Annotated in this window: 97 protein-coding genes and 2 tRNA genes; 57 read left to right on the forward strand and 42 right to left on the reverse strand. The window is 64.6% G+C overall.

The window, feature by feature from the left end; genetic code table 11:
• The first annotated feature begins 113 nt into the window (after positions 1–113).
• From JNB89_RS24240 to JNB89_RS24275, 8 genes are all read left to right on the forward strand, one after another.
• Positions 114–1,145 (forward strand): threonine aldolase family protein, encoded by a 1,032-nt coding sequence (locus JNB89_RS24240; protein ID WP_220363889.1) that lies wholly within the window; start codon positions 114–116, stop codon positions 1,143–1,145.
• 47 nt (positions 1,146–1,192) lie between these two features.
• Entirely contained in the window at positions 1,193–1,723 is a 531-nt protein-coding gene (locus tag JNB89_RS24245) for an NUDIX domain-containing protein (RefSeq protein WP_220363890.1), read from the forward strand.
• Between the two features lie 144 nt (positions 1,724–1,867).
• Positions 1,868–2,323, forward strand: coding sequence for an acyl-CoA thioesterase (locus tag JNB89_RS24250; protein WP_220363891.1), 456 nt, complete (start codon positions 1,868–1,870; stop codon positions 2,321–2,323).
• Between the two features lie 4 nt (positions 2,324–2,327).
• On the forward strand, positions 2,328–3,266 hold the full coding sequence (locus tag JNB89_RS24255; RefSeq protein ID WP_220363892.1) for a branched-chain amino acid ABC transporter permease: 939 nt from the start codon (positions 2,328–2,330) through the stop codon (positions 3,264–3,266).
• Positions 3,259–4,686: a branched-chain amino acid ABC transporter permease gene (locus JNB89_RS24260; RefSeq protein WP_220363893.1), complete on the forward strand. Its 1,428-nt coding sequence runs from the start codon at positions 3,259–3,261 to the stop codon at positions 4,684–4,686. Before JNB89_RS24255 ends, JNB89_RS24260 begins: the two co-directional genes overlap by 8 nt.
• Complete coding sequence (locus JNB89_RS24265; protein ID WP_220363894.1) at positions 4,683–5,447, forward strand: ABC transporter ATP-binding protein; 765 nt, start codon at positions 4,683–4,685, stop codon at positions 5,445–5,447. Before JNB89_RS24260 ends, JNB89_RS24265 begins: the two co-directional genes overlap by 4 nt.
• Before the next feature lie 5 nt (positions 5,448–5,452).
• Entirely contained in the window at positions 5,453–6,178 is a 726-nt protein-coding gene (locus JNB89_RS24270; protein ID WP_220363938.1) for an ABC transporter ATP-binding protein, read from the forward strand.
• Positions 6,179–6,461: 283 nt separating this feature from the next.
• Positions 6,462–8,747 carry a hypothetical protein gene (locus tag JNB89_RS24275; RefSeq protein WP_222859045.1) on the forward strand — a complete coding sequence of 762 codons (2,286 nt, stop codon included), beginning with the start codon at positions 6,462–6,464 and terminating at the stop codon, positions 8,745–8,747.
• 24 nt (positions 8,748–8,771) lie between these two features.
• Here JNB89_RS24275 and iolB read toward each other — a convergent pair whose 3' ends face one another.
• The 7 genes from iolB to JNB89_RS24310 all read right to left on the reverse strand — a co-directional run bounded on the left by iolB (position 8,772) and on the right by JNB89_RS24310 (position 17,941).
• A complete protein-coding gene (gene iolB, locus JNB89_RS24280) occupies positions 8,772–9,572 on the reverse strand; it encodes a 5-deoxy-glucuronate isomerase (protein ID WP_220363895.1) in 801 nt (266 codons plus the stop codon).
• Positions 9,569–10,507 carry a myo-inosose-2 dehydratase gene (gene iolE / locus JNB89_RS24285; RefSeq protein WP_220363896.1) on the reverse strand — a complete coding sequence of 313 codons (939 nt, stop codon included), beginning with the start codon at positions 10,505–10,507 and terminating at the stop codon, positions 9,569–9,571. Before iolE ends, iolB begins: the two co-directional genes overlap by 4 nt.
• On the reverse strand, positions 10,504–12,552 hold the full coding sequence (gene iolD, locus JNB89_RS24290; RefSeq protein WP_220363897.1) for a 3D-(3,5/4)-trihydroxycyclohexane-1,2-dione acylhydrolase (decyclizing): 2,049 nt from the start codon (positions 12,550–12,552) through the stop codon (positions 10,504–10,506). The genes iolE and iolD overlap by 4 nt, the downstream gene beginning before the upstream one ends.
• Positions 12,549–14,618, reverse strand: coding sequence for a bifunctional 5-dehydro-2-deoxygluconokinase/5-dehydro-2-deoxyphosphogluconate aldolase (locus JNB89_RS24295; protein ID WP_220363898.1), 2,070 nt, complete (start codon positions 14,616–14,618; stop codon positions 12,549–12,551). Before JNB89_RS24295 ends, iolD begins: the two co-directional genes overlap by 4 nt.
• 62 nt (positions 14,619–14,680) lie before the next feature.
• Positions 14,681–15,535, reverse strand: coding sequence for an ATP-binding cassette domain-containing protein (locus JNB89_RS24300; RefSeq protein WP_223216849.1), 855 nt, complete (start codon positions 15,533–15,535; stop codon positions 14,681–14,683).
• Positions 15,536–15,589: 54 nt separating this feature from the next.
• Positions 15,590–16,753, reverse strand: coding sequence for an ABC transporter permease (locus JNB89_RS24305; RefSeq protein ID WP_220363899.1), 1,164 nt, complete (start codon positions 16,751–16,753; stop codon positions 15,590–15,592).
• 141 nt (positions 16,754–16,894) lie between these two features.
• Positions 16,895–17,941: a sugar ABC transporter substrate-binding protein gene (locus JNB89_RS24310; protein ID WP_220363900.1), complete on the reverse strand. Its 1,047-nt coding sequence runs from the start codon at positions 17,939–17,941 to the stop codon at positions 16,895–16,897.
• Positions 17,942–18,184: 243 nt separating this feature from the next.
• Here JNB89_RS24310 and JNB89_RS24315 point away from each other — a divergent pair, with 243 nt between their 5' ends.
• From JNB89_RS24315 to JNB89_RS24330, 4 genes are all read left to right on the forward strand, one after another.
• The gene (locus JNB89_RS24315) at positions 18,185–19,066 is read left to right on the forward strand and encodes a MurR/RpiR family transcriptional regulator (protein WP_013339964.1); all 882 of its coding nucleotides are present in this window, start codon (positions 18,185–18,187) and stop codon (positions 19,064–19,066) included.
• Positions 19,059–20,078: an inositol 2-dehydrogenase gene (gene iolG / locus JNB89_RS24320; protein WP_013339963.1), complete on the forward strand. Its 1,020-nt coding sequence runs from the start codon at positions 19,059–19,061 to the stop codon at positions 20,076–20,078. Before JNB89_RS24315 ends, iolG begins: the two co-directional genes overlap by 8 nt.
• Positions 20,075–21,142 carry a Gfo/Idh/MocA family oxidoreductase gene (locus JNB89_RS24325; RefSeq protein ID WP_220363901.1) on the forward strand — a complete coding sequence of 356 codons (1,068 nt, stop codon included), beginning with the start codon at positions 20,075–20,077 and terminating at the stop codon, positions 21,140–21,142. The genes iolG and JNB89_RS24325 overlap by 4 nt, the downstream gene beginning before the upstream one ends.
• 111 nt (positions 21,143–21,253) lie before the next feature.
• Positions 21,254–21,481 carry a sulfurtransferase TusA family protein gene (locus tag JNB89_RS24330; RefSeq protein WP_220363941.1) on the forward strand — a complete coding sequence of 76 codons (228 nt, stop codon included), beginning with the start codon at positions 21,254–21,256 and terminating at the stop codon, positions 21,479–21,481.
• A gap of 221 nt (positions 21,482–21,702) precedes the next feature.
• Here the strand turns inward: JNB89_RS24330 and galU are convergent, their stop codons facing one another.
• Both galU and JNB89_RS24340 read right to left on the reverse strand, forming a co-directional pair.
• Entirely contained in the window at positions 21,703–22,584 is an 882-nt protein-coding gene (gene galU, locus JNB89_RS24335) for a UTP--glucose-1-phosphate uridylyltransferase GalU (RefSeq protein ID WP_013339960.1), read from the reverse strand.
• Positions 22,585–22,655: 71 nt separating this feature from the next.
• Positions 22,656–25,577: a valine--tRNA ligase gene (locus JNB89_RS24340; RefSeq protein ID WP_220363902.1), complete on the reverse strand. Its 2,922-nt coding sequence runs from the start codon at positions 25,575–25,577 to the stop codon at positions 22,656–22,658.
• A gap of 254 nt (positions 25,578–25,831) precedes the next feature.
• Between JNB89_RS24340 and JNB89_RS24345 the strand changes: the two genes are divergently transcribed.
• Together JNB89_RS24345 and JNB89_RS24350 are read left to right on the forward strand one after the other, a co-directional pair.
• Entirely contained in the window at positions 25,832–28,195 is a 2,364-nt protein-coding gene (locus JNB89_RS24345; protein WP_135894918.1) for a UvrD-helicase domain-containing protein, read from the forward strand.
• Positions 28,192–29,082, forward strand: a complete 891-nt coding sequence (locus JNB89_RS24350; protein ID WP_220363903.1) for a 5'-methylthioadenosine/adenosylhomocysteine nucleosidase — start codon at positions 28,192–28,194, stop codon at positions 29,080–29,082. The genes JNB89_RS24345 and JNB89_RS24350 overlap by 4 nt, the downstream gene beginning before the upstream one ends.
• 97 nt (positions 29,083–29,179) lie before the next feature.
• Here the strand turns inward: JNB89_RS24350 and JNB89_RS24355 are convergent, their stop codons facing one another.
• Both JNB89_RS24355 and JNB89_RS24360 read right to left on the reverse strand, forming a co-directional pair.
• Complete coding sequence (locus JNB89_RS24355) at positions 29,180–31,072, reverse strand: propionate--CoA ligase (RefSeq protein ID WP_220363904.1); 1,893 nt, start codon at positions 31,070–31,072, stop codon at positions 29,180–29,182.
• Between the two features lie 222 nt (positions 31,073–31,294).
• Positions 31,295–32,584 carry an MFS transporter gene (locus JNB89_RS24360; protein ID WP_013339955.1) on the reverse strand — a complete coding sequence of 430 codons (1,290 nt, stop codon included), beginning with the start codon at positions 32,582–32,584 and terminating at the stop codon, positions 31,295–31,297.
• 400 nt (positions 32,585–32,984) lie between these two features.
• On the opposite strand from JNB89_RS24360, the gene JNB89_RS24365 reads away from it, so the two are divergent.
• Entirely contained in the window at positions 32,985–34,661 is a 1,677-nt protein-coding gene (locus JNB89_RS24365; RefSeq protein ID WP_135894915.1) for a methyl-accepting chemotaxis protein, read from the forward strand.
• 73 nt (positions 34,662–34,734) lie between these two features.
• Here the strand turns inward: JNB89_RS24365 and JNB89_RS24370 are convergent, their stop codons facing one another.
• The 4 genes from JNB89_RS24370 to JNB89_RS24385 are packed head-to-tail and all read right to left on the reverse strand — an operon-like array spanning position 34,735 to position 39,760.
• Positions 34,735–35,595 carry an efflux RND transporter periplasmic adaptor subunit gene (locus JNB89_RS24370; RefSeq protein ID WP_220363905.1) on the reverse strand — a complete coding sequence of 287 codons (861 nt, stop codon included), beginning with the start codon at positions 35,593–35,595 and terminating at the stop codon, positions 34,735–34,737.
• 13 nt (positions 35,596–35,608) lie between these two features.
• Complete coding sequence (locus JNB89_RS24375; protein WP_013339952.1) at positions 35,609–35,809, reverse strand: DUF1656 domain-containing protein; 201 nt, start codon at positions 35,807–35,809, stop codon at positions 35,609–35,611.
• Positions 35,799–38,027 carry an FUSC family protein gene (locus tag JNB89_RS24380; RefSeq protein ID WP_220363906.1) on the reverse strand — a complete coding sequence of 743 codons (2,229 nt, stop codon included), beginning with the start codon at positions 38,025–38,027 and terminating at the stop codon, positions 35,799–35,801. Before JNB89_RS24380 ends, JNB89_RS24375 begins: the two co-directional genes overlap by 11 nt.
• Before the next feature lie 11 nt (positions 38,028–38,038).
• A complete protein-coding gene (locus tag JNB89_RS24385; protein WP_220363942.1) occupies positions 38,039–39,760 on the reverse strand; it encodes an efflux transporter outer membrane subunit in 1,722 nt (573 codons plus the stop codon).
• Between the two features lie 174 nt (positions 39,761–39,934).
• Between JNB89_RS24385 and JNB89_RS24390 the strand changes: the two genes are divergently transcribed.
• Together JNB89_RS24390 and JNB89_RS24395 are read left to right on the forward strand one after the other, a co-directional pair.
• Entirely contained in the window at positions 39,935–40,873 is a 939-nt protein-coding gene (locus JNB89_RS24390; RefSeq protein WP_220363907.1) for a LysR family transcriptional regulator, read from the forward strand.
• Between the two features lie 353 nt (positions 40,874–41,226).
• Positions 41,227–41,385: a hypothetical protein gene (locus JNB89_RS24395; protein ID WP_220363908.1), complete on the forward strand. Its 159-nt coding sequence runs from the start codon at positions 41,227–41,229 to the stop codon at positions 41,383–41,385.
• Positions 41,386–41,490: 105 nt separating this feature from the next.
• Here JNB89_RS24395 and JNB89_RS24400 read toward each other — a convergent pair whose 3' ends face one another.
• The 4 genes from JNB89_RS24400 to wrbA all read right to left on the reverse strand — a co-directional run bounded on the left by JNB89_RS24400 (position 41,491) and on the right by wrbA (position 44,931).
• Positions 41,491–42,309, reverse strand: a complete 819-nt coding sequence (locus JNB89_RS24400; protein ID WP_220363909.1) for a metallophosphoesterase — start codon at positions 42,307–42,309, stop codon at positions 41,491–41,493.
• Between the two features lie 48 nt (positions 42,310–42,357).
• A complete protein-coding gene (locus tag JNB89_RS24405; RefSeq protein WP_220363910.1) occupies positions 42,358–43,776 on the reverse strand; it encodes an FAD-binding oxidoreductase in 1,419 nt (472 codons plus the stop codon).
• Positions 43,777–43,885: 109 nt separating this feature from the next.
• Positions 43,886–44,332 carry a DUF2069 domain-containing protein gene (locus JNB89_RS24410; RefSeq protein ID WP_220363911.1) on the reverse strand — a complete coding sequence of 149 codons (447 nt, stop codon included), beginning with the start codon at positions 44,330–44,332 and terminating at the stop codon, positions 43,886–43,888.
• Positions 44,329–44,931 (reverse strand): NAD(P)H:quinone oxidoreductase, encoded by a 603-nt coding sequence (gene wrbA, locus JNB89_RS24415; RefSeq protein ID WP_220363912.1) that lies wholly within the window; start codon positions 44,929–44,931, stop codon positions 44,329–44,331. The genes JNB89_RS24410 and wrbA overlap by 4 nt, the downstream gene beginning before the upstream one ends.
• Positions 44,932–45,086: 155 nt before the next feature.
• Between wrbA and JNB89_RS24420 the strand changes: the two genes are divergently transcribed.
• The gene (locus JNB89_RS24420; RefSeq protein ID WP_083788053.1) at positions 45,087–46,400 is read left to right on the forward strand and encodes a YihY family inner membrane protein; all 1,314 of its coding nucleotides are present in this window, start codon (positions 45,087–45,089) and stop codon (positions 46,398–46,400) included.
• A gap of 38 nt (positions 46,401–46,438) precedes the next feature.
• On the opposite strand, the gene JNB89_RS24425 is transcribed toward JNB89_RS24420, so the two are convergent.
• The 3 genes from JNB89_RS24425 to JNB89_RS24435 form a co-directional block, all read right to left on the reverse strand.
• A complete protein-coding gene (locus tag JNB89_RS24425) occupies positions 46,439–46,759 on the reverse strand; it encodes an Mpo1-like protein (protein WP_013339942.1) in 321 nt (106 codons plus the stop codon).
• A 258-nt stretch (positions 46,760–47,017) separates the two neighbouring features.
• Complete coding sequence (locus JNB89_RS24430) at positions 47,018–47,851, reverse strand: alpha/beta fold hydrolase (RefSeq protein ID WP_220363913.1); 834 nt, start codon at positions 47,849–47,851, stop codon at positions 47,018–47,020.
• Positions 47,848–49,293, reverse strand: coding sequence for an O-acetylhomoserine aminocarboxypropyltransferase (locus JNB89_RS24435; protein WP_220363914.1), 1,446 nt, complete (start codon positions 49,291–49,293; stop codon positions 47,848–47,850). The genes JNB89_RS24430 and JNB89_RS24435 overlap by 4 nt, the downstream gene beginning before the upstream one ends.
• On the opposite strand from JNB89_RS24435, the gene JNB89_RS24440 reads away from it, so the two are divergent.
• The 5 genes from JNB89_RS24440 to JNB89_RS24460 all read left to right on the forward strand — a co-directional run bounded on the left by JNB89_RS24440 (position 49,292) and on the right by JNB89_RS24460 (position 54,846).
• Positions 49,292–49,480: a hypothetical protein gene (locus tag JNB89_RS24440; RefSeq protein ID WP_220363915.1), complete on the forward strand. Its 189-nt coding sequence runs from the start codon at positions 49,292–49,294 to the stop codon at positions 49,478–49,480. The genes JNB89_RS24435 and JNB89_RS24440 overlap by 2 nt on opposite strands.
• A gap of 54 nt (positions 49,481–49,534) precedes the next feature.
• On the forward strand, positions 49,535–49,993 hold the full coding sequence (locus JNB89_RS24445; RefSeq protein WP_013339939.1) for a CBS domain-containing protein: 459 nt from the start codon (positions 49,535–49,537) through the stop codon (positions 49,991–49,993).
• A gap of 138 nt (positions 49,994–50,131) precedes the next feature.
• Positions 50,132–52,096, forward strand: a complete 1,965-nt coding sequence (locus tag JNB89_RS24450) for an MFS transporter (RefSeq protein ID WP_013339938.1) — start codon at positions 50,132–50,134, stop codon at positions 52,094–52,096.
• Positions 52,097–52,217: 121 nt separating this feature from the next.
• Entirely contained in the window at positions 52,218–53,318 is a 1,101-nt protein-coding gene (aroC, locus tag JNB89_RS24455; RefSeq protein WP_013339937.1) for a chorismate synthase, read from the forward strand.
• Positions 53,319–53,367: 49 nt separating this feature from the next.
• Positions 53,368–54,846: a tetratricopeptide repeat protein gene (locus JNB89_RS24460; RefSeq protein WP_220363916.1), complete on the forward strand. Its 1,479-nt coding sequence runs from the start codon at positions 53,368–53,370 to the stop codon at positions 54,844–54,846.
• 142 nt (positions 54,847–54,988) lie between these two features.
• Here the strand turns inward: JNB89_RS24460 and JNB89_RS24465 are convergent, their stop codons facing one another.
• On the reverse strand, positions 54,989–56,662 hold the full coding sequence (locus JNB89_RS24465; RefSeq protein WP_220363917.1) for an electron transfer flavoprotein-ubiquinone oxidoreductase: 1,674 nt from the start codon (positions 56,660–56,662) through the stop codon (positions 54,989–54,991).
• Positions 56,663–56,850: 188 nt separating this feature from the next.
• Here JNB89_RS24465 and JNB89_RS24470 point away from each other — a divergent pair, with 188 nt between their 5' ends.
• Positions 56,851–57,627 (forward strand): SDR family oxidoreductase, encoded by a 777-nt coding sequence (locus JNB89_RS24470; RefSeq protein ID WP_013339934.1) that lies wholly within the window; start codon positions 56,851–56,853, stop codon positions 57,625–57,627.
• A gap of 91 nt (positions 57,628–57,718) precedes the next feature.
• Positions 57,719–58,162: an acyl-CoA thioesterase gene (locus tag JNB89_RS24475; RefSeq protein WP_220363918.1), complete on the forward strand. Its 444-nt coding sequence runs from the start codon at positions 57,719–57,721 to the stop codon at positions 58,160–58,162.
• Positions 58,163–58,186: 24 nt separating this feature from the next.
• On the opposite strand, the gene JNB89_RS24480 is transcribed toward JNB89_RS24475, so the two are convergent.
• Positions 58,187–58,732, reverse strand: a complete 546-nt coding sequence (locus tag JNB89_RS24480) for a LuxR C-terminal-related transcriptional regulator (RefSeq protein ID WP_013339932.1) — start codon at positions 58,730–58,732, stop codon at positions 58,187–58,189.
• A 240-nt stretch (positions 58,733–58,972) separates the two neighbouring features.
• Here JNB89_RS24480 and JNB89_RS24485 point away from each other — a divergent pair, with 240 nt between their 5' ends.
• The 15 genes from JNB89_RS24485 to JNB89_RS24555 all read left to right on the forward strand — a co-directional run bounded on the left by JNB89_RS24485 (position 58,973) and on the right by JNB89_RS24555 (position 72,986).
• Complete coding sequence (locus JNB89_RS24485; protein WP_013339931.1) at positions 58,973–59,677, forward strand: CoA transferase subunit A; 705 nt, start codon at positions 58,973–58,975, stop codon at positions 59,675–59,677.
• Between the two features lie 2 nt (positions 59,678–59,679).
• Complete coding sequence (locus JNB89_RS24490) at positions 59,680–60,321, forward strand: CoA transferase subunit B (protein ID WP_013339930.1); 642 nt, start codon at positions 59,680–59,682, stop codon at positions 60,319–60,321.
• A gap of 345 nt (positions 60,322–60,666) precedes the next feature.
• On the forward strand, positions 60,667–61,578 hold the full coding sequence (locus JNB89_RS24495; protein WP_220363919.1) for an alpha/beta fold hydrolase: 912 nt from the start codon (positions 60,667–60,669) through the stop codon (positions 61,576–61,578).
• Positions 61,579–61,659: 81 nt separating this feature from the next.
• Positions 61,660–62,013 carry a RidA family protein gene (locus JNB89_RS24500; RefSeq protein WP_013339928.1) on the forward strand — a complete coding sequence of 118 codons (354 nt, stop codon included), beginning with the start codon at positions 61,660–61,662 and terminating at the stop codon, positions 62,011–62,013.
• 106 nt (positions 62,014–62,119) lie between these two features.
• Positions 62,120–64,363 carry a RelA/SpoT family protein gene (locus JNB89_RS24505; protein WP_013339927.1) on the forward strand — a complete coding sequence of 748 codons (2,244 nt, stop codon included), beginning with the start codon at positions 62,120–62,122 and terminating at the stop codon, positions 64,361–64,363.
• Between the two features lie 137 nt (positions 64,364–64,500).
• Positions 64,501–64,577: transfer RNA gene (locus JNB89_RS24510), tRNA-Val, on the forward strand.
• 267 nt (positions 64,578–64,844) lie between these two features.
• Positions 64,845–66,752, forward strand: a complete 1,908-nt coding sequence (gene thrS / locus JNB89_RS24515; protein WP_135894899.1) for a threonine--tRNA ligase — start codon at positions 64,845–64,847, stop codon at positions 66,750–66,752.
• A gap of 49 nt (positions 66,753–66,801) precedes the next feature.
• Positions 66,802–67,326 carry a translation initiation factor IF-3 gene (infC, locus tag JNB89_RS24520; RefSeq protein ID WP_075643713.1) on the forward strand — a complete coding sequence of 175 codons (525 nt, stop codon included), beginning with the start codon at positions 66,802–66,804 and terminating at the stop codon, positions 67,324–67,326.
• 245 nt (positions 67,327–67,571) lie between these two features.
• A complete protein-coding gene (rpmI, locus tag JNB89_RS24525) occupies positions 67,572–67,769 on the forward strand; it encodes a 50S ribosomal protein L35 (RefSeq protein ID WP_006052501.1) in 198 nt (65 codons plus the stop codon).
• A gap of 29 nt (positions 67,770–67,798) precedes the next feature.
• Positions 67,799–68,158: a 50S ribosomal protein L20 gene (rplT, locus tag JNB89_RS24530; RefSeq protein WP_006052502.1), complete on the forward strand. Its 360-nt coding sequence runs from the start codon at positions 67,799–67,801 to the stop codon at positions 68,156–68,158.
• Positions 68,159–68,315: 157 nt separating this feature from the next.
• The gene (gene pheS, locus JNB89_RS24535) at positions 68,316–69,329 is read left to right on the forward strand and encodes a phenylalanine--tRNA ligase subunit alpha (protein WP_220363920.1); all 1,014 of its coding nucleotides are present in this window, start codon (positions 68,316–68,318) and stop codon (positions 69,327–69,329) included.
• Positions 69,330–69,477: 148 nt separating this feature from the next.
• The gene (pheT, locus tag JNB89_RS24540) at positions 69,478–71,913 is read left to right on the forward strand and encodes a phenylalanine--tRNA ligase subunit beta (protein WP_220363921.1); all 2,436 of its coding nucleotides are present in this window, start codon (positions 69,478–69,480) and stop codon (positions 71,911–71,913) included.
• 69 nt (positions 71,914–71,982) lie between these two features.
• Entirely contained in the window at positions 71,983–72,393 is a 411-nt protein-coding gene (locus tag JNB89_RS24545) for an integration host factor subunit alpha (RefSeq protein WP_006052505.1), read from the forward strand.
• A gap of 46 nt (positions 72,394–72,439) precedes the next feature.
• Complete coding sequence (locus tag JNB89_RS24550; protein ID WP_013339923.1) at positions 72,440–72,847, forward strand: MerR family transcriptional regulator; 408 nt, start codon at positions 72,440–72,442, stop codon at positions 72,845–72,847.
• A 62-nt stretch (positions 72,848–72,909) separates the two neighbouring features.
• Positions 72,910–72,986, forward strand: a tRNA-Pro gene (locus tag JNB89_RS24555).
• 471 nt (positions 72,987–73,457) lie between these two features.
• Here JNB89_RS24555 and JNB89_RS24560 read toward each other — a convergent pair.
• Both JNB89_RS24560 and JNB89_RS24565 read right to left on the reverse strand, forming a co-directional pair.
• Entirely contained in the window at positions 73,458–75,668 is a 2,211-nt protein-coding gene (locus JNB89_RS24560; RefSeq protein WP_220363922.1) for a xanthine dehydrogenase family protein molybdopterin-binding subunit, read from the reverse strand.
• 2 nt (positions 75,669–75,670) lie between these two features.
• Positions 75,671–76,132, reverse strand: coding sequence for a (2Fe-2S)-binding protein (locus tag JNB89_RS24565; RefSeq protein WP_013339921.1), 462 nt, complete (start codon positions 76,130–76,132; stop codon positions 75,671–75,673).
• Positions 76,133–76,319: 187 nt separating this feature from the next.
• Here JNB89_RS24565 and JNB89_RS24570 point away from each other — a divergent pair, with 187 nt between their 5' ends.
• Both JNB89_RS24570 and JNB89_RS24575 read left to right on the forward strand, forming a co-directional pair.
• A complete protein-coding gene (locus JNB89_RS24570) occupies positions 76,320–77,264 on the forward strand; it encodes an AraC family transcriptional regulator (RefSeq protein WP_013339920.1) in 945 nt (314 codons plus the stop codon).
• 162 nt (positions 77,265–77,426) lie between these two features.
• Positions 77,427–77,882, forward strand: a complete 456-nt coding sequence (locus JNB89_RS24575) for an MEKHLA domain-containing protein (protein WP_135894895.1) — start codon at positions 77,427–77,429, stop codon at positions 77,880–77,882.
• A 141-nt stretch (positions 77,883–78,023) separates the two neighbouring features.
• Here JNB89_RS24575 and rng read toward each other — a convergent pair whose 3' ends face one another.
• From rng to upp, 9 genes are all read right to left on the reverse strand, one after another.
• Complete coding sequence (gene rng / locus JNB89_RS24580) at positions 78,024–79,493, reverse strand: ribonuclease G (RefSeq protein ID WP_013339918.1); 1,470 nt, start codon at positions 79,491–79,493, stop codon at positions 78,024–78,026.
• 9 nt (positions 79,494–79,502) lie between these two features.
• A complete protein-coding gene (locus JNB89_RS24585) occupies positions 79,503–80,132 on the reverse strand; it encodes a Maf family protein (protein ID WP_013339917.1) in 630 nt (209 codons plus the stop codon).
• A gap of 82 nt (positions 80,133–80,214) precedes the next feature.
• The gene (gene rlmH / locus JNB89_RS24590; protein ID WP_220363923.1) at positions 80,215–80,685 is read right to left on the reverse strand and encodes a 23S rRNA (pseudouridine(1915)-N(3))-methyltransferase RlmH; all 471 of its coding nucleotides are present in this window, start codon (positions 80,683–80,685) and stop codon (positions 80,215–80,217) included.
• Between the two features lie 28 nt (positions 80,686–80,713).
• Positions 80,714–81,169, reverse strand: a complete 456-nt coding sequence (gene rsfS, locus JNB89_RS24595) for a ribosome silencing factor (protein ID WP_041728204.1) — start codon at positions 81,167–81,169, stop codon at positions 80,714–80,716.
• Positions 81,170–81,173: 4 nt separating this feature from the next.
• Positions 81,174–81,914: a nicotinate-nucleotide adenylyltransferase gene (locus tag JNB89_RS24600; RefSeq protein ID WP_220363924.1), complete on the reverse strand. Its 741-nt coding sequence runs from the start codon at positions 81,912–81,914 to the stop codon at positions 81,174–81,176.
• Positions 81,915–81,951: 37 nt separating this feature from the next.
• Positions 81,952–82,875, reverse strand: coding sequence for an oxygen-dependent coproporphyrinogen oxidase (hemF, locus tag JNB89_RS24605; protein ID WP_220363925.1), 924 nt, complete (start codon positions 82,873–82,875; stop codon positions 81,952–81,954).
• Between the two features lie 112 nt (positions 82,876–82,987).
• The gene (gene purD / locus JNB89_RS24610; RefSeq protein WP_013339912.1) at positions 82,988–84,286 is read right to left on the reverse strand and encodes a phosphoribosylamine--glycine ligase; all 1,299 of its coding nucleotides are present in this window, start codon (positions 84,284–84,286) and stop codon (positions 82,988–82,990) included.
• A 261-nt stretch (positions 84,287–84,547) separates the two neighbouring features.
• Positions 84,548–85,276 (reverse strand): YebC/PmpR family DNA-binding transcriptional regulator, encoded by a 729-nt coding sequence (locus JNB89_RS24615; protein WP_013339911.1) that lies wholly within the window; start codon positions 85,274–85,276, stop codon positions 84,548–84,550.
• Positions 85,277–85,856: 580 nt separating this feature from the next.
• Positions 85,857–86,507, reverse strand: a complete 651-nt coding sequence (gene upp / locus JNB89_RS24620; RefSeq protein ID WP_013339910.1) for a uracil phosphoribosyltransferase — start codon at positions 86,505–86,507, stop codon at positions 85,857–85,859.
• Positions 86,508–86,768: 261 nt separating this feature from the next.
• Between upp and JNB89_RS24625 the strand changes: the two genes are divergently transcribed.
• The 15 genes from JNB89_RS24625 to JNB89_RS24695 all read left to right on the forward strand — a co-directional run bounded on the left by JNB89_RS24625 (position 86,769) and on the right by JNB89_RS24695 (position 102,861).
• Positions 86,769–87,548 carry an SDR family oxidoreductase gene (locus tag JNB89_RS24625; protein WP_220363926.1) on the forward strand — a complete coding sequence of 260 codons (780 nt, stop codon included), beginning with the start codon at positions 86,769–86,771 and terminating at the stop codon, positions 87,546–87,548.
• 79 nt (positions 87,549–87,627) lie between these two features.
• On the forward strand, positions 87,628–88,017 hold the full coding sequence (locus JNB89_RS24630) for a methylglyoxal synthase (RefSeq protein ID WP_013339908.1): 390 nt from the start codon (positions 87,628–87,630) through the stop codon (positions 88,015–88,017).
• 114 nt (positions 88,018–88,131) lie between these two features.
• On the forward strand, positions 88,132–89,106 hold the full coding sequence (locus tag JNB89_RS24635; protein WP_220363927.1) for a quinone oxidoreductase family protein: 975 nt from the start codon (positions 88,132–88,134) through the stop codon (positions 89,104–89,106).
• 187 nt (positions 89,107–89,293) lie between these two features.
• Positions 89,294–89,407 (forward strand): hypothetical protein, encoded by a 114-nt coding sequence (locus tag JNB89_RS24640; RefSeq protein WP_013339906.1) that lies wholly within the window; start codon positions 89,294–89,296, stop codon positions 89,405–89,407.
• The gene (gene kdpF / locus JNB89_RS24645) at positions 89,404–89,496 is read left to right on the forward strand and encodes a K(+)-transporting ATPase subunit F (protein ID WP_006048244.1); all 93 of its coding nucleotides are present in this window, start codon (positions 89,404–89,406) and stop codon (positions 89,494–89,496) included. Before JNB89_RS24640 ends, kdpF begins: the two co-directional genes overlap by 4 nt.
• Complete coding sequence (gene kdpA / locus JNB89_RS24650; RefSeq protein ID WP_220363928.1) at positions 89,493–91,298, forward strand: potassium-transporting ATPase subunit KdpA; 1,806 nt, start codon at positions 89,493–89,495, stop codon at positions 91,296–91,298. The genes kdpF and kdpA overlap by 4 nt, the downstream gene beginning before the upstream one ends.
• A 76-nt stretch (positions 91,299–91,374) precedes the next feature.
• Positions 91,375–93,471 carry a potassium-transporting ATPase subunit KdpB gene (kdpB, locus tag JNB89_RS24655; protein ID WP_013339904.1) on the forward strand — a complete coding sequence of 699 codons (2,097 nt, stop codon included), beginning with the start codon at positions 91,375–91,377 and terminating at the stop codon, positions 93,469–93,471.
• Between the two features lie 24 nt (positions 93,472–93,495).
• Positions 93,496–94,074 (forward strand): potassium-transporting ATPase subunit KdpC, encoded by a 579-nt coding sequence (gene kdpC, locus JNB89_RS24660; RefSeq protein ID WP_220363929.1) that lies wholly within the window; start codon positions 93,496–93,498, stop codon positions 94,072–94,074.
• A gap of 204 nt (positions 94,075–94,278) precedes the next feature.
• A complete protein-coding gene (locus JNB89_RS24665; RefSeq protein ID WP_220363930.1) occupies positions 94,279–97,152 on the forward strand; it encodes a sensor histidine kinase in 2,874 nt (957 codons plus the stop codon).
• Positions 97,145–97,843 carry a two-component system response regulator KdpE gene (gene kdpE, locus JNB89_RS24670; protein WP_013339901.1) on the forward strand — a complete coding sequence of 233 codons (699 nt, stop codon included), beginning with the start codon at positions 97,145–97,147 and terminating at the stop codon, positions 97,841–97,843. Before JNB89_RS24665 ends, kdpE begins: the two co-directional genes overlap by 8 nt.
• 119 nt (positions 97,844–97,962) lie before the next feature.
• Complete coding sequence (gene sugE, locus JNB89_RS24675; protein ID WP_220363931.1) at positions 97,963–98,283, forward strand: quaternary ammonium compound efflux SMR transporter SugE; 321 nt, start codon at positions 97,963–97,965, stop codon at positions 98,281–98,283.
• A gap of 243 nt (positions 98,284–98,526) precedes the next feature.
• A complete protein-coding gene (locus JNB89_RS24680) occupies positions 98,527–99,138 on the forward strand; it encodes a DUF4126 domain-containing protein (protein WP_013339899.1) in 612 nt (203 codons plus the stop codon).
• Entirely contained in the window at positions 99,135–101,717 is a 2,583-nt protein-coding gene (locus tag JNB89_RS24685; RefSeq protein ID WP_220363932.1) for an ABC transporter permease, read from the forward strand. The genes JNB89_RS24680 and JNB89_RS24685 overlap by 4 nt, the downstream gene beginning before the upstream one ends.
• A 24-nt stretch (positions 101,718–101,741) precedes the next feature.
• Entirely contained in the window at positions 101,742–102,134 is a 393-nt protein-coding gene (locus tag JNB89_RS24690) for a group II truncated hemoglobin (RefSeq protein WP_220363933.1), read from the forward strand.
• A 13-nt stretch (positions 102,135–102,147) separates the two neighbouring features.
• On the forward strand, positions 102,148–102,861 hold the full coding sequence (locus JNB89_RS24695; RefSeq protein WP_222859048.1) for a DUF924 family protein: 714 nt from the start codon (positions 102,148–102,150) through the stop codon (positions 102,859–102,861).
• Positions 102,862–103,216: 355 nt separating this feature from the next.
• Here the strand turns inward: JNB89_RS24695 and JNB89_RS24700 are convergent, their stop codons facing one another.
• The 7 genes from JNB89_RS24700 to JNB89_RS24730 form a co-directional block, all read right to left on the reverse strand.
• On the reverse strand, positions 103,217–105,292 hold the full coding sequence (locus tag JNB89_RS24700; protein WP_220363934.1) for an ArnT family glycosyltransferase: 2,076 nt from the start codon (positions 105,290–105,292) through the stop codon (positions 103,217–103,219).
• Positions 105,293–105,647: 355 nt separating this feature from the next.
• A complete protein-coding gene (locus JNB89_RS24705) occupies positions 105,648–106,394 on the reverse strand; it encodes an SDR family oxidoreductase (RefSeq protein WP_220363935.1) in 747 nt (248 codons plus the stop codon).
• Positions 106,395–106,727: 333 nt separating this feature from the next.
• On the reverse strand, positions 106,728–107,312 hold the full coding sequence (locus JNB89_RS24710; protein WP_135894882.1) for a TIGR00730 family Rossman fold protein: 585 nt from the start codon (positions 107,310–107,312) through the stop codon (positions 106,728–106,730).
• A gap of 10 nt (positions 107,313–107,322) precedes the next feature.
• Positions 107,323–108,036 (reverse strand): TetR/AcrR family transcriptional regulator, encoded by a 714-nt coding sequence (locus JNB89_RS24715; protein ID WP_013339892.1) that lies wholly within the window; start codon positions 108,034–108,036, stop codon positions 107,323–107,325.
• A gap of 218 nt (positions 108,037–108,254) precedes the next feature.
• Positions 108,255–108,989 carry a diacylglycerol kinase gene (locus JNB89_RS24720; RefSeq protein ID WP_220363936.1) on the reverse strand — a complete coding sequence of 245 codons (735 nt, stop codon included), beginning with the start codon at positions 108,987–108,989 and terminating at the stop codon, positions 108,255–108,257.
• A 20-nt stretch (positions 108,990–109,009) separates the two neighbouring features.
• Positions 109,010–110,041, reverse strand: coding sequence for a glycosyltransferase family 4 protein (locus tag JNB89_RS24725; protein ID WP_013339890.1), 1,032 nt, complete (start codon positions 110,039–110,041; stop codon positions 109,010–109,012).
• A gap of 52 nt (positions 110,042–110,093) precedes the next feature.
• Positions 110,094–111,035: a UDP-2,3-diacylglucosamine diphosphatase gene (locus tag JNB89_RS24730; protein ID WP_220363937.1), complete on the reverse strand. Its 942-nt coding sequence runs from the start codon at positions 111,033–111,035 to the stop codon at positions 110,094–110,096.
• Positions 111,036–111,167 lie beyond the last annotated feature (132 nt).

The raw sequence follows: 111,167 nt of genomic DNA on the forward strand, positions 1-111,167 counted from the left end.
ACCACCCCCCGACCGTCGCTGCACCCCCTCAAGAATGACCAAACACCCCCTCGCACACTAAAATGTCCGCTTTCCGACATCCCGCGCGTCTTTAACCGGTCGCGCCGCCCGTCATGCAACATTTCGCGTCCGACAACTATGCCGGCATCTGCCCCGAAGCGCTCGACGCGCTCATCGCCGCCAACAACAGCGGCCACGAACCGGCCTACGGCGACGATTCCTGGACCAACCAGGTCTGCGACCGTCTGCGCGAACTGTTCCAGACCGACTGCGAAGTGTTCTTCGTCTTCAACGGCACGGCCGCCAATTCGCTTGCGCTTGCGTCGCTGTGTCAGTCGTATCACTCGGTGATCTGCCATGAACTCGCGCACATCGAGACCGACGAATGCGGCGGCCCAGAATTCTTCTCCGGCGGCTCGAAGCTGCTGACGGCGCCGGGCGTCGGCGGCAAGCTCACGCCAGATGCAATCGAGGCGGTCGTCACGCGCCGCGCCGACATCCACTATCCCAAGCCGAAGGTGGTCACGCTCACCCAGTCAACGGAAGTGGGCACCGTCTACAGCGTCGAGGAAATCCGCGCGATTGCGGCGATCGCCAAGCGGCGTCATCTGAAGGTGCATATGGACGGCGCGCGTTTCGCGAATGCGGTGGCTGCGCTGAACGTGCATCCGTCGGAGATCACGTGGCGCGCGGGCGTCGACGTGCTGTGTTTCGGCGGCACCAAGAACGGCCTGCCGGTGGGCGAGGCAGTGGTGTTCTTCGACCGCGCGCTCGCCGCCGACTTCGCGTATCGCCTGAAGCAGGCGGGCCAGCTTGCGTCGAAAATGCGCTTCATCTCCGCGCCGTGGCTCGGGCTGCTCGATAACGACGTCTGGTTGCGCAACGCGCGTCATGCGAACGCAATGGCCGAGCTGTTGCAAACACGCTTGCAGGAAATTCCCGGCGTGCAAATCATGTTTCCGCGCGAATCGAACGCGGTATTCGCGCAGCTGCCCGCGCAAGCGGCCAGAGCGATGCATGCGCGCGGCTGGAAGTTTTACGAGTTCATCGGCGCGGGCGGTTGCCGGCTGATGTGTGCGTGGGACACGCAGCCGCAAACCGTGGAGCGTTTTGCGGCGGAAGTACGCGAGCTATGCGCAGCGTAAGATTGCAGACGCCGGGCTAAGAGCCCGCATAACACCCAGACCCCACCATGACAGACTATCGATTTTGCCCGCGCTGCTCGACACCTCTCGTCGAGCGGGCCGACGCGGAGCATGAGGGCGGCCGCATCCGCCAGAGCTGTCCCGATGCGCAATGCGGCTACGTCCATTGGAACAACCCGCTGCCGGTGGTCGCGGCTATCGTCGAATACGAAGGCAAGATCCTGCTCGCGCGCAACGCGGCGTGGGCGGAGGGCGTCTTTGCGCTGATCACGGGCTTCCTCGAAAACGGCGAGACGCCGGAAGAGGGCATTGCGCGCGAGGTGTGGGAAGAGACGTCCTTGCACGCGGAGTCGGTCGAACTGATCGGCGTGTACGAGTTCATCCGCAAGAACGAACTGATCATCGCGTATCACGTGAAGGCGCACGGCACCATTTCGCTGTCGCCCGAACTGCTCGAATACCGGCTGGTGGAGCCGGCAAAGCTGCGGCCGTGGCGCGCGGGCACCGGTCAGGCACTCGGCGAATGGATGCGGCGGCGCGGCTTGCCGTTCGAATTCGTCGACAGGCCCGGGCAGTAAAGAAGCCGCATTCGTCGAATGCAGGACTCATGCAGCCGCGCGAGCCGCTCATCGAGCCACGCGCCGCGATTCAACGGATAACCCCAGGCACCTCACAGCCACCTCACAGCTACCTCACAGCCACATACGTTCGAGCCCACGCCCATGTCGAAACCCGCACCGTCCGCACGAAGCTCGTATCCGCACTTTCTCGCCATCACCACGCGCTGGATGGACAACGACGTCTACGGCCACGTGAACAACGTTGTCTATTACAGCTACTTCGATACGGTCGTCAACGAGTACCTGGTCCGCGCCGGCGTGCTCGATTTCGAACGCGGCGCGACCATCGGACTCGTGGTGGAGACGCAGTGCAACTACTTCGCGCCGCTGGTATTTCCCCAGCGCGTCGACGCGGGCCTGCGCGTAGCGCGGCTCGGCACTTCGAGCGTGCGCTACGAAGTGGGCCTGTTCCGGGAAGGCGACGACGCAGCCGCTGCGCAAGGGCACTTCGTGCACGTGTATGTGGATCGCGTGACGCGCCGTCCGGTGAATCTGCCGGATACGCTGCGCGCGGCGCTCGAGCCGCTTGGCGTCGCCAGCAACGCGGCCGCGGACTAGGCACGTGCAGTCGTTCGTCATCAACCTGCTGAACGGAATCAGTTTCGGCTTGCTGCTTTTCATGCTGTCGGCCGGCTTGACGCTGATTTTCAGCATGCTCGGCGTGCTCAACTTCGCGCACGCGAGCTTCTACATGCTGGGCGCGTATGTCGGCTACTCGGTGGCCGCGCGAGCCGGCTTCTGGGTTGCGCTCGTGATCGCGCCGCTCGTCGTCGGCTTGCTCGGCGCGGCGCTCGAGCGCTGGCTGTTGCGTCGTGTGCGCAGCCACGGCCATCTGGCCGAGTTGCTGCTCACCTTCGGCGCCGCTTATGTGCTCGGCGAACTCGTCAAGCTCGGCTGGGGCTTGAGCCCGCTTGCCGCAAGCGTGCCGGCCGCGCTCGACGGTCCGCTTTTCACGCTCTACGGCGCGGCCTTCGCGCGTTATCGCGCATTCATGATGGCGGTTTCGCTCTGCATGCTGGCGCTGTTGTACGCGGTGCTGCGCGTGTCGAAAGCGGGGCTCATTGTGCGCGCGGCGCTCACCCACGCAAGCGCTGTCGAAGCGCTCGGCCACGACGTGCCGCGTGTCTTCACCGGCGTGTTCGCGGCGGGCACGGCGCTCGCGGCGTTGGCTGGCGTGATCGGCGCGCCGCTTACGGTCATCGAACCCGCAATGGCCGAATCGCTCGGCTCGATAGTGTTCGTGGTGGTCGTGATAGGCGGGCTCGGATCGCTGGGTGGCGCGCTCGTTGCATCGCTGCTGATAGGCTGTGTGCAGACGCTTGCCATCGCGAGCGACGTCTCGCTCGGCGACGTGCTCGCCGCCTTCGGCGCGTCCTTGCCGCAGGAATGGGACGCGCTCACGCTCGCTCAGCTTGCACCGCTGATTCCGTACCTGCTGCTCGTCGCCATGCTGGCGCTGCGCCCGCGCGGCCTGTTCGGACGGCGCGACGACCATGCGTGAGCGCATCGAGCCGGCTCGCCGAGTCGCTGCGACGGCGAGGCCCGAAGCCAATGCGGGAGCCGCGCAAGCGAGGCGTGGACGGCTCGTCACATGGAGCCGTCTGCTGCCGTGGCTCGCGCTGATTCTGCTGCTCGCGCTGCCGCCTCTCGTCTGGCGGCAAAGCTGGCTGCTCGCCTATCTCGCGCAGACCGCGACGATGATCGTCTTCGCGCTCTCCTACAACCTGTTGCTCGGCGAAACGGGGCTGTTGTCATTCGGCCATGCCGCGTATGCCGGCCTCGGCGCACTGATCGCCGCGCACGTGTTCAATCGTTTCGGCGTGCCGCTCGCGCTGCTGCCGCTCGTCGGCGGAGCAGGGGCCGCGCTATGCGGCGCGTTGCTCGGTTTCATCTCGACGCGCCGTGCGGGAACCGCATTCGCCATGATCACGCTCGGCATCGGCGAACTGGTTGCCGCTGCCGCGTGGACCTTGCCGGACTGGTTCGGCGGCGAGGCGGGCGTCGCGATCGACCGCGCGAGCGGACCGGCGTTCGGCGCGTGGACATTCGGCCCGGCCCGCGAGGCCTATACGCTGATCGCGTTGTGGTGTCTGCTCGCGAGCGTGGCGATGTTTGCGCTCACGCGCACGCCGTTCATGCGCGTTGCCAACGCGGTGCGCGACAACCCGGTGCGTGCGGCGGCCATCGGCTGCTACCCGCGCCGCATCCGCTACGGCGTCGTGGTTATGTCCGCGTTTTTTGCGGGCGTCGCGGGCACGCTGGCGCTGATCAACGTCGAACTGGTGTCCACGGAAAGCGTGAGCATGCTGCGCTCCGGTTCCGTGCTGATCGCGACGGTGATCGGCGGCACCGGCGCTTTTTTCGGACCAGTTGCAGGCGCGGTCGTGCTGACGTTTTTCAGCACGGCGGTGGCCAGCGTCACCCGCGCCTGGCTCTTCTATCTAGGGTTGTTTTTCGTCGTGATCGTGGTGGCTGCACCGGACGGTCTCGCCGGTTTCCTCGCGCGCCACGCGGCGCGGCTCGTGCGATACGGCTGGCGGTCGTGCCGAGCCGTCTACCTCGCCGGCACGGCGGCGTTTGTGCTGTGGAGCGCCGCCGTCGTGCTCGCGGTGCAGTGGGCCTACGCTGCGCAATTCGACGCTGACCAAGGCGCGGCATTCGGCTCGGTATTCAGCGTGACACTCGGCCCGGCACTCGGCGCGAGCGGCGTGGCTTCGCTGCTGTCATTCGTCGGCTCGTCGCCTACGCGGCTCAGCCTCGCGATTTTCGCGCTCGCTGCGTGCGGCACGCTGGCGGCTTTCGCCGCGCGCCGCGCGCAGCACCGTTTTGCCGCGCAGGCTCGTACACAGGGACCTGCACAGGGACCGGAGCAGGCACCTGCGCAGGCCGCCGCGCTGCACGACTCGGGAGACGCGCGATGATCCCGGCGCTCGCGCTGTCCGGCGTCGAAAAGCGCTTTGGCGCCACGCAGATTTTGCGCGGCGTGAACCTCGCCGTCGAGCCGGGCGAGCGCCATGCGCTGATTGGCCCCAACGGCGCGGGCAAGTCCACGCTGTTCAATCTGATCGCGGGCGGCGCGCGGCCTAACGCTGGACGCATCCATCTGTTCGGCGCGGAGATCACACGGCTTGCGCCGGCCGCCATCACGCGCCGCGGCCTCGCGCGCAGTTTCCAGAGCACGAGTGTGTTCGCGCGCCTGAGCGTGTTCGACAACCTGCGCTGTGCAGCGCTCTTCGCCGAGCGCGACCGCATGCGCTGGTGGCAGCGGTTCGCGGCTTCGTCCACGGTCGATGCGCGCGCGTGGCAGGTGCTCGAGGCAGTCGGGCTGGGCGAGCGCGCGCATGTGCCGGCCGGCATGCTCAGCTATGCGGAACAGCGCGCACTAGACCTCGGCATTGCGCTCGCGAGCGGCGCGCATACGTTGCTGCTCGACGAGCCGACCGCCGGCATGAACCGCGCGGAAGCGGCACGTGCAATCGAGCTGATCCGCGAGGCCACAGCGGGCCGCACGCTGTTGATGGTCGAGCACGACATGAACGCGGTGTTCGCCATCGCGGATCGCATTTCAGTGCTGGTGCAAGGGCGCGTCATCGCCACGGGCACGCCCGCGGCGATCCGCGCGGACGCCGCGGTACGCGCGGCCTATCTCGGCGAAGGGTTCGAGCAGCGAGGCGAACTATGACGCCTATGACGCCTTTGCTCCACATTCGCGGACTCAACGCATGGTATGGCCCGAGCCAGGCCTTGCACGGCGTGAACCTGCGCATCGACGCGGGAGAAGTGCTCGCGCTAGTCGGCCGCAACGGCTCTGGGCGCTCCACGCTCGCCCGCGCGATCATGGGCCTCGTGCAATGCGAAGGCGAGCTGCGCTTGGCCGGCCGCTCGCTTGCCGGACTGCGTACCTTCGAAATCGCGCGGCTCGGCATCGGCTACGTGCCGGAGCATCGCGATGTGTTTGCTGGGCTGAGCGTCGGCGAAAACCTCGAGTTGGGCGTCGCGCCGCGGCGGCGCGAAAGCAGAGCCGGACAGCCCGCACGCTTCACCGTCGACGACGCGTACACGCTCTTTCCCGTGCTGCGCGAACGCAAGCGCACCCGTGCGGGCGTGCTGTCGGGCGGCGAGCAGCAGATGCTGGCGCTCGCACGTGCGCTGCTCGGCGACCCGGATCTGCTTGTCGTCGACGAACCGGGCGAGGGCCTCGCAAGCGCGGTCATGCAGCAGGTTGCGCAATGTCTGCGCGTGCTGCGCGAGCGCGGCATGGCGATGCTGCTGATCGAGCAGCGACTGGTGATCGCGCGCGACCTGGCGAGCCGCGTCGCGGTAATGGGTCATGGCGAGATTGTCTTCGACGGCGAGCTGAATGCCTTCCAGCAGCGCACGGATGTCATGCGCGAATGGCTCGGCGTGGGTTGAGGCGGGCTCGCACGATCTTCTTACTCCCGCAGCGCGGCCCTCGCCGAAAAGCCGACGGCGCGACCGTGTTTGAATTGCACTGATCGACTCCGCGCTCACGGCCGGCACGCGGGGCTTTGCACTGACTGCGCCCGCCGATTCAAACGCTTGATTGTTTGGTGAGCATCCTCCAGAAATCTTGTCGGCAGCGCGCTGACAAATAAAGACAATCATGAAGGCACGCGGCGCATGCGCGGCTAATGCGCGTCCGTTGTAAGCGTCGCGGCTTCAGGGAGGAGACATCATGAACGACACAGGCGCTTTCGATGAAGAGCCCGAAGGCAATGCATGGCCCGCCCGCGCGCGTCGCGCGCGGGTGGCGGCATTGCGGTGCAACTGGCGCGTGCCGCTGCGCGCGGGCACGGCGCTTCTGAGCGCGGCGCTTTTCATGTCGGCCTGCGCCGCCTCGACTTCCACGATGAACGCCGGGCCCCCGGTGGGCTCTTCAGAGTCGAGCGCCACGGGCGCGCAAGCCGCCGTGACGCCACGCCCTGCGATAGAAGCCGCCAAAGCGCGACAACTCGCGGCCGAGAGAAGCGTCGCGGCGCGCGTGCCTGCCGCGAGCGGCATGAGCGTGAAGCGCAGCCGCGCGCTGACGCTGCGCGACTCGGGCATAGACGGTTCACTGATGTTCGCGCGCGACGTCGACTTTCGCGTGACGGGCGACATCGGCTTCATGATCCACGACATGGCGGCGACCCTGGTCCCGGCGCGGGCCGGCGAGCCGATTGTTTTTGACGACCCGACGAGCGTGGTCATCGACGTGCATCGCGGCGAAGTCACGCTCGACAGCGCAAAGCTCACTGCGATCTTCAACCGTTACCTGTTTAGCTACGAGGGCTCGCCGTTGCGCAACATGCGCGTGGCGCCGCAAGACGGCGGCAGCCTGCGCATTACTGGCGAGATGCGTCGCGACACGTGGGTGCCCATCGTGCTGTCCGGCTCGCTTGCGATGCGCAGCGCCGACGAACTGGCGTTCCATGCTAATCATGTCGAGGTCGCGGGTGTTGCGGCCGACCGCTTGATGCAGGCCGCGCATGTAAAGATGGCCGATCTGCTCAAAGTGCAGACGCCGATTGCGCGCCTTGACGGCGACGACGTCGTGATGCAGGTCGCGAAGCTGACGCCGCCGCCCGCGCTGCGCATGCGGATCGCGAGCATTGCCACGAGCGCGGCGGGCGTGCGCTTCACGCTCGACGACGGCACGTTGCCGCGCATAGACTGGCCCGCCAACATGCCCGCGCGCGGCATGCTGCTGCAAGGCGGCGATGTGAAGTTCATGCGCTCCATGCCGATGAATATCGACATGGCGTTGACACCCATCGACGCGGGCGCGCCGTTCGTGCTCGATTTGTACCACTATCGCGAACAGATGGCCGCCGGCTATTTCACGTTCGACGAAGCCGGTGCGCTCGACGTGCACCTGCCTTCGTTCACCGCTGTCGCAAGCACGGCGAAAGAGCTGCCGCAGGAGATCGGCCGCGCGAGCGCGCGCTTTAACGACAGCCTGATTCGCGCGCAGCAAGCTTCGCTCGCCGCGGCGCGGCTCGTCTGGCAACACGTGCCGCAGAGCGCGCAAAGCGCTTCGGCGGCGCGCGCGATGCCTGTGAGCCTGCGCCCAACGTTGCCCGGCCGCGGGGAGGCGGCTCGAACACCGGCACCCAACGACGAGCGTCGTTCGCTCGCCAACACTGCGTTGATTCATGTGGAAAACGTGGACTTCTATGTAGCCGGGCGCATCGGTTTTCATGTGCGTTCACTCGACGCGCAGTTGGTCCCGAAAACGCGAGGCCAACCGGTCGATCTCGACGATCCCGAGCAGTACGACATACGCATTCTCGGCGGCGAGGTGGTGGAGCCGTGGCCCGCGATGGCCGCGCTATTTAACGACTATCTACTCGATTACGAGCCGCGCTCGCTGAACGACCTTCACTTGAAGCCGATGGACGGAAAGCTCGAAGTGACAGGCGGCATCAAGCTATGGAACCACTTTCCCGGCGTATGGCTGCCTACTACGATGAGCGGCACCATTGTCGCGCGAGACGAGCGGCATCTCGTGTATCAGCCGACGTCCGTCAAGGTGCTCGGCGTGCCGCAGGCCGCATTGCTGCGTGCGCTCGACATTCCGCTTGCCTCGCTTACGCCGTTCGCGCGCAAAGGCGTCGCGCTGCAAGGCAATGAACTGGTATTCGATCAGTACACCGTATTCCCGCCGCCGCTGTTGCAAGGGCGCCTTGCGAGCGCGACCGTGACCGACGACGGCCTCGTTCTCGCGTTCAGGCGCGAGACCGGCGCAGCGCTCGCGCGAGCGCCGGCCAACGCGGCGAAAAGCTATGTATGGATCGAATCGGGCGACGTGAAAATGTTCAACTCGCTCGTCACCAACGCGCGAACTTTCATCAGGGACAGCTCGAACCCCGGCGCGATGAAGTTCGACCTGTACGGCTATCGCCGGGACGTTTCGAAGGGGACGGTGCGCATGGGCGCCGACGGCGCGCTCGACGTGGATCTCGCCGCGCGCGGCAAATGATGCGGCGCGCGGCAAGCGGCCCGCTCACGCATCCTTATTGATGATCCACTCGTGCGCCGGGTCGTTGCGGAAGTGCCAGACGCGCTGCGCGCCCGCCATCACGTTCAGATAATACGAGTCGTAGCCATAAGGCACGACCACGGGATGATAGCCGCGCGGCACCATCACGACGTCGTGATTCTCAACGGCCATGGATTCGTCGATATCGCGCGTATCGGTGTACACGCGCTGAAACGCAAAACCTTGCGGCGGATTCAACCGATGGTAATACGTCTCTTCGAGCGAGCTCTCGTGCGGTACGTTGTCGGTATCGTGCTTGTGCGGCGGATAGCTCGAAGCATGGCCGCCAGGCGTTCGCACTTCGACAACCAGCAGCGACTCTGCCGGTTCCGTTTGCGGCAGAATATCGCAGACGTACCGCGTGTTGAAACTCCTGCCGCGCGTGGAGCGCTTCATGGAGGAGGGCTCGATCAGCCGCGCAGGGAACTCGCCTTTGGCGGGCGCGCTCGCCACGCCGATCTCAGCATCGCGGCACGCACGCACGGCCGCCCGTACGCCGGGCGGCAAATACACGGCGTAGGGCGCGGCGTCTTCGAATACGCTGTCGCGCGAACCGAGCGACGACCATTTGTCGTGCTCCGTTTCAACGTCCACGGCGCCGGCCAGCACCACGATGCACACCTCGCGCGCCGGCTCGAACACGTGTACGACTTCATTTGTGCCCAGCCGATAAGCGGCAAAGCCGACGTATCGCCAGCAGGCCGACTGCGGCGTTACGCGCGCGATTGTCTGGCCCTCGCGCTCGGCCTTTACCAGTAGACTCATGCTGCCTCCTGCGTAGTGCGCGGCTTGTTGCTCGCGGTCGTATCGAGCGGTGCATCAACTAATGCGCGCAAGGTGTTGAAGCCTTTTTGCGCGTATTCGAACGAAGGCGCGACAACCGGGTCCTGTTCTGCTTCGACCACCAGCCACCCCGAATAACCATGCTGCTTCAGCCGCGCGATGATGGACGGAAAATCGACCGCGCCGTCGCCCGGCACGGTGAACGCGCCCGCCATGACCGCGTCGAGAAAACTCCAGTTGCGATTGCGCGCGAGCTTCATGACGGCGGGGCGCACGTCCTTGCAATGCACGTGACACACGCGGCCGATGTGCTTATCGAGCACGCCAAGCGGATCGCCGCCCGCGAACGTGATGTGTCCCGCGTCGAACAGCAGTCCGACTGCGCCGCTCGTGCGCGACATTAGCTGATCGACGTCGGCCGGCGTTTCGACGTAGGCGCCCATGTGATGATGGTAAGCAAGCCGCACGCCGCGACTAAGCGTGTAGCGTGCGAATTCGTCGACGCGTGCGGCATACGCGGCCCATTGCGCGTCGCCGAAAAAACGCGGCCGTTGATAAAGCGGTCTCTGCGCACCCTGAATCGAATCGGCGACTTCGCCGTACACCATGACGCTCGCGCCGTTTTGCGCGAGCAGTTCGAGGTGCGGGCCGACTTGCGCGATTTCTTCTTCGACGCTGCGCCGCGCAAGACGTCCGGAATACCATCCGGAGACGAGCGCGAGATCGTATTGCGCGAGTAGCGTCTTCAATGCCTCGGGCTCACGCGGAAACTTGTTGCCGAGCTCGAAGCCCTCGTAGCCGATCTGGCGGCCTTCGGTCAGCGCGACTTCCAGCGGCGTTTCACCGCCGAGCGAGGGCAGGTCGTCGTTCATCCACGACAACGGGTTGATGCCGATGCGTACGTTGAAAGCGGTCATGCGAGCGATCCCTTGTCGTTGGCTTCGTGGGTGGGCACAGCGGTGCCGTGGCTATTGCGAGTCGTGTCGCCGTGGCCGGCGTCCCCGCCGCCGTCATCTTGAGGCGGCGCGCCGCGCGCTTTACCGCGTGCCGCAAGCTGCGCCTCGTAGCTCGCCCGCGCGTCGCGCACGCCCGCTCGCGGCGATACTTCGGGCACCGCGACTTCCCACCACCAGCCGCCTTCTGCCGTGGTGCGCGCCGGGTCAGTGTCAATGCTGATCACGTACGTGCGGTCTGCGGCGCGTGCACGTTGCAGCGCAGCCTCGAGTTCGGCGATGTTCGCCGCGTGTTCCGCGTGCGCGCCGAGGGCTCGCGCATGCGCGGCGAAGTCGATGCGCGGGGCGCCAAGCGGTCCCTGTCTGCAGTCGTCGAGCAGATTGTTGAACGGCGCGCCGCCGCATGCCTGCTGCAAGCGGTTGATGCAGCCGTAGCCGCGATTGTCGAGCACCACCACGATCAGCTTCGCGCCCAGCATGACGGAGGTGGCAATCTCGCTGTTCATCATCAGATAGCTGCCGTCGCCCACCATCACGATCACTTCACGTTCGGGGCGCGCAAGTTTCGCGCCGAGCCCGCCGGCAATTTCATAGCCCATGCACGAGTAGCCGTACTCGACGTGATACGCGCCCGGCACCGCTGCCCGCCACAGCTTGTGCAATTCCGCGGGCAGGGTGCCCGCCGCGCAGACCACGATGTCATGCGCGGGCGAGTCGGCACTGGACCTTTGCACCGCGCCGATCACGTCGCCCTCGTAGGGCAGCACGGCCTCGTGCTGCGGCGCATGGGTGAGCGCCTGCACCGCGTCGCGCCAGTTCGCCGCGAGTTCGCGGGCGCGTGCAGTCCATGTGCGGTCCGCATGCCAGTCGTGAAGGCCTGCGCTGAGCGCGTCGAGCGCGAGGCGCGCGTCGGCCTGCACGACCTGAGCGCGGTGTTTGAGGCCGTCGAACGCATTTGCATTGATGCCGATCACGTGCGCCTGCGTAAAAAGCGAGTTCGACCCGGTCGTGAAGTCCTGCAGGCGCGTGCCCAGTGCGAGCACGCAGTCGGCTTCGCGCGCGAGTGCGTTGGCGCCAGGCGAGCCCGTTACGCCCAATGCGCCTGCGTTCAGCGGATCGTTCCATGCGAGAGCACCCTTGCCCGCCTGCGTCTCCGCCACCGGAATGCCGTACGCGGCGGCAAAGCGTTGCAGTGCCTCGCTCGCGCGGCCGTACAGCACGCCGCCGCCCGCGACGATCAGCGGGCGCCGCGCGTGCTGCAAACGTTCTATTGCGGCGCTAATCTCGTCGGCGCGCGGCGCAGGCGAGTAGAACGTAACCACGCGCGGCGCGAAGAAATCGGCGGGGAAGTCGAACGCCTGCGCTTGCACGTCTTGCGGCAATGCGAGGGTGACCGGGCCGCACAAAGCTGCATCGGTGAGCACGCGCAGCGCGCGCGGCAGCGCACTCAGCAATTGCGCGGGATGGACGATGCGATCGAAGTAGCGCGACACGGGCTTGAACGCATCGTTCGCCGAAACGCCGCCATCGTGCGCATCTTCGAGTTGCTGTAAAACAGGGTCCGGCGCTCGCGAGACGAAAATGTCGCCCGGCAACAGCAGCACCGGCAGACGGTTCACGTGCGCGAGCGCTGCCGCTGTGAGCAGATTGGTCGCGCCCGGTCCGATGGACGTGGTGACCGCCATCATGCGGCGGCGAAAATGCGCCTTCGCGTACGCAATCGCGCTGTGTGCCATTGCCTGCTCGTTATGCGCGCGCAGCGTCGGCAACGCGTCGCGATGCTGATACAGCGCCTCGCCCATGCCTGCCACGTTGCCATGACCGAAGATTGCGAATATGCCGCCAAAGAGCGGCTCGGTGCCGAGGCCGTCTTCTGTCGTGACGCGTTGCGCGGCCAGATAGCGCACGAGCGCCTGTGCAGTGGTCAGGCGCAGCGTGCCGCCCGCGCCCGCGCCGCCTGCTAGTGCTTCGTCAAGCTCGTCGCGATGCTCTGAAAAGCGCTGATTCATGCAGCTTGCTCCTGATGAACGTGCGTATTCGCGTCGCGTTCGGCAGCAGCGGATTCGCGCGCCGCGCGCCACGATGCGATCAGCGTTTCGAAAATGCGGCGCACGCGCGCAATCAATTCGTCGTCGCCGATTTCGCCTGCGAGCCATGCATGGCTCGGCTCGTGGAAGATGGTGCGGCCCACGGTGAAGCCGCGGCACGTGGACGAGCGCGCCGCCGCGCGAAAGCCATCGTTCAACTGCTCGACGCCCGCCGACAAACCGAGCAGCACGACGCCCCGGCAGTACGGATCGCGCTCGGCGATCAGCGCGTCGACCTGGCGCCACTGCGCGGTATCCATCGGCTCGAGTTTCCACCATTCGGGGTAGATGCCGATGTTGTAGAGCCGCTTCAACGCGCGGTAGACGACGTTCGGACCTTGCGGCAGGCTCGCGTGCTTCGGCGGAATCACCTCGAGCAGCAACTCGTGGCCGCTCGCCTGGGTCGCGTCGTAGAGCGCGCGCAATTGCGCTTCCTGTTCGAGACGCTGTTCGATCGGCTCGTCGGGATGGAATTGCACGAGACACTTCGCGACATGCTCGCGCGGCCATGTCGCGAGCGTCGTGCCCACCGAGCGGCCGTGGTCGAACACGAGCGGCACCGAGCCCGGCAATTCGACCGGGCGGCCGATCCACCAGCCGCGGCCGGTCGCGGCATTGAGCGCGTCCTGGCCATAACGGTCGTCGATCAGTACGCCGATGCGCCCTTGCAGGCCCAGCGCGCCTTCGGTCTGCGCGACCGCTTCGACGAACAGGCCCTTGAGCCGCGCAATACGCGTCTCGCTGGCCCCCGTTTGCTGCGCCAGTTCAAAGAACTGATTGCGATGGTCGAACGCAAAGCCGAGTACTTCGTGCCATTGCTGGCGCGCGGGCGTCACGCGATGCAGGCGCGCGAGAGTCGCGTCGCGATCCGGCCGGCGCATGCGTTCGGGATCGGCCTTCGCCTCGCGCAGGAAATAGTCGAGTTCGGCGGGCGTCGGCATGGCCGGCGCGCAGGCGTGGCGCGATACGACCAGCGCGCCGCTCGCGTTCGCGGCGCGTGCGCAGGCTTCGAGTGGTTGATCGCGCAACCATCCGGAGAGAAAGCCGGAGGCGAACGCGTCGCCCGCGCCGAGCACGTTCAACACTTCAACTTCCACGCCGCCGTGAACCGGCAGTTCATCGAGCGAGGCGGGCACGTTGCCGTCGACGATCTGGCAGCCCATCGGTCCGCGCTTGAGCACGAGCGTCGCCGACGTAAGCGCGCGCACCGCCGCGAGCGCGTCCACCAGTTCGCCCTTGCCGCCGGCAATGCGAAACTCTTCCTCCGTGCCTATCACCAGATCGAACAGCGGCAGAATGCGCTGCAAATGCGCGGTGACGCCTTCGCTCGCGACAAAGCGCGTCTCGCCGTCCGCTTTGCCCGTGAGCCCCCATAGTACCGGGCGATAGTCGATGTCGAGCACGGTGCGCACGTGGTTGCGCCGCGCGTAATCCAGCGCGCGGCGGCTCGTGCGGTTCACCTGTTCGGTGGAGAAGTGCGTGCCGGTAATCAGCAGCGCTTTCGACGAAGCAATGAACGCCTCGTCGAAGTCGGCTTCGTCCACGGCCATGTCGGCGCAATTCTCGCGGTAGAAGATCAGCGGGAACGTGTCGCGGTCCTTCAACCCGAGCAGCACGAGTGCGGTAAGGCGCTCGTGGTCGACGCGCACGTGGCTCACGTCGCAGCCTTCGCGCATTAACGTTTCGGTGAGAAAGCGGCCCATGTGGTCGTTGCCGACGCGCGTGAGCATGGCCGCCGACAGTCCGAGTCGCGCGCAACCAAATGCAATGTTCGCCGACGAACCGCCGAGATACTTCGCGAAGCTCGACACGTCCTCTAGACGCGCGCCCACCTGCTGCGCGTACAGATCGACGGCAAGGCGGCCAAGGCACACAATGTCGCGGCTGCGGCCTCGCGCGAAGCGGCTCTCGCCGCTGCTGCCGCACGCGCTCGCGGTTTGGTCGGCGCTTTGCACCGGCGTGCCGCTGAATGTACTGGAATGAGCCATGAATACCCCTGAATGACGGAGCGCGGCGAGCGGCGCCAGTCGGCCGCTGCCGCGCGAATGAATCAGATCGTTGCGCCTTCGAGTTCGCCGATCATCTTCTGCATCTCGGCGCCGCCCGCCATCATGTCGAGCACTTCGTCCTTGCTGATGGTCTCCTTGGTGAACGTGCCGAGCGATTTGCCGCGATTGAGCAGCGTGAACGAGTCGCCAATCGGGTAAGCGTGGTGCACGTTGTGCGTGATGAAGATCACAGAGATGCCTTTCGCGCGTGCCTTGTGGATCAGCTTGAGCACGTTGAAGCTCTGCTTCACGCCAAGTGCGGCGGTCGGTTCGTCGAGAATCAGCACGCGTGCGCCGAAGTGAATGGCACGCGCTATCGCAAGGCACTGTTTCTCGCCACCTGACATGGTGCCGATAGGCTGATGCGGATCGCGTACGTGGATGCCCATTTCGGCGAGCTTGTCGCGCGCGGTGGTGGCGCTCGTTTCCAGGTCCATCACGTTCAGGAAGCCGAACAGTTTCTTCTGCGGTTCGCGCCCCATGAAGAAGTTGCGCGCGACGGACAGAAGCGGCACGAGGGCGAGGTCCTGATACACGGTGGCAATGCCGAGGTCGAGCGCGTCTTTCGGCGACTCGAACAGCACTGGCTTGCCGTCCACCAGATACTGGCCCGACGACGGTTGATGCACGCCGGCGAGTGTCTTGATGAGCGTCGATTTGCCCGCGCCGTTGTCGCCGAGCAGGCAGTGCACTTCGCCGCGCTTCAGGCGCAAGGTCACGCCGCTCAGGGCAATGACCTTGCCGAAGTATTTGCTGACGTTTTCCAGCGCGAGGATCACGTCGTCGCCGGAGGCTGCCGCCGTTGTCGTTGCCGCTGTCGCTGTTGTTGCTGTTCCCACTGACGAGCCGGTGGCCATGCTGTTTGCCGCCCCGTTAGTCACGTTGCTGGTATCGGACATGTCTTTCTCCTTTTACGATTGCGACACGCGACGGCGCACATAGTGATTGAACAGCACCGCGATCAGCAGCATGACGCCGAGGAACACGCGGAACCAGTCGGAACTCACGTTCGTATAGGTAATGCCGATCTGCACCACGCCGAAAATCAGCGCGCCGAAGCAGGCGCCGACCACGGACCCGTACCCGCCCGTGAGCAAGGTTCCGCCGATCACGGCGGCGATGATCGCTTCGAATTCCTTCTGCAAACCGCGGTCGGCAGCCGCCGAGCCGATATCGCACACTTGCAGCACGGCGAACAGGCACGAGCAGAACGCGGTCAGCACGAACAGCAGAATCTTCACGCGGCGCACCGGAATACCCACGTTTTTCGCCGCATTGGCGTCGCCGCCCACGGCGAGAATCCAGTTGCCGGCGCGCGTTTTGGCGAGTACGAACGCGCAGATCGCGGCAAGGGCGAACCACCACAGAATCACCTTCGGAATGCCGGGCACGAGCGCGTGGCCGTTATCGAGCAGCGTGCCGATGCCGTGGTGCGCGAGCAGTGTGAAAAGCCCTTGCAGCGCAACGCCGTGAAAGAGCGTGTTGGCGAGCCAGTCCTGCTGCGCGAGATCGCCCACACCGGAGACGATGGTGCGGTCCGCGAACATGATGGACAGCGCGAGCGTGAGGCCGCGCAAAATGAACAGGAAAGCGAGCGTGACGATGAACGACGGCAGTCGCGTGCGCATCACCAGATAGCCGTTGAGCGCGCCCAGCAGCATGGAGCCGGCGAATGCGAACAGGATCGCGAGCGAGATCGGCCAGTGGAAATAGACGGTGGGAATCGCGACCATCATGCCGGCAAAGCCGATCATCGAGCCGATCGAGAGATCGAACTCGCCTGCGATCATCAGCAGGCACGCGCCCACCGCGAGAATGCCGAGGTACGCGGACACCTGCGACCAGTTCATCACGCCGTCGAGATTGAACATGCCGGAGCTGCCGGCGGTCAGCGCGAAAACCAGAAACACCAGTACCGCGCCGGAAATCGCGGCGAATTCGGGGCGGTTCAGCAAGTGACCGAACCAGGACTCCTTGCGTACGCGCTCGTCGGCCTCGGGCCGTGACGCCGCGTTGTGCGAAGCGGCGCTGTTCGAGTCGACGTGCGGCGGGAAGTGTTTGCCTGCTACACCCATGATGTCTCCTTGGAGCCGGCTGTGCGTCCGGGCAGCGGAAATGCGGTGCGGGAACGACAACCGGTGAAGTGCGCGCCGGCGGCAACGTTGCGCAGCGAAAGCGTTGCCTGCCGCGCGCGCGTAACTAGCGAGGAAAAAGAATCAGCGGTACTGCCCGGCGTATTTGATGACCTTATCGAGGTTGTCCTTCGTGATGAAGCCCGGACCCGAGCGAATGTTCTTCGGTCCATACGACGGCGCGAGGCCGTATGTGGCAAGCCGTGCCTTGAATTTCGGATTCGCTTCGAGCAGCTGGCGGATCTTCGCGGGGTCCGTGGTGTGCTCTTTCTTTACGATGGCCAGCACGGCGACCGGAATATAGCCTTGCAGATAGGGCTGCTGATCGATCGCGAACTGGATCGTGCCGTTCTGGATGGCCTTGGCGATGTCGTCGGAGAAATCGAACGTACAGAAATAGATCTTGCCCGCAAGGCCCATTTGCTGAACCGCTTTCAGGGTAGCGGAGGCCGGCGTCGGTCCGAGCGTGAGAATCGCGCCGGTGTTCGGATGGTTGCGCAAATAGGCGCTGACCTTGGACTGAATCTCGGTCGGGTCCTGGCCGGAGTCGATGGTGGACGCCTTGTAGTCGACACCGATTGCGTCCGCGAAGCCGCGGCAGCGGTCGAAAGAAACGGTGTTGGTCGCAAGGTGATTCACGCAAAGAAACGACTTCACGCCGGCGGCTTTTGCTTTCTCGCCGGCGGCTTTGCCCGCGACGTACTCCGGCTGCCCGACGTGCATGATCGCGCCGAGTTGCGCGCTCTGTTCCTCGGTGCCCGAGTTGATCGTGACGAGCGGGATTTTCTTTGCGGTGACCTTGTTGATGGAACTCTTCAACACGTCGTAATCGGCGATGGTGACGATCACGCCGTCATAGTTGCGCGCGGCTGCCTGTTCGACGAGGCGCGCCATGTCGGCAATGTCGCCGTTCGGCGGGTTGCGGTAGTCGGTCTCGACGTTGAAGTCCTCATCAGCCTGCTTGATTGCATTCTTGATGGTGTTCCACCACGAATCGGAGTCCGGCGCGTGGCTGATCAGCACGAAATGACCGTCGGCCGCGCGGGCGGCCGAGGCCGCTGCAAATCCCGCCGCCAACGTCAAAGCCGTCACCAGAATCCTGAGCGTAGCCTTGCCCTTGCAAAGTCTCATGTCTCCACCTTTCTCGGTCTGTCGTTATTGAAAGGAGCGACGCACGTCCGCCGAAGCGCCATCGCTCACGACCAAGATTAGGTCATCTTCCGGGGTGGTGCAATAGAAATTTCACGGTGAATAAAAATGGAAAATGCATTCCATTTATGCGATGCGCTGCCTATAATCGGCAACGTCAACAGGCGGTGCGGCGCGTGTTGCGAAGCCTCTGCCGCACTGCGATAAAGCAACGAAGAGAGAGCCATGGCGGACGAGAGCACCGAAGAAGCGCAGAGCGTCGAAGAATTGATGCAGCGCATCGCGGAAAACTACGAGGCGCTGCCGCGTCAGTTGAAAAACGTCGCGACGTATATCGAGCAGCATCGCGCGAGCGTGATGGTGGATCGCACGAGCGACATTGCCGCGAGCTGCGGGGTGCATCCGTCGGCGGTCGTGCGCTTTGCGCAGCGCTTTGGCTTTTCTGGTTTCTCGGATTTGCAGGCGGTGTTTCGTCAGGCGTACACGGGGCAGGGTGCATCTTCGCCGAGTTATCAGCAGCGTATTCGCAAGTTGATCGACGAGAAGCCCGGTGCGCTCTCAGGCGGTGCGGTGGCGCGCGAGTTCATTGCGGCTTCGCGCAGCGGTCTTGAAGAACTCGAAGCGGGGCTCGACGACAAGCAGTTCGACGCCGCCGTGAAAATGCTGCAACAGGCGGACAACATCTATGTGATCGGCGTGCGGCGTTCGTTTCCGGTGGCGAGCTATATTGTCTATGCGCTGCAGCACACGCCCAAGCGCGTGCATCTCGTGTCCGGTTTCGGCGGCATGTATCGCGAGCAGATTCGCAGCGTGAAGAAGGGCGACGTGGTGATTGCGATCAGTTTCGCGCCGTATGCGAAAGAAACGCAGTATTGTCTGCGCATTGCGCATCATCATCAGGCGAAGACACTGGTTATTACGGATAGCCAACTATCCCCGCTTGCGCGCTACGCCAGCACGCAACTGTATGTGAAAGAGGGCAGCGCGTTCGCGTTCCGCTCGCTGACCAGCACCATTTGCCTGTGCCAGGCGCTTTTCATCGCGCTTGCGTACAAGCTCGAACTGAACGTAGAAGAAGCTAAAGACACTGGAGGATACGATGACTGACGCAGCAAAACCGATCGACGTCGCGGTGTTCGGCGCGGGCCGCATCGGCAGGATTCACGCGGCCAATCTCGCGCGGCAGCCGGGCGTGCGGCTCAGGTACGTGGTCGACGTGAACCGCGAAGCGGCGGCTGCGCTCGCCGCCGCGCACGGCGCACAGGTGGCGGATGTCGACGGCGCAATGGGCGACGCGTCCATTGGAGCAACGGTGATCTGCTCGAGCACCGACACGCATGCCGATCTGATCGTGAAGTCGGCCGCGCAGAAAAAACACGTGTTCTGCGAAAAGCCGGTGGACCTCACGCTCGAGCGCGCGCGGGCCTGCGCGGACGCGGTGGAGCGCGCGGGCGTGGTGTGCATGATCGGCTTTCAGCGCCGCTTCGACCCGACGTTTTCTGCGCTAAAGGCGCGGCTCGACGCCGGCGAGATCGGCACGCCGGAAATGCTGGTGGTGACGAGCCGCGATCCGGGGCCGCCGCCTGTCGAATACATTCGTCATTCGGGCGGCATCTTCAAGGACATGCTGATCCACGACTTCGATATTTTCCGCTGGATTCTCGACGACGAAGCCGACACGCTGCATGCCACCGGCAGTTGCCTCGCCGATCCGGCAATTGCAGAGGCGGGCGACATCGATTCCACTGCGGTGACGATCCGCACGAAGCGTGGCCGCCTGTGCCAGATCAACACCGCGCGGCGCGCCGCGTATGGCTACGATCAGCGCTTCGAAGTGTTGGGCAGCACCGGCATGCTGCAGGCGGGCAACGTGCGGCCCACCGAAGTCACCGCCTACTCGAAGACCGAAGTGTCCAGCGACGTGCCCGAGGCGTTTTTCCTCGAACGATATCGCGCGGCCTATGCGCTGGAAATTGCGCATTTCTTCGAGGCGGTGACCCAGGGTAAGCCGGTGCGGACTACCGTCGCGGACGGCGTGAAAGCGCTCGAACTCGCAGAAGCCGCTGCGCAATCGTGGCGCGAAGGCCGCGCGGTGAAGCTCGACGGGGCCGTGCGATGAACGTGCTTGCAATGTCGGGCGAGAACAGGGCGCGCTTGCGGCGCGTGCGTATCGGCGTGGCCGGGCTAGGGCGGCTCGGCAAGCGCCACGCGCAGAATCTGGCTTACCGCGTGCCGGGCGCGGAACTCGTCGCCGTGTGCAGTCCGCTTGGCGAAGAGCTGGCGTGGGCGCGCGAGACCTTGCCGGCGCCGGGGCTTTACGACGATTACGCGGAACTGCTGGCCGACAGCGAAGTGGATGCCGTGTGGCTCGTCACGCCCTCGGCGCTGCACGCGCAGCAGATCGTGGACGCGCTGCGCGCCGGCAAGCACGTGTTTTGCGAAAAGCCTTTGTCGCTCGATCCCGCCGAATGCGAGCGCGTGCTGGCCGAGGCCGCGCGCTTTCCGCATCTTCAGGCGACCATCGGCTTCATGCGCCGTTTCGATCCGAGCTATCAGGACGCGTTCGGCAAGATCGCTGCGGGCACCATCGGCCGGCCGTTCCTGGTGCGCTCACAGACCGCCGACAAGAACGATTTCGACGGTTTTTTCGTGCGATTCGCTGCGACTTCCGGCGGCATCTTTCTGGATTGCACGGTACACGACATCGACATTGCCCGCTGGCTGCTCGGCAAGCCGCGTGCGACGCGCGTGTTCGCGGCGGGCGCGATTGCGCTTCACGAGGGTCTGCGCGAGTTCGGCGATGTGGATAACGGCGTTGCGATCTGCGAATTCGAGGGCGGCAAGCTCGCGATGTTCTACGCGTCGCGCACCCAGGCGCATGGCAACGATACGCATAGCGAAGTAATCGGCACGGCTGGCGCGCTGGCTATTGGCCACAATCCGCGCGCGAATCGTGTGGAGATTTACGACGCAGCCGGCATTCGCAACGAATGCACGCCCACCTTCTTCGACCGTTTCGAAGAAGCGTTTCTGCTGGAGGCGCAAGCGTTCGTCGCGTCGATCCGGGACAAGTCGGCGGGGGCCCTGCAAGCGGGTGCGACGCTCGCCGACGCGCTCGAGGCGACGCGCATCGGTCATGCGCTGCGACAGTCCTTGCAGAGCGGGCAGGCGGTCACGCTCTGACGCGGGGCGGCGCGCGGCGGCACCGGCAAGGCGGCGAAGGCTGCGGTAGAATTTGACCCTCTGTCCGGCGTCGCATACGGCGCCTCGTCCCGAAGGTCATCGTCGATGCAAATTCAGGTTCACAAGGAAGTCGATGCGCGCGGGCTGATGTGTCCGCTGCCCATCCTGCGCGCCAAGAAGGCGCTCGCCGACATGGAAAGCGGCCAGATTCTCAAGGTTCTCGCCACCGACCCCGGCTCGCAGCGCGACTTTGCCGCGTTCGCGAAGCAGACCGGCAATGAGATTATCGAGAGTTCGGCGCACGACAAAGTGTTCACGTTTCTGATGAAACGCCGCTAGGACTCGCAGCGGCCGCGCCACGGCGCGAGCGCTTATTCCGCGCTCAGCTTATGCCCAGTTCACGCTCGCGTCCCACTCATTCGGCGCCAGCTTCGAGTTCGCTTCGCGCGCTCTAAAACAAAAGGCGCTGTGCCCGCCAAAGCGAAGCACAGCGCCTTTTCCGTTTGTACCCGGCGCGAGGCGGCGGCCGGGTCTTGCGCGGCGCAGCCTCAGCCTCAGCGTCATCCTTCCAGCACGGGCGAACGCGTACGCAGGTATTCCTCGAAATCCGCTGCCACTTCCGGATGGCGCAGCGCGAATTCCACAGTTGCCTTCAGATAACCGAGCTTGCTGCCGCAGTCGAAACGCGTGCCGTGATACTTGTAGGCGAGCACCTGTTCGTCGGCGAGCAGCGACTGGATTGCATCCGTGAGTTGCAATTCGCCGCCCGCGCCAGGCGTGATAGCGCGGATGTGGTCGAAAATGCGCGGCTTCAACACGTAGCGGCCCACCACGCCGAGGTTCGACGGTGCCACGCTCGGCTCCGGCTTTTCGACGATGCCCGACATCTTGATGATCGAGTCTTCCCATTCCTTGCCGTCGACAATACCGTACGACTTGGTGTCTTGCGGCGGGATTTCTTCCACGCCGATCACCGAGCTGTGATAGTGGTCGAACACCTCGATCATTTGCGTCATGACGGGCGGCGTGCCGTACAGCAAGTCGTCCGCGAGAATGACGGCGAACGGGTTGTCGCCCACCAGCTTCTCGGCGCACAGCACCGCGTGGCCGAGGCCGAGCGCTTCCGGCTGACGCACGTAGAAACAGTCGACGTGGCTCGGCTTGATGCTGCGCACGAGTTCCAGCAGCTTGTCCTTGCCGCGTGCCTCGAGTTCGGCCTCGATTTCATACGACTTATCGAAATGGTCCTCGATCGCACGTTTGCTGCGGCCCGTGACGAAGATCATTTCCGTGATGCCGGCCGCCATCGCTTCTTCCACCGCGTATTGAATCAGCGGCTTGTCGACGATGGGCAGCATTTCCTTCGGGCTTGCCTTCGTGGCAGGGAGGAACCGGGTGCCAAGACCTGCTACCGGAAATACCGCCTTTGTAACTTTTAGCATGTGATTTACCCTGAGTCCTCTGGTTTAGCTATCAGTCCGTGTCTGCCGCGCGGGCAGGCACGGAGCGTCGATCAGGCCGGCAAGCGCGCGAACTGCGCTTTCAGCTTGCCGACAGTCGCTTCGAATTCCGCCAGCCTTTTCTGCTCCTGCTCGACGACTGCGGGCGGCGCCTTCGCGACGAAACTTTCGTTTTGCAGTTTGGCATTGCACTTGACGATTTCCGTGCTCAACCGCGCAATTTCCTTCGACAAACGCTCGCGCTCGAGTGCGACGTCGATCTCCACCTTCAGCACGAGCTTGTCACTTCCCACGATAGCAATTGGCGCGCCATCTGCCTGCGCGTCAAGCGTTGCCTCGTCGGCAATGATCTGCACTTCGGATAGACGGGCGAGTGCCTGCGCGTACGGAGCAAAAGTGGCAAGACGCTCCGCGTTGCCGGTGGCGAGCAGCGGCACCTTCACTGCCGGCGAGAGATTCATTTCGCCGCGCAGGTTCCGGCACGCATCGATCACCGCCTTCAGGTCGGCCGCCCATTGCTCTGCTTCTTCGTCGATTTTCGACATCTCGGCAACGGGATACGGCTGCACCATGATGGACGCTTCGCCCTCGGCTTTGCCCGCGGGATAACGCCCGGCCAACGGTGCAACCTTCTGCCACAGCGCCTCGGTAATGAACGGAATCACCGGATGCGCGAGGCGCAACACCGTCTCGAGCACGCGCAGCAGGGTGCGCCGCGTGGCGCGCTGCTGGTTCGGCTGACCCGTCTGGATCTGCACCTTCGCGAGTTCGAGATACCAGTCACAGTATTCGTCCCACACAAACTTGTATAGGGCGTTGGCCACATTGTCAAAGCGATAGTCGGCAAAACCCTTGGCGACCTCGGCTTCCACGCGCTGCAGAAGCGACACGATCCAGCGGTCCGCCGACGAAAAATGCAGATGCCCCTGCGGCCCGCATTCGCCGCATTGTTCCGGCTTGCCGAAACCGCAGTCGTGGCCTTCGCAGTTCATCAGCACGAAGCGGGTGGCGTTCCACAGCTTGTTGCAGAAGTTGCGGTAGCCCTCGCAGCGCGCCAGGTCGAAGTTGACGTTGCGCCCGAGCGTGGCCATGGAGGCCATCGTGAAGCGCAGGGCGTCCGTGCCGAAGGCCGCAATGCCCTGCGGAAACTCCTTGCGGGTTTTCTTTTCGATCGACGCCGCCTGCTTCGGATTCATCAGGCCGGTGGTGCGCTTGGCGACGAGCGCGTCGAGTCCGATGCCGTCGACGATATCGATCGGGTCGAGCGTGTTGCCCTTGCTCTTCGACATCTTCTGGCCTTCGGCATCGCGCACGAGACCGTGTACGTAGACCGTGTTGAACGGTACTTTGCCGGTGAAGTGCGTGGTCATCATGACCATGCGCGCGACCCAGAAGAAAATGATGTCAAAGCCCGTGACCAGCACCGACGAGGGCAGGAAGTGCCGCAACTCCTGCGTGTCGTTCGGCCAGCCGAGCGATGAGAACGGCACGAGTGCCGACGAGAACCACGTGTCGAGCACGTCGTCGTCGCGCTTGAGCGGACCCGTGTAGCCGGCTTCTGCCGCTTTCTCGCGCGCGCCTTCCTCGGTCCTCGCAACGAAGATCTCGCCGTTTTCGCCGTACCACGCGGGAATCTGATGACCCCACCAGAGCTGGCGCGAGATGCACCAGTCCTGGATGTTTTCGAGCCACTGGTAGTACGTGGAGGTCCAGTTTTCCGGCACGAATTTGATCTGGCCGTTGCGCACCACGTCGAGCGCGGTTTCGGCAATCGACTTGCCCGGGTTGAACGTGCCCTCGGGCGCCGGCTTGCTCATTGCCACGAACCACTGGTCGGTGAGCATCGGCTCGATCACGACGCCGGTACGGTCGCCGCGCGGCACCATCAGCTTGTGCGGCTTGACCGATTCGAGCGCGCCGAGCGCTTCCAGGTCGGCGACTACCTGCTTGCGGGCTTCGAAACGGTCGAGGCCGCGGTACTTTTCCGGCGCGTTCTCGTTGATCTTCGCGTCGAGCGTGAGAATTTCGATTTGCGGCAGCTTGTGGCGCAGGCCGACCTGATAGTCGTTGAAGTCGTGCGCGGGCGTGACCTTCACGACGCCGGTGCCGAATTCGCGGTCGACGTAGTCGTCGGCAATGATCGGCACTTCGCGGTTCGACAACGGCAGCGTGACCGTCTTGCCGATCAGGTGCGCGTAGCGCTCGTCTTCCGGATGGACCATTACGGCGGTGTCGCCGAGCATGGTTTCCGGACGCGTGGTGGCGACCGTCAGGTGCCCGGAGCCGTCGGTGAGCGGATACTGGATGTGCCACAGGTGGCCGTTTTCTTCTTCGCTGACAACTTCGAGGTCGGAGACGGCGGTGAGCAGCACCGGGTCCCAGTTCACGAGGCGCTTGCCGCGATAGATCAGGCCCTGTTCATAGAGGCGCACGAACACGTCGCGCACGGCGGCCGACATTTTGTCGTCCATCGTGAAGTATTCGCGCGACCAGTCGATGGAGGCGCCGAGGCGCCGCACCTGGTTCGTAATGGTCGAGCCCGATTGCTGCTTCCATTCCCAGACGCGTTCGACGAACTTCTCGCGGCCGAGATCGTGGCGCGATACGCCCTTGGCGTCCAGTTGCCGTTCGACGACGATCTGCGTGGCGATGCCCGCGTGGTCCGTGCCCGGCACCCACAGCGTGTTTTCGCCCAGCATGCGGTGATAGCGGGCGAGGCCGTCCATGATGGTCTGGTTGAACGCATGGCCCATGTGCAGGGTGCCGGTAACGTTCGGCGGCGGCAGCTGGATCGAGAAGTCTTTGCCGTTCCCGTTGAAGGAGGGCGCCGCGTAGGCGCGCTTTTCCCATTCCGGGCCCCAGTGGGCTTCGATGGTGTGGGGCTCGAAGCTCTTGGCAAGGGTGGAAGCGCTCTGGGTATCGCTCTGCGTGTCGCGCTGTGTGTCCGGGTGGGTGTCGCTCGGGGTCTCGCTCATGTGTCGATCGGCTGGTAAATGCGGAGAATGTTCGATTATAAAGGGCGCCGGGGGCGCGGGCCCTGTTTTGGGATTTGGGGGCGGCGGTGGTTTTTTCGTTCGCCCGGCGTTGTTTGTCCGCAGAAAGGGCCAACGAGCCTGAACCACGACAGCCTGCGCACGCCGGAAAACAGGAAGAGCCCCGAAAAAGCCCAAAAAAAGCCCGCCGCCGCTGGGGCATATAATGTCGAACACCCCGCCGTCCCTCCGAAAAAATGCCCGACCTGCTAGCCAATCTCAACCCCGAACAACACGCCGCCGTCACGCTTCCCAACGAGCCCGCGCTCATTCTCGCCGGCGCGGGCAGCGGTAAAACCCGTGTGCTCATCACGCGCATTGCGTGGCTCATCCAGCAGGGTCTCGCGTCGCCGGCCACCATTCTGGCCGTGACCTTCACCAACAAGGCCGCGCGCGAAATGATGTCGCGCCTTTCGGCGCTCTTGCCCATCGACACGCGCGGCATGTGGATCGGCACCTTCCACGGCCTGTGCAACCGCATGCTGCGCGCGCATCACCGTGACGCCGGGCTGCCCGCCACGTTCCAGATTCTCGATACCGCAGACCAGCTCTCCGCGATCAAGCGTCTGATGAAGGGCCTGAACATCGACGACGAAAAGTACCCGGCGAAAAACCTCCAGTACTTCATCAATAACGCCAAGGAACAGGGACTGCGCCCGAAAGACGTCGACGCTACGGACAACTTCAACCGCAAATTCGTCGAACTTTACGAAGCCTACGACCAGCAATGCCAGCGCGAAGGCGTCGTCGATTTTCCGGAACTGCTGCTGCGCTGCTATGAACTGCTCGCGCACAATCCGCCGCTGCGCGCGCACTACCAGGCACGCTTTCGCCACATTCTGGTGGACGAGTTCCAGGACACCAACAAGCTGCAATACGCGTGGCTGAAACTGCTCGCAGGCCAGACCAACGCGATTTTCGCGGTCGGCGACGACGACCAGTCCATTTACGCATTCCGCGGCGCGAACGTCGGCAACATGCGCGACTTCGAGCACGAGTTCAATGTCCGCCATCTGATCAAGCTCGAGCAGAACTACCGCTCGCACGGCCATATTCTCGACGCCGCCAACCAGCTGATCGCCAACAATTCGCGGCGTCTCGGCAAGAACCTGCGCACGGACGCCGGCCACGGCGAGCCGGTGCGCGTGTACGAGTCCGCGACAGACACGCAGGAAGCCGGCTGGATCGTCGAGGAAATCAAGGCGCTCATCAACACCGGCACGTCGCGCAGCGAAATCGCCGTGCTCTACCGCAGCAACGCGCAGTCGCGCACGATCGAGCACACGCTCGTGAATGCGGGCATCGCGTATCGCGTGTACGGCGGTTTGCGCTTTTTCGAGCGTCAGGAAGTCAAGCACGCGCTCGCCTATCTGCGCCTGATCGACAATCCGAACGACGACACCGCGTTCGCGCGCGTCGTCAATTTCCCGACGCGCGGCATTGGCGCGCGCTCCATCGAGCAACTCGCGGACGCTGCTCGTCTGTACAACTGCTCGATGGCGGCGGCCATTCCGTATGTCGCGGGCAAGGCGGGCTCGAGCCTGGCGGCGTTTGCCAACCTGATCGGCAAGATGCGCGCCGAAACGCAGCAGATGAGCTTGCCGGAAACGGTCGAATACGTGGTGCGCGCAAGCGGCCTCGCCGACTTTTACCAGAACGAGCGCGAAGGCCAGGACCGGCTCGAGAACCTGCAGGAACTGGTCAACGCGGCCGCGGCCTTCGTCAGCGAAGAGGGCTACGGCATGGACACGCCCGCGCGTTCCATTCCGCTACGCCCCGGCGCGAGTGCCGCGCCGGAACTGGCCGTCGCCACCGACGACCCGAGTACCGTCGTGCTGGACGCGCCCGGTATTGCCGAGCCCGCGCAGAATCCCGACACGATGACGCCGCTCGCGGGCTTCCTGTCGCACGCGTCGCTCGAAGCGGGCGACAACCAGGCGCAGGCCGGCCAGGAAGCCGTGCAACTGATGACGGTGCACGCGGCAAAAGGTCTGGAGTTCACGGCGGTGTTCATCACGGGCCTCGAAGAGGGTCTCTTCCCGCACGAGAACAGCGCGATGGAATCGGACGGCCTCGAAGAAGAGCGGCGTCTGATGTACGTGGCGATTACGCGCGCGAAGGAGCGGCTTTATCTGTCGTTCGCACAAAGCCGGATGCTGCACGGCCAGACGCGCTACAACATCCGCTCGCGTTTCTTCGACGAACTGCCGCAGGAAACGCTCAAATGGCTCACGCCCAAGGTCGAGGCGGGAGCGCGTTGGGGCGGCCGCTCGGACAACGCGGGCTACGGGCGCGACTGGTTCGCGCGGCCCGACCGTCAGCAGGGCTACGGCGGCGGCGCGGCGAGCCCGGCGGCGCCGCTGCCGGCTTTTGCCAACGAGCAGCGCGCGGCGGAAACCGGTTTTCGCGTCGGGCAGCAGGTGTTCCACACCAAGTTCGGCGAGGGCACGATCACCGCGCTGGAAGGCGGCGGCACGGATGCCAAGGCGCAGGTCAAGTTCAAGCGCCACGGCGAGAAATGGCTCGCGCTCGCGGTCGCCAAATTGCAGGCGGTCGAATGAGCGGCGTTCAGGATGGCAATGCCATGACGGGTGAAGGCGGAGGGCGGGACGATTCGCAGCCACATTCGCAGCCACATTCGCAGCCACATCGGCAGTCATATCCGCAGGCCGGTAATGCGCAAGTCTCGCGGCGTCCGCTCGGCATTCTCGCGGCCTTGCCGCAGGAGCTCGGCGATCTGATCGAGGCGATGCGCGCCGAATCGGGCGTGCGCACCGTCACGCACGGCCGGCGCGATTATCACCTCGGCACAGTCCACGGCGCGCCGTGCGTCGTCACGCTCGCGCGCGTCGGCAAGGTCGCGGCGGCGGCTACCGTGAGCGCGCTGATTCACGCATTCGATGTCGAGGCCGTCGTTTTCACCGGCGTTGCGGGCGGTGTGGGCGACAGCGTGCGGGTGGGCGACATCGTCGTGGCCAACGCGCTATTGCAGCACGATATGGACGCGTCGCCGCTCTTTGCGCGCTTCGAGGTGCCGCTGCTCGGCATGTCGCGCTTTGCCGCCGACGCCGCGCTCGCCGCGCAACTGGCCGAAGCCTGCGAGCGTTTTGTAGCGGAAGAGGGTGCCGCCGCGGCGGCGCGTTTCGGCACACGCGAGCCGCGCGTGCATCGCGGGTTGATTGTCAGCGGCGACCAGTTCGTCGCCAGTTCGGCGGGTGTGCTGGCGCTGCGCGAAGCGCTACCTGATGCGCTCGCGGTCGAGATGGAAGGCGCGGCACTCGCACAGGTCTGTCACGAGTACGGCGTGCCGTGCGCGGTGGTGCGCACCATTTCCGATACCGCCGACGATCACGCGCCCTCGTCGTTCGTCTCGTTTCTCACGGAGATCGCGGGGGCGTATTCGAACGCGATTCTTGCGCGCTTTCTGAAGGCGCGCGGGGCGAGGTGACGCCAGCCGCGGCGCGCGACCCGGCAACACAGCGACACGGCGCTAATCCGCTAAGCCGCCTCATCGCAGCCACCGAAAGCCCCACCGCTCCAGTCGACTACGTGCCCAACCCCTCGCGCACCTGCTGCAACGCAGCTGGATCTTCGATGGTCGGCAGCTCGCCAGGCTCGCGTCCCTCCGCGAGCGCCGCGATGGCCCGGCGCAGCAGCTTGCCCGAGCGCGTCTTCGGCAGCATCGACACGATCACCACACGCGCAGGCCGCGCAATCGCGCCGAGCTGCCGGTCCACCGTGGTAGCCAGTTCGGCTTGCAGCTTCGTGCGTGTGCCGGTGTCCGCGTAAGCCTGCGGGTCGCGCAACACCACGAAGGCCATCGCAGCCTGGCCCTTCACCGGATCGGCCACGCCCACCACGGCGACTTCGGCGACGGCCGGATGGCTCGACAGCGCTTCCTCGATCTCGCGCGTGCCGAGCCGATGACCGGCGACGTTGATCACGTCGTCGGTGCGGCCGAGAATCGTCACGTAGCCGTCTTCGTCCTGAATGCCCCAGTCGAAGGTCGAATACACCTGCTGGTTCGGAATGCTCGACCAGTAGGTGCTGACAAAGCGTTTGTCGTCGCCCCATACCGTGGACATGCAGCCGGGCGGCAACGGATAGTTCAGCGTGAGCACACCCTTTTCGCCGGGCGGGCAGGGCTCGCCCGTCAGCTCGTTGCGCAGGACCAGGTCGAAGCCGGCGGACGGCACGCCGGGCGAACCGAGTTTGGTGGGCAGCGCCTCGACGCCGCGCGGAATCGCGAGCATCGGCCAGCCGGTTTCGGTTTGCCAGTAATTGTCGATCACCGGTTTGCCGAGCGCGCCGGCAATCCATGAGGCGGTTGGCTCGTCGAGGGGCTCGCCAGCGAGGAACAGCGTGCGCAGGCTCGAGAGATCGGCGTTTTGCAGAAGCGCCGGGTCCTGTTTTTTCAGCACGCGCAGCGCGGTCGGCGCGGTGAACATCAGATTGATGCGGTGCTGTTCGACGAGGCGCCACCAGATTCCGCCGTCCGGGCGAATCGGCGTGCCTTCGTACATCACGGTGGTGAGCCCGGCAAGCAGGGGCGCGTAGACGATATAGCTATGACCGACCACCCAGCCGACATCGGATGCAGTGAACATCGTGTCGCCCGCTTTGCCCTGGAAGATATATTCCATCGACGCGGCAAGCGCGACCGCATAGCCGCCCACGTCGCGCTGCACGCCCTTCGGCTTGCCCGTAGTGCCGGACGTGTAGAGCACATACGACGGTTCGCTGGATTCGAGCCATTCGCAGGGCACGTGTGCGTCGAAAAACCGTTCGCGCAGCGGTTCGTAGTCGACCAGATAGTTGGCGTTCAGCCGTTCCGGCGCGAGTTGCCGGTCGATCAGCAGCACGCACGGGGTCTTGTGGGCCGCGCGCGCGAGCGCTTCGTCGACGAGCGGCGTGTAGTCGATCACCTTGCCGCCGCGCGCACCGGCGTCGGCGGTCACGATCAGCACCGGCTTGGCGTCGTCGATGCGCGCGGCCAGATTCGGCGCCGCGAACCCGCCGAACACCACGGAATGAATGGCGCCGAGGCGTGCGCAAGCGAGCATCGCGAAGAGCGCTTCCGGGATCATCGGCAGATAGAGCAGCACTACGTCGCCGCGCTTTACGCCTAGCGAGCGCATGACCGCGGCCATCCGGTTGATCTCGGCGTGAAGCTCGGCGTAGGTGTAGCGCCGCTCGATGCCGGTTTCCGTCGACACATATACCAGCGCGTTCTGCTGCGCGCGCTCGACGAGATGCCGGTCCACCGCGTTGTGGCACAGGTTCGTGCGCCCGCCGACAAACCAGCGCGCAAACGGCGGGTTGGAGCGGTCGAGCACGGTGTCGAACGGCGTTTGCCAATGGATGCGCCGCGCCTCTTCGCGCCAGAACGCCTCGGGATTTTCGATAGAACGGCGGTGGAAGTCGCGGTAGCGGGTCATCTGCGGCGATCCTTCGAGGGCGGGTGGGCAAAGTTCGAGGCGCGGCCGCGCAGGGCGGCGGCGCAAGACGTGAGGCGCGTGAAGGAAGCATAGAGTACGCGCCGTGTGGCGGACAACGCGGGTTCACCATGAGCGGCGCGCGCGGGACCCGGCGGCGCCAAAAGAAAAGGCGCCGCAGCGCCTTGTCTTCATGCATCGGACTTTGCTTCCAACCCGAAGCTATCAGGCCTTCGCGCGCTTGCCTTCCACATCCGGCAGAAACACCGTGAGCACGCCGATCAGCGGCAGGAACGAGCAGACCTTGTACACATACGCGATGCTGGTCGCGTCGGCGAGTTCGCCGAGCACCGCCGCGCCGATGCCGCCGAGCCCGAACGCAAAGCCGAAGAAGAGTCCCGCAACCATCCCGACCTTGCCCGGAATCAGTTCCTGCGCATAGACGAGAATCGCCGAGAACGCCGAAGCCAGAACCACGCCGATGATGACCGTCAGCACGCCGGTCCAGAACAGGTTCGCGTAGGGCAGCAGCAGCGTGAAGGGCGTCACGCCGAGAATCGACGCCCAGATCACGTACTTGCGGCCGATGCGGTCGCCGACCGGTCCGCCGATCATCGTGCCCGCGGCCACGGCGGCAAGAAACACGAACAGATGGATCTGCGCCGCCTGCACCGGCAGATGGAACTTGTCGATCAGATAGAACGTGAAATAGCTGTTGATGCTGGCGAGGTAGAAATACTTCGAGAACACCAGCAGGATCAGCACGCCCATCGCGAACATGACCTGATTGCGCGACAGCGTCGCGTGAGCGGTCTGGCTGCGCACCTTTTTGACCGACGGGTGCTGCTTGTACCAGCGGCCGATCTGCGCGAGCACGACGATCGCGACGAGCGCCGCCACGGAGAACCACGCGATGCTGCGCTGGCCATGGGGAATCACGATCAGCGCGGCGAGTAGCGGGCCGAGCGACGATCCCGCATTGCCGCCCACCTGAAAGAGCGACTGCGCGAGTCCGTGGCGCCCGCCGGAGGCCATGCGCGCCACGCGCGACGATTCCGGATGAAACACCGACGAGCCGCAGCCCACCAGCGCCGCCGCCACCAGCAGCAGGCCGAAGTTGGGCGCCATCGACATCAGCAGCAGCCCGGCGAGCGTGAAACCCATGCCGACCGGCAGCGAATAAGGCTTCGGATGCTTGTCGGTATAGATGCCGACGAGCGGTTGCAGTAGCGACGCGGTGATCTGATAAGTCAGCGTAATCAGGCCGATCTGTCCGAACGACAACGAGAAGTTGTCCTTCAGCATCGGATAAATGGCCAGAATCAACGACTGGATCATGTCGTTGAGCAGATGCGAAAAGCTGATCGCGCCGAGCACGGAGTACACCGTGCGTTGCACTTTGGCGGCGGGTTGGCCGGCGAGCGGCGTGGCGCTCGAAGCTGCGGCGGCAGGCGCGGCGCTGCCGGTGAGGGGTGACGCGCCGGCAATGGCGCGTTTGTCGAGGCTGGTTTCCATGCGCTTTTATAAGGGAAAGGAAGGGGCAACAACTGGGCGCACACGCCGCGCTGCGGGCTTGCGTCGTTGCGGCATAACGACGCGGCGTCGCGTGTACTCAGCTATTTGTCGCAGTTTAATGTGGCTTGGCTGAAATGTAAGGACAAGTTTTGTCGAGAATCGGACACGACATGACCGCAGCGGCGTCGGCAGAGAAATCGGACGGGCGGATTTTTGGCCATGTATAAAACGGGCGCGGCGCGCGCTCACAAAGCGGTGCGCCGAGGACCGGGCGAGATAAAGTCGGCATTCGGACAAACTGCGCTAAAGATCGCGGACGCTAATGCCGTAGACCCGGAGGAAAAGAAGCAATGCCGGGAACAGACCTTTGCGGCAGGTTCAAGAACGTGGGACGGGGAATATGAAAGCAGTTTCGCTGGGTAGCCGTAAGCGCGCGGGCTTCGTTGCGGACGCAGGGGCGGCGGGCCGATTGCCGTCGCAGGGCAAGGGCAGCCGTTCGCGAGCCGTGCGGCTCAAGGGGCTCTCGGTCAAGACCATGTTGCGCCTCGCGTTCGCGGTGCTGTTGATCGGCACGCTGGCGATCGGCGTGTTTTCCCTCGCGCAGATCAGCCGCCTGAACGCCTCCGCGCAATCCATCTACGATCAGGGCCACATTGCGAGCCGCGCTGCCGAGGAAGCCCGCGGCCACATGCTGCGCGCAAGCCGCGCGCAAAAAATGCTGCTGACCGCGACCACCGCGAAAGAGCGTGACGAGCTCGGTGTGGACATCGACAAAGGCTTGAGCGGCCTCGCTGCGGAAACCGCCACGCTGCAACAGTACGTCGACAAGTCCGACGTGCGGGCCGTCGAGCAGCAGAAAAAATTCGCCGCAGCGGTCACCGTGTGGAGCACGCACTTGCGCGACTTCGTGACGCTCGTCAAAGCGCAGCCGCTCGACCTTTCGCAGATGAACTGGCAGGTCGGCACGCAGGACGTGTCGCTGCTGGTGGAAACCGGCAAGCTCGAAAAGCTCGTCGACGAACTCGTCAAAGAGCGCGGCACCGCCGCAAAGGCCACCATCGACGCGTCGGGCTTCATCTATCACTCGTCGTTCGTGATGCTGGCGGTCATGACCATCGGGCTGATCGTGCTCGCCGCCGTTGTCAGCGAGTGGGTGGTGCGGCGCCTCGCGCGCCAGTTGGGCGGGGAGCCGGCCTACGCGAAGGAAATCGCAAGCCGCATTGCGGCGGGCGATCTGTCCAGTCACATTACGCTCGGGCGCAAGGACAAGTCGAGCGTGCTGTACGCACTGCACGACATGCAAAGCGGTCTTGCGACCACCGTGTCGGACATTGCGTCGAGTGCGGATGCGATTGCGACGGCTTCGAGCGAAATTTCGATGGGCAACCTCGATCTGTCGAAGCGCACGGAGCAGCAGGCAATGGCGCTCGAGCGCACCGCGACCAGCATGGAGCAACTGACCTCGACGGTCCGGCAGAACGCCGACAACGCGAAGCAGGCGAGCACGCTGGCGAACAACGCGTCGGAGATCGCGGAGAAGGGCGGCGAAGTGGTGAGCCGCGTCGTCGCGACAATGAACGAGATCAACGACAGCGCGCGCAGCATCGGCGACATCATCGGCGTGATCGAGGGCATTGCGTTCCAGACGAATATCCTTGCGCTGAACGCGGCGGTCGAGGCGGCACGGGCCGGCGAGGAAGGGCGTGGTTTTTCGGTGGTCGCCGCCGAAGTGCGCAACCTCGCGCAGCGCAGCGCGGCTGCCGCGAAGGAAATCAAAGGATTGATCAGCACCTCGGTCGAGCGCGTGAGCAACGGTTCGACGCTCGCACAGGACGCCGGCCAGACGATGGACGAAGTGGTCAAGGCGGTCAAGCGCGTGACCGACATTATGGGCGAAATCTCGGCGGCTTCGTCGGAACAGAGCGCCGGTATCGAGGAAATCAACCTCGCCGTCGCACAAATGGATTCAGGCACGCAGCAGAACGCGGCGCTCGTCGAGCAGGCGACCGCGGCTGCCAGATCGCTCGACGATCAGGCGCACGGTCTCAAACAGATGGTGGGCAAGTTCCGGCTTTGATTGCAGGCCGCGGGCGGGGGCAATTGCCCGGCCGCCGCCGCTGTCGAGCCGGGTGCGCCGGCTCGTTCTCCGCTCAGGTTTCTTTGACGATCACGGTACAGGTCAGCCCAGCCGCGAGCATCACACCGTCGGGGACCGCGTCGATTTTCACGCGCACCGGCACGCGTTGCGCGAGCCGGACCCAGTTGAATGTCGGGTTCACGTCGGCGAGCAGTTCGCGGCTTTGCGGGTTGTCGCGGTCGTAAATGCCGCGCGAGACGCTCTCGACGTGGCCTTGCAGCGTGCCGCCGCTCATCAGCCGGACTTCCGCCTTGTCGCCGACATGCACGTGCGGCAGCTTGGTCTCCTCGAAGTAGCCGTACACCCAGAACGAGTGGCTGTCGACAATGGCGAGCTTCGCCGCGCCGGCCGTCGCGTAGTCGCCGCGAAACACGTTCAGGTTCGCCACATAGCCGTCGACGGGCGACACCACGCGAGTGCGCGCGAGATTGAGCCGCGCGGCATCGAGCGCGGCGAGCGCCTGCTGATAGGCAGCCTCGGCGGCCGACGCGGTATGCGCCGCATTCTCCTGACTCTCTTTCGACACCACCAGCGAATCCATGTCCGCGCGACGCCGCGCGTCGTCGCGGCGCATCTGCAACTCGGCCTTGCGCGCGGCCACCGCTGCCTGCGCCTGCTCGACCGCGATCTGGTAGTGCGACGGATCGATCTGCATCAGCAGATCGCCTTTCTTCACCAGCTGATTGTCTTTCACCGGCAACTCGACGACGGCGCCCGACACGTCCGGCGCGACGTTGACGATTTCGGCGCGCACACGTGCGTCGCGCGTCCACGGTTCGTCCATGTAATGGACCCACAGCACGCGTCCAAGCAGGATGGCGACGATAAAAATAACGGCTGTCGCGACGAAGCCGACAAGATTTCGAATGGTCATGTTTCGACTCTGATCAACGATAAACGGCGAGGCCCAGCACGCCGCACACACAGACGAGCAGGCTGGCCCGGAACAGTGACGGGTGCCACACCACGCGATAGACGCCCGTATAGGCGATCAGGCGATCGAGCACCCAGGTAAGCGCCGCGCCCGCGATAAACAGCAATACGATGGCGGGCACGTAGGCGTCGAAAACGGCAATGTCACGCGGCATGAGGAACTCCTTGCGAGGCGTCGGCCGGCGCGCCCGTCAACGGCGCAAGCGGAGACTGCGGGTCGAGCAACGCGGTACGAATGAAATGCAGATGGCTCAGGATGCGCTGTAGCTGGTGGCGCTCCTCGCGCGGGCTGGCCGCGCCCGCCGGGCCGGTCAGATTTGCGAGCAGCCCCCGGACGGCGCTGATCGCCTCGTTGGTGGCGCCGAGTGCGCGCTCGAAGCGCCGGCCTTGCGGCCGCTCAAACAATGCAGTCAGCGCGTCGCCCATGCTGCGCAGTGACGCGCGCCACGGCATGGTCTTCGCATAGCGCGGGTCGGCGGGCAGCGTGGCCAGTTCGCGGCGCAGATCGATCACCGCATTGCCGATTTCGAGCACCGCGAACAGCCAGCGCAAGGTGTCGCGCCGCGCGGCCGGGTCGTTGCGTGCAAGCGCGTTGATCTGGAACATCAGATCGCGCGCGCCGCTCTCGAAGCGCGAGCGCACGCGGCTCATCCGCGCACGGTTCGCGAGCACCACTTGACGGCGCAGGTCGCCAAGCAGCCGGTTGCGCAGCCACGGTGTGGACGGCGGCAGCAACACGGCAAACCCGAGCGACGACACCAGCATCGACAGCACAAGCGCGATCGCGTCGTTGATGAAGCCGCTCGGGTCGTAATGCACCAGGTTGTCCGGCCCGGCGAGAAAGCTGAAGAAGATGCAATAGCCGACGCCGTAGCCCGCGAGCGCGGGTCGCGTCGTCATGAACACGCCGAGCAGCAGGAACGGCGCGAGGGCGGCGCACAGCAGCGCAAAGCCGTCGATGTGCGGAAACACGCCGTACACCGCGAGCATGCCGGTCAGCGACGCCGCGAGCGTGCCGCCGGCCATCTGGAACACGGTGCGTTTCGGGTCGGGCGACGACGACGCCAGCGCGCACACCGCCGCCGCGTTCAGCGTGAGCGTCGAGCCGCTCGGCCACGCGGTCGCAATCCAGAAGGCGCCGAGCGCCATCATCACCAGCGCCGCGCGCAGGCCGGCCACGCCCGCCGCGAGCGCGTTCGTCTTCGGCTCGTAGCGCTCGACCCAGCGCTCGCGCTCATGCGTGTCCACGGCGAGCGACGCGTAGGTGGCCGCATACGCATGCAGATCGTCGATGAAGCGATACAGTAATTCCGCGCCCGTGTCGAAGTCGAGCAACGGCGCGTCGGGATGCGTTTCGAGCGTGGCGCGGGTCGCGCGCACGCGGCGTGGCAGCGCGGCTTTGTAGGCGTCCAGTTGCGCGGCGACGTGGGCGGCGTCAGCGGCGCTCAGCACCGGCTCGCCGGACTTCGCGAGCAGCGGTGCGATTTCCTTGAAGTACGGCTCGAGCGCGTCGATGGCGATGTTCGCGCCGTGCGTGCGGGCGTTGCGCAAGCGGTTCATTAGCTGATGCAGCGCGTGAAAGCGCGTCGACGCCGTCATGAACTCGCTGTTCAGGCGCGCGAGGCGGCCGGCGCGCATGCGCGAATCCGGGCCTTCGAATACGGCGACGCTGCGCGCCGCCTCGAAGCCGACAATGTCAGCGACAAAGCGCGCGTTGGTCGCCTCGATCTGAGCGCGGTCGTTGCGGCCGGCCAGCGACGCCGACACGTAGTCGACAAAAGCCGAGAAGCGCGCCCGCACGGCGCCGCGCATCTGCAAGCCGGCGAACTGCGGGAACACGAGGCCGCTCACCGCGCCCGCGCAGACGATGCCGAGCACGACTTCCGCGACGCGCGTGAGCGCACTGAGAAACGCGCCGTCCGGATGCTGCGCGGCGGGAATGCCGATCAGCGCGGCGGTATAGCCCGCGAGCACGAAGCCGTAAGACCGGAAGTTGCGGTTGCGCGCGGCGCCGGCGGTGCAGATGCCGACCCAGATCGCCGTCGTCGCAATGAACAGTTCCGGCTGTTGCGAGAAAAGCCCGATCAACGCCAGCATCACGACGAGCCCGACCAGCGTGCCGCAGATCCGGTAGAAGCTCTTCGCGAACACCATGCCGCTTTGCGGCTGCATCACGATGAACACAGTGGTCATTGCGGTGCGCGGCTGCGGCAAGTCGAGCTTCATCGCAATGCCGAGCGCGAGGAAACAGGCGGCGAGCGCCTTGAAGAGGTACAGCCACGTGAGGCCGTCGCTGCGCGCCCAGTCCGCGGCCGCGCTCAACCAGGCAGAGACTGACGCGGGGCGCGACGCCCAGGCGGGGGAGGATGACATGGCGGGCCTCCTTAATACGTTGACGGCGCGCCGGCTGCGGCCGCGCCGTTGTGCGCGCCCGTTGCGTTGCGGGCCGCGAGGGGTGTCGGGGCTGCGGCGAGCGGTTGCCCGGGCGCGTGACGAAGCCCGACGTCGGCGGAGCTGTCGGCCGGCTGTCCTTGACTCGTGGCTCGGCCTTTGCCTTCGTTGTTGTGCGCGTCGTTGCCTTCGTCGTTGCGTGCGTCCTTGCCAGGGGTGTTGCCTTCCCCTTCGCGTGGCCCCGGTAGCGTCTGGCTGACCTGCGGGCCGTTGCGCGGTTCGTCGAGGCCGCCGCCGAGCGCCGTGACCAGCGACGCATGCGCGCCGAGCCGCTCCGCCTGAATCTTCGCCACGCCTTCCTGCGCGCGCAGCAACTGGTTCTGCGCGATCAGCACGTTCACGTAGTCGGTCAGACCGCGCCGATAACCTTCGCGCGACAACTCGTAATTCTTGCGCGCGGCGGCCACCGATCGTTCGGCATCCTGCGCCTGCGTGGTCAGCGAACGCATGCGGATCACCTGATCGGAAATGTCCTTCAACGCGCCGACAATCGTCTGGTTGTACTGCTGCACGGCTTCGTCGTAACTGGCCGTTGCCGCGCCGAGCTGCGCGCGCAGGCGGCCGCCGTCGAAAATGGGCAGCGAGAGCGCCGGTCCGGCGCTCCAGCTATGCGACGGATTCTTCAGGAACTGGAACAGCGGACCCATGGCCGCGTAGCCGCCAATCGACGCCAGCAGGTCGATGTCCGGATAGAAGCCGGCCTTCGCGACGTCGATACCGCGCGCCTGCGCGGCCACGCTCCAGCGCGCGGCGACCACGTCCGGCCGATGACCGATCAGCTCCGCGGGCAGCGCGGCCGGCAAGCCGGCCGGCGCGGCAAGCGAGAGCGCCGGCCGCTGGAGCGAGTCGCCCGCGCCCGGGCCCTTGCCCGCGAGCGCTGCCAACTGGTTGCGGCCGAGCGCGATTTTCTCCTCGAGCGCATCGATTTGCCGCTCGTATTCCGGCAGCGGCGTTTCGGCCTGGCTCACTTCCAGTTGCGTGCCGATGCCGCCCTTCAGGCGCCGGTGGGCCAGGTCGGCGATTTGCTGCTGTTGCTGCAGGGTCGCGCGGGCAATGTCGAGCAGCGCGTAGTTCAGCGACATCTCGATGTAGGTGCGCACCACGTTCGCCTGCAGCTCGAGTTGCGCGGCGCGTGCATCGGCGGCACTGGCATGCGCGGCGTCGAGCGCGCGCTCGGCCGCGTTGCGGTCCTTGCCCCACAGGTCGAGGTGATAGGAAAGCGCGAGCGTGCCGGTGTTGTTCCACGACTGCTCGCCGGCGAGCGGGCCGGGACCGTAGTACAGGTTGTCGGCCCATTTCTGGCGCTTGATCGACAGGTCTGCGTTCACCTGCGGCGCGAGCGCCGAGCGTGCGACGCCCGCCATCGACATGGCTTCGCGCACGCGTGCCTGCGCTGCTGCGAGGCTCGGGTTGCCGGCCAGCGCCGCTTCGATCCACGCGTCGAGTTGCGGATCGCGGTAGGTACGCCACCAGTTGGCGACGGGCCATTGCGCGTCGGCCGCGGCCGCGCGGATCGCATTGCCCGCGTCGAGCGAAGCCGCGTCGGTGCGGCTTGCTTGCGGCGCGATGCCCCCGGTACTTGCACAGCCGGCCATTGTTAATAGGATCGTAAGAACCGCGGCTGCGGCGACCCTTTTCGTTACCGGAGACTGCACCATTTCCTCCACAATTTGACGGTAGAAGCGATTCGCCGATTATATTTTTTGACGGATTGCGGAATAACCGGTAAAGATGCAAGGGATTCTTACGAGGACTGAGATAATCGTCTTTGCGATCCGTGCAACAATCTGGCAGTCAGTCGCTACACACTTGGGCAGTAAGGAAAAGGTATGGATACGCTCCAGAACATGCGCGTATTTGTCCGCGTCGTCGAAGCGGGCAGTTTCACCGGTGCTGCGCAGCACCTGAACACGACCACCGCCTATGCGTCGCGCGCGGTTTCGGATCTGGAAGCGCATCTGCGCACGCGTTTGCTGAATCGCACCACGCGCCGCATCGCGTTGACCGAAGCCGGCGAGCGTTACTTGCAGCGCTGCGAGCAGATCCTCGCGTATGTCGATCAGGCCGAAGCCGAGGCGAGCGACGCGCATGCGCGTCCGTCCGGCAAGCTGAAGGTTCACGCAATGACGAGCTTCGGCCAGCACTATGTGGTGCCGGCCGTGGGCCGCTACCGGGAGCGCTACCCGGAGGTGCAGGTGGAACTGACGCTCGCGCAGCGCATGCCGGACCTGCTGGACGAAGGCTTTGACGTGGCGCTCACGCTCGCCACCGGGCTGCCCGACTCGGGGCTGGTGTCGCAGCGCCTTGGCAGCGCGTTCAGCATTGCGTGCGCGTCGCCGGCTTATCTGGAAAAGCACGGCGTGCCACAAACGCCGTCCGACCTCGCGCATCACACCTGCCTGCAAATTGTCACGCCGGTGTTCCCGCCGGATAAATGGACGTTCGACGGTCCGAACGGCGAGGAGACCGTCACGCTCGGGCCGGCCACGTTCCAGGTGAACGTGGCCGAAGCGATGGCCGTGGCGGCGACGAGCGGCATGGGCATCGGCCTGATCCCGCTCTATTCGGCGATCAGCGGCCTGCGCAAAGGTGAGCTCGTGTGGCTGCTGCCGGAGTACACATCGCAGGAAATGAATCTGTATGCGTTGTATCCGTCGCGCCAGTATCTGGACGCGAAAATCCGTACGTGGATCGAGCATTTGCGCGAGGAGCTTCCGTCGACCCTCGCGGTCGATCAGGCCGAGTTGCGGCAGTTTGCGCGGAGTTGATGGGTCGGTAAGTGGCTGGGTAGGGGGCTGCGTAGGAGGCTCAGTAGGAGGCTCGGTAGGCGACTCGCCAGGCCGCTCCCTGGCGGCTCGGCGGCTTGCGTGCGGGTTCGCCAGGCGGCTCTGCGGGCTGCGTGCGCCTTAGTGTGCACCTCGGCGCGGTGCTTGGCCGGCCGCCCGCCGCGCTGCGGGCGAGAGCAAGTTGCAGCCCGTTACATCCGCGCCGCGCCGCAACATTTCCTTACTTCCGCCTGCGGATCGATTTGCTACCGTGTGGCTAACGCGCGGCGTTCGACGAGCGCGTTGTTTCCGCCGCCACCGTTCGGCAACCGCAAACACCGAAGCACGAGGATTTCATGGATACGCATCTGATGATCGGCGTGGCCGTCATGTTTGGACTGATCGGCATAGCCGCATCTCGCGACCTGCTGCGTCGCCTGCGCGAACAGCAGCCGCAACTTGCACCGGTCAAGGTCGAGCGTTCGCAAGCGCGGAAGTCGCGCAGCGGCCGGTAGCGGATCATTGTTCGCGGTTCGCGGTTCGCGGTTCGCGGTTCGCGGCCGCGGCGAAGCGGCGCCAGGATTGCCGGGAGCGGCAGCGAGCCGCGGCGAGCCGCAGCGTTAGATTTCGACGACCTTGTCCCACGCAAAGAGCGGATTCTCCCACTGCCCGGTGCGCCGGTCGTAATAGCCGCGCGGATTGCACACCACGCGCGTGCCGTTCACCGTGTAGTCGAACGGCGTATGCGTATGCCCATGAATCCATAGCGCGACGGGCGCCCGCACGAGTTCGGGCAGGTGGTTGACGAAGCCGGCGGATGCGCGGTCCTGTGCGTAACGCTCGGCGAGGCTCAACCGATGCGGCGCGTGATGCGTGACCACGATCGTCTGGCCGGCAAAGGGTTTAGCGAGTTCGTGCGCGAGCCACGCACGCGCCTCGCGATGCAGTGCGAGTGCGTCGCTGGGCGCGAAGTCGCGCGCCTCTGCCTGTGCGCGGTCTGCCAGGTCGTGCGGCCAGTTCACCTGGATCAGGCCGCGAAAGTCGAGCATGACGCGCCGCGACACCTCGATCGACTCTTCCAGCGCGGCGCTGTCCGCGCCGAACAGCGCGAAGTCCGTCCAGAGCGTCGTGCCGAGCACGCGCCAGCGGCCCTGCGGGTCGACCAGCGCGGCGTTGTTCAGCACGTGCACGTTGTCGACCTGCGCGGCCGCGTCGTACAAGGCGGTTTCAAGCGCGCCGAATTCGCCGTCGTAGTACTCGTGATTGCCCGGCACGTAGACCACCGGCGCCGCGCCGTCGAACACTTGCGCGGCCCAGCGCGGACCCGCCGCGTGATTGTGAATGTCCCCGGCCAGCACGATCAGATCCGCTTGCGCATGCGGGATCAGTTCTGGCTCGTCGTTCTCGAGATGCAGATCGGACAGCACGCGAATTTTCACGAAAGGGCTCCTTGGCAGGCTTGGCTTCGACCCGGCGCTTCAGGCTCTTCAGCGTAGCACTTTGCCCGGGTTCATGAGATTCAGCGGATCGAGCGCGCGTTTCACGGCACGCATCATCTGGACTTCGACATCCTGCTTGTAATGCATGGCTTCGTCGATCTTCAGTTGCCCGAGCCCGTGTTCCGCGCTGATGCTGCCGCGATGTCGATGCACGCTGTCATACACGATGCGGTTGATCGGGCTCTGGTATTGCGCGAGAAACGCCTTCGCGTCCACCCCCTCGGGCGCCTGCACGTTGTAGTGCAGGTTGCCGTCGCCGAGATGGCCGAACGTCACCATGCGCGCGCCGGGCGCCGCCTGTGCCACTGCGGCGTCGGTCTCCTCGATGAAGTGGCCGATGCGCGAAATCGGCACCGCAATATCGTGCTTGATGTTCAGGCCCTCCTCGGCCTGCGCGAGCGGAATATGTTCGCGCAGATTCCAGAACGCGCGCGATTGCGCGAGGCTTTCCGCGACCACTGCGTCCTGCACCACGCCGTTTTCCAGCGCCTCTTCCATCAGACGCTCGAAGAGGGCGCGGGCGTGCTCCTCGCTCTCGCTGTCGGACAATTCGAGCAGCACGATCTGCGCGTGCGATTCGGCGAACGGATAGCGCATCTGCTCGAAATGCCGGCCCACCAGTTGCAGGCAGAAATCCGACATCAGTTCGAAGCCGGTGAGTAGCGGCCCGGCGATGCTTTGCGCCAGCGACAGAAATTCGAGCGCTGCATGCGGCGAAGCGAGCGCGGCGAGCGCGGTGACGCGCGCGGCGGGCTGAGGGTGCAGCTTAAGCACAGCCGCCGTGATGATGCCGAGCGTGCCTTCCGCGCCGATGAACAGATCGCGCAGATCGTAGCCGGTGTTGTCCTTGCGCAGCCCGCGCAAGCCGTCCCACAGTTCGCCCTGCGGCGTCACCACTTCGAGGCCGAGGCACAGCTCGCGCGTGTTGCCGTAGCGCAGAACGCCGGTGCCGCCGGCATTGGTCGCGAGATTGCCGCCGATCGTGCAACTGCCTTCGGCAGCGAGGCTAAGCGGAAAGAGACGCCCGGCTTCTTCGGCGCGCTTTTGCACTTCGGCGAGAATCACGCCCGCTTCGACGGTGATCGTGTTGTTGTGCGGATCGATGTCGCGCACCCGGTTGAGCCGCCGCAAGCTGACGACTGCCTGCACCCCGCTCGCGTCCGGCGTGGCGCCGCCGGCAAGCCCGGTGTTGCCGCCTTGCGGCACCAGCGCGACGCGGTGTTCGACGGCGAGCTTGACGAGCGCAGCGACTTCAGCAGGCGTGGCGGGGCACAGCACTGCACAGGCCGCGCCGGTGTAGCGGCGGCGCCAGTCGGTCAGGTAGGGGGCGGTGTCGTGCGCGTCAAGCAGCACATGGGAGGCGCCGATGGCGTCGCGGCAGGCAGCGAGGAAAGCGGTTTGGGTCATGTGAATCGGTTAGCGGGTTCGGGCGGCAATGCGCGCTGGCAAAGTGGAGTGAAAGGTGGACGGAAGGGCGGGTGGAAACTCAGCGGAAAGCTGGTCGGGCGCGTGAATCTCAGACGTCCGCGCTTTCCGGACGTTCGCTGTGGAGCTTTGCCCCGTTTTTCGCGGCGCGCTTAGTTGCTCGCTTTGTTGCGCGCTTCGCTGCGCGCTTGAACGGCGCCACGTAGACGAGCGCGCAGACGAAAAATACGACGGCGAGCGCGGCCTCCAGCCAGCCGAGCCCGGCGCTCAGGCCACGATCGCTCCAGCCGCGCACCACGCCCTCGGTAAAGTACAGCAGGATCAGCATCGACGCCCATTGCAGCGTATAAAGGCGCTGCCGCCACACGCCCGGCAGCGCGAGCAGCAGCGGCACGGCCTTGATCACGAGCGCCGTGCCGCCCGGACGCAGCGGCGCGAGCCACGCCTCCCATGCAACCGACACAACGATCAGCGCGACCAGTGACGCACTCGCGCCGAACGCCGCGAGTCTGTTTGCCGACGGTGGCTTGCTGTTCACGGCCTTTCGCTCATGGCTGCCGCCGTGCGTGCGACGCGTGCTCCGAGCGCAACGGCAAGCGTTTTCTCGTCCGCGGAGATGCCTTGTCCGGCGCTGCCGGCGCGCGCGAAATGCGACGCGCCGTAGGGCGTGCCGCCGGTTTGCGTCATGGTGAGCGCAGTTTCCGTGTACGGAATGCCGACGATCAGCATGCCGTGGTGAAGCAGCGGCAACATCATGGACAGCAGCGTGGATTCCTGGCCGCCATGCAGACTGCCGGTGGATGTGAACACGCAAGCCGGCTTGCCGGCAAGCGCTCCTGAGAGCCATTGCGGTGTCGTGCCGTCGAGAAAGTATTTGAGCGAAGCGGCCATATTCCCGAAGCGGGTAGGCGAGCCGAGCGCCAGACCGGCGCATTCTTCGAGGTCGCGCAGTTCGGCATACGGCGGCCCTTCGGCGGGAATGTCGGGCTGCGTCGCTTCGCTGACGGCCGAGACTGCCGGCACGGTGCGCACGCGCGCCTGCATGCCGGGGACGCTGTCGACGCCGTGCGCGATCGCCAGCGCGAGTTCGCGGGTGGCGCCGTGACGGCTGTAATAGAGCACGAGAATGTCTTTCATAAGCCTCATCGGTGAACGGGTATTATAGGGCTTGGGTCCGCTCCACAGGCTGTTCCCAGCCCTTCATAGCCATTCGGCCAGGCCTCGCGCAAGCTGCGTCCGAGGTTTTGCCGGGCGGTCCCGCAACACGCTTTGACCAAAGCAAGGAGGCAGGTTTGTTGTCCAGGGTGCGTTTCGATCTCGACACGCTCAAGCGGCTCGCGCAATTCGCCGCGAAGCGCAGCAGCGAAGACCGTATTCCCCAGGTGGCCGGCAGCCTCACGTTCACCACGATGCTCGCGCTGGTGCCGCTTGCCACGGTTGCGTTCGCGCTCTTCACCGCGTTTCCGCTGTTCAGTTCGTTCCAGGAGTCGCTGCAGTTTTTCCTCGCCGATCACCTGATGCCCGCGCAACTGAACAGCCAGATCTTCAAGTATCTGAATCAGTTCGCGGCGAAGGCGAAAGGTTTGACGACCATCGGCATGGTGCTGCTGTTTCTCACCGGCGTGATGACGATGATGACGATCGAATCCGCTTTCAACGTGATCTGGCGCGTGCGCAAGGCGCGGCCTGTCGCGCAGCGCATCCTCGTGTACTGGGCGATCATCACGCTCGGTCCGATTTTGATTGGCGTGAGTCTTTCCATCTCCTCGTATCTGTTCACGCAGTCCATGACCTTCAGCGCCGCCCAGCGCATGACGCCGGTGATCGAATGGGCGCTCGCGGGCACTGCCTTGCCGCTCACGGCGCTCGCTTTCACGATTCTCTATGTGTATTTGCCGAACTGCCGCGTGGAATGGCGCGATGCGGTGATCGGCGGCGTGACGGCGGCGATCGCCTTCGAGCTAGCCAAGCGCGGCTTCGGCTACTACGTGCGGCGCATGCCTACGTACACCGCGGTGTACGGTGCGTTTTCGGTAGTGCCGCTGTTCCTGCTGTGGATGTACCTCTGCTGGTTCATCACGCTTGCGGGCGCGATGATTGCCTCGGCGTTGCCGGCCATCCGCATCGGCCAGTTCCATCGCCCGACTTTCGAGGGTAGTAATCTGTTCGATTCGCTCGAACTGCTGGCACGGCTTTGCGAAGCGCGCGACGCCGGCAAGCGCGGTTATACGGTAACCGAACTATCGCGCATGCTTCGCCGCGATATGGACACGACCGTCTATCTGCTGCAAAGGCTGGAACAGGTTGGATGGATCGCACAATTGCAGGAAGACGCCTCGCGGCCGCACTTTCTGCTGCTGGCGAATCCGGCGCAGATCACCGTGCAGCAACTGTACGATCTGTTCGTGATGGATCGTGCCGAACTGGAATATCAGCTTCAGCTCGCGTCCACTCGCGTGGACGGCGCGATGCTGCTCGCCGCGCTGGAGAACGACAGGCTGAAGGTGACGCTCGCGACGCTGCTCACGGCCCGCGCCGCTGCGCGCGCCGCAGCGGCCGAGGAAAACGATCGCGGCACGTCCTCCATGCCGCATCAGGCGGCCTAGCGCGTAGGCGCTGACTACGGCCGCTCGCGCCGCGCGCGCTACAACGAAATTTTGCCCACGCAGATGTCCTTGAACATTACCCAGTCGCCCATCAGGCTGTAGAGCGGATGGCGAAAGGTTGCCGGCCGGTTCTTCTCGAAGAAGAAATGCCCGACCCAGGCGAAGCCGTATCCGCACACGACGGCAGCAGGCAGCCACAGCCAGTCGCCGGTGGCAAGCGCCATCGCGAGGCAGCCAATCACCGCGAGCGAGCCGACGAAATGCAGCCGTCGCGACACCAGGTTGCGATGTTCGCTCAGATAGTACGGATAAAACTCCGCGAAGTTCGCGAAGTGATCGGTATGCGCGGTATGAGCCATGAGGGCCTCCCGGATTGCTGTGCGCGGCGATTGCGCGGGCGTGTGCCACGTTCTGTTTTCGCGGCGCGCCGGTCCTTCGGCATGCCGGGACATCAGCTTGCCGGCGGCGCCCGCAATAAAACGGTTCCGACCCATTGTGCGGCTATCGTGTGCCTCGCGCAACCTGACCATTCGGACGATGGCGCCGACGCTTTGCTGCCGCTATCGTGAACGCATCAACGCTGCAGCAGCAGACGGGGCCAGGCCGGCGGCCGAGCGCTAGCCTCTGATGCGTGCGGGTTGTGAAGCAAAGCCGAAGAGCGCGTCGAGCGTGGCGTCGGGCTGCTCGGCCATCAGCGCATGTCCGGCTTCCAACGTGATCGTATCGACCGGATTGCCTGCGTGGGCGAGCGCATCCGCAAGCGCTTTGGCTGCGCGCGACGGCGTCATCGCGTCGCGGCGGCCCACCACGAGGCGCGTCGCGCAGCGTACATCAGCAGCCCGCGCGAGGCCGTCCGCATAGTTGTTGCAAGCGGTGAAATCAGTGTGAAAGAGATGAGCTTCGCCCTTTGCCGACACGCGTTCCATGAGCCGCTGGTTCATGCCGTGCAGCCAGAAGCCGGGGCCCGGGCATGAAGGTTTCGCCGCGAAGGTGGAGTGCGACCACTGGTTGACCATGCCGATAGCTTGCGGCTCGCTGTGCAGCGCGGCTTGCAACAGGCTGTCGGATACGGCCATCGGCAACGCCGTGGCGAGCAGTGCGAGATGCGTGGTCCGCTGCGGATAGCGGCCGGCAAAGTCGAGCGCGACGAGCGACCCCATGCTATGGCCAATCACGCAAGCGCGCTCGACGTGCGCGGCGTCGAGCAGCGCGGCAAGCCAGTCTGCCAGCGCTTCTATGGTGTGCAGCGCGGGGCCGGCGCTGCGACAGTGTCCTGGCAGATCGACGGCCAGCACCGCGAAGCCGTGGTGCGCGAAGTAACGCGTTTGCAGCGCCCACACGCTGTGGTCGTGCTCCGCACCGTGGATGAAGACAACCGTCGGCAGGCTCGGGTCAAATGGTTTGCCGCCGGTGTAGGCATAGGCGGCCTTGCCTTGAACGGTGAGGATCATGCGGACTCCGGGCGCGGTTGCGAAGCGGCGCTGCCGCCTGCGGACGGTGCGCCGGTCGGCGCCGGATGGTGCGCCGCCTCTCGTGGTGCGTTTGCGGAAGTGTTGGGTGATGCGTTGGACGGGGCGTTGGATGGGGCGTTGGACGATGCGTTCGGCGAGACCTTCTGTGATGCTTTCAGGCCGCGTTTGAGGTCGTCGATGAGATCGTCGGGATCCTCCAGGCCGATGGACAACCGGATCGTGCCTTCCGCGATGCCTGCCGCGGCGAGCGCGGCGGCGTCCATGCGGAAGTGCGTGGTGGAAGCCGGATGGATCACCAGCGAGCGTGCGTCGCCGACATTGGCCAGATGCGAGAACAGCGACAGCGCTTCGATGAAGCGGCGGCCGGCCGCGCGGTCGCCGCGCAGATTGAAGCTGAACACGGCGCCCGCGCCGCGCGGCAGAAGACGTTGGGCGAGCGCGTGATCGGGATGCGTCGGTAGTTCCGGATACGCGACGGCTTCCACCGCCGCATGGCCGGCGAGAAACTCGACGACCCGGCGCGTGTTGGCGACGTGGCGCTCCATCCGCAAAGGCAGGGTTTCGATGCCTTGCAGAAGCTGCCATGCGGCTTGCGGGTGCAGGCAGGCGCCGAAGTCGCGCAAGCCTTCGCGGCGGGCGCGCAGCAGGAACGGCGCCACCGTGCTTTCCTCGCTGAACACCATGCCGTGAAAGCCGGCATAAGGCTCGGTGAATTCGGGAAAGCGTCCGGAGGCGTCGAAGTCGAACGTGCCGCCGTCCACCAGCACGCCGCCGATCGTCGTGCCGTGGCCGCCCAGAAACTTGGTGGCCGAGTGATAGACGAAGTCCGCGCCGTGCTCGAACGGCTTGAGCAGGTACGGCGTGGTGAAGGTGGAGTCGACCAGAAGCGGCACGCGGTGCTCGTGAGCGATCTGCGCGACGGTGGCAATGTCGAGCACGTCGAGGCCGGGATTGCCGAGCGTTTCGCCGAACAGCAGCCGGGTGTTCGGGCGCAGCGCGGCGCGCCATCCGTCGATATCGCCGGGTTTGACGAAGGTCGTTTCGATGCCGAAGCGGCGCAAGGTGTAATGCAGCAGATTGTGCGAGCCGCCGTACAGCGCGCTCGACGCGACGATGTGCGAGCCCGCGCCCATCAGCGTGACGATCGCCAGATGCAAGGCGGCCTGGCCGCTTGCCGTGCCGATCGCGCCCGCGCCGTTTTCGAGCGCCGCGACGCGTTCCTCGAACACGGCAACGGTCGGATTCGAGATGCGGGAGTAGACGTGCCCCGCGCGCTCCATGTTGAAAAGCGCGGCGGCGTGGTCGGCGTCGCGAAACGAGAACGACGTGGTCTGGTAAATCGGCGTGGCGCGCGCGCCGGTGGCGGGGTCGGGTGCGGCGCCGGCGTGCAGCGCAAGCGTGTCGAAACGGTTGGCGGACATGCGGGTCGGCAAGGCCACGGACAGCCTCGCGAAAGGTCAAGGTGGCGGCCATCGTATCACCGGCATCGCACGCATCAAGCGCGGTTTTCCCGATGCGAAGGGTGTGGCGCAAGCCCGTTCGATCGCGGCGCAAGCCCGCCGCGCCTTTATGGGCGGGCCGCTTTCCTTTTATGGGCCTTTCCGCTAGGATCGAAAGTCATTGATGTATTACATGCCTGGCGGGTATTTTGGGAGACAGATTATGCGAGTCAGCGACATTCTTAAAGTCAAAGGCAACACCCTTTTCACGGTTACGCCGGATACCCCGCTGCACGACGCGGTCAACACCATGGCCGAGCACGACATCGGCTCGCTGGTGGTCATGGAGTACGGCGACCTGGTCGGTATGCTGACATTCCGCGAGATTATTCTCACGCTCAAGGAAAATGGCGGAAGCGTGGGCACGTCCACCATTCGCAAGGTCATGGACGATCATCCGCTCACCTGCACGCCCGAAACGGACGTCAACGAAGTACGCCGCATGATGCTCGAGCACCACGTGCGTTATCTACCGGTGCTGGAAAGCCGCACGCTGATGGGCGTGATTTCGTTCTATGACGTGGCGAAGGCGGTGGTCGAAGAGCAGGGTTTCGAAAATCGCATGCTGAAGGCGTACATTCGCGACTGGCCGGAAGAGCAGGGGCAGCAGCCGGCGCGTTGATACGCGGCGGCTGAACCCGCCATTCAGTGAAGGCGTGCGCGAGAGCGCGCGCTTTTTTTGTGTGCGCCGCCATCACACGGCGCGCGGCTTGCGGGGTGCTGCGCAGGCGCCCGCTTTCCGATCCGTCTCTCGCACGACATGAGTCACAGTCCGTTGCCTCCCACACCCCCTACGCGCGCGCTGTCCGCCGCCCGCCGCGCCGCGCGTCGGCACGGCGGCCACGAATCGCAGTTCAAGCTGCTTGGCGAGCGTCGTTTCGCGCCGTTTTTCTGGACCCAGTTCCTCGGCGCGATGAACGACAACGTGTTCAAGATCGGCTTTACGTCGCTCGTGACGTTCCAGGCCGCGCGCTTTTCTGGCGTCGATCCCAAAACCGCTGCGTTCCTTATTTCGGCCATCTTTATTCTTCCTTTCGTGCTGTTGTCGGCCACTTCCGGGCAGATCGCCGACAAATACGACAAGGCGATGCTCACGCGTCTCGTGAAGAGCTTCGAAATTGTCGTGATGCTGATCGGCGGCGCTGGTTTTCTGCTGCACAGCGCGCCGCTGCTGTATCTGTGCACGTTTCTGATGGGCGTGCATTCCACCGTGTTCGGGCCGGTCAAGTACTCGTACCTGCCGCAGCATCTGTCGAACCAGGAACTCGTGGGCGGCAATGGCATGGTCGAGATGGGCACCTTCGTCGCGATTCTGGTGGGCACGATTGTCGGCGGCGCGAGCGCGGGGTTCGTCGAGCACGGCGCGCTGGTGCTCGCTTGCGCGTGCGTCGCGATTGCGCTTGCGGGGCGCATGGTGTCGGCCTTCGTGCCGCTCACGCCGGCGCCGCAGCCGGAGCTGCGCATCAACTGGAATCCGGTCAGCGAAACCTGGCGAAACCTCAAGCTCGCGCGCGAAAACCGCACGGTGTTTCTGAGCCTGCTCGGTATATCGTGGCTGTGGTTCGTGGGCGCGACGTTTCTGTCGTCGTTTTTCAGCTATGCGAAAGACGTGCTGTCCGCCGACCCCGACGTGGTAACCGTGCTGCTGGGCACGTTCTCTGTCGGCATCGGCCTCGGCTCGCTGTTGTGCGAAAAGCTCTCGAAGCGGCGCATCGAAATTGGCCTCGTGCCGCTCGGTTCGATCGGCATGAGCGTGTTCGGCATCGACCTTTTTTTCGCGAGCCACGCGTTGCCGTCTGCGGGACACCTGCTGAGCGTCGGCGAGTTCCTCGCGCGGCCCATGCATTGGCGCGTGCTTGCCGATCTGTTCCTGCTCGCCATGTTCGGCGGCTTCTACAGCGTGCCGCTCTACTCGCTGATCCAGAGCCGCAGCCAGCCGAGCCACCGGGCGCGGATCATCGCCGCAAACAATATTCTGAATTCGCTGTTCATGATTGTTTCGTCGCTCATGGCGATCGGGCTGACGGCGGCGGGCTTCAGCATTCCGGCAATCTTTCTTGTGACCGCGCTGCTCAACATCGTGGTGGCAAGCTACATTTATTCGCTGGTGCCTGAGTTTTTGCTGCGCTTTATCGCATGGGTGCTCGTGCACACGTTCTACCGGATTCGGCTCGTTCATGCCGAGCGGATTCCGGAGGAAGGCGCGGCCGTTCTCGTGTGCAACCACGTGAGCTTCGTCGATGCGGTCGTGATCATGGCCGAAAGCCCGCGGCCGATCCGCTTTGTGATGGACCATCAGATATTCAAAACGCGCTTCGCGGGCTGGGTGTTTCGTCATGCGAAGGCCATTCCTATCGCTCCCGCGCATCAGGACGCGCAGTTGCTCGCACGCGCTTATGAGCGCTGCGCGCAGGCGCTCGCCGAGGGCGAACTGGTGTGCATCTTTCCGGAGGGCAAGCTCACGCGAACCGGCGACATGAATCCGTTCCGTCATGGCGTGATGGAGATCATTCGCCGCACGCCCGCGCCGGTCATTCCCATGGCGTTGCGTGGGTTGTGGGGCAGCGTGTTTTCACGCGCCGACGACGCGCGCTGGCCGCGGCCGGTGCGCAAGGGCGTGATGAGCAGGCTGACACTCGCGGTTGCCGAGCCGATAGAACCGGCGCTCGCCACGCCCGAGTTGCTGCAAAAAATCGTTACGGAATTGCGCGGGGCGCGCAAGTAGGGCGGCCTATTCTGGACCTGTCCGGAGCCTGGCCTGAAGTCATAAGACGGTGCCGGGCGGCGCCTTGGGCGGCGAGGGGCTGGCATAATAGCGCTTTCCCCGCATCCTTTGGACGACGCCCATGTCCGGCAACACCCTCGGTACGCTTTTTACTGTCACGACCTTCGGCGAATCGCACGGCCCGGCTATCGGCTGCGTGATCGACGGCTGCCCGCCGGGCATGGCGCTCGACGAAGCGGACATCCAGTTCGAACTGGACCGCCGCAAGCCCGGCACCTCGCGCCATGTCACGCAGCGTCAGGAAGAAGACAAGGTCGAGATTCTCTCGGGCGTATTCGAAGGCAAGACCACCGGCGCGCCGATTGCGCTTCTGATCCGCAATACGGACCAGCGCAGCAAGGACTACGGCAATATTGCGGACACCTTCCGTCCGGGCCACGCCGACTACACCTACTGGCAAAAATACGGCATTCGTGACTATCGCGGCGGCGGGCGTTCGTCCGCGCGCCTGACTGCGCCGACGGTGGCCGCAGGGGCGGTCGCGAAGAAGTGGCTGCGCGAGAAGTTCGGCACGGAGGTGCGCGGCTACATGGCGGCCCTCGGCGAGATCGACGTGCCGTTCGTCGACTGGGCGCAGGTGCGCGAGAACCCGTTTTTCGTGCCGAATGCGGACATCGTGCCGCAGCTCGAAGCTTATATGGACGCGCTGCGCAAGGACGGCGACTCGATCGGCGCGCGCATCAACGTGGTGGCTTCGGGCGTGCCCGTGGGTCTTGGCGAGCCGCTGTTCGACCGGCTCGACGCAGACATCGCCCACGCGATGATGGGCATCAACGCGGTGAAGGGCGTGGAGATCGGTGCGGGTTTTGCCAGCGTCGCGCAGCGGGGCTCCGTGCATGGCGACGAACTGACGCCGGAGGGTTTCGTCGGCAATCACGCGGGCGGGGTGCTGGGCGGCATTTCGACCGGTCAGGACATTACCGTGTCCATCGCGATCAAGCCGACTTCGAGCATCCGCACGCCGCGCCGCTCGATCGACAAGGCGGGGCAACCCGTCGTTGTGGAAACGTTCGGCCGGCACGACCCGTGTGTCGGCATTCGCGCCACGCCGATCGCGGAGGCCATGCTCGCACTGGTGCTGATCGATCACGCGCTGCGCCACCGCGCGCAATGCGGCGACGTGTCGGTAAGCACACCGAAGATCGCGGCCAGCGCGCCGTAACCAGAGGCCACTGGCCGTCTGAATCGCACTGCGCGAGCGGCGTTTTCGCATGAGTCAACTTCTTCTCGAGCCGGCAGACGCTGTTCTGCCGGCGTTGCGCGCCCGCGCATCGGCACCGCACGCCACCGCGCAAGACTATCTCGCATTAGGCGAGGCGCTGTTGCAACACGCCGGCCCAGACAAGGCGTTGCGACGCGAAGCGCTCGTGGCGTTCGTGCGGGCCTACCGGGCCGATCCCGCCTGTCACCCGGCGCTGCTGCATACGATTGCACAAACCGCGTTCGTCGCGCGCGAGTGGGCGCTGGTCGAGGAGGCCACCGCGTTGCTGCTCGCGCTAAATGCCACGGACGCAAACGCGTTGGTCTGGCGTGCAGCCGCGGTGCAGCATCGCGACGACTTCGCTACCGCGGAGCAGTTGTTGCGCGACGCGGTGCGTGTGGTGCCGGGTAATCCGGTGGCGCTTCACAAGCTTGCGTTGTGCCTGAAGGAGCAAGGGCGCTTGGCGCAGGCCGAGGCGTTGCTGCGCGAGGTGCTCGTGTTGTCGCCGGATAATGCGCATGCGCTGTTCGACCTCTCCGAGCTTGAGATTCGCAGCGGACGTTTCGCCGAGGGCTGGGCGCGCTACGAGGCGCGTATGGCGTTTGCCGGCGGCGAGCTGAACAACGCGCAGAGCGCGCTCGCCGCGATTAGCGCTCCGTGGCAAGGCCAGTCGCTGGCGGGCAAGACGCTCGTCGTGTACGGCGAGCAAGGCAATGGCGATTGCCTGTGGGCGGTGCGCTTTCTGCCGTTGCTCGCAGAGCGCGCCCGGCGCGAGGGCGGCACGGTGATCTTCGGTCACGACGGACCATTGCGAGCGCTGTTCGAACGGACACTGCCCGCGGACCTGCGGCTCGAAACCAGCCTCGAAACGCAGCCTGACTTTCATTGCGGGCTGATGAGCCTGCCGCTGCGCCTCGGCATCGTCGACCCGCATGGCTGGGGGGCGCCTTATCTGAGGGCGGACCCCACGCATGTGCAGATCTGGCAGCGGCGTGTGCAGGAATGCGTCGGCGCAATGCCCGGCAAGCGCAGCGTGGGCCTTGTGTGGAACGGCAATCCCGACCATATTCGCGACACGCGGCGCTCGGTGCCGGCCGAGCAACTCGAGCCCTTACTGGACGTGCCTCGCGTGACGTATTTCGCGCTTTCGCCGGGGCGCGGCGAGACTGTCGCGCAGTGGCGAGCGAAGGGGCTCGACGTGGTCGACCTCACTCACCACTTTCAATCTGGCTTCGACGATGTCGCCGCATTGCTCGCGAATCTCGATCTGACGGTCACGATAGACAGCGGGCCGGCCCATCTTGCGGGCGCTCTCGGCGTGCCGACCTGTTTGATGATCGACCACGTGTCGGCATGGTTCTGGGGCAGCGAGGCGGCGGTTACGCCTTGGTACGATTCGATCGAACTGCTCAGGCAACCCGCAGTGGGCGCATGGGCGCCGGTGGTGGCGCGGGTACGCGCGCGCATCGAACGGCTGACGCGCGGCTGAGGTTGCGTTCACGGCGTTCGCGGCGCGTTCGCAGCGTTCACCGCGTTCACCGCGTTCGCAGCGTTCACCGCGTTCGCGGCGTTCAGGGTGTTCAGGATGTTCGCAAGGCGGGCACGCCCGGCGTGCGCCGCGAAGCGGGACATCACATGTTCGGATAGTTCGGCCCGCCGCCGCCTTCGGGCGTAACCCATACGATGTTCTGCGTCGGGTCCTTGATGTCGCAGGTCTTGCAATGCACGCAATTCTGCGCGTTGATCACGAGCCGCTCGCCGCCGTCGTCGTTCTTCACGAACTCGTACACCGCAGCCGGGCAGTAACGCGATTCCGGACCGGCATAGGTCTGCCAGTTCACGTTCACCGGCACCGTCGGATCCTTTAGCGTCAGATGCGCGGGCTGGTTTTCTTCGTGATTCGTGCTCGAGATGAACACCGAAGACAAGCGGTCGAACGTGAGCTTGCCATCGGGCTTCGGATACACGATCGGCTTGCACTGCGACGCAGGCTTGAGCATCTCGTGATCCCAATGCTGGTGATGCAGCGTCCACGGCACATTGCCGCCCAACAGCTTCTGCTCGATGCCCACCATGAGTGTGCCGAGGTACAGGCCCTTGCTCATCCACTGCTTGAAATTACGGGCCTTGTAGAGCTCCGTGTGCAGCCACGAGGTCTTGAAGCTTTCCGGGTACGCCGTGAGTTCGTCGCTCGTGCGGCCGGCCTGGACGGCTTCGAAGGCGGCTTCGGCGGCCAGCATGCCGGTCTTGATTGCAGCGTGTGAGCCCTTGATGCGCGACGCGTTCAGAAAGCCCGCGTCGTCGCCGACGAGCGCTCCGCCGGGAAATACCAGCTTCGGCAGCGACATCAGTCCGCCCGCGGTGATCGCGCGCGCGCCGTACGACACGCGTTTGCCGCCTTCAAGGAATTGGCGGATGGCCGGATGCGTCTTGTAGCGCTGGAATTCCTCGAACGGCGACAGGTACGGATTCGAATAGCCGAGACCCACCACGAAACCCACCACCACCTGGTTGTTGTCCATGTGATAGAGGAACGAGCCGCCGTAGGTATCGGTCTCGAGCGGCCAGCCGGCCGTGTGCATGACGAGCCCCGGCTTGTGCCTCGCCGGGTCGATCTCCCACAGCTCCTTGATGCCGATGCCGTAGACCTGCGGATCCACGCCGTCGCGCAGACTGAACTTGTCGTTCAGTTGCCGGCCGAGATGCCCACGCGCGCCTTCGCAGAAAAGCGTGTACTTCGCGTGCAGTTCCATGCCGAGCTGGAAGTTTTCGGTGGGCTGGCCGTCCTTGCCGATGCCGAGGTTGCCGGTCGCAACGCCCTTGACCGAGCCGTCGTCGTTATAAAGAATTTCAGCAGCGGGGAATCCCGGGAAGATTTCGACGCCCAGCGCCTCGGCCTGCTGACCCAGCCAGCGCGTGACGTTCGCGAGGCTGATCACATAGTTGCCGTGGTTCTTGAAGTTGTCCGGCAGCGCCCAGTTCGGCACCGACTTCACGCCGTTTTCCGACAGGAAGAGAAAGCGGTCTTCGGTTACTTCCACGTCCAGAGGCGCGCCTTTTTCCTTCCAGTCGGGAATCAGTTCGGTGATGGCGCGCGGGTCCATGACCGCGCCGGAGAGGATGTGCGCCCCGATTTCCGAGCCTTTTTCCAGCACGCAGACGCCAAGCTCGACCCCCTTGTCGGCCGCCAACTGCTTCAGGCGGATTGCGGCAGCGAGACCAGCCGGGCCGCCGCCGACGATCACGACGTCGTATTCCATCGACTCGCGCGGGCCATACTGCTCGATCAGACTTGCGGGGGTCATTGATGCTCCTCTTACCGTTAGAATGCTTTTTTCGGGATCGTATTGTGGGCGATGGATTCCTGCACCGCAACCGGATCAGCAGAGATTAGCACGATCGTTCTATTTCTGTGATACGGTATTGACCCGAGCTTAACGCTCGGCCGCAACTGGCAACCGCATCCGTAACTACCACCGAACAAGGAACGACAATGGGCCGTTCGATCAATCTGGAAGGCAAGGTCGCGCTGATAACCGGCGCCTCGAGCGGGTTGGGCAAGCGCTTTGCACAAGTGCTGTCGCAGGCAGGCGCCAAGGTCGTGCTCGCGAGCCGGCGCACCGAGCGGCTCAAGGAACTGCGCGCCGAGATCGAGGCGTCGGGCGGCGCGGCGCACGTCGTCTCGCTCGACGTGACCGACTATCAAAGCATCAAGGCCGCCGTCGCGCACGCGGAGACGGAGGCGGGCACCATCGACATTCTGGTGAACAACTCGGGCGTGTCCACCACGCAGAAGCTCTCGGAGGTCACGCCGGCCGACTTCGAATATGTGTTCGACACGAATACGCGCGGCGCATTCTTCGTCGCGCAGGAAGTGGCCAAGCGCATGATCATGCGCGGCAACAATGCGCAAAAGCCGTCCTACCGCATCATCAATATTGCGTCCATGGCGGGGCTGCGGGTGCTGCCGCAAATCGGCCTGTATTCGATGAGCAAGGCGGCCGTGGTGCACATGACCAAGGCGATGGCGCTCGAATGGGGCAAGCACGGCATCAACGTAAATGCGATCTGTCCGGGCTATATCGACACGGAGATCAACCATCACCACTGGTCGACCGAGCAGGGGCAAAAGCTCGTGTCGATGCTGCCGCGTCATCGCGTGGGCAAGCCGGACGACCTGGACGGGCTTCTGTTGCTGCTCGCGGCGGACGAATCGCAGTTCATCAACGGCTCGGTGATCGCCGCCGACGACGGCTTCGGCCTCGCGTAAGCCTTCGCGCCTGGCCTCTTTGCCTCCTTGCCACTGTACGAAGGCCGAGGCGGGCTTCAATCACAGAAATAGCAGGAAAAGTAGAAGCACAATGAGCGATTTTCACGCAGTTTTTGAGATGTCCATGCCGATCCGCTGGGGCGACATGGACGCGTTCGGCCATGTGAACAACACGGTCTATTTCCGCTACATGGAGCAGGTACGCATTTCCTGGTTCGAGCAGCTCGGTTTGGCCGGCAGCAACGCGGACGGCCAAGGACCGGTGATCGTCAATGCCTCGATGGAATTTCTCAAGCAACTGCATTATCCCGGCGACGTGATCGGCCGCATGAGCGTCGCGACGCCTGGCCGCAGCAGCTTCGACACAGGCTTCGAGCTGGTGCGCGCGGACGATCCAAACACCGTTTATGCGCGCGGCGCCGCCCGTTGCGTGTGGATCGACTACGCGGCCGGCAAGTCGGTGCCGGTGCCCGAGCTGCTGCGCGCGACCATCGAGCGAGCCGCTCTCGTGAAAACGGCCGAACCGGCCGCGTAAATTCGCGAACTGCGGCGGCCGCGCTCAGTGGCCGAGCAGACGTTGCAGCAGCTCGGTCGCATTCCCGGTATCGTATTTGCGCATCAGCCGGGCGCGGTACACGTCTACCGTTCGCGGGCTGATGTCGAGCACCCGTCCAATCTGCTTGCTGGTTTTTCCCGTCACCAGTTGCGCGGCGATTTCACGCTCGCGAGGCGTGAGTTCCACGGCCACGCGCCGCGTCGCGCTCAAATCTTCAAAAGTCCAGACTCCCGCCGCATGCGGGTCGGTGCGCCGCTGCGCGCGGCCCGTCACGTGGCACCAGAACAGTTCGCCGTTGGCGCGCTTCATGATGCGGTCGTCGGCGTAACTGCCTTGCGCGGTCATGATAGGCGGAATGCGTGCGCCGATCCGCTCGAATTCGTCCGCAGACGGGTAAAGTATCTGGAACGACTGGCCGAGCAGCGCCTCGCGCGGGCAGCCGAAAATCGACGCAAGCTCGTCATTGCAATCTTCGATAATGCGTTCGCGCGACAGCACGAGCCCGATCGGCGCGAGATGAAATGCGGTTTGGTAATCCAGTGCGGGCATGGGCTGGCGGCAAGTACTTATGTATTTTTGCGTATTGTGCCGCATGGCGCGGCAAGCGTACTCTTTCGGGCACATGAGAATGCGGTGAGGTGTCCGCGGCGGCGTGTGCGAATCGGGTCCACGGCTTCGCACCCGGTGCCTCGCGGGCGACTGCAGTGATGTGTGGGCTGACCGCCTCTGCGCGTCATGTGAGCCGCAACAAAACCGGTTTCGGGTTTCCATAAAGGAAGGGACATACTGATGAACAAAGTCTATCCAGGCGCCGCCGAGGCGCTGAAAGACATCGTCAAGGACGGGCAGACGTTCGCCGTCGGCGGCTTCGGCCTGTGCGGCATTCCCGAGGCGCTGATCGCGGCGCTGCGCGACACGAACGTGCAGGGCATCACCTGCATCAGCAACAACGCGGGTGTCGACGGTTTCGGCCTTGGCCTGCTGCTCGAAACGCGCCAGATCAAGAAGATGATTTCGTCGTATGTCGGCGAGAACAAGGAGTTCGAGCGCCAGTATCTGGCCGGTGAGCTCGAGCTGGAATTCACGCCGCAAGGCACGCTCGCCGAAAAGCTGCGCGCGGGAGGCTCGGGCATTCCGGCTTTCTTCACGAACACGGGCTACGGCACGCTGATCGCCGAGGGCAAGGAAACCCGCCAGTTCGGCGAGAACCACTACGTGCTCGAACATTCGCTGACGGCGGATATTGCGCTCGTCAAGGCATGGAAGGCCGACAAGTCGGGCAACCTGATCTATCGCCGCACGGCGCGCAACTTCAACCCGATGTGCGCGATGGCCGGCCGCATCACGGTGGCGGAAGTCGAGGAAATCGTCGAGGTGGGCGAGCTCGATCCGGATGCGATCCATACGCCTGGCATCTTCGTTCAGCGCATCGTGCTGAATGCGCATCCGGAAAAACGCATTGAACAACGCGTCGTCCGCGCGAAAGGAGACTGATCATGGCATGGACTCGTGACGAAATGGCCGCGCGCGCGGCGAAGGAATTGCAGGACGGCTTTTACGTGAACCTCGGCATCGGCCTGCCGACGCTGGTGGCGAACCATGTGCCGCCGGGCGTCGAAGTGTGGCTGCAATCCGAGAACGGCCTGCTCGGCATCGGCCCGTCGCCGACCGAAGAAGAAGTGGACGCCGATCTCATCAACGCAGGCAAGCAGACGGTGACAACACTGCCGGGCTCGTCGATTTTCTCGTCGGCGGATTCGTTTGCGATGATCCGCGGCGGCCACATCAACCTGGCGATCCTCGGCGCTATGCAGATCAGCAAGAAGGGCGATCTGGCCAACTGGATGATTCCGGGCAAGATGATCAAGGGTATGGGCGGCGCGATGGATCTGGTCGCGGGCGTCAAGCGCGTGGTGGTCCTGATGGAGCACGTCGCGAAGGGCGATCAGCACAAGATCCTCGAAGAATGCACGTTGCCGCTGACAGGCGTGGGCGTGGTCGATCAGATCATCACCGACCTGGGCGTGATCGAAGTCACGGACGACGGCCTGAAGGTGACCGAACTGGCGCCGGGCGTGAGCGTCGACGAGATCAAGGCAAAGACGGGCGCGCCGCTGGACGTGAGCGCGGTGAGCTGATTGGACGTTGCGAGGTCCGTTGCCGCGCCGGTGACGCCGGAGCAGCAACGGCCGCTGTGCACGCCGGCGTGCATGCTCGAGCTGGGTGTGCAGCGCGCAGGTGCAATGCAGGTGCACTACAGGTGAAGTGCAGATGAAGCGGGCGAGGCGCAAGTCTCGTCCGCTTTTTCTTTTCCGACGAAGGCTCTGCTTTGCCTGTCCTATGCCGTTTGGCCGATCGTTGGCATGCGCAAAGCGGTTTACAATCGTCCGCAGGCATTAATCGAAAGTCGCCGCGTGCCGCTTCTCACCGCGTTGCGTCCGCGCTAATGGGCGGAGAGGGCAGCGCTTTTGCAAGGACCACAAATGACTGCAACGACAGCCTTCGCAGGCGAGCAGCCTACGCCTCGTCAACGTTACGTGCAGTGCGCGAGCGCGGCGGGCCTGCATCGTATTGCCTACACCGAGTGGGGCGATCCGGACAACCCGCGCGTACTGTTGTGCGTGCATGGCCTCACGCGTTCGGGGCGCGATTTCGACCGGCTCGCCGCGCAGTTTGCAGGCACCTACCGCGTGGTTTGTCCGGACGTGGTCGGGCGCGGCTTGTCGTCATGGCTCGCCAACCCGAACCTGTATGGCGTGCCGCAATACGTGGCCGACATGGTCACGCTAATCGCACGTCTGAACGTGGAAACGGTGGACTGGTTCGGCACGTCCATGGGCGGGTTGATCGGCCTCGGTCTTGCAGGTCTGGCTGACACGCCCATCCGCAAGCTGTTGTTGAACGACGTCGGCCCGCATCTGGAGCCGGAAGCCGTCAAACGCATCGGCGATTATCTCGGCAAGCCGGTGCGTTTCGACTCCCTGCGCCAAGGCGTGGACCACGCGGCGTTTCTTGCGCGCACCTTCGGCCCGCTGACGCCGGACGAATGGCGCGAGATCAATACGCCGCTGCTGCGCGAGGAAAACGGCACGTGGCTGTTCCGTTACGATCCGCGCATCGCCGAGCCTTTTGCCGCGACCACCCCCGAAACCGCGAAACTCGGCGAGGCCGCACTATGGCATTCGCTCGCGTCCTTCCAGGGGCCGGTGCTGGTGGTGAGGGGCGAGCTGTCCGATTTGCTGTCACGTGAAACGGTCGCAAAGATGGTCGAGACCGGGCGTGCTGTTTCCAGCGTCGAAATCAGCGGCGTCGGACATGCGCCGGCGTTTCTGTCGCCAGATCAGATTGAGATCGCGCGGCGCTTCTTTATCGGCGCCGGCAGCGACGCGTCATAATACGCAGTTGCACGTGGCGCCTGGGGCGTCATGCAAGCCGCATTTCTCTTCAACTCTCTTCTATTTACATCAGGATCTTCCATGGCAGTCATTCGTCACCATGTCGGCAAGCGTCTCTCGGAAATCGCCGTGCACAACGGCACCGTGTACCTCGCCGGCCAGATCGCCGAAGACGCGGACCAGGACATTACCGGCCAGACGCGCGAAGTGCTCGGCCATATCGACCGTCTGCTTGCCGAGGCGAACAGCGACAAAGCGCATTTGCTGTCGGTGCAGATCTATATCTCGGACATGGCGCACTTTGCCGGCATGAACGCGGTGTGGGACGAGTGGGTCGCACAGGGCGCCACGCCGCCGCGCGCCACTGTCGAGGCCCGGCTGGCGAACCCGAAGTGTCTGGTCGAGATCGTCGTGGTCGCGGCGCAGCGCAGCTAGGCACGGCAGCCATTCCGGCAGCTGTTCCGGCAGCCGGGCCGCGCAGAACCAGGTTGTTGAAGTTGAAATTCCGTTGATTTGCCTCGCCCCGCTGGGGCGCCGCACCATGAATACCGAAACCGTTACGAGCGCGCCGCATCCCCTCCCGTCTTTCGACGAAGCGATGGCATTCGTACGGCAGCACGCGGGCGAGGTGCGCCTGTCCTCTGGCGAATTGCTGGCGGATCACGCGGCGGGCACCGCGTCCATCATGCGTACGCTCAATGTCGACCCGCCTGCCGTGCTGGCGGCGGCGTTGTTCGCCTTGACGCCGCACTTGCAGGACCCGGAGCGCCTGATCGCCGACAACTTCGGCGAAGAGGTCGCGCAACTGGTCGGCGACGTGCGCAAGCTGCTGCGCCTCGGCACCGTGAGCTTGCGCGCGGCGCAGAATGCGATGCCCGAAGCGGGGCGCGATGCGCAGGCCGCGCGGCGCGCGCAGGTCGAGGCGTTGCGCAAGATGCTGCTGGCGTTCGCGCAGGACATCCGCGTGGTGTTGATCCGGCTCGCGTCGCGGCTGCAGTCGCTGCGCTATTACGCGGCGGCAAAGCTCACGCCTACGCCCGACGTCGCACGCGAGACGCTCGATATTTATGCGCCGCTTGCCAACCGCCTGGGCATCTGGCAACTCAAGTGGGAGCTCGAGGACCTCGCGTTCCGCTTCGAGGAGCCGGTTGTCTACAAGCGCATCGCGAAGCTGCTCGACGAGAAGCGCGTCGAGCGCGAAAGCTATGTGGCGCAGGCCATTGAACGCCTGCAGCAGGAACTCGCCGCCGCCAACATACGCGCGGAGGTGAGCGGGCGGCCCAAGCATATCTACAGCATCTGGCGCAAGATGCGCGGCAAGGAGCTCGACTTCGCGGAACTGTACGACGTGCGTGCGTTTCGCGTAATCGTGCCCGACATCAAAGACTGCTACACCGTGCTCGGTATCGTGCATAACCTGTGGCAGCCAGTGCCCAAAGAGTTCGACGACTACATTTCGCGGCCCAAGCCGAACGGCTACAAGTCGCTGCACACAGTGGTGATCGGCGACGACGGTCGGGCATTCGAAGTGCAGATTCGCACACACGACATGCATCAGTTCGCGGAATACGGCGTGGCCGCGCACTGGCGCTACAAGGAGGCCGGCACGCGCGGTTACGGCGGGCAGTTCGCCGCCAACGAGAAGTACGACGAGAAGATTGCGTGGCTGCGTCAACTGCTCGCGTGGAAAGACGACGTGTCTGAAGGCGAGCACGGCGAAAAGCGCGCGGCGCAGCCGTGGGAGCAACTGCGCCAGGCCACGCTCGACGACGACCACATCTACGTGCTGACGCCGCAAGCCCGTGTGATTGCTTTGCCGCACGGGGCGACGCCGGTGGATTTCGCGTATCACCTGCATAGCGAGTTGGGGCACCGGTGCCGCGGCGCGCGAGTGGACGGTGCGATGGTGCCGCTGAACACACAATTGCAGAACGGCCAGACGGTCGAGATCGTCGCGGTGAAAGAGGGCGGCCCGTCGCGCGACTGGTTGAACCCGCAACTGGGCTATCTGCATAGCTCGCGCGCGCGTCAGAAGGTGCGGGCCTGGTTCAATGCGGTCGAATTACAGGAACACATTGCGAGCGGCCGGGCGATGGTCGAGAAGACCTTGCAGCGCGAGGGCAAGACTTCGGTCAACCTGGATCAGCTTGCCGCCAAGCTCGGCTTCAAGACGACCGACGATCTGTTTTCGGTCGTAGGTAAGGAAGAGTTCAGTTTGCGGCTTGTCGAACAGGCGCTGCACGATGCGCCGCCGCCCGAACCGGTGGTCGAGGCGCCGGAGCAATTCGAGAAGCGCAGCAGCGGCGCGAGTGTCGCGCGCGGCGCGTCGACGGGCGTGCTGGTGGTGGGTGTCGACGCGCTGCTCACGCAGCTCGCGCGCTGCTGCCGGCCGGCGCCGCCCGACGACATCTCGGGCTTCGTGACGCGCGGCAAGGGTATGTCGATTCACCGCAGCGATTGCCCAACCTTCATGCGCATGGCCGAGCGCGCGCCGGAGCGGGTGCTGCAAACGGCGTGGTCGGCGGATGTGATGAGCGGCCGCGGGCAGTCGGTTTATCCCGTCGATCTGTCGATCGAGGCCACCGACCGCCAAGGGCTGCTGCGCGATATCTCGGAAGTGTTCGCGCGGGAGAAAATGAACGTGATCGGTGTGAAGACGCAGACGCGCCGCAACGCCGCGTTCATGCAGTTTACCGTCGAGGTTTCGAGTGCCGCGCAAATACAGCGCGCCTGCACGCTGCTCGGTGAAGTGACTGGCGTGGTCCGTGCATCGCGCAAAGGCTGACAGCGGACGAGGCCAATAATCGCCGCGAATGCAGCCGTTGCGTGAGTCGCGTAAGAATCCGCGAGTGCGGGATTGTGAAGCCGGTGCATGAAAGTACTTGCCAAGCAGTGTAGGGCTCCATATAATCTCGTTTCTTCAGGCTCGTAGCTCAGCTGGTTAGAGCACCACCTTGACATGGTGGGGGTCGTTGGTTCGAGTCCAATCGAGCCTACCAACGAAAAAGAAACTTCGGCATTGCCGGGGTTTCGCAAACTGCAGTAAGCGCCTGTGGCGCAATAGGCGAATACGGCGAAGGGCGATACGGTTATGGCACCGCGAACGTTGACCGAAACCACTTCGGAGCGACGCTAGTCGAGGACCACTTTCGCCGGTGCAGTTTGCAGGAAATGTGAATGCGGCCCCTCGAAAGCGGGGCCGCATTTTTTTTGGCTTTTTCACCTGGTTGTATGTGCCGCCGCCGGTCGGCGCCATGGAGAACGCAATGGTTTCGATACGTCTGCCTGACGGTTCTGTTCGACAGTACGAGCATCCGGTGACCGTCGCCGAAGTGGCGGCGTCCATCGGCCCCGGCCTCGCGAAGGCGGCGCTCGGCGGCAAGATCGACGGACAACTGGTCGACACGTCCACGCTGATCGATCACGACGTGGCGCTTGCCATCGTCACCGAAAAAGATGCGGACGGTCTCGATATCATTCGCCACTCCACGGCACACCTGCTCGCGTACGCGGTGAAAGATCTGTATCCCGAGGCGCAGGTCACGATCGGCCCGGTAATCGACAACGGCTTTTACTACGACTTCGCCTACAGCCGTCCTTTCACGCCCGAAGATCTGGAAAAGATCGAAAAGCGCATGCAGGAGCTCGCCAAGAAAGACGAGCCCGTGTCGCGCCGCGTTGTGTCGCGCGACGAAGCGGTGGACTACTTCAAGAGCATCGGCGAAAAGTACAAGGCGGAGATCATCGAGTCGATTCCCGCAACGGACGAGATCAAGCTGTACTCGCACGGCGGCTTCACCGACCTGTGCCGCGGCCCGCACGTGCCGTCCACCGGCAAGCTCAAGGTCTTCAAGCTGATGAAGGTGGCGGGTGCCTACTGGCGCGGCGATTCGAAGAACGAGCAGTTGCAGCGCATTTACGGCACGGCCTGGACGAAGAAGGAAGACCAGGAAGCGTACCTGCACATGCTCGAGGAAGCGGAAAAGCGCGATCACCGCAAACTCGGCAAACAGCTCGACCTGTTCCACATGCAGGACGAGTCGCCCGGCATGGTGTTCTGGCATCCGCGCGGCTGGACGTTGTGGCAGCAGGTGGAGCAGTACATGCGCCGCCGCGTGAACGAGGCCGGCTACCTCGAAATCAAGACGCCCATGATCATGGACCGCTCGCTGTGGGAAGCGTCGGGCCACTGGCAGAACTATCGTGAAAACATGTTCACGACGGAATCGGAAAAGCGCGACTACGCGATCAAGCCGATGAACTGTCCTGGTCACGTGCAGGTGTTCAACCACGGTTTGCGCTCCTACCGCGATCTGCCGCTGCGTTATGCGGAGTTCGGCTCGTGCCACCGTAACGAATCCTCCGGCGCTCTGCATGGTTTGATGCGCGTGCGCGGTTTCGTGCAGGACGACGCGCACATCTTCTGCACGGAAGAGCAGTTCATTAGCGAGTCGATCGCCTTCAATACGCTCGCCATGAGCGTGTACAAGGATTTCGGCTTCGACAACGTCGAGATCAAGCTGTCGCTGCGCCCGGACGCGCGCGCGGGCACGGACGAAACGTGGGATCGCGCTGAGCAGGGCTTGCGCGAGGCGTTGACCGCCTGCGGCGTGACGTGGGAAGAACTGCCCGGCGAGGGCGCCTTCTACGGGCCGAAGGTCGAGTATCACATCAAGGACGCGCTCGGCCGCTCCTGGCAATGCGGCACGCTGCAGCTGGATATGGTCCTGCCCGAACGTCTTGGCGCGGAATACGTCGCTGAAGACAACGGCCGCCGGCGGCCCATCATGCTGCACCGGGCAATCGTCGGATCAATGGAGCGTTTCCTCGGCATTCTGATCGAGCACCACGCCGGTGCAATGCCCGCATGGCTTGCACCGATGCAGGTGGTAGTGATGAATATCGCCGAAAACCAGGCCGAATACGCCCAGTCTCTTGCCCAATCGTTGCAAAAACAAGGGGTTAGAGTGGAAGCCGATTTGCGCAACGAGAAGATTAGCTATAAAATACGTGAGCACACGCTCGAGAAGGTGCCGTACCTGCTCGTGGTCGGCGACAAGGAGCGTGAAGCACAAACGGTAGCCGTGCGTGCCCGTGGTGGCGTTGACCTTGGCGTAATGCCGGTCGGCGCCTTCATTGAGCGTCTGCGCCAGGACGTGCAGTCGTTCAACTGAGCCACTTGGCAGCCCGGCTCGTTTTTTTAATTTTTAGAGGAAACGTAACATCGCTACTGATAAGTCTGCGCACCGCATCAACGGTGAAATTACGGCACCCGAGGTGCGTCTGGTCGGAGTCGAGAACGAACCGCTCGGCATCGTGAAGCTCGCTGATGCGTTCCGCATGTCGGAACAGCAAGATGTGGATCTGGTCGAAATCGCTCCTCAAGCGGTCCCGCCGGTTTGCCGTTTGATGGACTACGGCAAGTTCAAGTACCAGGAAGCGAAGAAGCAACACGAGGCGAAGCTCAAGCAGAAGGTCATCCAGGTCAAGGAAGTCAAATTCCGCCCGGGTACCGACGACGGCGACTACAACGTCAAGCTGCGTAACCTCGTCCGCTTCCTCGAAGACGGCGACAAGACGAAAATCACGTTGCGTTTCCGTGGCCGCGAAATGGCTCACCAGGAAATTGGCATGCGCATGCTGGAACGCCTGCGCACCGATCTCGACGAAGTTGGTCAGGTCGAGCAAATGCCGAAAATGGAAGGGCGCCAGATGATCATGGTGCTCGCTCCGAAGAAAAAGAAGTAAACGGTCAGAGCGGCGGCGCGCCATGAGGCGCGAGTTCTGGTTGTCAAAGATAATGTCGCCGCGCCGGGTATCCGGTGCGGCGACAGCAGGTTTCGGAGCGGCGCTCGTGCAAATGCGCGTCGTTTCCCGAAAAGCGGCTGCCGGCGGTATCGGCGGTCTGCATACCAAGTGGAGTGGGTTTCGAAGGGCGGGTAATGGCCATCTGGCCGACCGCACACCCATATCCATCTAATAATGGAGTTGTCATGCCGAAGATGAAGACCAAGAAGAGTGCTGCGAAGCGCTTCGTGGTGCGTCCGGGCGGTACCGTCAAGCGCGGTCAGGCCTTCAAGCGCCACATTCTTACCAAGAAGACCACCAAGAACAAACGCCATCTGCGCGGTTCGACGGCAGTTCATGATTCCGATCTGAACTCCGTGCGCGCAATGCTGCCGTTCGCTTAACCCTTAACCGAAACTCATAGGAGCAAGACATGCCTCGAGTCAAACGTGGGGTTACCGCACGGGCCCGTCACAAGAAGATCATCAAGCTGGCCAAGGGTTACCGCGGCCGTCGCAATAACGTCTATCGCATCGCCAAGCAGGCGGTCATGCGCGCAGGCCAGTACGCCTACCGCGATCGCCGCAACAAGAAGCGTGTGTTCCGCGCACTGTGGATCACGCGTATCAACGCGGCGGTGCGTCAGCACGACATGACGTACAGCGTGTTCATCAACGGCCTGAAGAAGGCTTCGATCGAACTCGACCGCAAGGTGCTGGCCGACATGGCTGTGTTCGACAAGGCTGCTTTTGCTGCGATCGTTCAGCAGGTGAAAGCCGCCGTTGCAGCCTGATTGCGCTTCTGGCAATTAACACTGCGTGGTTCGTTGCAGCGAACATCCGGTAGTCTCGGTGACGCTGCAACAAAAACGGGGCTCCTCACCGAGCCCCGTTTTTGTTGGTAGAACCGGTTTGTTTCGATAGAACACTGACGTTGAAATGATGGGATCAATGGATCTGGACCAGATTGTCGCCGACGCGCAAAACGCCTTCGCAGAAGCCTCCGACGTCACCACGCTCGAAAACGAGAAAGCACGCTTTCTCGGCAAGTCGGGCGCGCTGACCGAACTGTTGAAGGGCCTTGGCAAACTCGATCCCGAAACGCGCAAGACCGAAGGCGCACGGATCAACCTCGTCAAACAACAAGTCGAAGCCGCGTTGACGGCACGCCGTCAGGCGCTGGCCGACGCGTTGCTGAACCAGCGCCTCGCCGCTGAAGCGATCGACGTCACCTTGCCGGGTCGCGGCGCCAATACGGGCAGCCTGCACCCGGTCATGCGCACGTGGGAGCGCGTCGAACAGATTTTCGGCAGCATTGGATTCGACGTGGCCGACGGCCCCGAGATCGAAACCGACTGGTACAACTTCACCTCGCTGAACAGCCCGGAAAATCATCCGGCGCGTTCAATGCAGGACACTTTCTATGTGGACGGCAAAGACGCCGACGGCCGCCAGTTGCTGCTGCGCACGCACACGAGCCCGATGCAGGTGCGCTACGCGCGCACCAACACGCCGCCCATCAAGGTTATCGTGCCGGGCCGCACCTACCGTGTGGACAGCGACGCGACTCACTCGCCCATGTTCAATCAGGTCGAAGGTCTGTGGATCGACGAGAACATCAGCTTCGCGGACCTGAAGGGTGTCTATACCGACTTTCTCAGGAAGTTCTTCGAGCGCGACGATATTCAGGTTCGTTTCCGTCCGTCGTACTTTCCGTTTACCGAACCGTCGGCTGAGATCGACATGCTGTTCGAAACGGGCAAGAACGCGGGCAAGTGGCTCGAGATTTCGGGCTCAGGCCAGGTGCACCCCACGGTGATCCGCAACATGGGTCTCGACCCGGAGCGCTACATCGGCTTTGCATTCGGCAGCGGCCTCGAGCGGCTCACCATGTTGCGCTACGGCGTGCAGGACTTGCGTCTGTTCTTTGAAAACGACCTGCGCTTCCTGCGTCAATTTGCCTGAGTGAGTGTGTGAGCGCGCGCGGCGCGCTTTGCATAGAGCGCGGCGATGCACCCGAAAGTGCGAGCCGCCAAAGCGTCCCGGCAGTGACTTTCAGCGAAGCTGGCCCTGCCTCATGCGGACCTAACCCGATCAGAACGTACACAGAACCATGCAATTCCCGGAATCCTGGCTGAGAACCTTTGTCGATCCGCAACTGACGACGGACGAGCTGTCGCACGCCTTGACGATGGCCGGTCTCGAAGTGGAAGACCTGCGACCGGCCGCGCCGCCGACCTCGAAGATCGTGGTCGGTCAGGTGCTGGAAGTCGTCAAGCATCCGGATGCGGACAAGCTCAACGTCTGCCAGGTCAACGCAGGCACCGGCGCTACGCTGAACATCGTATGCGGTGCGCCGAACGTGGCGCCCGGCATCAAGGTGCCGGTCGCGCTGGTCGGCGCGCAACTGCCGCCGGCCGAAGAGGGCGGCGCACCGTTCGCGATCAGGCTGTCGAAGCTGCGCGGCGTGGAAAGCCAGGGCATGTTGTGCTCGGCACGTGAACTGAAGCTTTCCGAAGATCATAGCGGCCTCATGATCCTGCCGGAAGATACGCCGATTGGCCAGGACATCCGCGAAACGCTCAATCTCGACGACACCATCTTCGAGATCAAGCTGACGCCGAACAAGGCCGACTGCCTGTCCGTGTTCGGAGTGGCGCGCGAAACTTCCGCGATCACCGGCGCGCCGTTGCGACCGCTCGAGATCAAGCCCGTCGAAGTCAAGCTTGACGAGACCTTGCCGGTCAAAATTTCGGCGCCCGATCTTTGCGGTCGCTTCTCAGGCCGCGTCATCCGCGGTGTGAATGCGCGTGCGAAATCACCGCAATGGATGGTCGAACGTCTGGAGCGTTCCGGTCAGCGCAGCATCTCGGCGCTTGTCGACATCTCCAATTACGTGATGCTCGAGCTGGGCCGTCCGTCGCATGTGTTCGATCTCGACAAGATCCACGGTGGCATGGACGTGCGCTGGGGCCGCAAAGGCGAAACGCTGAAGCTGCTGAACGGCAACACGGTCGAACTCGACGAAACCGTCGGCGTGATCGCGGACGAGCAGCATATCGAAAGTCTCGCCGGCATCATGGGCGGCGACAGCACGGCCGTCACGCTGGACACCACCAACATTTATCTTGAAGCCGCATTCTGGTGGCCCGACAGCATTCGTGGCCGCTCGCGCAAGTACAACTTCTCGACGGACGCCGGCCATCGCTTCGAGCGCGGCGTCGACTACGCGACCACCGTCGAACATATCGAGCGCATTACACAACTGATCCTGGATATTTGCGGCGGCGAGGCAGGTCCGGTGGACGACCAGGTCGTCAACGTGCCCAAGCGCGAGCCGGTGAAGATGCGCGTGTCGCGCGCCAACCGCATCATCGGCGTAGCAATCGGGGCGGACGAGATCGCGCAGATCTTCACGCGCCTTGGCCTTCCATTCGAGCGCGACGGCGACACGTTCTCGGTGATGCCGCCGTCATACCGCTTCGATATTGAAATCGAAGAAGATCTGATCGAGGAAGTCGCGCGTATTTACGGCTTCGAAAAGATTCCCGCGCGGCCACCGGTCGCAAAGAGCGAGATGCGCGCCACCAACGAAACGCGCCGCTCGATCCACACGATCCGCCACACACTCGCCGCACGCGACTACGCGGAAACGGTGAATTTCAGTTTCGTGGATGCCGAGTGGGAGCAGGACTTCGCGGGCAACGACAAGCCCGTGCGCCTGCTGAACCCCATCGCGAGCCAGTTGTCGGTCATGCGCACTACGCTGTTCGGCAGCCTGATTCACGTGCTGCGCACGAATCTGAACCGGCGTGCCGCCGACCGCGTGCGCGTGTTCGAAGCGGGCCGCGTGTTTCTGCACGATCCGTCGATCAAGGCCGGTGAACTGACCGTGGAAGGCTTCGCGCAGCCGAAGATGATCGGCGGCCTCGCCTACGGTCCGGCACTCGAAGAGCAATGGGGCGCGCCCGCGCGCACGGTCGACTACTTCGACGTGAAAGCCGACGTCGAGGCGCTGCTTGCGCCGGCAGTAGCGCGCTTCGTGAAAGCGGAGCATCCGGCGCTGCATCCGGGGCGCAGCGCACGCATTGAACTGAATGGTCGCGCGATCGGCTGGATTGGCGAACTGCATCCGCGCTGGATGCAAAAATATGATTTACCGCATGCGCCAATTCTGTTTGAACTTGAAGCCGACGCATTAATGCAGCGCGTGTTGCCCACACCGTCGGAAGTGTCCAAATTCCCGCCGGTGCGACGCGATATCGCGGTGGTCGTCGATCAAAAAATCGAGGTCCAGGCGCTGCTCGACGAGCTTCAGGCGGCCCAGTCGGAGCCTGCCTGCAAGACCGTTCAGAAGGTTGCGCTTTTTGACGAATTCCGTCCAAAATCAAATACTTCCGGCGGTCTGGCGGCTCACGAGAAAAGCCTTGCGTTCCGGGTTACCTTGCAAGATACTGGCGGGACCCTTCAGGACGAAACGGTCGATCTGGCCATTCAGACTCTGGTGGAACGTCTGGCTCGAGTATATGGCGCACGGTTGCGCGGATAACCCGCATTTAACAATTGCACGGCTGTTTCCGCATCCTTTGTTTTCTGTCTGGCGCGCCATTTGATAGATATGAATGAAATGAACTCGAGTGATTTCGAAGCCCTTCTTACGGCGCAACGCAGCGCCATGATTCGAGAAATTCCGACATCACCCGCCGCCGTTTCAACTGAAACGCCGACGCTCACCAAAGCGGAACTTGCCGAGTTGCTGTTCGACAATGTCGGGCTCAACAAGCGGGAAGCGAAAGACATGGTCGAGGCGTTCTTCGAGGTGATTCGCGACGCGCTGGAGAGCGGCGACAGCGTCAAGCTCTCGGGCTTCGGCAACTTCCAGTTGCGTGACAAGCCGCAGCGCCCGGGCCGGAACCCGAAAACCGGCGAGGCAATTCCCATTGCCGCGCGCCGCGTTGTGACGTTCCATGCAAGTCAAAAGCTGAAGGCCCTGGTCGAGAACGGCGCAGAAGCGAGCTTTACGCGCTGATCGACTGGCGCGTTCCTGCGCAACCCACCACGACGGCTAACTGACGATGACAGCGACGATGGAAAAAGTCGTCTTGCCTCCGATTCCGGCGAAACGCTACTTCACAATTGGTGAGGTCAGCGAACTATGCGGTGTCAAGCCGCACGTGCTGCGCTATTGGGAGCAGGAGTTTACGCAGTTGCGGCCGGTCAAGCGGCGCGGCAATCGCCGGTACTATCAGCATCATGAAGTGCTGTTGATCCGGCGCATCCGCGAGTTGTTGTACGAGCAAGGCTTCACGATCAACGGTGCACGCAACCGGCTCGAGTCACATGGCGGCGGCGCGCACGGTGCGCCGGCTGAAGCAGGCGAGCATGTCGAAGGGATCGCACCGCCGGCGCCGACCACGGTTGCTGTCGATGTCGAGCAGTTGCGCAAGGAACTGCTGCATGTGATCGATCTGCTCAATCGCTAACGGGTTTGTTCACGCGGGGCGGTTCTCATCGAATGAAGTGTCTGTTATAATTTCTTGCTGTTCGGGGCGTAGCGCAGCCTGGTAGCGTACCTGCATGGGGTGCAGGTGGTCGGAGGTTCAAATCCTCTCGCCCCGACCAAAGAAATCAAGGCCTTATGGATGCATGTCCATAAGGCCTTTTTCGTTGGACCGATCTTGTCCGCATGTTTGCCTCCACGTTTGCCCCCGCACAAGAAAGGGCTCGCATCTCAACATGGTAGAACTTCCGGCGGCGGGGAGCTTGTGCGCGTTCGGTCTTCAGTTCGGGCGACTTCGCTCTGTCGCACACGGTTCGCCGGCCGTTCGAAATGTGGTCGCGTCGCCGATGACAAGCGCTACGTAGTAGTCACAGCGGTCGAATCGACTGCGCTCATTGTTGATTCGCACCGAATCCTGAACCGAAGCGAAGAACCGAAGAACCGAAGCGAAGAACAACAGGGCTCCGATATCCAGCACCGTCGCGAATTGTTCCCCATGTCGCGCACGAAAGCGCTCCCGGCATGCCGGACAAAAAAGCGCCGCCCCCGGGCGGGGTACGGCGCATGTCTAACGGACCGTGAAGCAACGCCCGTCAGGCGCTCTTTTCCCCAGCGGTGGGGAACGGCAAGCTGTAAACCCGTTTGCCAGTAGCCGCAAAAATCGCGTTCGCGACCGCCGGCCCGACGGGCGCGACACCCGGCTCGCCGACGCCGGTCGGCGCTTCGCCGGATGGCACGATATGCACTTCGACCTTCGGCATCTCGGCAATTCGCAGCACCTGGTAGGCGTCGAAATTGTTCTGCTCGACCTTGCCGTCCTTTAGCGTGATCGCGCTGTGCAACGCGGCGCCGAGGCCGAAACCAATCCCGCCTTCCATCTGGGCCGCGATGATGTCGGGATTGATTGGCGTGCCGCAATCCACCGCACAGACCACGCGCTCCACCTTCACGCTACCGTCCTCGCCAACGGAGACTTCCGCGACCTGCGCGACGAACGTCTTGAACGCCTCGGCGACCGCGATGCCGCGCCCGCGGCCTTTAGGTAACGGTTTGGCAGGGTCCCAGCCCGCTTTCTGCGCGGCGAGTTCGAGCACGGCCCGCATGCGCGGTTCGTGCGCGAGCAGATCGCGGCGGAAAAGGAACGGGTCCTTGCCCGCGGCGTGCGCGGCTTCGTCAATGAACGCCTCGACCGCGAATGCCGTGTGCGAGCTGCCGACTACCCGCCACCACAGCACCGGCACACCGGTCTGCGTGGTCGTCAGTTCGACGGAGATGTTGGGAATCGCATACGCCACGTTCGCGGCGCCCTCGACGGACGTCGCGTCTATGCCGTTCTTGACCATGACGCTTGCGAACGGCGTGCCGGCGAGGATCGACTGGCCGACAATCCGGTGCCGCCAGCCGACGAGCTTGCCGTCCGCGCTCAGGCCCGCGTCGAGCTTGTGGAAGTACATCGGCCGGTAGAGGCCGCCGTGAATGTCGTCCTCGCGGGTCCATTGCAGTTTGACCGGCGTGCCGTTCGCACCCAGCGCACGGGCAATCGACACGGCTTCGACGATATAGTCCGAGCGCGTATTCGCACGCCGCCCGAAGCTGCCGCCTGCATAGAGCGTGTGAATCTTCACCTGTTGCGGATCGAGCCCAGCCGTGCGTGCGGCATTGGCCTGGTCAACGGTCTGGAACTGGTCGCCGGCCCAGATCTCGCAACTGTCGGCAGTGAGCTTGACGACGGCGTCGAGTGGCTCCATCGGCGCGTGAGCGAGGTACGGGAAGGCGTAGGTGGCGGAGACCCTCTTCGCCGCGCTCGCGAGCGCCTGCGTCGCATTGCCGTCCTTGCGGGCGGATGCACCGGGTTGCTCGGCGAGCTGTCGGTATTCGGCCATGATCGCGTCAGAGCTGCGCTTTTCGGCCTTCGAATCGTCCCATTCGATCTTCAGCGCATCGCGGCCCTGTTTCGCCGGCCAGAAGCCCTTCGCAACCACTGCGACGCCGCCCGGCACCTGTACGACCGCGACGACGCCCGGCACGGCTTTCGCAGCCGACGCATCGAATGACTTGACCGTCGCACCGAAGAGCGGCGGACGCTGCAGCAACGCGACCAGCATGCCGGGCAACGTGACGTCGAGCGTGAACTGTGCGGTGCCGTCGGTTTTCGGCGGCACGTCGACGCGCGGCAGCTGATGGCCGATCAAACGGAAGTCTTTCGGCGATTTGAGCGCGACCTTCTCCGGCACCGGCAAGCGGGCCGCAGCCGACGCAAGCGAGCCATAGGTCGCGCTCCGCTTCGTGGCCGCGTGGTGGACGCTGCCGTCGCGCGTCTCCAGCTCGGTTGCGGGCACCTGCCACTGCGCGGCAGCGGCGGAGACCAGCATCGCACGCGCTTTCGCGCCGGCTTCGCGCAATTGCATCCACGAGTTGGCCATCGCCGAACTGCCGCCTGTGCCTTGTATCGTGCCGAACGCAAGGTTCGCGTAGCGCTTCGCGTCGGCGGGCGCGCTTTCGACACGTACGTCTTGCCAGTTTGCGTCAAGCTCTTCTGCGACGATCGTCGCGATACCGGTGTATGCGCCCTGGCCCATCTCGACGTGCTTCGCGATGACCGTCACGCCGTTGTCCGGCGCGACGCGCAGGAACGCGTTGGGGGCGAACGTCGCGTTGGGTAGCGTGGCGGCGAGCGCGCGGCGGCCCGTGCCCGCCCACTCGAAGCCAATGGTGAGGCCGACTGCGGCGACGCTGCCGGCTGCTTTCAGGAAGGTCCGGCGCGACGGACGTACTGCGTCAGTGAAATCTGATCCGGTCGTCATGGTCAGGCCTTCAGGGTGGCAGCGGCTTCGTGAATGGCCGCGCGTATGCGGGTGTAGGTCGCGCAGCGGCACAGATTGCCGTTCATCGCTGCGTCGATATCGGCGTCGGTAGGTGTGGCGTTGTGTTCGAGCAAAGCTGTCGCGGACATGATCTGTCCAGACTGACAGTATCCGCACTGCGGCACCTGCAGCTTGACCCATGCGGCCTGGATAGCTTTCGCGGGCCGGCTTGCAATGCCTTCGATGGTCGTGATTCGCTTGCCCGCGACGGCGGCGAGCGGCAGCACGCACGAACGTGTGGCCTCGCCTTCCAGATGAACCGTGCAGGCGCCGCATTGCGCCATGCCGCAGCCGAACTTCGTGCCGTGCAGGCCCGCGTTCTCGCGGATCGCCCAGAGTAGCGGCGTGGTGGGATCGGCATCGAGCGTAACGTTCTTGCCGTTGAGGACAAACGATGTAGACATGAAACCTCTCCGTGGGGAAAGCCCGAAACCTGGTGCCGGGTGTACGCGGCAGTGTGACGGACCTCTAGCCTTTGCGCTTACACAATCCTGCAAAAAAGTTGAACAATGCTGCAAATCGAGCAGACGAGCCGTGGCTGCACCGGCACTGCCTGGGTATGCTCGATTCCGTCAACGGAGTTCAATGCACATGGAACAGAGTTCTTCCGGCCTGGATACCTGCGCGTCGCGCGAAGCAGCACGCCGCGAACTCGCCGCGCTCGTGAGCCGCTTTGCGCCGGTGGACGGTGCGCATCAGACGGCGATTCCCTCGCTGAGCTTCTACCGCTACTCGGCGCCCACCGATCTTGGCTGCGGCGTGACGAGTTCGGCGTTCGTGTTTGCGGCGCAAGGCGCCAAGCGGGTCGTGGTGGCGGGGCAGGCTTACGACTACGATCATCTTCACTGCCTCGTGACGTCCGTCGATCTGCCGATGACCTCGCACGTTACGCGAGCGTCCGCCGACGCGCCTTATCTGTGCGTGAAGCTCACGCTCGATCCGCAGTGCATCGCCGAACTGGCGACGCAATTGCGTTTGCCGGAACCGGGTGCCGTGTCGGCGGGCGAAGGCATCGCCGTTGGCTCGCTGTCGGCGGCTGTTTTCGACGCAGCGCTGCGGCTCGTGCGATTGCTCGATACTCCGGGTGACATCCCGGTTCTCGCGCCGCTCATCGAGAAGGAATTGCTCTACCGGCTGATGACGAGCGAGCAGGGCAAGCGGCTGCGGCACATCGCCGTGAACGGCAGCCAGACGTACCGGATCGCGCGGGCCATCGAGTGGATCCAGAATCACTACACCGAGGTTTTGCGGGTCGAGATGCTGGCGCAGGAGGTGAACATGAGCGTGTCGTCGTTCCATCATCATTTCAAGAACGTCACGACGCTGAGTCCGCTGCAATATCAGAAGCAACTGCGGTTGCACGAGGCTCGCAAACTGTTGCTCGGCCAGCACGGGGATGTCGGCTCGGTGGCCATCAGGGTCGGGTATGACAGCCCATCTCAATTCAGCCGGGAATATAGCCGGCTCTTTGGGGCGCCTCCGCTTCGCGATGTGGTGCAACTGCGCCGCCGGAACGGGGTGGGATACGGCGAGTAAGGTTCGCGCGAAGGCGCGCGCTCGACGCGACAAGCCGAAGTGCGCGCCAGGCTGTTGGAGTACGGCTGTAAATATGGCAACTGGAAGCGCATGTGTGCGCACGGCGTGGCCGCCGCGCCATTGCGTTGACTTGAGAAAACCAGAGATAGAGGAAACACTACGATGCGATCGAGCACGGACGTCGATTTTTTTCGCCTCGTGACGAACAGCTATCAGCGTCTGCTCGGTAAATCGCTCGTGCCGGCCGGTATGAGCGACACCGAAGGCGCTACATGGCTTTACGCAGCGGCGCCCTTTGGGCTCCTCGCGCACGATACGCAAACCGATCCTGTCTTCATCTACGGCAACTCGCGAGCGCAAGCGATTTTCGGATACGACTGGAACGAGATCACGGCTCTGCGCTCGCGCCTGTCGGCGCAATCGCCTGAACGCGCGGCGCGCCAGGCGTTCCTCGACCAGGTGACGCGCGACGGGTTTGTCACCGGGTACCGCGGCATTCGCATCGCGAAGGGCGGGCAGCGCTTCTGGATCGAAAACGCAACCGTCTGGCAGTTGTTCGACGACTCAGGCGTGCTGCGCGGGCAGGCCGCCATGATTCCGCAAGTGACGGCGCTCTGAAGATGGACTGCGCGGGTCGTGACGCGCTTGCGGTGGCGAACGTGATGCCGCTTGCCTTATAGATTGCATATCCATAAGGCCTTTTTCTTTGGCATCGCCTCAGTGAGTGGCCGGTGCGCAGGCCATCTCGAAGCGCCGCCTCTACATCAGCACAATGTCGTACTGCTCCTGACTCAGATTCGACTCCACCTGCAGCGAAACCGGCTTGCCTATAAAGTCGATCAACATCGCGAGATGCTGCGACTCTTCTTCCAGGAAAAGATCGATCACCTGCTGCGACGCAACCACGCGGAACTCGCGCGGATTGAACTGCCGCGATTCGCGCAGAATTTCGCGCAGCACGTCGTAGCAAACGGTACGCGGCGTCTTCACCTGCCCCTTGCCCTGGCAAACCGGGCAGGGCTCGCACAGCACATGCGCGAGCGATTCGCGCGTGCGCTTGCGCGTCATCTCAACCAGCCCAAGCTGCGAGAAACCATTCACCGTCACACGCGTGCGGTCGCGCGACAACGCGCGCTTCAGTTCGCTCAGCACCTGATCGCGATGCTCGACGTTTTCCATATCGATGAAGTCGATGATGATAACGCCGCCGAGATTGCGCAGCCGCAATTGACGCGCAATGGTGTGCGCCGCCTCGAGGTTGGTCTTGAAGATGGTGTCGTCGAAGTTGCGTGCGCCGACGTAGCCGCCCGTATTCACGTCGATGGTAGTCATCGCCTCGGTCTGGTCGATCACGAGGTAGCCGCCTGACTTCAGGTCCACGCGTCGCGATAGGGCGCGCTGAATTTCGGCTTCGATGTTGTACAGGTCGAAGAGCGGCCGCTCGCCCGTGTAGTGATGCAGTTTCGCGGATACCGCTGGCGTGAACTCGGCCGCGAAATCGGCCAGCATCTGATAGGTTTCGCGCGAATCCACCTGAATGCGCGAGGTCTCGTCGTTGACGAAATCGCGCAGCACGCGCTGCGCGAGGTTCAGGTCCTGATACAGCAAACTGGTGGGCGGCATGCGTTGCCCTTGCGACAGGATCGTCGCCCACGTCTTGCGCAGATACGCGACGTCTGCGGCAAGTTCTTCGCTCGTCGCGTCTTCGGCAATGGTGCGCACGATGTAGCCGCCTTTCTCGTCAGCGGGCAGCACGGCGGTCAGGCGCGCGCGTACGGCTTCGCGCTCGGCCTCGCTTTCGATCTTCTGTGAAATGCCGATATGCGGCTCCTGCGGCAGATACACGAGCGTGCGCCCGGCAATGCTCACCTGCGTGGAAAGCCGCGCGCCTTTCGTGCCGATGGGGTCCTTGACCACCTGAACCATCAGCGTCTGCCCTTCGAACACGATTTTTTCAATGGGCTGATGCGGGCTCTGGTGTTGCGGCTCGCCGGCAATGCGCGGGTGCCAGATGTCGGCAACATGAAGAAACGCGGCGCGCTCCAGACCTATGTCGATAAACGCCGACTGCATGCCTGGCAACACCCGCACAACCTTGCCGAGATAGACGTTGCCCACGCGGCCGCGCGACAGCGTTCGTTCGACGTGAAGTTCCTGGACGGCGCCTTGCTGGACGAGCGCGACGCGCGTTTCCTGCGGCGTGACATTGATCAGGATCTCTTCATTCATGGTGTTGTTCTAGAAGTCGATGCGCGCTGCACGCAGAAGGGCAGCGGTTTCAAAAAGCGGCAAACCCATGATACCTGAATAGGACCCGTCGATATGCTCGACAAACTCCGCGGCGCGTCCCTGCACGCCGTATGCGCCCGCCTTGCCGAGCGGCTCGCCGCTCTCTACATAGCGGCGGATCGCGTCTGCGTGCAACGCAGCAAAGCGCACCTTCGACACGGACAGCGCGGTGGGCAGCAACTCGCCTTGTGCATCCACCACGGCGACGGCGGTCAGCACCTCGTGAGCGCGGCCCGCGAGGCGTGCGAGCATCGCGGCGGCGTCGTCGGCGTCGAGCGGTTTGCCGAGAATCGCATCGTCTATCGTCACCGTTGTGTCCGCAACGAGAATGGGCCGCGCAACATGAGCGCCGGCCACGAGGCGCGCATGCGCGGCACGCGCTTTGGCCACGCAGACGCGCTGCACATAGTCGCGCGCGCGCTCGCCGGGCAGTTCGGCTTCGAGCGCTTCGGCATCCTCATCGGGGCGTGGCAACAGCAGTTCGAAACGCACGCCGATCTGCTGCAACAATTCCTGGCGGCGCGGACTCTGCGAAGCAAGATAGACGAACGGATGCAGCGAAGCGGCGGAGGTCGGCATGAAGAGTCTCGAACAATCGGATAGGAAGAACGCGCGATGACGGTGGCGGGCATCCAACGCCCGGGCGCGCGGCCCACCTCTCTCACGCGCGATGATACGGATGATTTTGCGTGATGGTCCACGCACGGTAAAGCTGTTCGGCAAGCAGCACGCGCACCATCGCGTGCGGCAGCGTGAGGCTCGAGACGCGCAGCAGCATGTCGGCGCGCGCCTTCAGTTCGGGGTCCAGTCCGTCGGCGCCGCCGATCAGAAACGCGACGTCGCGGCCGTCCTGTTGCCAGCCGGGCAGGGCGCCCGCGAGCTGCATCGTGGTCCAGTCTTTACCGCGTTCGTCGAGGGCGACGATGCGCGCGTTCTTCGGCAATGCGGCTTCGATCTTTACACGCTCGGCGGCCATCACACTTTCGGCCGGCCGCCCGGACGAGCGCTGTTCCGGCTTGATCTCGCGCAGCTCGATGCGCAGCTCCGGCGGCATGCGTTTCGCGTATTCGTCGAAGCCGGTGACAATCCAGTCCGGCATCTTGTGGCCGACGGCAAGAATGTGCAGTTTCATGAACTCGTACCGCGTGCCGGTCGGCCGCTTACTTGCGGCGCGCGGCGGTCTTGCGCGCGGGCTTTTTCGCAGCCGGCGCTTCGTCGTCCTCGTCTTCTTCGTCGGCCTCGCTCGAGCGCGCGCCGCCGAACGGATCAGGCGTGGAGAGCTTGATTCGCACCGGCTTCTCGCCCCAGATTTCCTCGAGGTTGTAGTACTGGCGCAGCGCCGGCTGCAGGATGTGGACAATCGCGTCGCCGCAATCCACCAGCACCCATTCGCCGATGTCCTCGCCCTCGGTGCTGACGATCTCGCCGCCGGCTTCTTTCACGCCTTCGCGCACGCTCGAGGCAAGCGCCTTGGTTTGCCGGTTGGAGGTGCCGCTCGCGACGATCACGCGATCGAACAGCGCGGTCAGATGGCTGGTGTTGAACACCCTGATGTCTTGCGCCTTGACGTCTTCGAGAGCGTCGACAATCACGCGTTGCAGTTTGCGAATATCCATAGGATTACCGGTGGTACAGATGATGTTGAAGGATGTAGTCCCACACCGCGGTGGGGACATGGCTTGCGGCCTCGCCGTGCTGTTCGCCGCCCACCTGGGCAAGCCGCTGGCTCACCTGCTCGCGCAGATGCGCGCGAATGTCGGTGGCCGAGACATTGAACGCAAGCGTCGTGTCGATCAGCAGGTGGCCGCAAGGTGTGGCTTGCAGAACCTCGGCGCTGGCGCAGCGTGCGTCGAATTCCCGCGCGAGCGCGGGCGGAATCGACGCGAGATCGAAACCGGGCCGGGTAGCCGCGCAGATGTGCGCGAACTCGAACAGGCGCCGCCAGTCGCGCCATGTGTCCAGATGCACGAGTTGGTCCGCGCCGATCAGCAAGGCAATCGACGCGTCGCTGCCTTCGCGTTCGCGCCAGCGCTGCAGCGTGTCGACCGTGTAGGTCGGACCGTTGTGCTCGATTTCGTCGGTTGCGACGCGCACCGTGACGCCGGGCAGCTTCAGTTCACTTGCCGCCGCGCGCGTCATGGCAAGCCGATGCACGGCGGGCGACACGTCGGCTTTCTGCCAGGGCTGGCCGGCCGGCAACAGCACCAGCTCGGTCAGTCGCAGCACGTCGGCAAAACGCCGCGCGAGCGCGAGGTGGCCGTCGTGAATCGGGTCGAAGGTGCCGCCGAGCAAACCGATCCGGCGAGGCAGTGCAGCGGAATGAGCGTTCGGCTTCAGGTGAAGATCCTTTGTCGTAGCCACGTGTGAGGCAGTGTGCGGGTCCGGGTGTCCGGAGCGCTCACACCCACTCGCGCGGCACGAGAAAATCGCTGTAAAGGCGCGCTTCGGGCGTGCCCGGCTCGGGCTGCCAGTTGTAGCGCCAGTTCGCCACAGGCGGCATCGACATCAGGATCGATTCGGTGCGTCCGCCGCTCTGCAGTCCAAACAGTGTGCCACGGTCGAAGACCAGATTGAACTCGACGTAGCGTCCGCGGCGGTAAGCCTGGAAATCGCGCTCGGCCTGGCCGTACGGAATGTTGCGGCGCTTTTCGATGATTGGCAGGTACGCCTTGAGGAATCCCTCGCCCACGCTTTTGAGCATCGCGAACGATTGCTCGAAGCCCGGTGCCGAGTAATCGTCGAAAAAAATTCCGCCTATGCCGCGCGCCTCGTTCCTGTGCTTGAGGAAGAAGTACTCGTCGCACCAGCGCTTGAAACTCGGGTAGAGGTCGGCGCCATAAGGCTCGAGCGCGTCGCGGCAGGTGCGGTGAAAGTGCTGCGCGTCTTCTTCGTAGCCGTAGTAGGGCGTCAGGTCCATGCCGCCGCCGAACCAGAACACCGGTTCCTCGCCGGCCTTGGTCGCGATCAGCAAACGCACGTTCATATGCACGGTCGGACAGTACGGATTGTGCGGATGCAGCACGAGCGACACGCCCATGGCCTCGAAGCCGCGCCCGGCCAGTTGCGGGCGCGCGGCGCTCGCGGAGCCCGGCAGCGCGTCGCCGGCCACGTCCGAAAAACCGATGCCCGCTCGCTCGAAGAAGTTGCCGCCTTCGAGAATGCGCGTGCAGCCGCCGCCGCGCAGCTTTTCGCCGGGCGTGCGCTGCCATGCGTCGGTGGCGAAGGGCTTGCCGTCGAAAGCGCCCAGCGTGTCGGCGATATGGGTTTGCAGGCTTTGCAGCCAGGTGCGCACGGCCTGTGCGTCGTAGCTCGAATCGGTCATCAATGCAGGTGCTGAAGGCGGCACGCGGGTGCCGCGGGTTCGTCGCGATGCGCCGCCGCGCACCCGCAGTTTAGCGCCGTTGGCGCCACGCCCGGGCGCGACGGAGGGCGTCTCAGTGCTTCCCTTCGGTCCTGGCGTCGTGCTTGCGGTTCAGCGCGCGGTAGCCGATGTCGCGCCGGTATTGCATGCCGTCGAACGAAATCTGGTTGATCGTTTCGTACGCGACCGACTGCGCGCTGCGGACCGAATCGGCCAGACCCACCACGCACAGCACGCGCCCGCCGGAGGTCAGCAGCTTGCCGTCCGTCAGCGTGGTGCCCGCGTGGAAAGTGACCGAATCCGCCGTTTCAGCGGGAATGTCGTTGATGCGGTCGCCCTTGCGCGGCGTGTCGGGATAGTTGTGCGCGGCGAGCACGACGCCTAGCGCCGTGCGGCGGTCCCACTCCAGTTCGACCGTGTCGAGCGTGCCGGCGATGGCCTGCTCGACCACCTTCGAATAGTCGCCCTTCAGACGCGCCATGATCGGCTGGGTTTCGGGGTCGCCCATTCGGCAGTTGAACTCGAGCGTCTTCGGATTGCCTTGCGCGTCGATCATCAGGCCGGCGTACAGAAAGCCGGTGTAGCGAATGCCTTCCTTCTCCATGCCGCGCACCGTCGGCAGGATGATTTCGCGCATCACGCGCGCGTGCAGTTGCGGCGTGACGATCGGCGCAGGCGAATAGGCGCCCATGCCGCCGGTGTTCGGGCCCTGGTCGCCGTCGAGCAGACGCTTGTGGTCCTGGCTCGACGCGAGCGGCAGCACGTGCTTGCCGTCCACCATCACGATGAAGCTTGCTTCCTCGCCGGCCAGAAACTCTTCGATCACCACGCGCGCGCCCGCGTCGCCGAGCTTGTTGTCCGCCAGCATCATGTCCACGGCAGCGTGCGCTTCTTCCAGCGTTTGCGCCACGACGACGCCCTTGCCGGCAGCGAGACCGTCCGCCTTGATGACGATGGGCGCGCCCTTGGCGTCGAGGTACGCGTGCGCGGCGGCGACGTCGGCGAAGGTTTCGTACTCGGCGGTCGGAATCGCGTGACGCTTCATGAACGCCTTCGCGAAGTCTTTCGAGCTTTCGAGCTGCGCCGCTTCCCTGGTCGGCCCGAAAATCTTCAGCCCGCGCGAGCGGAACAGATTGACGATGCCCGCCGCGAGGGGCGCTTCCGGCCCGACCAGCGTAAAGGCAATCTGTTCTTTCTCGACAAAATCGGCGAGCGCGTCCAGCTCTGTAATGTCGACGTTGCGCAGGCGCTCGTCCTGGGCGGTGCCGCCGTTGCCAGGAGCCACGTAGACGAGCTGGACCCGCGGCGACTGCGCGAGCTTCCACGCGAGCGCATGTTCGCGACCGCCGGAACCGACGACGAGTAACTTCATGTGAATCCCCGAAACTTAGAAACCATAAACGGCGCCCGCCCGATGCGGCGGCGAGCCGTGCAATAACAGTGAGTTCCGCCATGCGTGCCGCCGGGCGAGGCGGGCGCAACGCATGGCGAGCCCGGATGAAAGCGGCGCCCGCACACCGACGCGCCGGCCTGGCGACGCCCGTTCAGCAGCAACGTTGAAGCGTTCCGGCGGCGTGCGCGGCATGAGCGCAGCATACGCGCGGCATGAGCGGGCGCACGCCGGCAAGCGGCTTCATTCGTCGGCGATCGCGGCGTTCGTATAGACTTCCTGCACGTCGTCCAGATTTTCCAGCGCGTCGAGCAGCTTCTGCATTTTCACCGCGTCGTCGCCGGTGAACTCGACTTCCGTCTGAGGTTTCATCGTGACTTCGGCCACTTCCGCCTTGAAGCCGGCCGCTTCCAGCGCGGCCTTGACCTTCGGAAAGTCGTTCGGCGGGCACAGTACTTCAATGCTGCCGTCTTCGTTCGTGACGACGTCGTCTGCACCGGCTTCGAGCGCGGCTTCCATCAGCTTGTCTTCGGGCGTGCCCGGTGCGAACAGGAACTGGCCGACGTGATCGAACATGAACGACACCGAGCCGTCCGTGCCCATGTTGCCGCCGTTCTTCGAAAACGCGTGGCGCACTTCCGCCACCGTGCGCGTACGGTTGTCGGTCATGGTGTCGACGATCACCGCCGCACCGCCGATGCCGTAGCCTTCGTAGCGGATTTCTTCGTAGTTCGCGCCGTCCACACCGCCCACGCCGCGCTGGATCGCACGGTTGACGTTGTCTTTGGGCATGTTGGCGTCGTACGCCTTTTCGACGGCGAGCCGCAGACGCGGGTTCGAGTCGATGTCGCCGCCGCCCATGCGCGCCGCGACCTGAATTTCCTTGATGAGCCGCGTCCAGACCTTGCCGCGCTTGGCATCGGCCGCTGCTTTCTTATGCTTGATGTTGGCCCATTTCGAATGACCCGCCATACCTTTCTCCGTCGCGCGCGCCAGTGGGCGCCCGCATTGTGCAATTGTCGTTGCGATTTTTCGGGCGCTCGTAAAAGGCGCGCCTCGATGTCAAACCGTGCCGGTGTTTCTGCCCGCCCGCTTTGCGCCGCGTCCGGCCGGCCGCCGCGCCCGTCTTTGCGTGTGCGTCTGGCTTTGCGCCGGCGCGCACGCCTGCGTTGGCGTTCACGTTTCAGTCCGCGTGTGCTGCGTTTGCCGCGTTTGCCGTGTTTGCCGTGTTTGCGTTTGTGAACGCAGGTGCCTGCGCATTTGCAGCCACACCGCGCCGCTCGCAAGCCGGCTCCGGCAAGCCGGGCGGGCCATCGTGCGCGGCACACACCGCGCATGCGCTCGCCTTTGTCCGGGTGAGCTCGCATCGCGCACTGGAACGCCCGCCGCGCCTCGCATTGCGTGCAAGGCACGTGATTCAGGCGGATTTGAATTTTATCACGCCGCGCGGCCGCGACAGCGGCCGGCGTGGCGTGAAACTGCACGGAAAGTGTGCGAAAACCACGCGTTTGCGGCGCGATCACACGCCGCACGGCGGTTTTTCAACCGCGTCTCAGTTTTTCGTGCCGAACAGGCGGTCGCCCGCGTCGCCGAGACCCGGCACGATGTACGCGTGTTCGTTCAGATGCGAGTCGAGCGAGGCCACGTAGAGCTTCACGTCCGGATGCGCGTCCTGGAACACCTGCACGCCCTCGGGCGCCGCCACCAGAGCGAGGAACAGGATGTTTTCCGCAGCCACGTTGCGGCGCTTGAGCACGTCGACCGCATGCACGGCGGAATAGCCGGTCGCGACCATCGGGTCGCACAGAATGAACACGCGGTCTTCCAGGTCGGGCAGGCGCACCAGATATTCCACCGGCCGGTGGTCCTCGGCGCGATAGACGCCGATGTGGCCCACGCGGGCCGACGGCACGAGCTCCAGCAAGCCGTCCGACATGCCGATGCCCGCGCGCAGCACCGGCACGATGGCGAGCTTCTTGCCTGCGATCACCGGCGCGTCGATCTCGACGAGCGGCGTGCTCAGGCGGCGCGTGGTCATCGGCAGGTTGCGGGTGATTTCGTAGCCCATCAGCAGCGTGATCTCGCGCAGCAGTTCGCGGAATGTGCGCGTCGAGGTGTCCCGGTCGCGCATGTGCGACAGCTTGTGCTGGATCAGCGGGTGATCGAGGATGAAGAGATTGGGGAAACGGCTGTCCTGAGTCATGGCGGGGGCACGAGCGGCGGGTGAAAGGTCGATCCGGGTCGATTCAGGTCGATTCGTCTCGATCCGGAAATCGGTTCGGCGCGCCGCCGGCCGGCAAACCACTTCCGTCAGCCGGCAAACGCGCCACGGCGCAAGTTTACCGAAAGAGTGCCACCCGAAGATACCGGAGATTGCAGCCACCCGGCGCAGCCTGGCACTGATTCTTCTAGAATCGGGGGAAACTTTGCAACCATCGGCACAAGCAACGAGGAGAACGCATACATGGACATGGGAATGGCGGGGCGCACAGCGCTCGTTTGCGCGGCGAGCAAGGGTCTGGGGCGCGGCTGTGCCGAAGCGCTCGCGGCCGAGGGCGTCAACCTGACGATCGTCGCTCGCACCGCCGGGACGCTCGAGGCGACGGCCGAGCACATCCGCCGCCAGAGCGGTGTAGAAGTGAAGACGGTCGCGTGCGACATCACCACGCCCGAAGGCCGGGCTGCGGCGCTGGCGGCGTGCCCGCAGCCGGACATTCTCGTCAATAACGCGGGCGGGCCGCCGCCGGGCGACTTTCGCAACTTCACGCACGACGACTGGATTCGCGCGCTCGAAAGCAACATGCTCACGCCCATCGAACTGATCCGCGCGACCATCGACTCGATGAGCGCGCGCGGCTACGGGCGCATCGTCAACATCACGAGTTCGGCGGTGAAGGCGCCGATCGACGTGCTGGGCCTTTCCAACGGCGCACGTTCGGGACTCACCGGCTTTGTCGCGGGTCTCGCGCGCAAAGTGGCGCCGACCGGCGTGACGATCAACAATCTGCTGCCGGGCATGTTCGACACGGACCGCATTGCCGTCACTATGGCGGCCACGGCCAAAGCGAACAACATTTCCGTCGAAGAAGCGCGCCAGCAGCGCATGAAGGCAATTCCCGCCGGCCGCTTCGGCACGCCCGCGGAGTTCGGCCGCGCCTGTGCCTTCCTGTGCAGCGTGCATGCCGGTTACATCACAGGGCAGAACTGGTTGATCGACGGCGGCGCGTACCCCGGCACTTTCTGACGCGCATACGTGCGTTGCCGCAGCATCCGCTGCAACATCACAACAACGACAATCACAACGGTTTCAGGAGTCTTACGTCATGACCACCCGCATAGCGCTGATCGCGCACGATCACAAGAAGGACGACATCGTCCGCCTCGCCGGCGAGTACGTCGACACGCTGCGGCGCTGCGACATCATCGCGACCGGCACGACCGGCGGGCGCATCAGCGAAGCACACGGCCTGCCGGTAGAGCGCATGCTGTCCGGTCCGCATGGCGGCGACCTGCAGATCGGCGCGCAACTCGCGGAAGGGCGCGTGGACATGGTGATCTTCCTGCGCGATCCGATGACGCCGCAACCGCATGAGCCGGACATCAACGCGCTGGTGCGCGCGTGCGACGTGCACAACATTCCGTGCGCGACCAATATTTCGACGGCGCGCATGATTCTGGACGTGCTCACGCTGCGCCTCGCGCAACAGGCCTGACGCTGCTTGCGCCGCCGGGTATCCCGGCAACACAGGCGAACCCAGGCAAACCCAGGCGACCCCAGGCACCCCAGGCAACACCATCAGCCGGCATTCGCCATCAAGGAGACGTGAATGGTCAAAGCAATCCGATTCGATAAAACCGGCGGGCCCGAAGTGATGAAATGGGTCGACGTCGAAGTGGGCGAGCCCGCAGCGGGCGAGATCCGCATCCGTCAGACGGCGGTCGGGCTCAACTATATCGACGTGTACTTTCGCACCGGCCTGTATCCGCTGCCCTTGCCGGGTGGCCTCGGCATGGAAGCCGCTGGAGAAGTGATAGCGGTCGGCACGGGCGTGAGCGATCTGAAAGCGGGCGACCGCGTCGCCTACGTCGCGCGACCGCCCGGCGCCTATGCACAGGAGCGCGTGCTGCCGGCGGCGCAGGTCATCAGGCTGCCGGACGCGATCAGCGACGAACAGGCCGCCTCCGTCATGCTGCAAGGGCTCACCGCGCAATACCTGCTGCGCCGCACGTACCCGGTGAAAGCCGGCGACACGATCCTGATTCAGGCTGCGGCGGGCGGCGTCGGTCTGCTGGTGTGCCAGTGGGCGAAGGCGCTCGGTGCGACCGTGATCGGTACCGTGGGCTCCGACGAAAAAGCGGAGATCGCCAAAGCGCACGGCTGCGACCACGCCATCGTCTACACGCGCGAGAACTTCACGAAGCGCGTGCGCGAGATCACCAATGGCGCGGGCGTGCCGGTCGTGTACGACTCCATCGGCAAGGACACGTTTGCCGGCTCGCTCGATTGCCTCGCGCCGCTTGGCATGTTCGTGAGCTTCGGCAATGCGTCCGGGCCGCTGCCGCCTATCGACTCGTCGGAATTCGCCGGACGCGGTTCGCTGTTTTTCACGCGTCCCACGCTGTTCACGTATATAGGCAAGCGCAGCGACTACGAGGCAATGGCCGCCGAACTGTTCGGCGTGCTGACCTCGGGCAAGGTGAAGACGAGCATCAATCAGCGCTATGCGCTTTCCGACGTGGGACAGGCGCACGCGGACCTCGAAGCGCGCAAGACCACAGGCTCGACCATCCTGCTGCCGTAGTCTCGTCACGCATTTTCGCGGACCCCAAGGGCCGTTCCATCTCGCGATGGAGCGGCCCTTGGTTTTTGTGGCTGTCGGTTCTCTGCGTTTACGGGATTTTTATACGGCCTGCGCGAGCTTTGATCAGGTCTTTACGCGCTCGCGACTATCGTTGCGGCTATCCAAAGTCCGTCAATGGAGAACAAAAATGGATGTGCTGTACGTCGGGGCCATTGCGCTTTTTGCCGCGCTGACCTTTGCACTGATCGCCGGCTGCGAGAAGCTGCTGCTGTCGCGGCGTGGGCAGGGAGCGCGCTCATGAACTGGATGCTGTGGATGTCGGGCGCCGCGACCGCGCTGCTGTTTGCGTACCTGGTGTATGCGCTTTTGCGCGCGGAGGACATCGAATGAATTCGAACAATGTCCTCCAGGCCGGGCTTTTCATCGTCGTGCTGCTTGCCGCGGCAGTGCCGCTCGCGCGTTATCTCGGCGGCGTGATGGACGGCACCTCGCGCGTGCTGCGCATCGGCGCGCCGCTCGAGCGGCTGCTGTATCGCATGGCCGGTGTGGACCCATCGAGCGAAATGAGCTGGAAGCAGTACGCGCTCGCCACGATTGCATTCAACGTGCTGGGCGCGCTGTTCCTGTACCTGCTGTTGCGCGTGCAAGGCTGGCTGCCCGGCAATCCGCAGCAACTGGGCGCGATGACCGTGGACGGCGCGTTCAACACCGCCGTCAGTTTCGTGACCAACACCAACTGGCAGGACTACACGCCCGAGCAAACGGTTGGCTACCTCACGCAGATGCTCGGCCTGACCGTGCAGAACTTCCTGTCCGCCGCGACCGGAATCGTGGTGGCGATTGCGCTGCTGCGCGGTTTTGCGCGCCATAGCGCGCAAACCATCGGCAACTTCTGGGTCGACCTGACGCGCGTCGCGCTATACGTCCTGCTGCCGATGTCGATCATTCTCGCCACGCTGCTGATGAGCCAGGGCGTGATTCAGAACTTCAAGGCCTACGAGAACGTAGCCACCTTGCAGACCACAAGCTACGCCGCGCCGAAGCTGGATGCGCAGGGCAATCCGCTGAAGGACGCGAAGGGCAATGCACTGACGGTCGACACGCCCGTCAGCACACAGACCCTCGCGATGGGCCCGGTCGCTTCGCAGGAAGCGATCAAGATGCTCGGCACGAACGGCGGCGGCTTTTTCAACGGCAACTCGGCGCACCCTTTTGAAAACCCGACGCCGTTCGCCAACTTCCTGCAAATGTTCGCCATCCTGATCATTCCAGCGGCGCTCGCGCTGGTGTTCGGCCGGATGATCGCCGACCGCCGCCAGGGCATTGCGGTACTCGCTGCGATGACCATTGCGTTCGGCGTGTGCGTATTCGCGGAGATCGGTGCGGAGCAAAGCGGCAATCCGGCCTTTGCCGCGTTGCATGTGGACCAGTCCGCGAACGCCATGCAGTCCGGCGGCAACGCGGAGGGCAAGGAAACCCGCTTCGGCATCGCGCAGTCCGGCATCTTCACGATTGCGACCACGGCGGCTTCGTGCGGTGCGGTCGCCAACATGCACGACTCGCTCACGCCGCTTGGCGGGCTCTATCCGCTGCTGTTGATGCAGCTTGGCGAAGTCATTTTCGGCGGGGTCGGCTCGGGGCTGTACGGCATGCTCGTATTCGCATTGCTCGCGGTGTTCGTGGCGGGCCTGATGATCGGCCGCACGCCCGAGTATGTCGGCAAGAAGATCGAAGCGTATGAGATGAAGATGGTGTCCATCGTCGTGCTGCTGACGCCGCTGCTGGTGCTGGTCGGCACCTCGATCGCGGTGCTGAGCGACGCCGGCAAGGCAGGGATCGCGAACCCGGGTGCCCACGGCTTCTCGGAAATTCTCTACGCGTTCAGCTCGGCCGCGAACAACAACGGCAGCGCGTTCGCGGGCCTGACCGTGGGCACGCCGTTCTACAACTGGCTGACCGCCATCGCGATGTGGTTCGGCCGCTTCGGCACCATCGTTCCGGTGCTCGCGATTGCCGGCTCGCTCGCCGCGAAAAAACGCATCGGCGTGACGGGCGGCACATTGCCCACGCATGGTCCGCTCTTCGTCGTGCTGTTGCTCGGCACCGTGCTGCTTGTCGGTGCGCTCACCTACGTGCCCGCGCTGGCGCTCGGTCCCGGCGTCGAACATCTGACGATGACGGGCGCGCACTGACGCGGCGCCATGACAGGCAACGAGTCGATGCGCGCTCACGCGTGCATCAGCAGGCAATGCGAATTTCGAGGATTCAATGACTGAACATACTGCAACGGGATCCATGTTCGACCCGGCGCTGCTGCGCCCGGCGATCATGGACTCATTCAAGAAACTCACGCCGCGCACGCAGTTGCGTAATCCCGTGATGTTCTGCGTCTACGTGGGCAGCATTCTGACGACGGTTCTATGGTTCGCCGCGCTCGCCGGCGAGGCCGAGGCGCCCGCGGGCTTCATTCTCGCCGTCACGCTGTGGTTGTGGTTCACGGTGCTGTTCGCGAACTTCGCGGAAGCGCTCGCCGAGGGGCGCTCGAAGGCGCAGGCTGCGGCGCTTCGCAGCGCGAAGAAAGACGTGATGGCGAAAAAGCTCAACGAGCCGCATCCGAAGTCGCCGGTGCGTATCGTCACGGCTTCGGACTTGCGCCGCGGCGACGTCGTGCTGGTCGAGACGGGCGACGTGATTCCCGCCGACGGCGAAGTGCTCGAGGGCGTCGCTTCCGTCGACGAATCGGCGATCACCGGCGAATCCGCGCCGGTGATCCGCGAGTCGGGCGGCGACTTTTCGTCGGTAACGGGCGGCACGCGCGTGCTGTCCGACTGGATCGTGGTGCGCGTCACGGCGAACCCAGGCGAGGCGTTTCTCGACCGCATGATCGCAATGGTCGAGGGCGCGAAGCGGCAAAAAACGCCGAACGAGATCGCGCTGACCATTCTGCTGGTTGCGTTGACCATCGTCATGTTGCTCGCCACCGCGACGTTGCTGCCGTTCTCGATGTTTTCGGTGGAAGCCGCGCATCTGGCGAATGCGGCGGGGCATGTGGTGACGATTACCGCGCTGGTCGCGCTGCTGGTGTGCCTGATTCCGACCACCATCGGCGGACTGTTGTCGGCAATCGGCGTGGCCGGCATGAGCCGCATGATGCAGGCGAACGTCATTGCGACTTCCGGCCGCGCGGTGGAAGCGGCCGGCGACGTGGACGTGCTGCTGCTCGACAAGACCGGCACGATCACGCTCGGCAACCGCCAGGCGTCGCTCTTCATTCCTGCACCCGGTCTTACGGAGGAGGCGCTCGCGGACGCGGCCCAGCTTTCGTCGCTCGCCGACGAGACACCCGAAGGCCGCAGCATCGTCGTGCTGGCGAAGCAGCGCTTCAATATCCGGCAGCGCGATATGGCGTCGCTGCACGCGGAGTTTCTCGCCTTCACGGCGCAAACACGCATGAGCGGCGTCGATCTGCCCAATCGGCAAATCCGCAAGGGCGCAGCCGACGCCGTGAAGCATTATGTCGAAGCGCACGGCGGCCGCTTTCCGAACGAAGTCAGCAACGCAGTGGCCGAGGTCGCGCGGCGCGGCAGCACGCCGCTCGTGGTCGCGGAGAAAGGGCAGCAGGGCGCGCGCGTGCTGGGCGTGATCGAGTTGAAGGACGTGGTGAAAGGCGGCATCAAGGAGCGCTTTGCCGAACTGCGCAGAATGGGCATCAAGACCGTGATGGTGACGGGCGACAACCGCCTGACCGCCGCGGCCATCGCGGCTGAAGCCGGCGTGGACGATTTTCTTGCCGAAGCCACGCCCGAAGCGAAGCTCGCCACCATCCGCGCGCATCAGGCCGAAGGCCGGCTCGTCGCGATGACCGGCGACGGCACCAACGACGCCCCCGCGCTCGCACAGGCCGATGTGGCAGTGGCGATGAACACCGGCACGCAGGCCGCCAAAGAAGCCGGCAACATGGTGGACCTCGATTCGAATCCGACCAAGCTGATCGAGATCGTTGAGATCGGCAAACAGATGCTGATGACGCGTGGCTCCCTGACCACGTTCTCGATTGCAAACGACCTCGCCAAATACTTCGCGATCATTCCGGCCGCGTTCGCGACCACTTATCCGGCGTTGAATGCGCTGAACGTGATGCACCTCGCGACGCCTGCCTCCGCGATCATGTCGGCGGTCATTTTCAATGCGCTGATTATCGTGCTGCTGATTCCGCTCGCGCTGAAGGGCGTGCGGTATCGGGCGCTTGGCGCAGCCGTTCTGTTGCGGCGCAATCTGCTCGTCTACGGGCTTGGCGGAATCGTGGTGCCGTTCATCGGCATCAAGTTGATCGATATGGTGCTGGCCGCATGCGGCTGGGTTTAACGCAGCTACGAGGAAACAATCATCATGCAGAATATGTTGCGTCCGTTGGTCGTCATTTTTGCGGTGCTGAGCGCCGTGACCGGTCTCGCTTATCCCGCGTTGGTGACCGCAATCGGTCAGACGTTCATGCGCGACGAGGCGAATGGCAGTCTGATTGAGCACGACGGCAAGGTGGTCGGCTCGAAGCTGATCGGTCAGCAGTTCGATGCGCCGCAGTACTTCTGGGGACGTCTGTCGGCGACGAGTCCGATGCCCTATAACGCGCAGGCTTCGGGCGGCTCGAACTTCGGGCCGACCAATCCTGCGTTGCTCGACGAAGTGAAAGGCCGCATCGACGCGTTGAAGGCCGCCGGTACCGATCTTTCGAAGCCGGTGCCGGTGGATCTCGTGACCTCGTCGGGCAGCGGCCTCGACCCCGAGATCAGCCCGGCGGCCGCCGCGTATCAGATCGCGCGAGTGGCAAAAGCGCGCGGGCTGCCGACGAACGACGTAGGAGCGCTGGTCGAGCGTTATACGAGCGGGCGTCAATTCGGCGTGTTGGGAGAGCCGCGCGTGAACGTGCTGCAACTGAACCTCGCACTCGACGAAAGGACTGGTGGTTGAGTGCCGTGCTCGCGTAAAGCGGTTGCGTCAGCGGCGTTTCGCTGATGTGCGTGGATGGTGGCGTCATTGAGCCGATGAGCGGGCAGCATGTGTATGCGTGAGAGGTGACCATGCGGGGCCCATTTGCCGCGAAGCCGCCGTCGTGCCACCATTGCACGCAAACCCGCACGCAAAACCACAGGCATAGAACGACAACACCGAAGCATGAACCGCCCCGATCCTGACGAACTGCTCGACAAACTGCAGCGCGACGAACAAAAACGTCAGCGCGGCAAGCTGAAGATTTTCTTCGGCGCGTCGGCGGGCGTCGGCAAGACCTATGCGATGTTGCAGGCGGCGCGTCGCCGTCGCGATGAGGGCGCGGACGTGCTGGTCGGCATCGCCGAAACGCATGGACGCGGCGAAACCGCCGCGCTGCTCGAAGGTCTCGAGCTGTTGCCGCTCGCGCAGATCGAATACCGTGGCCGCAAGCTCGGCGAGTTCGACCTCGACGCGGCGCTCGCGCGCAAGCCGCAACTAATCCTCGTCGACGAGCTCGCGCATTCGAACGTGCAGGGCGCGCGGCATCTGAAGCGCTGGCAGGACGTCTATGAACTGCTCGACGCCGGCATCGACGTGTACACCACGGTCAACGTTCAGCATCTGGAGAGCCTGAACGACGTGGTGGGGCAAATTACCGGCATTCGCGTGTGGGAGACCGTGCCCGACCGCGTGTTCGATCGCGCCGACGAAGTCACGCTGGTCGATCTGCCTGCCGAGGAACTGCTCGATCGCATGCGCGACGGCAAGGTGTACCTCGCGCAGCAGGCCGAGCGCGCGGTGCGCAATTTCTTTCGCAAAGGAAATCTGATCGCACTGCGCGAGCTGGCGCTACGCCGCACGGCGGACCGTGTCGACGCGCAGATGCACGAGTATCGAGCCGACCGTTCGATCGAGCGCATCTGGCAGGCGCGCGAGCGTTTGCTGGTGTGCGTGGGCCCCGGTCCCGAAGCGCCGACGCTGGTGCGCGCGGCGGCGCGTCTTGCCGCCAGTCTGAAGGCGGACTGGATTGCCGTGTATGTCGAAACACCGGCATTGCAGCGCTTGCCCGACGCGCGCCGCGAACGCACGCTCAATGCGTTGAAGCTTGCCGCGGAACTGGGCGCGGAAACCGCCACGCTCGCCGGCACGGATGCGGTTGCCGCGCTCACCGGTTATGCGCAGGCTCGCAACGTGTCGAAGCTGGTGGCAGGTGCATCGACGCGTACCGGCATCGCACGCTGGTTGCGCCGGCCGCTTGGCGAGCGCCTCGCCGAGCAGGGAAGCCATGCCGACATCACGCTGATCGGCTTGTCGTCCGCCGGTGGCAGCGGCGAGCAGCGCCGCCTGCTCGACACGACCGCCAACGCCTGGCGCGACGCGTTGAGCGCCGCGCGCGAGCGCCGCTCGCCGCCCCGCGCATACGCGTTTGCGCTGGCAATCTGCGCGGGCATTACCGCGGTGGCAAGCCAATTGCTCGCACGTATCGATCTGACCAACCTCGTGATGCTGTACCTGCTCGGCGTGATCTTTGCCGCGGCGAAACTGGGGCGCGGGCCGGGCGTGCTGCTGTCATTCCTTAGCGTGGCCGCCTTCGACTTTTTCTTCGTGCCGCCGCGCTTGTCGTTGTCGGTGTCGGACACGCAGTATCTGCTGACGTTCTTCGGCATGTTGCTGACTTCGCTGGTGATCAGCCATCTCACCTCCAGCTTGCGGCGCGAAGCGCGGGTCGCGCGGCGCCGCGAACAGCGCACCGGTGCGATGTATGCGATGGCGCGCGAACTCGCGGCCGCGTTGACCGCCGAGCAGATTGTCGGCATAGGCAGCCGCCACGTGAGCGAGGTGTTCGGCGCGCGCGTCGCGATCCTGCTGCCCGACAGTGCGGACCGGGTCCGACAGAAGATCGAAGACGCGGACGCAGCGATCACGCTCGAAGGCGAACTGCTCGATACCGACGTCGGCCAGTGGACCTACGATCACCAGAAGCCGGCCGGGCACGGCACCGATACGCTGCCGGCGGCGGCCGCCCTCTACCTTCCACTGAAGGCGCCGATGCGCACGCGCGGCGTGCTCGCCGTCGTGTTGCGCGACGAACGCGAGCTGAGCGTGCCGGAGCAGCAACGCATGCTCGACGCGTTCGCCGCACAAATCGCGCTCGCGCTGGAACGCGTGCATTACGTGGATATCGCACGCGACGCGCTGGTCAGTATGGAATCCGAACGATTGCGCAACTCGCTACTGTCCGCGATTTCGCACGACTTGCGTACGCCGCTCACGACCATCGTGGGCTTTTCGTCGATGCTCGCGCAGTCGCGCGAGCAGGCGGGCGACGCGCGGCGCGACGATGAACTCGTGGAAGCGATCCATGAAGAAGCGCTGCGCATGACGGGCATCGTGACGAATCTGCTCGACATGGCGCGCTTGCAGGCGGGCAGCCTGCAACTGAATCGCCAATGGACGCTGCTGGAGGAAACCGTGGGCGCCGCGCTGCGCGCCTGCCGCCGCGTACTGGCCGGGCACCCGGTTCGGGTCGAACTGGCAGCCGATTTGCCGCTGCTTCATCTCGACGCCGTGCTGATGGAGCGGCTCTTCTCGAACCTTTTCGAAAACGCGGCGAAATACACGCCGCCGGGTACGCCGTTGACCATCGGCGCGCAACGCTTCGACGAGGACGGCAAGTCGTTCGTCCGCGTGAGCGTCGACGACAACGGACCCGGCCTGCCCGCCGGCATGGAAGCACGCGTGTTCGAGAAGTTCACGCGCGGCGAGAAGGAGTCGGCGAAGCCCGGCATCGGCCTCGGCCTTGCGATTTGCCGCGCGATCGTCGAGGCGCACGGCGGCAGCATAGGCGCGATCAATCGGGTATCGGCGCAAGGTGCAGGGCCGCTGGCTGCGGCGGGAGCCGGCGGCCGCGTCGAAGGCGCGCGTTTCTGGTTTACGCTGCCGGTGGACACGCCGCCCGACGTAACGCACGCTGCCGATGCGCTGGAAGAAGAATCCGCCGACAATCTGCGTCCCGACCCGCCCCCGACCGAGCCTGCCAGACCCGCCCATGAGTGACCTCAGCACCACCGTCGTTCTGATTGAAGACGAAAAGCAGATCCGCCGTTTCGTGCGCGCGGCGCTCGAAGGCGAGGGCATGGTCGTGCACGACGCCGAAACCGGCAAGCAGGGTCTCGTGGAAGCGGCCACGCGCAAGCCCGACCTCGTCATCGTCGATCTCGGCCTGCCCGACACCGACGGGCTCGACGTGATCCGCGAACTGCGCGGCTGGAGCGAATTGCCGGTGATCGTGCTGTCGGCGCGCACCCAGGAAAGCGAAAAGGTCGCGGCGCTCGACGCCGGTGCCGACGACTACCTTACCAAGCCGTTCGGCGTGTCGGAACTGCTTGCGCGGATTCGCGCGCATCTGCGGCGGCGTAATCAGGGCGGCGCGAACGAATCGCCGCAGGTGCGCTTCGGCGCGGTGAGTGTGGATCTCGCGTTGCGGCAGGTCACGCGCGACGGCGCGGCGGTGCATCTGACGCCGATCGAGTACCGGCTGCTCGCGACGCTGGTGCGCCATGCCGGCCGCGTGCTGACGCACCGGCAGCTGCTGCGCGACGTCTGGGGGCCGTCACATGTCGAGAGCCATCACTATCTGCGCATCTACATGGCGCATCTGCGCGGCAAGCTCGAGCGCGACCCCGCCCAGCCCGAGCACATTGTCACGGAGACGGGCGTGGGCTACCGGCTGGTCGGCGTCGCCTGAGCATCGCGGCGTGCGTAGCCGGGCGCAACCACGGCGGCGCCGTTATAATTACGGACCGTAAGGACGGCCTTGCGCTATTCACAAACGGGGACGGCCCCATCTGATTATGGAGCTGTTCCATGTCCTGGATTCTTCTGTTCATCGCCGGTCTGCTGGAAGTCGCCTGGGCGGCGGGCCTCAAGAGTTCCGAAGGTTTCACGCGCCTGTGGCCTTCTGTTTTCACCCTCGTCACCGCTACCGGCAGCTTTGTCCTGCTGGCCATGGCAATGCGGCACTTGCCGCTCGGCACAGCCTACGCGGTGTGGACGGGCATCGGCGCGGTCGGCGCTTTTGTGTTCGGCATCGTCATGATGGGCGAAGCGCTGACGCTCGCGCGCGTGGCAAGCGCCGCGCTGATCGTCGTCGGACTGATCGGGCTCAAACTCTCGTCCGGACACTGAGCGCGGCAGGGGCAACACGCACACGCGCCGGCTCGAGCCGGCGCGCCCCCTGGGCGCCAATTTGCGAGCCACTCTGCGTTCTGCGAATTAACGTGGCTATAATGAGATCGACACCAACCTGAAATTGCCCGCGGCCTGCTCGGCGCGGCCGGCTCGGCGCGGGTCTGACGACTTCGGTGTGGCGGCTCATTGCTGATTGGCCTCCCGGAGCGCCCGGCACGCGCGGCGAGCCTGGAGGCGGCCATGCTTGAATCACTTTCGCTTGCTGCGGGGCTCTCATGGGGCAGCGGCCTGCGCCTCTACCTGACGGTCCTGCTGGCCGGCGTATTCGAGCGCCTCGGCCTCGTCCATCTTCCCGATACGTTGTCCGCGCTGTCCTCGCCGTGGGTGATCGGCGTGGCCGCGGTGCTGACCGTCACCGAATTTCTCGCCGACAAGATTCCCGCGTTCGACTCCCTGTGGGACGCGGTTCACACGTTCATCCGCATTCCGGCCGGCGCCGTGCTTGCGGCCGGCGCGCTGGGTCACGCCGATCCGGCACTGCTGACCGTCGCCGCACTCGCGGGCGGCACGCTCGCGGGCACCGCGCATCTGACGAAAGCGGGGACCCGCGCGCTGATCAATCTGTCGCCGGAGCCGGTGTCCAATGTCGTCACCTCGACCGCTGAAGACGGCTTTGTGTTCGGCGGCATTCTGCTTGCGCTGTTCGTGCCGCTGCTGTTTCTGGTGCTGATCGTGGGCTTTCTCGTGCTCGCCGGCTGGGTGTTGCCGCGCTTGTGGCGCGGCGTGCAGGGCGGCTTTCGCGGCATGGCGACGCATATGGTGTCGCGCCTCGCGAGGAGCCGGCACGAGTGAGCGATACGGTTCGAGGTTCAACGGCGCGGGTCGCCGCACCGGCGGCGCGCCGTTTTAGCCGCGCCGATCTGCTGCGCCAGGCGCTGCGCATGACCGCGCGTGACTGGCGCGCGGGCGAGCTCACGATGCTGCTGCTTGCGCTCGTGCTTGCCGTGGCAGCGCTTTCCAGCGTCGGCTTTCTCGCTGACCGTCTGCATCAGGGGCTCGAGCGCGACGCAAGGCGCATGATTGCCGCCGACTTCATCGTGCGCGCCGATCATCCGGTGGATGCGCAGTTCGCGCGCGAGGCCGCGGCGCTGGGCCTGAACACCGCGACCACGGCTATCTTTCCCAGCATGATCAACTCGACCGGCGCGCAGCCCGTGTCGCGGCTCGCCGCGATCAAGGCGGTGTCGCCGGGGTATCCGTTGCGCGGCGCGCTGCGCATTGCGCAAGGGCCAGGCGCAGCCGATCGCGCGGCGCAGTCCATTCCGGCGCCGGGCACCGTGTGGGTCGATCAGCAACTGCTCGACGCGCTGAAAGTGCGGGTCGGCGACACGGTGAAGGTCGGCAACCGCAGCTTCACGATCGGCGCGATGATTACGCGGGAACTGGACCGCGGCTTCTCATTCGTCAACTTCTCGCCGCGTCTGATGATGCGTGCCGACGAAGTGCAGTCCACCGGCCTCATCACGTTCGGCAGCCGCGTCACGTACCGGCTGCTGGTGGCGGGCGCGGACGCGTCGGTGGCGCGCTTTGCGCAGTTCGCGCATGGCAGGGTGGATGGCGGCAAGATGCGCGGCGTCGCGCTCGAATCGTTGCAGGACGGCCAGCCGCAAGTGCGGCAAACGCTCGATCGCGCGAGTCATTTCCTGACGCTGGTGTCGCTGCTGACCGCGCTGCTTGCGGCGGTTGCCATTGCCATGGCCGCGCATCGGTATATGCGGCGGCATCTGGACGGCTGCGCGGCGATGCGCTGTCTCGGCGTCAGTCAGGCCACGTTGCGCGCACTGTTCACGCTCGAATTCGTGGGCGTGGGCGTTGCGGGCGGCCTGCTCGGCGTGGCGCTCGGGTTTCTCGGCCACCTCGCGTTGCTGACCTGGCTTGGCAGTCTGATCGACGTCGAATTGCCGTACCCGAGCGCATGGCCCGCGCTCCAGGGCGTTGCCGCGGGTCTCGTGCTGCTGCTGGGTTTCGCGTTGCCGCCACTGTTGCCGCTCACGCGCGTGCCGCCTGTGCGAGTGCTGCGCCGCGAGTGGGGGGAAGCCGGGCGCACGGCGTGGGCCGCATATGGAGTCGGCATCGTGCTGTTTGCCGCGCTGCTGATCGTTGCGGCAGGCGAACTGAAGCTCGGCGGTATTGTCGCCGGCGGTTTCGCGGGCGGGCTGCTGGTGTTCGCCTGCATCGCGCGGCTCGCGCTGTGGGCTGCGGCGCGCGTGGTGCGCAGCGAGCGCGTGAATGCGGGAATCGGCTGGCGCTACGCGTTGGCTTCGCTCGAGCGGCGCAGCGGCGCCAGCGCGTTGCAGATCACCGCGCTCGGCATTGGCCTGATGTGCCTGCTGTTGATCGCGATGACGCGCAACGATCTGGTGGCGGGCTGGCGCAAATCGACGCCGCCCGATGCGCCGAACGAATTCATCATCGACATACAGCCCGGTCAGCGCGACGCGGTTACCCGTTATCTAGGCACGCACGGCGTGCCGGGCACAGTGCTCTCGCCGATGGTGCGCGGCCGCCTCACGGCGATCAACGGCAAGGCAGTCAACGCGGATTCGTTCAAGGGCGACGACGCCAAGCGGTTGGTCGACCGCGAATTCAATCTGTCGTACACGACGCAGTTGCCGGACGACAATCGTATTTCCGCCGGCAAGTGGTACGGCGACACCGCGACCCCGCAGATTTCGATTGAAGAAGGGCTCGCGAAGCTGATCAACGTGAAGACCGGCGACGTGCTGCGTTTCGACGTGACGGGTTTGCAGATCGACGCGCCGGTCACGAGCGTGCGCAAGCTCGACTGGGGTTCGTTCAAGGTCAACTTCTTCGTGCTGATGCCGCCTGCCGCGTTGCAGGATTTCCCGGCGACCTTCATCACGAGCTTCCATTTGCCGCCGGAAGAACGCGCGACCATCGACGGTCTGATCGCTGCCTATCCGAATCTCACGGCTATCGACACAGGTCCGATTCTCGCGCAAGTGCAGCGCGTGCTGCAGCAGGTGATCGGCGCCGTGCAGTTTCTGTTCGCGTTCACGCTTGCGGCGGGCGTGCTGGTACTGTACGCGGCGCTCGCCGGCACGCGCGACGAGCGTATGCGAGAATCCGCGCTGCTGCGCGCGCTGGGCGCGTCGCACGGCCAGGTGCGCACGGTGCAGGTTGCCGAGTTCGTCGCGGTCGGCGCGCTGGCCGGGCTGATGGCCGCGGTCGGCGCGCAGATTATCGGCTGGGTGCTCGCGACCCGCGTGTTCCAGTTCTATCTGGAGTTCAACCCGTGGTTGCTGCCCGCTGGCGTCGTGGCCGGTATTGCCTGCGCCGCTGTCGGCGGCTGGCTGAGTTTGCGGCATGTGTTGTCGCGCCCCGCATTGCAGTCGCTGCGGGACGCCTGATTATTTCCGGGTTGGTGAGTGTTGATGAGCGAGATGGATGACGAGGTGTCCGCGGCGCAGCCGACGGCCTTCGAACTGGTCGGCGGCGAAGCGCGCGTGCGCGAACTGGTCGACCGTTTTTACGATCTGATGGACCTCGAAGCCGAGTTCGCCGGCATTCGCGCGTTGCATCCCGAGTCAATGGAAGGCTCGCGCGACAAGCTGTTCTGGTTTCTATGCGGTTGGCTCGGCGGTCCCGACCACTACATCAGCCGCTTTGGGCATCCGCGTTTGCGCGCGCGGCATCTGCCGTTCGCGATTGCGTCGAGCGAGCGCGACCAGTGGCTACGCTGCATGGCCTGGGCCATGGAAGACATCGGGCTTGCAGAGCCGCTCAGGGAACGCCTGCTCGGTTCGTTCTTCGAAACGGCGGACTGAATGCGCAACCGCAATGGCTGACGAAGAGGGCGCGGTGCCGGAGTGCGCGGCATCAGATCGCGGGCCGAGTGGTTCGACGTCAGTAGAGCGCACCGCTTACAGCGCGCTCCCGCCGCAAGCCCGCGAGGTGCTCGACTGCTGGTTCGGTTCGCCCGATGCTCCGGACTTTGGTCAGGCGCGCAAGCTGTGGTTTTCCGCCGACGAAGCGTTCGACGCCATGCTGCGCGAACGTTTCGGAAACCTGATCGATGCTGCGCTGGACTCTCGCCTCGACAGTTGGGCCGCCACGCCGCTCGGCGCGTTGGCGCTCGTGATCGTGCTGGACCAGTTTTCGCGCAACTGCCATCGCGATACGGCGCGCGCGTTCGCGGCGGACCGCAAGGCGTTGCAGATCGCCCAGCAGATGGTGGCGAGCGGTGCGGATCGCCGCTTGCCTGGCGTGCATCATCGGGCGTTCGCGTATCTGCCGTTCGAACACGACGAAACGCCGGCGAGCCAGCAGGAATCGCTGCGTCTTTTCAAGGCGCTCGCCGATGAGCCGGGCGGCGCTTCGTATTATCCGTTTGCCGTGAGGCACGCCGAGATCGTCGCGCGCTTCGGGCGCTTTCCGCATCGCAATGCACTGCTCGGACGGCAGTCGACGGCAGAGGAAACGGCTTTCTTGCGCGAGCCGGGATCGTCGTTCCAGTCGCGTCGGAGGAAAGGGGCCGGGGCGCGCAGGGGTTAAGAGGGCGCTGCCGGTCGATGCGCGGTGCGGGACAGTTGGCACGGCGCGGCAGGGGGGCGCGCCACTGCGTTACTCCGCTGTCGGAACAACGGGCTACTGCGCTACTGCGCCACCGGCTTACTGGGCCAACGCGCTACTGCATCACTGCACATTCACCACCGCACGTTAATCACCGCACGACGACCGCTACCGCTGCACGTCGATCAACACTCGTCGACCGGCACCGCTGCACCTCGATCACCGCACCACTGCACCCCTGCGCGCCTCCAAGTGCAGCAAAGCGCCGCGTATTGCGCGATGCCGGCGCGCGTTGCCATCACAACGATTCGTTGCGCTCACAACCACGGCCGCGCGCTCACGGACCATCGGCCGCAGCCGGCGCGGCCGTCGGCGTGCGCACGAACACGCGCAGCAGTTCGTCGTTGTCGCCGGGCCGCGCCCCGGTCCAGAAGAGCCGCCAGTCGCCTGCCGGGAGCAAGGCGTTGGTGCGGCGGCTTTCGACGATGAGCCAGGTGCAGGCCGTTGCGCGTTCGTTCGCGCCCGGCTGATGCTCGATGCCCGTGTAGTAATAGAGCATGGGCGCCTCGGATTCGCCAAGCCCGATGCTCGCCATGCAATCGCCGTCGTTCCATTCCCGATTCAGCGCGGCGCCGAGGTTTTCGAACACCGAGCGGTAGCTCTTCGCATAGTCGAGCCAGGGCAACAGCAACGTGCTGACGAGTCCCCACGCGACGATTGCCCCCGCGCACCAGCTGAGCGCGCCGCGCCACTTGCCGGTGTACTTGAAGACGGGCAGGAGCCACAGCCAGCCGAGCGTCATCAGCAGCGCGGCGGCGAGCAGGCCGGGTTTCACTGGCAACACCCAGTCGAGCGGCAGCCACCGGCCGAGCCGATGCAGCGAAGCGTGCGCAGTGACCGGACTGCTCATGATCGACCAGACGATCCATGCGAGTGCCACCGTGCTGCCGAACAGCACGCGGCTCGTCATGTCCCAGACCGTATGCAGACGCCGTGGGAGCCGCTCGACGCCTTGCATCGCGAGCAGCGCAAGCGGCGCGATGAACGGCAGGATGTAGAGCTCGCGGATCGTCGCCGATGTTTGCAGCACGGCGAAACCGACGCCCGCGAAAATGGTCGGCAACATGACGCACGGATCGCGCCAGCGCCGCCACGCACCGCCCGCGAGCGCGGCCAGCGCGAGCGGCACGGCCGGAAAACCGACGCTCAGCACCGTGCGCAGCACGAACAGCCGGCTTTCGCTTTCCGAGCCGAGTTGTGCGACCGAAAAGCCGAAGAAACGGCCGATGTTGTTGTCCCAGAGCCAGATCCTGAAGAGCGTCTCGGAGCGCAGATAAAAGCAGATCGGCCAGATCAGCGCGAACGGCGCCAGCACCAGCGCCGCAATGCCCAGGGCGGCTGCGAAGCTGCGGCTGCGACAGGCGGGATAGAGCGCAAGCGCTGCGCAGGTCGTCGCGCCGAATACCAGCGGCACAAACAGCCCCTTGGCGAGGAACGCGACGCCCACGCCTGAGCCGAACATTGCCGCGCCGCTCACAATCGCATGGCGGCGCGTGCGCGCCGCTTCGCCGGAGGGGCCGCCTCGCGCGCCATCGTCGCGAAGATGCACTAGCACCAGTTCAAAGAGCCCGCAAAAGCCAATGGCAGCGCCCGCCATGAGTGCGACGTCGGTCATCATGTCGTGGATGTGCTTGACGACGACGAGCGTGCCGCCAAACAGCGCCAACGTGCCGAGCACGCGCAGGTCGAACCAGCTGGACGCGTCCACCGCGCGGCGTGCGGCGCGGGCGGTGTAGTAGACGGTCAGGCCCGCGAACAGCGCGCTCGCGAGCCGTGCGGCGTCGTGCAACGGCAGATAGCGACCGAACATCCATGCGAGGCCCGCGGCGACCCAGTCGTAGACCGGAGGTTTTTCGACAAACGGCTGGCCCGCATTGGTGGGCACGACGAGATCGCCGGTGTCGAGCATGTGCTGGACGATGCCGAACGTGTAGGTTTCGTCCTGCTTCCAGGGATCGTGTCCCAAGGTGCCCGGCAACAGCCACGCGCACAGGATCGCCAGCGCGACGAGCCACATCAGCGGACGGACGGTGCTGAGCGCGCGCCAGCGTGCGCCGCCGCTCGGGCGATCCGCAGCCGGCAAGCCGAGGGCAGGTTGAGCGCCAGCGTTTGGTGCGGGCGGCCGTGCAGGCTTGGCGGGGCGGGTGGGCGCGGCGGCTGTGGAGGTCTGGGCGTCGGCCGCGCTTACGTTGTTCGGGCTGATCGGGCCGTTCACGCCGCTGACGCCGCTCATCCCGCTCTGGGGGGCGTCGGCTGACCGCGCCTGCTGCGCGTGATCGACGAGGCCCGTTGTCGCGGACACCGCTGTCGCGGCGCTCCCCTTGCGCCACGCTGTGGAAGACTTTTCTTGCATGAAACGATCTCTGGTCGCGGTGTGCGGCAAACCGGTTGCGCACACGATGTTCTAGCTTGCGTCACGCGAGTCCGCGCAATCGTCGCGATTGTAGTCTCCCATTATTACGGTTGATTACAGGCGCGGCGGCGCACAGATGCTGCGATTGGGCGTGCCGCGGCGATGCCTGGTATCGCACAGGGAGGCGACGGAGAGCGGGGAGAGCTGGGAGAACGCGAAGAGCCGGAAAAGCGGAAAAGCGGAAAAGCGGAAAAGCGGAAAAGCGGAAAAGCGGCGCCTGTTAAAGGCGCTGCCCGGCGGCGGGCAGCGCATAAGAACGACCGCCGCTACATGTCGAAAGAACCGCAGCGAGCCGCTAGCGTCCGCCTGCCACGTCGAGTATCGCGCCGGTCACGTACGACGCCGCGTCGCTCAACAGCCAGACGATGGTTTGTGCAACTTCGTCGGCGCTGCCGGGACGCCCTAACGGGGTCGTCGCACCAAGCTGGGCGGCGCGCTCTGGCTTGCCGCCGCTCGCGTGAATCTCGGTGTCGATGAGGCCGGGCCGCACCGCGTTGACACGCACGCCTCGCGGCCCCAGCTCTTTCGCGAGGCCGAGCGTCAGCGTGTCGATTGCGCCTTTGGAGCCTGCATAGTCGACGTATTCGTTGGGGGAGCCCAAGCGCGCCGCCGCGGAGGACACATTGACGATCACGCCGCCTGCGCCGCCCCGATCCGTCGACATGCGCCGCGCGGCTTCGCGCGCGCACAGATAGGCGCCGAGCACGTTCACATCGAATATGCGCGTGAGGCGCGCGAGGTCCATGTCGGCAAGCGGCATGGACGGCGCAACGATGCCCGCGTTGTTGACGAGCGCGTCGACCCGCCCAAACGCTCGTGTGACCGCATCGAACATGGCGACTACGTCGGCTTCTTTCGCGACGTCGCCGGCAACCGGCAGCGCCCGCCCGCCGGCACGCTCGACTTCGGCGACGGTTTGTTCGGCAGCGCGAAGGTTTTGCGCGTAGTTCACGCCCACCGACCAGCCGCGCTCGCCGAGCAGGCGCGCGGTCGCGCGGCCTATGCCGCGGCTGCCGCCGGTGATCAGAACGGTTTGAGTCATCGCAGCCTCGACTGGCAAGTAGTTAAGCGTCAGGTTCCAACGGAAAACGAAAGGGAAACGCGGTCATTCGGCGGCAGGGACCGCAGCAAGCCCAACCGCGACAACGGCAGAGGCCACAGCAATTGCATCCGCGACAACGGCAGACGCCGCAGCTACCGCATCTGCAACCACGGCCGCCGGTGCAACGGCGACCCCGACCTGAAGTCCATCCTCTACAACAGCAGACGCGGCAACTACCGCATCCGCAACCACGGCCGCCGGTGCGATAGCGCCCCCGGCCTGAAGTCCACCCTCAACAACGGCGTCGAGTCCACGCCGCAACCCAAGCGCGAATCAAACGGCATCGCGCTTGATGGCCCATTTGTCGGCGGCGGGCGGCTGATAGCGTTGCAGCTTGCCGATCAACGCAGCGGGATCGGCGTCCATCTGCAGAATGTCTAGATACGTTTGCCGCATGAAGCCTTCTTCCACCGTGTGCTGCAACAGCTTGATCAACGGATCGTAAAAGCCGTCGATGTTCAGTAGTGCAACAGGTTTCTGATGGTAGCCGAGCTGCGCCCACGTGTAGACCTCGAAGAACTCTTCGAGCGTGCCGGCGCCGCCAGGCATTGCGACGAACGCGTCGGACAGATCGGCCATCATCTTCTTGCGATGATGCATGTCCGGCACCACGTGCAGCTCCGTCAAGCCGTTATGGCCGACTTCCTTGTTCACGAGCAGCTCCGGAATCACGCCGATCGCGCGGCCGCCTTCGGCCATCACTGTGTCGGCGATCACGCCCATCAGTCCGACCTTGCCGCCGCCGTAGACGAGCGCGAGATCGGCCTCGACGAGCGCGCGTCCGAACGCGCGCGCGGCCTCGGCATACAGGGGTTTGGCTCCGTTCGCGGAGCCGCAGTACACACACACCGACTTCATGAAAAACGTCCTATTCGTTGCGGGGCGCGCCGCCTTCCTTGGGCGGGAGATAGTCGTAGAACTCGCGTTTTTGCAGCTTGCCCGACACGAGATCGTCGAAAATCTGCCGTGAGCGGCCGCGCAGGTAAGGCGCCATCAACGACACGATCTGCACGCTCACCTGATGCAGCTCCGCGCGAATCGCCTCCTGCTCGTTGTATTTGCGCGGATTCATCACGAACTGATACGACAGCCAGTACGTTGCGATCACACCGATATTCGTCGCGATCACCTGCAACTCGCCAGGCGTCGCCACCATTTCGCCGTCCGCGACGAGCTGGTCGCAAAATTGGCTCGCAAAGCGCACCTTGTGGCTGATGATCTGCTTGAAGTGGGTCTCGAGCGTGCGGTTGCGCGCGAGCAGGTCGTTCAGGTCGCGATACAGGAAACGATAGCGCCACGTGAAATCGACCATGTACTGCAGATACGACCACATTTCGTCGATGGTCGCGCGGTGGTCGTCCGGAAAACGCAGACGCTTTTCGATCTCCTGCTCGAACTGGCTGAAGATGCTGTTGATGATGTCGTCTTTGTTGCGGAAGTGGTAGTACAGGTTGCCTGGACTGATTTCCATTTCCTCGGCGATGGTCGTCGTCGTGACGTTCGGCTCGCCGATTTCGTTGAATAGTTTCAACGACAGTTCGAGTATCCGTTCGCGGGTGCGGCGGGGAGGTTTGGCTTCCATGTCGTCCGGCCCTGGTTACGCCGGGTTGGGCGCGCGGCGGCGTGCCGCTGCTTTTTCGGTCCACCCGGACGCGGTTGCTATTTTGAGACTGCCGGACGATTATAAACCGAGCGTGCTAATTTCAAGCGGACACTCAGGGTTTTCATTGTTCGCGACGACCACGCGCGTTAATGCGCGGGACTTGCAGCCGCCGGCGGCGCATGTCGCCCTGGCAGCGTTCACAGCCACGCGGTTACCCAATGCACCACCAGCGGGCCGACAATCAGCACCCACGTCATCAGGCACATGCCGAGCGCGACCATTACCGCGGCACTGCCCAGGTCTTTCGCGCGGCGCGACAGCTCGTGCCGTTCGAGCGAAATACGGTCGATGGCGGCTTCCACGCTTGAATTCAGCAACTCGACGATCAGCACGAGCAGCACCGAGCCGAGCAGCAACACCCGCGCCACCGGCTCGACGGGAACCAGCATGCCGCAGGGCACCAGAATCGCCGCAAGCGTCAGTTCCTGACGGAACGCGCTCTCCTCACGGATCGCGACGCGAAAGCCCGCGAGCGAGTTCTTCATCGCGTGCCAGGCTCGTGTGAGACCGCGATTGCCCTTGTACGGGTTGAAGGGCAGCGGCGCGAGCGGATCGTCGGGGCTGAGCGGTTCGTGCGAGGTTTCGTGCGATGCTTCCCGCGACCCCGGCGCGCCGCCATCCGCGCGAAGCTGGCCTGGTTGGCCCACGCCGCTGGGGTTGTGCCGGCCATTGCGGCCCTGCGCGCCGTGATGGTCCAGCGCACGCGTATCGCTCACGTCGTCGAACGGATCGGCGCTCGCGCTATCGCGGTCATCGTGCTCGCTGCGTTCGCTGGATTCGCTGCGTTCGTCGCGATGAGCGTCGCCTGGGTGGACGGCGTGCAGAACGCCGTTGGACGACGCGCGGCTCGCGGGGGAGGATCGGCGTTGCATGGGCAGCCCGGCGCGCCGCGTCACGCGGCCGCGCTTTCCTCGCGATACGAAGCGCGCGGCAACGGCTTCAGATGCGCGGCGAATTGCTCGGAGGCCGCCGCCCAGGAAAAGCGCTCGGCCCACGCCCGTGCATGCGCGCGGTCGATCTTGAGCGCTTCGAGGCACGCCTCGCGCAGGTCTTCGTTCATCGCGCCGGCACCGCCGTCGCCCAGCACGTCGATCGGGCCGGTGACCGGATAGGCCGCCACCGGCGTGCCGCAGGCGAGCGCCTCGAGGAGCACGAGGCCGAACGTGTCCGTACGGCTCGGGAACACGAACACGTCCGCTGCCGCGTAGACCTGGGCGAGTTCAGCCTGCGTGAGCACGCCAAGGTAGTTCGCTTGCGGGTAGCGCGATTTCAGTTCGGCGAGTGCCGGGCCTTCGCCCGCAACCCATTTCGAGCCGGGCAAATCGAGCTTCAGGAAAGCCTCGACGTTCTTCTCGACAGCCACGCGTCCCACGTACAGAAAAATCGGCCGCGCGGTGTTGAGCACTTTCGAATCCATCGGGTGAAAGATGTCGAGATCCACGCCGCGCGTCCACAGCACGACGTTCGTGAAACCGTACTTTTCGAGGTCGCTTTTCACCACCGGCGTCGGCGCCATCACCGCGAGCGACGGCTTGTGGAACCAGTGCAGGAACCTGTAGGTCGCCGCGAGCGGAATGCCGAAGCGCGCCTGCACATACTCGGGAAAGCGCGTGTGATAGGCCGTGGTGAACGGCAGCTTGTGCTGGATCGCGTAGGCACGGGCGGCCATGCCGAGCGGGCCTTCTGTGGCGATATGCAAGGCGTCGGGTTCGAACGCGTCGATGCGCTCGCGCAGCTTGCGGCGCGGCAGCAGCGACAGGCGGATTTCAGGGTAGGTCGGGCAGGGGATCGTCCGGAATTCGAGCGGTGTTAGCAGATCGACGCGGTGGCCGAGTTCGGTGAGCTCGCGTGTGGTGTTCTTGAGCGTGCGCACGACGCCGTTGACCTGCGGTTCCCATGCGTCGGTGACGATCATGATCTTCATCGATTCGTTCCTCGATTGTGTGCCCGGTCCGGACCAAAGCAGTTGAGAAGGGTTACGCGGTTGCCCGGGCCTTCTGCACGCCCGCTTGCGGAGCGCGCATCACGGTCCAGTAGATCACCTTGAGCTCGCCCTCATACGTTTCGACGAGTGCCGACAGGCTTTCTACCCAGTCGCCGTCGTTGCAATACAGCACGCCGTCTATGTCGCGTATCTCGGCTTTGTGAATGTGCCCGCACACCACGCCGTCGCAGCCGCGGCGGCGCGCTTCGTCGGTCATTACACGTTCGAACGACGAGATGAAGTTCACCGCGTTCTTCACCTGATGCTTCAGGTACTGCGACAGCGACCAGTACGGAAAGCCGAGCCGGCTGCGGATGCGGTTGAACCAGCGATTCAGGATCAGGATCATCGTGTAGAGCGTGTCGCCGAGATACGCGAGCCATTTCGCGTGCTGGATCACGCCGTCGAACAGATCGCCGTGCACGATCCACAGGCGCTTGCCGGCGAGCGTCGTGTGAAACGCCTCGCCGCGCACGTGAATGTCGCCGAACGCAAGGTCGCAGAACTGGCGCGCGGCTTCGTCGTGATTGCCTGGCACGTAGACGACCTGGGTGCCCTTGCGCGCTTTGCGCAGCACCTTCTGCACCACGTCGTTGTGCGCCTGGGGCCAGTACCAGCCCTTCTTCAACTGCCAGCCGTCGATGATGTCGCCGACGAGATACAGGTACTCCGACTCGTTGTGGCGCAGGAAATCGAGCAGATACGGCGCCTGGCAGCCGCTCGAGCCGAGATGGATGTCCGACAGCCAGATCGTGCGGTAGCGATGCGGCTCCGCATGGTCTTCGTCGTGCTGAGGCGTGGGCGTGTCGAGCTGCTGCGGCGTGGCCGGCAGCGGCAAACCGTGGGTCGGGCTAGGGCCGGGGCGAAACGCGACGGGGTCGACGCTCGGGCCGGTCTGGCGGAACAGGGAAGTCGCGGACGTTCTGGAGTCCATGGCTCACGCGTCGAGTTGCAGTGCCCGTATTGGGCCTACGGCGCGTGACTGTGCCATGACAGTCACGAGAACTTCTTATTACGGCGGTGAAGCGGCGGATTGGTGCGGCGGTCGAACCGCGAGGTGTCGGAG

It is taken from the genome of Paraburkholderia phenoliruptrix (genome assembly GCF_019511605.1).
Classification (GTDB): domain Bacteria; phylum Pseudomonadota; class Gammaproteobacteria; order Burkholderiales; family Burkholderiaceae; genus Paraburkholderia; species Paraburkholderia phenoliruptrix_A.

Coding starts and splice junctions, on each gene's coding strand:
- JNB89_RS24240 (WP_220363889.1), top strand. CDS start 114: ATGCAACATTTCGCGTCCGACAACTATGCCGGCATCTGCCCCGAAGCG.
- JNB89_RS24245 (WP_220363890.1), top strand. CDS start 1,193: ATGACAGACTATCGATTTTGCCCGCGCTGCTCGACACCTCTCGTCGAG.
- JNB89_RS24250 (WP_220363891.1), top strand. CDS start 1,868: ATGTCGAAACCCGCACCGTCCGCACGAAGCTCGTATCCGCACTTTCTC.
- JNB89_RS24260 (WP_220363893.1), top strand. CDS start 3,259: ATGCGTGAGCGCATCGAGCCGGCTCGCCGAGTCGCTGCGACGGCGAGG.
- JNB89_RS24265 (WP_220363894.1), top strand. CDS start 4,683: ATGATCCCGGCGCTCGCGCTGTCCGGCGTCGAAAAGCGCTTTGGCGCC.
- JNB89_RS24270 (WP_220363938.1), top strand. CDS start 5,453: ATGACGCCTTTGCTCCACATTCGCGGACTCAACGCATGGTATGGCCCG.
- JNB89_RS24275 (WP_222859045.1), top strand. CDS start 6,462: ATGAACGACACAGGCGCTTTCGATGAAGAGCCCGAAGGCAATGCATGG.
- iolB (WP_220363895.1), bottom strand. CDS start 9,572: ATGAGTCTACTGGTAAAGGCCGAGCGCGAGGGCCAGACAATCGCGCGC.
- iolE (WP_220363896.1), bottom strand. CDS start 10,507: ATGACCGCTTTCAACGTACGCATCGGCATCAACCCGTTGTCGTGGATG.
- iolD (WP_220363897.1), bottom strand. CDS start 12,552: ATGAATCAGCGCTTTTCAGAGCATCGCGACGAGCTTGACGAAGCACTA.
- JNB89_RS24295 (WP_220363898.1), bottom strand. CDS start 14,618: ATGGCTCATTCCAGTACATTCAGCGGCACGCCGGTGCAAAGCGCCGAC.
- JNB89_RS24300 (WP_223216849.1), bottom strand. CDS start 15,535: ATGGCCACCGGCTCGTCAGTGGGAACAGCAACAACAGCGACAGCGGCA.
- JNB89_RS24305 (WP_220363899.1), bottom strand. CDS start 16,753: ATGGGTGTAGCAGGCAAACACTTCCCGCCGCACGTCGACTCGAACAGC.
- JNB89_RS24310 (WP_220363900.1), bottom strand. CDS start 17,941: ATGAGACTTTGCAAGGGCAAGGCTACGCTCAGGATTCTGGTGACGGCT.
- JNB89_RS24315 (WP_013339964.1), top strand. CDS start 18,185: ATGGCGGACGAGAGCACCGAAGAAGCGCAGAGCGTCGAAGAATTGATG.
- iolG (WP_013339963.1), top strand. CDS start 19,059: ATGACTGACGCAGCAAAACCGATCGACGTCGCGGTGTTCGGCGCGGGC.
- JNB89_RS24325 (WP_220363901.1), top strand. CDS start 20,075: ATGAACGTGCTTGCAATGTCGGGCGAGAACAGGGCGCGCTTGCGGCGC.
- galU (WP_013339960.1), bottom strand. CDS start 22,584: ATGCTAAAAGTTACAAAGGCGGTATTTCCGGTAGCAGGTCTTGGCACC.
- JNB89_RS24340 (WP_220363902.1), bottom strand. CDS start 25,577: ATGAGCGAGACCCCGAGCGACACCCACCCGGACACACAGCGCGACACG.
- JNB89_RS24345 (WP_135894918.1), top strand. CDS start 25,832: ATGCCCGACCTGCTAGCCAATCTCAACCCCGAACAACACGCCGCCGTC.
- JNB89_RS24350 (WP_220363903.1), top strand. CDS start 28,192: ATGAGCGGCGTTCAGGATGGCAATGCCATGACGGGTGAAGGCGGAGGG.
- JNB89_RS24355 (WP_220363904.1), bottom strand. CDS start 31,072: ATGACCCGCTACCGCGACTTCCACCGCCGTTCTATCGAAAATCCCGAG.
- JNB89_RS24360 (WP_013339955.1), bottom strand. CDS start 32,584: ATGGAAACCAGCCTCGACAAACGCGCCATTGCCGGCGCGTCACCCCTC.
- JNB89_RS24365 (WP_135894915.1), top strand. CDS start 32,985: ATGAAAGCAGTTTCGCTGGGTAGCCGTAAGCGCGCGGGCTTCGTTGCG.
- JNB89_RS24370 (WP_220363905.1), bottom strand. CDS start 35,595: ATGACCATTCGAAATCTTGTCGGCTTCGTCGCGACAGCCGTTATTTTT.
- JNB89_RS24375 (WP_013339952.1), bottom strand. CDS start 35,809: ATGCCGCGTGACATTGCCGTTTTCGACGCCTACGTGCCCGCCATCGTA.
- JNB89_RS24380 (WP_220363906.1), bottom strand. CDS start 38,027: ATGTCATCCTCCCCCGCCTGGGCGTCGCGCCCCGCGTCAGTCTCTGCC.
- JNB89_RS24390 (WP_220363907.1), top strand. CDS start 39,935: ATGGATACGCTCCAGAACATGCGCGTATTTGTCCGCGTCGTCGAAGCG.
- JNB89_RS24395 (WP_220363908.1), top strand. CDS start 41,227: ATGGATACGCATCTGATGATCGGCGTGGCCGTCATGTTTGGACTGATC.
- JNB89_RS24405 (WP_220363910.1), bottom strand. CDS start 43,776: ATGACCCAAACCGCTTTCCTCGCTGCCTGCCGCGACGCCATCGGCGCC.
- wrbA (WP_220363912.1), bottom strand. CDS start 44,931: ATGAAAGACATTCTCGTGCTCTATTACAGCCGTCACGGCGCCACCCGC.
- JNB89_RS24425 (WP_013339942.1), bottom strand. CDS start 46,759: ATGGCTCATACCGCGCATACCGATCACTTCGCGAACTTCGCGGAGTTT.
- JNB89_RS24430 (WP_220363913.1), bottom strand. CDS start 47,851: ATGATCCTCACCGTTCAAGGCAAGGCCGCCTATGCCTACACCGGCGGC.
- JNB89_RS24440 (WP_220363915.1), top strand. CDS start 49,292: ATGCGGGTCGGCAAGGCCACGGACAGCCTCGCGAAAGGTCAAGGTGGC.
- JNB89_RS24435 (WP_220363914.1), bottom strand. CDS start 49,293: ATGTCCGCCAACCGTTTCGACACGCTTGCGCTGCACGCCGGCGCCGCA.
- JNB89_RS24445 (WP_013339939.1), top strand. CDS start 49,535: ATGCGAGTCAGCGACATTCTTAAAGTCAAAGGCAACACCCTTTTCACG.
- JNB89_RS24450 (WP_013339938.1), top strand. CDS start 50,132: ATGAGTCACAGTCCGTTGCCTCCCACACCCCCTACGCGCGCGCTGTCC.
- aroC (WP_013339937.1), top strand. CDS start 52,218: ATGTCCGGCAACACCCTCGGTACGCTTTTTACTGTCACGACCTTCGGC.
- JNB89_RS24460 (WP_220363916.1), top strand. CDS start 53,368: ATGAGTCAACTTCTTCTCGAGCCGGCAGACGCTGTTCTGCCGGCGTTG.
- JNB89_RS24465 (WP_220363917.1), bottom strand. CDS start 56,662: ATGACCCCCGCAAGTCTGATCGAGCAGTATGGCCCGCGCGAGTCGATG.
- JNB89_RS24470 (WP_013339934.1), top strand. CDS start 56,851: ATGGGCCGTTCGATCAATCTGGAAGGCAAGGTCGCGCTGATAACCGGC.
- JNB89_RS24475 (WP_220363918.1), top strand. CDS start 57,719: ATGAGCGATTTTCACGCAGTTTTTGAGATGTCCATGCCGATCCGCTGG.
- JNB89_RS24480 (WP_013339932.1), bottom strand. CDS start 58,732: ATGCCCGCACTGGATTACCAAACCGCATTTCATCTCGCGCCGATCGGG.
- JNB89_RS24485 (WP_013339931.1), top strand. CDS start 58,973: ATGAACAAAGTCTATCCAGGCGCCGCCGAGGCGCTGAAAGACATCGTC.
- JNB89_RS24490 (WP_013339930.1), top strand. CDS start 59,680: ATGGCATGGACTCGTGACGAAATGGCCGCGCGCGCGGCGAAGGAATTG.
- JNB89_RS24495 (WP_220363919.1), top strand. CDS start 60,667: ATGACTGCAACGACAGCCTTCGCAGGCGAGCAGCCTACGCCTCGTCAA.
- JNB89_RS24500 (WP_013339928.1), top strand. CDS start 61,660: ATGGCAGTCATTCGTCACCATGTCGGCAAGCGTCTCTCGGAAATCGCC.
- JNB89_RS24505 (WP_013339927.1), top strand. CDS start 62,120: ATGAATACCGAAACCGTTACGAGCGCGCCGCATCCCCTCCCGTCTTTC.
- thrS (WP_135894899.1), top strand. CDS start 64,845: ATGGTTTCGATACGTCTGCCTGACGGTTCTGTTCGACAGTACGAGCAT.
- rpmI (WP_006052501.1), top strand. CDS start 67,572: ATGCCGAAGATGAAGACCAAGAAGAGTGCTGCGAAGCGCTTCGTGGTG.
- rplT (WP_006052502.1), top strand. CDS start 67,799: ATGCCTCGAGTCAAACGTGGGGTTACCGCACGGGCCCGTCACAAGAAG.
- pheS (WP_220363920.1), top strand. CDS start 68,316: ATGGATCTGGACCAGATTGTCGCCGACGCGCAAAACGCCTTCGCAGAA.
- pheT (WP_220363921.1), top strand. CDS start 69,478: ATGCAATTCCCGGAATCCTGGCTGAGAACCTTTGTCGATCCGCAACTG.
- JNB89_RS24545 (WP_006052505.1), top strand. CDS start 71,983: ATGAATGAAATGAACTCGAGTGATTTCGAAGCCCTTCTTACGGCGCAA.
- JNB89_RS24550 (WP_013339923.1), top strand. CDS start 72,440: ATGACAGCGACGATGGAAAAAGTCGTCTTGCCTCCGATTCCGGCGAAA.
- JNB89_RS24560 (WP_220363922.1), bottom strand. CDS start 75,668: ATGACGACCGGATCAGATTTCACTGACGCAGTACGTCCGTCGCGCCGG.
- JNB89_RS24565 (WP_013339921.1), bottom strand. CDS start 76,132: ATGTCTACATCGTTTGTCCTCAACGGCAAGAACGTTACGCTCGATGCC.
- JNB89_RS24570 (WP_013339920.1), top strand. CDS start 76,320: ATGGAACAGAGTTCTTCCGGCCTGGATACCTGCGCGTCGCGCGAAGCA.
- JNB89_RS24575 (WP_135894895.1), top strand. CDS start 77,427: ATGCGATCGAGCACGGACGTCGATTTTTTTCGCCTCGTGACGAACAGC.
- rng (WP_013339918.1), bottom strand. CDS start 79,493: ATGAATGAAGAGATCCTGATCAATGTCACGCCGCAGGAAACGCGCGTC.
- JNB89_RS24585 (WP_013339917.1), bottom strand. CDS start 80,132: ATGCCGACCTCCGCCGCTTCGCTGCATCCGTTCGTCTATCTTGCTTCG.
- rlmH (WP_220363923.1), bottom strand. CDS start 80,685: ATGAAACTGCACATTCTTGCCGTCGGCCACAAGATGCCGGACTGGATT.
- rsfS (WP_041728204.1), bottom strand. CDS start 81,169: ATGGATATTCGCAAACTGCAACGCGTGATTGTCGACGCTCTCGAAGAC.
- hemF (WP_220363925.1), bottom strand. CDS start 82,875: ATGACCGATTCGAGCTACGACGCACAGGCCGTGCGCACCTGGCTGCAA.
- purD (WP_013339912.1), bottom strand. CDS start 84,286: ATGAAGTTACTCGTCGTCGGTTCCGGCGGTCGCGAACATGCGCTCGCG.
- JNB89_RS24615 (WP_013339911.1), bottom strand. CDS start 85,276: ATGGCGGGTCATTCGAAATGGGCCAACATCAAGCATAAGAAAGCAGCG.
- upp (WP_013339910.1), bottom strand. CDS start 86,507: ATGACTCAGGACAGCCGTTTCCCCAATCTCTTCATCCTCGATCACCCG.
- JNB89_RS24625 (WP_220363926.1), top strand. CDS start 86,769: ATGGACATGGGAATGGCGGGGCGCACAGCGCTCGTTTGCGCGGCGAGC.
- JNB89_RS24630 (WP_013339908.1), top strand. CDS start 87,628: ATGACCACCCGCATAGCGCTGATCGCGCACGATCACAAGAAGGACGAC.
- JNB89_RS24635 (WP_220363927.1), top strand. CDS start 88,132: ATGGTCAAAGCAATCCGATTCGATAAAACCGGCGGGCCCGAAGTGATG.
- JNB89_RS24640 (WP_013339906.1), top strand. CDS start 89,294: ATGGATGTGCTGTACGTCGGGGCCATTGCGCTTTTTGCCGCGCTGACC.
- kdpF (WP_006048244.1), top strand. CDS start 89,404: ATGAACTGGATGCTGTGGATGTCGGGCGCCGCGACCGCGCTGCTGTTT.
- kdpA (WP_220363928.1), top strand. CDS start 89,493: ATGAATTCGAACAATGTCCTCCAGGCCGGGCTTTTCATCGTCGTGCTG.
- kdpB (WP_013339904.1), top strand. CDS start 91,375: ATGACTGAACATACTGCAACGGGATCCATGTTCGACCCGGCGCTGCTG.
- kdpC (WP_220363929.1), top strand. CDS start 93,496: ATGCAGAATATGTTGCGTCCGTTGGTCGTCATTTTTGCGGTGCTGAGC.
- JNB89_RS24665 (WP_220363930.1), top strand. CDS start 94,279: ATGAACCGCCCCGATCCTGACGAACTGCTCGACAAACTGCAGCGCGAC.
- kdpE (WP_013339901.1), top strand. CDS start 97,145: ATGAGTGACCTCAGCACCACCGTCGTTCTGATTGAAGACGAAAAGCAG.
- sugE (WP_220363931.1), top strand. CDS start 97,963: ATGTCCTGGATTCTTCTGTTCATCGCCGGTCTGCTGGAAGTCGCCTGG.
- JNB89_RS24680 (WP_013339899.1), top strand. CDS start 98,527: ATGCTTGAATCACTTTCGCTTGCTGCGGGGCTCTCATGGGGCAGCGGC.
- JNB89_RS24690 (WP_220363933.1), top strand. CDS start 101,742: ATGAGCGAGATGGATGACGAGGTGTCCGCGGCGCAGCCGACGGCCTTC.
- JNB89_RS24695 (WP_222859048.1), top strand. CDS start 102,148: ATGGCTGACGAAGAGGGCGCGGTGCCGGAGTGCGCGGCATCAGATCGC.
- JNB89_RS24700 (WP_220363934.1), bottom strand. CDS start 105,292: ATGCAAGAAAAGTCTTCCACAGCGTGGCGCAAGGGGAGCGCCGCGACA.
- JNB89_RS24705 (WP_220363935.1), bottom strand. CDS start 106,394: ATGACTCAAACCGTTCTGATCACCGGCGGCAGCCGCGGCATAGGCCGC.
- JNB89_RS24710 (WP_135894882.1), bottom strand. CDS start 107,312: ATGAAGTCGGTGTGTGTGTACTGCGGCTCCGCGAACGGAGCCAAACCC.
- JNB89_RS24715 (WP_013339892.1), bottom strand. CDS start 108,036: ATGGAAGCCAAACCTCCCCGCCGCACCCGCGAACGGATACTCGAACTG.
- JNB89_RS24720 (WP_220363936.1), bottom strand. CDS start 108,989: ATGCAACGCCGATCCTCCCCCGCGAGCCGCGCGTCGTCCAACGGCGTT.
- JNB89_RS24725 (WP_013339890.1), bottom strand. CDS start 110,041: ATGAAGATCATGATCGTCACCGACGCATGGGAACCGCAGGTCAACGGC.
- JNB89_RS24730 (WP_220363937.1), bottom strand. CDS start 111,035: ATGGACTCCAGAACGTCCGCGACTTCCCTGTTCCGCCAGACCGGCCCG.